Below are 81,154 nucleotides of genomic sequence, written 5' to 3' on the forward strand. Positions count from 1 at the left end.
AGCCTCCGCGCAAACCAAAAATAAAACGGTTTTTGTGATCGCTGATGGTATACCCGCCGATGTCCTGGAGCGTATGGATCTGCCAAATATAAAAAAAGTGATAGCAACTGGCAGCTATACCCGGATGTATGTAGGAGGGGACGCCACGACCTACAATCAAACTCCTACCATCTCGGCTGTTGGCTATAACAGTCTTCTTACCGGCACCTGGGTAAACAAACACAATGTTCCGGATAACGATATAAAGGCGCCGAATTATAATTACCAGAATATTTTCAGGCTGTTCAAAGCGCAATATCCTTCAAAAAAAACTGCAATCTTTTCAAGCTGGCAGGACAACCGCACCAAGCTTCTTGGCCACCGTTTGCCCCAGGCAGGTAATGTGGAGGTCGACTGGCATTATGATGGGTATGAACTGGATACTGTAAGGTTTAAACACGACCGGGGACGCCACTATATGCATCTGATTGATGAACAGGTGATACAGGATGCGGCTTCAACCATCAGAAAAAATGCGCCGGACCTGTCATGGGTATACCTGGAATATACCGACGATATGGGACATCTGCACGGCGATAGTCCGGAGTTTGAAGCAGCTGTTAAAATGCTTGACGCTCAGATCGGGAAACTAAACGACGCAATTGAATATCGTAAAAAGCAATTTAAGGAAAACTGGCTGTTTGTTATTACAACCGATCATGGCAGGGATGAAAGAACCGGAAAGGGGCATGGGGGGCAATCGCCGCGGCAGCGTACCACCTGGATGGTGACCAATTATCGTCCCTTGAATACCTATGCCACCCGCTACCAGCCAGCGATTGTTGATATTATGCCTACCATCAACCGGTTCATGAATATCGATGTACCTTTAGATGTTAAACGCGAACTTGATGGTACGCCATTGATAGGTAAGGTTTCGATCGCTGTTCCTATGGTGAATTTTGTTCAGGGAAATATAGATATCACATGGAAGGCAATTGAGCCTGAAGGGAAAGTAAAGGTATGGCTGGCCGGAACAAATGATTTCAAGATTGGGAAACCGGATACATACCGTTTGATAGGTGAGGTGCCGGTCAAAGACCAGCACGCCTGGATCAGCGTTAAAGATTACCCCTCTGAGTTTTACAAGATCGTGCTTGAAGCTCCTGAAAACACCTTAAACAAATGGATAATTCTGGAGGGCAAGAAATGATCAGGCGATTTCTGTTTTTGGGAATTTTATTTCCGGTAGTGTTCACTATAGGATGTGGACAGGGTCATAACAAGACAGAGGAAAACAAATCCTCACTGCTGCCCGGCGGTCCGGCATGGGCTGCACTTTACCAACAGCAGTCGGGTGAGTACCGGGCGTTGTGTTACCAGGCATACAATATAGCCAGCCTGCGCCTCGAGCAAAAAGTAAAGCAGCATTCTGCCTTACCCAAAGCGATCATTACCGATATAGATGAAACAGTCCTCGATAACAGCCCCTATTTTGTTAGCCAGGCAAAAAAAGGATTGACTTACAGCGACTCTTCCTGGATCGCATGGACAGCTCAGCGCAAATGCGATACTCTTCCCGGGGCTGTTCGCTTCCTGAAACGGGCAAAGGAACTCGGTGTATCTGTTTTTTACGTCACCAACCGTTTCGCTGAGGAAAGGCAGGCCACTCTTGCGAACCTGAAGCAGTTTGATTTACCGGATACGGATAATGAACACCTGTTCCTGATGGATGGAGGTACTTCCAGTAAGGAAAAAAGACGGCAGGGGATCAGTAAAAGTCATGAGGTGATTCTCTTGCTGGGCGACAATCTGGGTGATTTTGACAGGGATTTTGACGAGAAAGATCCGTCACTGAGAACAGAGCAGGCGCGCAAAAGAGCAGGCGACTATGGAGACCGCTTTATTGTTTTTCCTAATGCGATGTATGGTACCTGGGAGGATGTTTTATATGGGAAAGACGAAAAATCAACCGATCAGAAAAATGATATCCTAACGAATTTGCTTAAATAGGTCTCTTAATCATAGGTATGCCGCGGTGGGGCTTACCTGGAAAAACCCTTGCTGATCATTTCCAGGTAAGCCTCGTTGTTAGATTTTCTGAATTCAATGTCCCTGCACTGGTTGAACAGGACAAATGACTTCAAAGAAGTGATAAATTTCCCGATAACAGGCTGATCAAGACCGCCTGGTTCAAAATGAAGGTTGTGGACGATCAGCAATTTTCTTTTACGGTCGGCTTTTGCGTCCATTCGGGCAATAAAAGAGCCGTTTGCAAGTACCGGCAATGAGAAGTACCCGTATTTTCGCTTAGCAGCAGGCACAAAACATTCAATCTGGTAATCGAAATCAAAAAACTCTTTCAGCCGGTGACGAAAGACGTTGAGTATATCAAAGGGAGAAAGTATAAAAACTTCGTCGGACAGTACGATGTCTGTTTCCTGACCCGCTAACATATATAAATACGGTCCCCTGAGCCCTTCGACCATCACTGTTCGTACTTCGCCGCTTGCCACCATTTTTTCCAGTTCATCCTTAATGGAGTTCCCTTTTACCCGTCGTCCACGCCAGGCCAGATCCTTCGCGTATGCTATTCCCAGCACACCAAGTGTCCGGCGGATCACATAGCGTGCAAATTCCTCCCTGGTTGGGGCAGACTGATCAGTGTCCGGTGGTATCAGATTGAGGGGCAGGTCGTATATCTTATGAAAAGCTTTGTTGCGGCTAATCATTAGTTTACCATCCAGATACAGCCGCTCAAGCGCCACTTTGGCCGGCCGCCAATCCCACCAACCCGAACTTGCCTGCTCTCTGTCGTACTCGAAATCACCAACCATCAGCGGACCTTCCCGCTCTATGCGTTCAAGCACATTTTTCATCAGCCGCATCTGTGCCGGAATCATCGGCTTTGCATTGGCCGCGAAGCTCTCCTTAACAGGAAGTGAATAGCGGAAATCACTCATTGGCAGATATCCGGCATCAGAAAAAAAATATTCAAAGACACGGCCGTCGTCGCAAAGCTCTGCCAGCCATTCTGTTTGATAATCCGGTATCCGTGCCGCCATCACATGGTGATGCGCGCGTTCCACTACGAAATTCGTGTCCAGCTGTACAAAACCAAAATGATGAATGAGCCTGTAAACAGCCTCGATTCCTGTCCCAAACTGTGCCTTCCGCGCCAGGCCGGCAGCATTCAGGATGATCTTACGTGCTTGTAATTTAGTAAGGATAACGGGTTCCATTGTGCTAAAATAACCCAAAGATTGTTCGGATCAAATAATGGGACCTTATCGCAGTACTAATTCCAGTCGGGGACCGACAGGAGTGGAACCGTACTTTGAGATGCCATTATTCCCGTTTTGCTTACATGCACAACTGATTCCCAGAAAGAATATTTTTGCGGAACCATTACGAGCAGGTCTGCTCCGCTTTCTTTTATTTCAGTACGGATACGTCTGACAATATGTAATCCATGTACGGTCTTAAATTCCAGTAATCCTTCATCTGCAAGCTTAAGCAATTGATTGGCTGAAGGCGTATCGGCTTCAACATTGAAAATTTCAACACTGGCGTGTAATTGTTGTACCACTTGTTTTAGTGCTTCCTGAGTATGTGCCTGGTATTCCCTGGAACAATCGCAGGCAAAAAGCACTTTCTCAATCTTTTTGAAAGCTGCACCTTTGGGAACCGACAAAACAGGATAGCTGGCAGAGGCTATCAGACTGGTTGTGGTGTTGCCAAAGAGCTTTTGACCTAATGATCTCCCGCTCATACCCATCACAACCATCGCAGCATCATACTTTTTATAAACTGAATCCAGTTCATCCTTAAAATTCCCGAACGCCACTTCCGTGAATACACTGATCTTATATTGGTCAGCAATTCCCCTTGCGAATTTTGCGAGATGCTGCCTGTTTTCCTCCTGCATCATTTCAACTGTATGGGCTGGCAGGAGCGTATTAGAAGCATGAACAGGTATAATATAAGCATTAAAGAGTACAAGTCCCGCTTTAAGTTGCGCCGCTAATCCGGCAGCATATTTTACAGCATTATTTCCATCGAATGAATAATCTGTAGCCGCTATAATAGTAGTCATATTTTCCTGTTTACTCTTACTTTAGATGTTATTCCGGGTTCCTGTTAAGGAATTCTTCAGCGAACAATTGCTGCCGCTTTAAAATGTCGCTGGCATCAGCGGTACAATCACACGTTGCGAGGCTATCGATTCCGGAAATAAATTCTGAAGCGAGAGCCGTATACTGATTACCTCTTCTTATGGTTAAATCGTGATCTTTTGACAATAACTGCACAAACGCTAATCGCTCCTCTTTGATAAAATAGTTTCTGAAACAAAGGATATCCGGAGATGCGCTGTTTATTGAAGCAGGATGGAGGTAATCAAACCAACAACAGTTCCTCAAAAATTTCATTCGTGCACGTAACGCGAGATTCAATGCTTTATTCATTGAAAGCGAACGCCGCGGGATTTTTTCTGTCAGAGTTTTAAAGTACTCGGCTGCGGGTGAGGCAAGAGCAGCCAGAACAGCGGCGTCTTTACCTGGAAAGTAATAATAAAGAGCAGCTACTGAAACTCCTGCACCTGCGGCGATATCTTCAATCGTTGTCTTCGCTATTCCAAAATAGGATATTCTGGAGGTGATCGAACTAAGTAGCTGCTCTTTTCTCATGTTCCGCAAAATTGCTGAAGAAAAGTCTGTCAGAATTCTACTAAACGCGGAATAATTTGTCTGTTTTACGGTTCTTGCCTGGCTGGCCGAAGGAACGAGTGCTTCCGGTAATCCTTTGGTGATTCGCCGGAAAGCCGGGTGAAGAATTTGCTGAAAAAAGCTGGCGAGCTGAAATTCAACTCATAGGAGATTTCTGAGATACTTAAATCTGTCTCAATTAAAAATCTTTTGGCTTCTGTTATATCCAGCTCATGGATGATCTGACTTGCCGTTTTTCCAGTAAGTTCCTTTACTGTTTCTGAAAGATGTTTGCTGGTGACAAATAACCTGTCGCTGTAGAATGCGAGATTGCGCTGTTGCGTATGATATTGCATGGCCATCCGGCTAAAACGCATCACCAGATCTTCTTTTCTTCCGTAGTTCAGGGAAGTTATATCAAGCTTTACACGGGAAATGGCTCCCAGCTCAAACAGAAAATCTGCTATACTGTTCGCCAGCAATTCCCGCCCATAGACATGCGAGGCTAATTTGACTGCCCGTTCCGTAATGGAAGAGATAAGCTTGTCATATAGTTGAGTTTCATGGTCATCCAACATCAGGGGACTGAAGTTCTTCGAATTGAAAAACTCGATAACGTCATAGATCTTTTCATTGATAAGAAGGTCTGTAAACATCCTGAATGTGAAACTGATGCCGCTTATGCGGCAGTCCGGTTCCGCTTCCGAAATTTGCTTCAGACTGTAAGGTACTGATATGAATACTCCTCCAGGCAGCATTTCATACTCCTTCATGTCAATACTGATCTTCATTTTCCCGGAGATCACCCTCGCTATCGTAAAGAAGTCAGACCTGAAACTTTTAGATATAGTGAAGCCCGCAGGTGTGCCGGGGACGAATACCGGGCCATTAATAATGGAAAGATAGTCGAACACAAAAGCACTCGCGGCCGGGCTGTCGCGGAGAGAAGAGTGCTTTAATACCTGTATCTGCTTTTTCAAAAACTTGCTCTAAATAGGCAAAATTAGTTTTTATCTTTATCTCCCAATAAATAAATAGGGTAATTGACCAAAAAATCGGAAATACGCCACCTTACTATTAAGGAAATACTGAATGTTCTGGAAGAGGAAGAACAGGATGGCGGCCTTCATGTGTATTTCCGGCAGCAGGTGATATCTCACAATCCTTTCCCTTACCCGTTTCGCAGTGAGAACACTGGTATATTGATTTTTACCCGTGGAAGAGTTAAAATACAGATTGATCTTAAAACGTATATAGCCGGGGTCAACGATATAGTTTTCCTTGATTCTCAATCCATCCTTCAGGTAATGGAGGTCATCGAAGATGTACAATGTGTTTCTGTTAGTTTTACCGACGAATTTGCACTTAAAAACATTCAGAACTACAGCGATGTCAATGTCCTGCGCCTGTTTGCAGAAAAAAAAATAACAGTTTTCCATCTTCCCGCACCGAAGCGCGACCTTTTTATCCAATTGATAGAACATCTTTACCGGCTTAACCGCGGCCAGGAGAAATACTACAGGAAGGAACGGATCATGCATTTTTTTAATGTGCTGGCTCTTGAACTCATGGGAATTGTCAGGGAGGAGATTGAAAAACTTGATTTAAAAACTTCCCGTAAGAAAATCCTGATCGACCAGTTTTTGAAGCATTTGAAAGTGCATGCGAGGAAAGAACGCGATGTGCAGTTCTACGCGGATAAGCTATGTGTGACGCCTGATTACCTTACCAGGGTAATAAAACAAGCTTCTGATCTGACTGCCCGCGAGGTAATTGAGGAGGCTGTAGTCATGGAAGCAAGAGACCTGCTCATGGACCATAACCTTTCGATTGGCCGCATCGCCGAAATTCTGAATTTTAGTGACCAGTCGTTCTTTGGGAAGTATTTTAAAAAGAAAATGAAAGTATCTCCCAATGCTTTCCGTAACCAAAACCACTGATGATCTCCCATCTTATGATTTTCGTGCGGATTTAGACCAAAACTCTCCGAATGCAGCTCTACCTCCTGCAGTCCCTTTAACTGAAATTTGCAGCTCAGCGCAGGATGCAGATCTTCCTGGCAATAATTTATAACACAGGTATATGTTGAACAAAAACATTTTTTTGGGGATAGCTGTACTGGCTTTCTGTAGTTGCGGAACCGATAGCAAAACCGCAAATGAAAAACCAGCCGTAACAAACAAAGTTACTGTCAGTGAGGTGACAGTTTCGGCACAACCGCAGGTGCTAACCTATAGCGGGAGCATTGAACCCGACAACTCTGTGTCCATGGGCTTTAGCGTACCAGGCAGGGTGACATCGGTCACAGTACAAGAGGGACAGCATGTTCAGAAAGGGCAGTTGCTGGCAACAATTGAGCAGAATACCTATCAAAACAATCTCGCGGTGTCGAATGCCGCCCTTGAGCAGGCCAGGGATAATTTTAAGCGGCTCGATCAGCTATACCAAAAGAAGAGTCTTCCCGAGCGGGATTATATTGCCGCAAAAGTGGCCCTGACACAGGCAAAAGCGAACAGTGAAACTGCCGCTAAAAACCTGAGGGATACACGTCTTTATGCATCGTTTTCAGGAATCGTTACCAGGAAGCTTACAGAGACAGGCGCCATAGTAGGGCCTGGCACTCCTGCATTCACCATCGTGAAAACAGATAATGTTTATGCTACGGCCTCCATTACAGAGAATGAAATAGCTTTGCTGAAAATAGGAGCCGCTGCAGATGTGTCGGTTCCATCACTCGGTAAAGAAATCCGCGGAGAGGTTACAATTATCAACCCCCAGGGTGATGATTACTCCAGAACTTACACGGTAAAAATCAGGCTCGATAATCCCGGCGGCAGGCTGTTGCCGGGTATGCTGGCCGATATAAAGATCCGTACAGGAAAAAATACTGATGCTATTATTATACCAGCACAGGCACTTATCCGCGATTCCGACAACATCAATTATGTATTTGTAGTAAAAGACGGAAACACGGCATTCAGAAAAAGGGTAAATCTTACGACGTTAACAGGCAGCAGCAATGTAGTAGTTAGCAGCGGATTGCAGAAAGGCGACAAGCTTATCGTGTCCGGCCAGACTAATCTGGAGGACGGCTCGCCGGTTCAATTCTAATTATTTAAGCCCCGATAACTTATTTAAACATGACGAACAGAAAAACGCACTTTCTGGAAGCCGCTATGACGCACAAGCAGGTGGTTATTGTGCTGGTTGTACTTTTGATGATATTGGGTGTGAGCTCCTTGTTAAATATGCCCCGGAGCGAAAATCCTCGTATAGACATGCCTGTCGCGGCAGTATATGCTTTATATCCGGGCGCAGATGAACACCAGGTGGAAGAGGAGGTTACAAAGAAAATCGAACAATACCTTTTCTCCTTCGAGGAGATTAAAAAGAGAAAAACGAAGTCGGAGACCAGGGAAGGCCAGGTTTTCCTGACGGTCGAAATCAACACCGATGTTAAAGACCGTAAAAAGTTCTGGCATACACTGCAGCTGGATATGGATGCGAACCTGCGTTCTAAACTTCCGTCTGGTGTAATCGGTCCTTTTGTGAACAGTAATTTTGCTGATGTAACGGCTCTTATTGTTTCAGTATCCTCTAAAGAACGGTCATATGCCGAAATTGAACAATACCTGGACAAACTTGAAGACGGATTAAAAGTGATACCTACGGTATCTAAGATTAACCGGTCCGGGGCTCAAAGACAACAGATCTATGTAAAAATAGACGACCGGAAATTAAAGCAGTTTGGCTTCGACGTCAGCACGCTGATGAGGGTATTACAGCAGCAAAACATTACCGGCTACTCGGGCGAACTTTCCCCTGGTTCCAGTAACATTATTCCGGTTTATACCAATAGCCGTTACAGGGATGAAGCGGCAATCGCCGGTCAGATCGTCTACACAACACCTGCAGGTACCGTAGTGCACCTTAGAGATGTTGCTTCGCTTGAACGAAGGTTTGAAGAACGTTCCTCATTTGTCAGGATGGGAGAGGAAAAGGCAATGGTGCTGACCATTGATATGCAGCCTGGCAACAATATAGTAGCATTCGGCGAAGAAGTGCAGGAAAAAATTGCGTCGGTGCAGAAGACATTTCCGCCGGATGTAAAAATTAAAACTATTGTAAATCAGCCCGAAGCTGTTTCCGATAGCATCAGCCATTTCATGAAAGAGTTCGGGCTTGCAATCGCTTCCGTAGTGCTTGTTGTGATGTTGCTGCTGCCTTTCCGGGTTGCAGCAGTGGCGTCGGCGGCAGCGCCCATCTCAATTATTATCACGTTCGGGCTCATGCAGATAATCGGGCTGGAATTACACCAGGTAACATTGGCGGCATTGATCATTGTACTGGGGATGGTGGTGGACAATGCAATTGTTGTGGTCGATAATTATATCGAGAAGCTTGATGAGCATATTGAGCCCTGGACCGCCGCCTGGCAGGCTGCCAAGCAGCTGATGATCCCGATATTTACCGCTACGCTGGCCATTATCTTTGCTTTTCTTCCGCTGGCGCTCTTTATGGACGGTATTGCTAAGGACTTCATGTTTTCACTTCCTGTTACCGTTGCGGTTGCACTGGTTGTATCCATGCTCATTGCCCTCTTGTTTACGCCATATACCTGCTATGTCTTCATTAAGAAGGGATTAAAACATAAGATCAGCGAACGTCCGCCACGGAAAAGCATGCTGGACTACCTGCAGGGGGGCTTTGATTACGCCATTACCAGGGCCTTCCGCTGGCCTCGTACAACGATGGCACTTGGACTGCTTTCGGTGCTCTCTGCATTGTTTATTGCCACGCGGGTGAACAACGAATTCTTCCCGACACTCGAACGCAACCAGTTCAACATGGAAATCTGGATGCCTAACGGGGCCAGCCTTGAGAAAACAGAATCGAAGGTAAAAGAACTGGAAGAGATACTGAAAAGAGATCAACGGGTGGTTGACATTACCAGCTTTGTGGGTATGAGCTCACCGCGTTTTCATACCACCTATGCACCGGAGGCACCAAAGAAGCATTTTGCCCAGATATTTATAACCACAACCGGGAATGATGCTACTGCGGAGATGGCCACAGAATACCTTGATAAACTCAAAGGATTTATGGCGGATGGATATGTCAAAATAAAGCAGATCAGTTTTCAGGAAGGTTCTCCTATCGATGTAAGGGTGCTCAGCGAAAGCGAAGCTGACCAGAAGAAAGTAGCCTTAAAGATAAAGAAGATCCTGGAAAAAGCCGAAGGGACGAACCTGGTTCGCCTCGGAAGTGAGTACGACTACATGGGCATTAAACTCAATATCGATCCGGTCAAAGCAAGCCGGCTGGGCATCAGCAACCAGGCGATTACTCAGACTCTGGGAGCCGGACTTAAGGGCTATTCTGTGTCAACCTTATGGGAAGGAGATAAGCCTGTAGATATCTTCCTTCGTTATGATTCGGTTAGCAGAAAGGACGTGAATGCGCTGCTGAAACTGCATATCACCTCCATATACGGGCAGAAGATCCAGCTTAGTGAAGTTGCTTCACTGCAGCCGGAATGGCACACCGGGATGATTGCGAGGCGTAACGGATTGAAGTTACTGAGCGTATTCTCAGAGGCTCAACTGGGAATTAAACCTTCCCGCATACTGAAAGAAGTTAAACCAGAAATCGATGCGCTTGAATTGCCCAAGGGGGTAACCATCCAATATGGCGGTGATGCGGAGTCGAGTGCGGAGAACGCACCGGGAATGGGACTGTCTCTCAGCGTAAGCCTGATACTTATTTTCCTTACCCTCTTATTTCAGTTCAAAGGCCCCGGAAAAGCATTGATCATACTATGTACATTCCTGCTGAGCCTGTTCGGTGCTTTCCTTGGCTTGCTTGTTACCGGTAACCCTCTTGGCATGACAGCATTTATGGGGATCATCAGCCTGATCGGAATAGTAGTACGTAACGGGATCATTCTGGTTGATTATGCCGACGAACTGATCCGGGATCATGGCTATACACACAAATCAGCTGCTATTGCCGCAGCGAAGCGCAGGATGCGCCCGATCTTCCTCACTTCGGCTGCGGCGGCAGTTGGTGTTGTTCCGATGATTATCAGCAAGTCGCCATTATGGGCGCCTTTGGGCAGTGTGCTGGCTTTTGGTCTTATATTTTCCATGATACTGACGCTTTTTGTGGTACCGGTGATGTATTACAAATTATTAAAACGGCCAGTTGAACCAGGTGAAGCACCAACTGCACAACCCGATGGTGATGATGACGTATTATACAGGCCCGTTAATGCTCATTAGCGATGATGATAAAGCGAAAATTTTACGGGGACTTACAGAAAAGAAGTTAAAGAGAATGAAAAAAATAGAGTTATTGCCTCTGCTGCTGGTGGTATTGACATGTACGGTATATCGTGCCGGTGCACAGGACCTGGTGCTCTCTCCTGAGAAAGCAAGGTCACTGGCACTGGAAAATAACAGGAATCTGAAAAAAGCTCAGAAAGAGATTGAAGCTGCGCGGGCTGGGAAGGCCTCGGCTTACGCACTGGGAAAACCAACTTTGGATGGTTCACTGGGGGGATTCTATTTCACCGAACCACTTACCGCATTTTTGCCCGAAGTGATGGGAAATGCTTCACTGACGGTTACCCAGGTACTTTACTCGGGAGGAAAGGTACAGAATGCAAGGAAAGTTGCAGATGCCGCTTTGGGGCTGCAAAATGCAAGGAAGGAGCTTACTGAAGACGAAGTTCTGCTGAAGACGGAAACAGCTTACTGGCAAGTGGTGGATGCGAAAGAGAAGGTTATACTTGCTAAGAAATATATCCAGATGCTGGATACATTGAGCAGAGATCTGAAGAATTCGTACGACGCCGGTTTAACGTATAAAAATGATTTACTGAAAGTGAATGTACAGCAAAACGAGGCGGAGCTTAACCTGACTAAAGCCCGTGACGGAGTTACAATGGCAAAGCTCAGCCTCGCTCAGCTCACAGGCCTGGGGGAATCCGAGTTTGATGTACAGGATAACATCCCGGGAGGTTTCAACGGGGTTTTAAAGGAAGAGACTATATCTGCCCTTGAAAGACGACCTGAGGTTGATATGCTCAGTAAGGCCGTCCGGATTAATGAACTTCAGGAGAAACTGCTTGCCGGCGACCGGAAACCTGTTATTGCACTTTCAGGGATTGGCTACGGTAGCTTCGGCAGAAACATTGATATGACAAAAGGCAAAGATGATATGAAAGGGTTTGTAGGGATGGCTTCCCTGAGCATCCCTATTTTCGACTGGGGCGGCAGAAAGCAGAAGGTGGTAGAGCAGAGGTTTAAAACTGATGCACAAAAGATTGAACTGGATGAAACTAAAGAACAGATAATGTTAGAAATAAGAAATGTCCGGCTGTCTCTCAACCAATCTGCACAGCAGGTAGCGCTTGCTCAAAAATCTTTGCAGCAGGCAGAAGAGAATCTGCGGCTCAACCAGGACAGGTTCGATGCGGGAACGGTTTTAGGAAAGGATGTACTGGAAGCTCAGGTGCTCTGGCAGCAAGCTTATTCGAATTTGATTGATGCAAAAGCAGGATACCGCATCAATGAAGCCCGGTATAAGAAGGCAATTGGCGATTATTAACTTAATAGAATGTTTATGAGCTGGTTCGTTAGCAAAAGCACGATTGTGGCTGTATTTAAAACAAACATCGGCAACAACAATGAAGCTGAAGCCGTTCTGTCAAACCTTAGACACATGTTTCCGGATTCGAAGGTCAGCATTGATCTGAATGATTGTGATAAGGTACTTCGCTTTGAGATACCCGTCACGGGTATCGGGCAGGTCATGTCCGTTGTTAAAAAAAGTGGATTTAATTGCGAAGTGTTATAACGGAATTCTTGCGGTAGTTTCCGTCAGCCGGAATTCTGATGGATCATCAGGACTCCGGCCGACCTCCGCCGGCATCTTGTATTGTAATCCCTTTGTTCCGCTTGTCGCTTAGATACTTTCGAACCGGTATATCATATATAACCATTACCAGGTAAGCCATACCAACCAGCAGTATAAGTCCTGCTATAATAATGAGTGTAAGTTGTAAAGTGCCGGGCTGATGACTTGTGTAATAGTTACCGAACATCCATAATACTGCATAATGCGTCATGTACAATGGATAGGAGATTTTACCCGAGAATACACAAAGTTTTCTCAAACCAGGAGCCAATGCTGCTCCTGTTGCTAATGCGATCAGTAAGGGGAAATAGAACAGTACCACAAGAGGCTCGGTCACCCAATTCCACTCTGTGAAGGGCATGACGAAGGCAAGCAACAGCATTATGGCTAAGCCGGTAAATCCCAGCCTGTTTTTGATGATCCAGTTAGAGCGGAAAACAAGCAGACCTGCTAAAAACGAATAGGCTATCCGGGCGCTTCCATCCCAAAAGGTTGGCCCGCTCCAGCCCCCCAGTAAATTGCCGGAACGGTAACATACCATGCAAATAGCCACTGCCGCGAGTATGGTTAACAGGCGCAGGTAGCCGCGACTGATCTTATAAAGTACAAACGCGTACGCGATATTAGCAACGTATTCCCAAAACAGCGACCATGATGGTGCATTGAAACTAAACAGGTTAAATCCCCGGTCTTCTATTATCGGGAGAGGAATGAGAAATATGGAGCACAGGAATGTCAGGAGGACCTTACCGGCACTGTACAACTCAGGATTCCCGCCGAAAGGGTCGAACAAAAATGCCAGAAGTCCTAATACAGATCCGGCTATGATCAGGGGATGAAGCCTGATGATCCTCGATTTGAAAAACTCAAGGGCGCCCATTCTGGCAATGCGGTCGTCGTAGGCGTATCCAATGACAAAACCGGAAAGACAGAAAAAGAAATCGACAGCTAAAAATCCATGTGCGATAAAGTTGGTAGTAAAATCAGTATAGGCCCATTCCATAAAATGAAACGTGACAACAGCAAGGGCTGCAACGCCCCTTAGCCCGTCGAGGATTTCGAAATGTGCTTTTGTTCGGAAAATAGGCAAAGTTGTTTTATTCATGTTCATTTTGTATCAGTCCTGTTGAAAAATTCTGCTACAAGAACCTTCAACAGGCGACAGCCCCAAGATATTTAAATTTAACATCCCGGCCAAACTTCGGGACAGGATGGGGTGTCCGGAACCAATATTTGCGGGTGCGGGTAGAAAAAGTGACTTATGTTTAAAGTCAATGACAAATGTCCTATGGATTTGGACAAAACTGCTATTCTTGTTCCTGCTTATCACCTATTGTTGTATAAATAAATCAGAGCCGGACAGGCCAGGTAAACCATGATATCTAAACAATTCCAATGTTAAACTTTATGCGGGATGGACGATAAGGACGGCAATAATATAAATGTAACCATTAATTATAAACACTTTAAAGATTTCCGATGAACATGAGACGTCAAATTTATTTGTTAGCAATAAGCTTTCTCATTTGCGGAGGCCCGGGTTTACAGGGATACTCTGCCACTTCAGGAAGCAATGTGGATGGTAAAGTCAAAAGCGACACTGCCCGAAGCCTGGAAGGATACTTTACACCCGCTGCATCTTCCGCAAAAAGACCGGATCCTGAAGGTTTCATTCAGCGTTGGCTGCTCCTGGAGCCAATCAGCAAACCCAATCGCAGTAATACTGTCTTTACCGACAGCTATATCAGAAAGGCATTTGAAACCGAGTATTTCCCCGGTCAGTTTACTGTATTTCCAAAAGACCGTCAAAAGGTAAAAGCCGGTACTCAGGAACTGATGTGGCATTCACTGGACAGTAAAGATTTCAATGTAAAACTCTACCGGTTTGCTTATGGATTAGGGAAGGAAACCTATGGCGTACTTTTCTGGACAGCAACCATCGTAAACAGTACCCGGGAGCTGAGAAATGTGAGAATGGCTGTCGGATCAAACTCGGCGTCGATGTGGTGGCTTAACGGGAAAGAAGCGGTGATCCTTTCAGGCGACAGGCGGATGGTAATGGATGACTGTGTTTCCAAAAGCTTTACTCTTAACCGGGGAAAGAATGTGATCAGAGGCGCCATTATAAACGGCCCTGGAATGAGTGATTTCTGTGTCCGTTTTCTGGATGAAAAGGGACAGCCTGTAAAGGATCTCACAATTAGTTATGAATAAAAATGCCTGTCCTTTTAGAATCTGAATGCTGATTGATTATGAAAAGAGTCATTAAAATAAGCGGTATAACAGCCATGTTATTATGTTGTTTAACCGGAATTGCAACATCACAGGTTGGAAAACCTTTTATACACGATCCCTCAACCATTATAGAATGCGGAGGAAAGTATTATACCTTCGGTACCGGTTCTGGCGGATTGATCTCCGAAGATGGCTGGACATGGAATAGTGGTGGGGTAAGACCCGGGGGCGGAGCTGCTCCTGATGTACTTAAGATCGGCGACCGCTATCTTATAGCGTACGGTGCAACCGGCGGAGGCCTGGGAGGGGGACATAATGGTAGGATACTGACTATGTGGAATAAAACACTCGACCCTAAATCTCCTGATTTTATGTATTCAGAGGCTGTGGTGGTTGCATCATCAGACGGTGTTGAGGATTGTGATGCAATAGATCCCGGACTTCTTCTGGATCCCACAGACGGCCGTCTGTGGCTGTCGTATGGAACGTATTTCGGGTTTATCCGGCTTGTAGAACTGGATCCCAAAACAGGAAAGCGTGTGGAAGGAAATGAGGCGGTAAATATCGCGATCGACTGTGAAGCTACCACTCTGATGTATCGTGACGGCTGGTATTATCTTCTGGGTACTCATGGCACGTGCTGTGACGGTGCTAACTCAACCTACAATATCGTGGTTGGCCGCTCCAGAAAAATAACCGGCCCTTACCTCGATAATGTGGGAAGAGATATGTTAAAAGGCGGAGGCAAAATGGTAGTTGCTGCGGGTGGGAGGGTGACCGGCCCCGGGCATTTCGGACGCATCGTTCTGGGAGAAGGAATCGAAAAAATGTCCTGCCACTATGAAGCCGACCTGGATCGAAGCGGCCGTAGCGTGTTGGGCATCAGGCCCCTGCTCTGGAAAAACGGCTGGCCGGTTGCCGGAGATAACTTTGTTGAAGGGACGTATGAAATTGAATCGGAGAGGAGGGGATATGCACTGGAGTTAGCGGTTGATTTTGTAAGGATGCCGGGTGGTATGCGCGGCTTCAACCACAACAACGATGAGCCGGTAAAGCCGGTTCCATCTCAAAAACTGGAAGATGTGATCAAAACATGGCCAACCGGCAATATCGATGTCAGGCTAGGCGATTATATGTTCCGGCCGCATCAAAAATGGACAATCGCTGCTGTTCCCGAAGCTGGCGGATATCTGGGCGGCCCATATTACAAGATCGTTATAGAGGGAACCGGACGGGCATTGGCTGCTACAGCAGATGCAGGGCTGATAACCGTTCCCGAATTTACCGGTACAGCGGAACAATTATGGCGGATAGATCAGCTGACAGATGGTACATACAGGATAATGCCTAAATCAGTTCCCAATTCCAGCCAGAAGTTTGTATTGGTTTCGCCGGGCGACAGCACTCCGGCGCTTGCCGGATTTAATATGCAAAGTGACAATTGTAAATGGAACTTTAGGGCCCATTAAAAACAGAAAGGCGCCTGGTTCGTGGCGCCTTTCTGTTTGACCGGAATCTATGGCCGGTTTGCTTTATTCATCAAAAAGATAGCCGCTATAGGCTAATCCTTTAGCTACGCTGACAAAGTTGTCACCAGAATTAAGAGGAATATCAGGAAACCGTGTTTTAAAAAGATCCCTGATTGCAGGCACCATGGATGTCCCCCCGGTCAGGAACAGGCAGTCAATTTCCTTTGTATCTATTTTGCTGGTTGTCAAAAACCCGTCAAGACAATCGCTGATCTTCAGAATATCCCGGTTTATAATATTCTCATATTCTTCCACCGTAATCATTTCATTGATTTCAATACCGGACTTAGAGTATGTAAAAAGCGAAGAATCCAGGCTGGACAGCCCGATCTTAGTTTGTTCAATAGCATGAAAAACGGAATAGCCCAGGTTTTCATCTATCAGGGTAATGAGGTTTTTAAATTTCGGATCATGATCCGAAAAGTAATAATAGTCTTCAATTTCCTTCTTTATGCGGATGCTATTGAAGAAATTCATCTTATCCCAGGTGCAGATATTGGAAAAAAGCGATTTGGGCACCGTCAGATATTTACCGGGGGCAGCCTGATACTGTGTATTCTTACCGAAATGGGGAGTGCCTCTTTCCCACATAAATGCCGAATCGAAACTGTCTCCTCCTACATAAATTCCTCCTGTGGCCAGAAAATCATCTTTACGGTCACGCCTGCCGGCATTCCGGGGATCCAGCACCATGCACGTAAAGTCTGTTGTGCCCCCGCCCAGGTCTGCTACCAGCACCGTCTCCTTTTTAAGAAGGGTCCTTTCGTAAGCAAAGGCTGCACCTATAGGCTCAAACTGAAAACGAACATGTTCAAAACCAGCCAGCTCAGCTGCTTTTTCCAGCCGGCTCTGCGCCAGGGTGTCTTTTTGAGTATCATCATCATTAAAAAATACAGGTCTGCCAATGATGGCCTTGCTGCAATTGTATCCCGTAATGAGGTCTGCTCTTGATTTCAGCTCTTTCAGGATCAGTGCTACAAGTGCAGGCGCATTGTACCTTTTTCTGCCAATACGGGTTTCTGTAAAGCTGCTCCTTGACAAAACCTGTTTCACAGATTTAATAAAACGCCCTCTCATGCCATCTTGAAGATAGGCCGATATCGCTTCTTCTCCGATAACGTATTCATCATCCTTGCCCTCGGGAAAATAAATAAGCGAGGGTACAATGATGGTCGAAACAATTTCTTCTCTTTCCTCGTCGAAGATCGACAAAGCTGAATTCGTCGTTCCGAAATCAATACCGTATAAAAATCTTTTCATCTGAAATAACAGGATGTAAACAGCAAACAGGAATGTTAAACCGGGCGGCGAAACTATGAAAAAAAATTAAAAGCCAGTCAATCCGGATTCAGAAAAATCATGGCTCATCTCCAACCCCGTTTTAAGTGCATCAACAGCCTGTGCCAGCTCAGTCTCGTCCATCGAAGCGAAACCAAACCTGAATGCGTTTTGTTCCTCACACCACCGGATTATTTTAAAACGCCTATTTGCAGCAAGTCTTGTAACAGAAAAACCGGGATTGAGCTTTACCCAGATCGCCATCCCTCCAGTTGGCAACCAATAAGACACATACCTGCCTAACTTTTCTTTCAGCAAGCCATCCAGGAAATCTCTTCGCTGATGGTAGCATTTCTTCGCCTTCTTAAGATGCCTCTTCAATTCGTTTTCTTTTATCAATGCAGCCAGCGCATTGTGCATATACCCGTCACCCCCCACATCAATTATCTTTCTGAGAGCGGTACACTGCTGAATGAAGTTTTTCGGCGCTACCATAAAGCCAATGCGCAGGGAAGGATCTAAGATTTTGGAGAAAGAGCCTGTATAAATCACATTGCCTGTATGATTTGCGCTGGCCAAAGGCAGATAAGGAGAAGATGTGTAATGATAATCATAGTCGTAATCGTCTTCGATAATAGTAAATGAAAACTGCCTGGAAAGCTCCAGCAGCTTCATACGCCTTTCAGCACTTAACGTAACTGTCGTGGGATAATGATGATGCGGGATGACATACACCGCATCAATTCTTTTTGTCCGGCAATGTTGTTCAATCTCATCCGTATTGATGCCCTTATCGTCTATATCAACCTCAATAATTGCTGCTCCGCTTTCCTCAAAGGCTCTGTTGGCAACCGGGTAATTAGGTTTGGCAACAATAATGTTTGAAGAAGGTCCCAGTAACAATTGTGCTGACAGATAAATGCTCATTTGTGCCCCATGGGTAATCAATAGGTTGCCGGCTGAAATGTTTAATCCTCTTGTCACCGACAGATAATTCACCAGCTCCTCCCGGAGATCCTTCGTTCCCTGTGTGGTTCCGGTGCTTGCATTTTTTATAGCGTGCTTTTTGGACGTGAGAGAACGGTATGCTTTTAGTAAATCGTCTATAGGCGAGAGTCTTACATCCGGATGTCCGTCATCAATAATGATATCAGGCACAGGACTTTCGCTTTCGGAAAATTCTTTTTTCTCTATCACTCTGAAAGGTATTTCCAGATCATTATCGTAAGGTGTGAGTACTTCGGTTTTGCCCCACGTCTGAGGTTTCAGAGAAGGAATATGTCCTGAAATCGCAGCATACTTTCTTGGAAAGATCGTAATCCAGCCCTGTGCGTCTAATTCATCATAAGCCGCAATCACGGTCTTACGATGCACTCCCGATATTTTAGCTAATTCACGGCTGCCCGGCAGGTGTGTGCCCGCTTTTAATGTCCCGTTCCTGATCGCATGAATGATTTGAATGGCGATCTGGCTGTAAACAGGGACTTTGCTTCCCCGGTCTATACGTATGATATGTTCGTATGGCAACATTCTGGACTACCTCTTATGTTAAAGTTGGACTACAAAGGTAGTCCTGTTGATGCATAGTTTTGAGGTGTCAAATAAAAAATTACAGTATGGAGTACAACATCAGACAAGCAGGACTAAAAGATCTGGACACAGCAGCAGAACTATTTAATCTTTACCGGGTCTTTTACCGTCAGGAAGATGACTACGGGAAATGTAAAAAGTTTCTGGAGGAAAGGCTGAATAATGAACAGTCACATGTATTTGTGGTATATGCAGACGAAAAGCCAGCCGGATTTGTCCAGCTATACAAACTGTATCATTATATTAAGCTTCAAAAACAGTGGTTGCTGAGCGACTTGTTCGTCCACCCTGACTATAGAGGTAAAGGTCTTTCAGTCGCATTAATCGACCGCGCTAAACAATGGTGTGATGAAACAGGGGCTTGCGGACTAATGCTGGAAACCGAAAAGACGAACAATATAGGCAATCAACTGTATCCCCGCTGTGGTTTCGAATATGACGGACTGCACAATTATTACTACTGGTGGAAGTAACGAAAACGGCAAAAAAGCCCGGTAAATGTTATTAACTAAAGGCGAGTTAGAGAAAAAGACCTGTAAATCCAGGTTGATCCGTTTAAAGATCAGCCCTGATTTACAGGTCTCTGATATTTTCTGGTATGTCCCATCGGTTCGTGGCTGGACTATGCAGACATAGATGATTGTGGCTCATACAGAAAGGGTTAGTGATATAGCTCCTGATATCTTTCAGAAACAAGAAGGTATTTGTTTAATGCAAACTCTTCAGTCCGATTTCCGAAACTGAAATACACTTTTTACGTATATCATCTTATATGTCTCAATACGTTAGAATATAGGTGTTAATGGGATATGACAGAGATAATTAATGGACATTTTAGATATTATTAATAACGATCCGCCTTTTGTAGTGGGGGTAGAAAAATCAGGTTTATATTACGATTTGTATGTTGTACCATTGTGGGATCATAAACAGGCCAGGCAAGAGTTTATTATTTACAATCAGAATCATGAAATCGGAACACTTTATCGTTATGATTGCGTAGAATGGCGATGGCTTGATGAGCCTGAGTTCAACTATCTGGCTAATCTTATCGGTTTTGAAATTGATGCCAGGAATAATTAGAACATATAATCGTCTTTTAACCTGAGACCTTAATTGGATGTAAATATGCTATGATCTTGTCACGTTTTCCTTGTTACCTTTTGGTTACTGTCACTTTTTGTCATAAGTTACAAAATGCCATTGCGAAGTTTTAGTTTTGGACTGTATTTTAATCACTATAATATGAGCTTGCTACAAGATTTGCAATGGAGATATGCAACAAAGAAAATGAACGGGAAGAAAATTCCTCAGGAAAAACTAGACTATATACTCGAGGCGGCCAGGCTGGCGCCATCGTCTTCAGGTTTACAGCCCTTCAAAATTATAGTCATATCCGATGAAGCTTTACTGGAAAAAATAAAAGGAGTTGCGTACAATCAAAGCCAGATCACAGACTGTTCTCACCTGCTTATATTTGCCGCATGGGACGGCTACAGCGAAGAACGGATCTCAAATGTCTTTAACTATATGATGGACGAGCGCGGGCTGCCTCATAGTACAATGGACGATTATAAGCAGACTATTCTGAGTCTTTATGGACCCTTGGGTAAAGACTGGCAAGCACATCACGCTGCTAAGCAAAGTTATATTTCGTTTGGAATGGCTATAGCCGCCGCTGCCGAGCAAAGGATTGATGCGACGCCCATTGAAGGATTTCTGCCGGAGAAACTGGATGCTCTTCTAAACCTGAGGGCAGAAGGCTACCGGAGTACAGTTATCCTGCCCCTGGGATACAGGGATGAGAGCAATGACTGGCTTGTCAACATGAAAAAAGTAAGGACGCCGAAAGAAAATTTCATAAAAGTAATGACTATCGAAGATGCTGTCGATACAGGCGAACAGCCAATGGGACTAAGTCTGGATAATTTTAACCAAAAGTAAAAGAGCCAGCCTCTTTTAATAACAAATAATGGAAACGGCCGGTTAACGGGTTTCCCTTATTTGTTATTAAAACTCACCGTCGGGGAACGATCGCTATAACCTTTTTATTTAAGTTTGCAGCAAAATGAATAAGGATGGCTGCTCATAAAACGAATGCTGCAAGATTGTTAGACAAGGCACACATACCGTATGAACTTATAGAATATCAAGTAGACGAAAACGATCTGAGCGCTGTGCATTTAGCTGAGCAGCTCAACCTGCCCAAGGATCAGCTGTTCAAAACCATTTTGTTGCGGGGGGATAAAAACGGGGTATTTGTGTGCGTAATCCCCGGCGATCAGGAAGTGGACCTGAAGCTCGCTGCAAAGGCTTCAGAGAACAAGAAAGCCGATACAGTGCCGGTAAAAGAACTTCTGCCGCTGACTGGTTATATCCGGGGCGGTTGTTCTCCCATCGGAATGAAGAAGAACTACCCGGTTTTTATAGATGAACAGTGTAGTCAGCATCTTCATATCTACCTGAGTGCAGGACAACGCGGACTTCAGCTAAAGATGAAGCCGGAAGACCTCATTAAAGCAGTCAATGCCACCGTTTGCTGCCTCGCTAAGGACACCCGGTGACAGTGAATGCTTGTCCCCGGCGCCATTTAACGGTTATTCTTCCCGATAAAATCGCTCAGATAACTGCATTCATTTATCGCTTTCCGGTAAAATGCTGTATTCTTATACTGCTGCATTTCATTAAAATAAACATTCTGTTTTAATCCGGCCATAAAGACCTTCCACTGCTTGTCGTATGTATCATAATCCACGTCGGTCAAAGACGGCGCTTCCTTTCCCTTTTGTTCACACTTTGCAGCCATAAAAGTACAGCGGGCTTTGAACTCAGGATCACTGCTAAGCTCTCTTGCTTTTAAATAATATTGTTTCGCCAGAGATGCTTTAACATAATCTCCATCGTAGTAATACATCGCTTTTCTCCCAAAGTCGTATACCGACCAGCTGTAAGAAATAAGCCCCCACGAGTTCCCGTGCATCGAAGTACTGTACAGCCCTGTAGCCAACTGGAATAAGACATCCGCATTCTGCGGTTCTTTCTTTAATTGATTTTCCAGCGCAGCCATCTTTTCTGCAAAAGTCAGCTTGGTGTAGCTCTTGCCGCTATAATTCTTGGGATAGTCATTAACGGATGCGTAAAATGGGTCTCCCTGCATGTTTTTATCATCGTAATAGCTTTTGCCGTTGTAGGGCGCAGATCTCAGCTTCTTGTCAGCAATTTGTTGAAATGCTGTAGCTGCTTCAGAATACCGGTGCTCACGCAGCAGGCTTGTCCCCAGAAGTTCGTATAACTTATCTGCATTAACATCCCTGAGACCGGTAGTCAGGAAAGCGAGATAGGCATCAGGCTGTGCCTTCTTTTTCCAGCCGATGATTTGGCTCAGATGTTCCGGATGCAGGTATTTAAACCAAAAGTCGGGCAGTTGTTCATCCATATAACCACTATAATCAGGCGCATCTCCATTCTTAGCTTTAAGCAGGGCAAGTGCCGCTTTGGTGGTGTCGCCCTGACGCAGGTAGGCCGGAGATAAGACATACGTATAAAAATTACGCGCAGTGATGGCAAACCAGTTATACTGTTCCGGCTTCTCAGGATAAGAAGACGCAGGATGCTTTCTTCCTTTGTCTGCTTTTTCGTCAAGCCATTGCAAAGAAGGCAGCAAAGCAGTTTCGTCTACATTCTGTACCTTTTTCAGCCTCTGAGCTGATAACAGTAGATTTACGACTTGCTTCTGATCGGCCATCTTTCCACTAAGTGTCTTTCCATCCAAATTGGCCAGGGCAGAGAGTCCTTCGTCCGGTTTATTTTGCATGAAGCACAAATAGGCATTGACAAGTGTTCCGAGCTGCGGCTCCGGATATTTCGCTTCCTTACTCAGGTTTGAACAAAATAACTTCAGTTTCTCAATATGATCCTCGTTCCTGCTGCGGATACTGTCAGGTATACTTACAAAAAAGCTGCCCTCGGGTACCGGTTTGTCGGCAACTGTCTTCTTTTTCAAATACCCTGCAGTAAACCAACCTAAAGCAACGATTCCCAAGAGTCCCAGTGATCCGGCGGCTACTTTGCCGCCAGGCTTGTTTTGCCACTTTCTATGATTTAGCCGTAAAATAATGGCGCCAGTTAACAAAAAGGCAATGCCAGCCCGCAACAGCCATTTAGCAGGAGAAGAGGAAGCCAGCGGCGATGAAATCTGGGGTTTCGGGGCGTTACTATACGCCTCATCGCTATTATTCGCCAGTGAAGGCGTGAGATAATACTGCTCAAGTTTGTTAATCTCCCGTATCAACAGAACCCCAACCATAGGAGAAGCAGGGGCAAGGTCGTATACTTGTTTCAGGCTCTCCATCTCAATATCTGAATTGGCGAAGCTTTTAATAGCATAGAGATTAGCCTTTTCTTTTTCATTTTGAGCAAGCTTCAGCACATCACTAAATGGTGCTTCAATATAGTGATAGTTGCGGTACGCCTGTATTCTCCTTTCAGGGTATTCCCCAAACACCTTCGAGAACAGGTAAGCTGCGCGGATGGTATCATTTAAGCGTCGTTCCTCACCGGCTTTTAAAGCCAGCGACCATCCTTTGACGTGACTTTTCGACGATATTTTCGCTATGTGCTGATCATATATATTCTTTGCATCTTCATAGTTTCCGGCATAATGGTTAAGTTTCTGCGCCTGATAAAAATACCTAAGTTTCAGGAACTGGTCATTTTCGGAGATGGCTGACTGAAGAGCCATACCTGCCGCGTCTTTCAATCCGCTGGTGTCACGCGGCTCGGGGTTCCAGTAGTCGTAACTTGTCTCTCCGAGCTTTTCCGCCTGCAGGGCAAACTGGTAGTACTTTCCCGCAGCCGAATGAGCCGGCTCTTTTAAGGAGCGTAAAAACGGATTCGCTGCCAGGCTGTCGGCAGCAGGCAGATCCTGTTCAAGATATCGAAGCACACTTCCTTTACCGGCGCTGTCAATCCCATACATGATTTTTTTGACATCTACCGGCTTTACCCGGCCACCCATATAGGCCGCCCATTCAGCCGAATTAATTTCAGCCTCACTTTCCGGTTCGTCGTCGGTATAGGTGAACTTGAAATATGAAAAATTAAACGCATCATGGCCTTTTTTTTCCTGAACGTCTGAATGGAAAAAAGACGTATAATAATCGTAAGGATCAACCTCTCCTCCGCAAGCCAGAACTATGATCATGCAGGTGAACGACATGCCGGCCAGGCTAACGAAATACAGAAGCAGTTTTTTCCAGAGTTTCATATCGGTAATATTTTAGTGTTGGTTCGTCAAGGTGAAAATAAATAAGCCTCAGAGTGTCCGAAGTTACAAACTGCTGAAGGTATCGGGCGGCATCTTCCAATTCATCCGGTGATACTGTTTCCCATCGGACTTCATCGCCGCGCTTAAGCCCGTAGTCAGGAAGATCACCCAGCACCTCGTAGAAATTATGATCCGTTTCCCTGAACAACTTTTTGTTGTCCGGCAGCGAAATATTGAGCCTTTTAGCAATACCTGCATATTGTTTCTGTCTGAACACAACAGCCCACCTGAAAAGCGGCAATCCGATATCCACCGGCATCGGATAGAAAGATAAATTATCGCCCGCATATTTTTCGAGTTCGCTTTGCTGCAATATTGAATTCTGATTGCCATACTTCCGGAGGTTGCCCATATTATAACACATCAGCATGACACGGTCGGCAGGAGGGATGCCGCTGCTTCTTTGATTTTTAAGCTGATGCAGCCGCAGGGTGACAGAAAGCTGTTTGTTTTTAAGATCTGCACATTGCCGGATACGCCTGAGAAGATAAAAGTAGTTGTCCCGCGTACTCTGTGTCCAGTCACAGTCAATCTGCAGTTCCCTGAACGAGCGTTTCCCTGCCTGCCCCAGCTTGCCATTTACATACCGGACGGTTTTTGCAGCGAGCTCATCAAGTTGCGTATGTGTTTGATTTTTGATTGCCTGGTTGACTATAAACACAACAGGGACCAGTTCTACAGAGTCAGGTACGGGTGATTTGAATACAACAGGGGATATGGGTATAAGGGTTCCGTCTTCTTCATCCACATCCATTATCCTGACGTAAAGTTTTTTGCAGTTCAGTTTATTAAAGTATTGATTTTCTGTCTCATTATGCCGGTATACTGTTTTCCAATAGTAAAACGATGTGTTAACGACCCGCTTTTTACGACAGGATGTTCCCAAAAAGACGATAAAGAAGAAGATCAGATAAACTGATAAATTAAGCTTCATTTCAAGAAAAGGTCTTTCATCAGATCCGGACAATCTTATCAGTAACAGGTGCAGCCTGATGAAACCGGATAGTGCCAGACATAGGGATATTCCCGCCGCAATTTAACAAGAATATTATTCAGAAGGTTTTGAAAAAAGAATCAAATTCCCATTTCTGCTGACTTAGAGACAGCGGAAATGGGAATTTGTCAGAGGCGTAAATAATAGTTCTCGTCCTCACCCTTACTATCTCCGTGTTTTATACTGTGACATCCAGGTACTGTAAAAGCTTATTATGCAAAAGATTGGATAAAACGGCCTTCAGAAGATGCTACCACGGACAAACAGTTTCAGGAAAGTACTCTTCGCTGAAATACTTTCCCGTTGGCCCATCCTGTCCAATTAGTGCGTATTTGGCAATACGCTGCCCGGCTTGTTCTGGCGTGCTTGTTCCCTGACGCCCGGTAAAGTCTGTTTGCGTATATCCGGGACAAACGGCGTTTACCTTAAACGGTGTGTTGCGCAGTTCGTAAGCCAGGTTTACGGTATACATATTCAAGGCCGATTTGGAAGATTGATAGACGACATATCGTTTAGGATAGTTGTCGCCATAGATGTCAGCTGCCATATTTAGTGACGCCATTGCCGTGCTCACATTTACAATTCTGGGCTCCGCCGATTTCCTGAGCAGATCAATAAATGCCCCGGTTATCCGAACTACCCCAAATACATTGGTGTCGTAAACCTTCAGATACTCCTCCGCTGTTGATGTCAATGCAGACTGTTCGAGCTCACCTGAAATACCCGCATTATTTACTAATACATCCAGTACACTTATTTTTTCGCCAATCGTCTTCCTTGCCGAGTCGACAGATTCCTGGTTGGTGACATCCAGCGCGATGGCTTCAATATTGCTGAGACCTTCCGCTTTCAGCTTTTCTACCGCTGATCTGCCGTTATCTAAGCTCCGGCTGCCTAAATAAACAAAGAGTCCATTTTGGGCGAGTATTTTTGCGGTTTCAAAACCGATTCCTTTGTTTGCTCCTGTTACTAATGCTGTTTTCATAAATCTTTATTGACTTTATGAAGCGAAGGTAGCAGGATACGGAACAGGTGATCAGGACAAATCCTGTTAATTTTGGGACAAATCCCTCAAGTCAGCTAAATAGCGGCTGACGCTCTTTCCTGTGCTCTTTTTAAAGAGCCGGGAGAAGTACCCGGGATCATTAAAGCCCAGATCATAGGCCAGCTCTTTGACAGAGATACTGGAATATTGAAGCTTTCTCTGCGCTTCCAGCATCAGACGGTTGGTTATCCATTCTTTGGGCGATATACCTGCGTGTTCCTTCACGATGGCATATAAGGTACTGGATGTAAGAGCCAGTTTCTCAGCAATACTCTGTACATCGTGCTGCTCTGTCAGATTACTTTCAACTGCCAGCTTAAAGGCGACATATTTTGAAAATTTGGAATTGGCGTTGATCTCCTGGCCCTGATATTGTTCGAAATAGGCGGTGTTATATTCGGTGAGCAGCGTATGTAAATGTGCCAGGATCACCTCCGCTTTTTTCTGTTTCCCGGGGGAATGGAGCAGCTGAAACAATCCGGAAAGCAAGTTCTTCACCCTCTTACGGGAAGCCGCATCAAACGCAATAGAATTTACATTGAACGGGTTGACAAGAAATGGATAGGGGCCAGGCAATAACGTTAGTGTATGCTCATCGAAAGAAAGCGCATACTGCGGCATATTTTTATCATACGGCAGCTTGGTGACGATCTGATTGGGTAAACCGAAGGCGAGCTCCCCGCTATTAATAGTAAATTCTTTAAGATCAATCTTAAAAGACGCAGTACCTTGTTCAAGGTATTGAAAATAGTAAAAGGAGAGACGGTGGGGCTTACGCAGCACCTGAATGACATCATCGGGCAGGGGAACCGCACAGTTTTCATTCAGTGCAATGCAAACCTTGTCATGATTCCTTATTTTCTCCAGTAAGCCCTTGGTTTCTTCCATCCTGTAAATGTGATTCATCGCTTGTCAGCAACCAGCTTTTTTATTTGTATGCAGGAAGTGACCGTAAAGTGTATTATTCCCTCTAAAGCAGCCTACATAATAAAAGCCTTTGTTAAACAAATGTATAAAATCCGAATATTTTAATTGTCTGTTTATATGGCTTATGTAATGATATTTACATTATTATAATATTTAGCCTCCATCTTATCGATTCAAAAATGATGTTGCAGCAATTAGCCATAATTAAATCCGAAGGCTTTGAGATTAATTGTACTTGCTTGGCAGAATGGTTATGGGGAATTATCACCATTTTGCGTCCTCGCTTTTAAAGCTCGTTTACCCAAAAGCACCTTGTTTGTACCATAAGTGCACCATGAGTGCACCTTTTTGTAGATAAAGGTGCACTCATGGTGCACTTATGGTACATTCGGTGTACAAACAGTTGGAAGAAATTACAAAGAATGTTTGATGCAAGCATAGTGTGAGGATAAAGTTGTCCTTAACAAGATGCAGATCCATCTGGAAGATAGCCCACTTAAGGATCTTCATAATCCCGCGCATCTTTCTGTAACAGCGAATATAAAAGGATGCAATTTGCGATGGACCTTTTTTCTAAGTGAGACCGCGAAGCAGCTTGAGTGAACTATGTTCTAGGCTTGAAAGTTTTCTGATTATTAGCTTCTTAGGGTTCTTGTAAATGCCTATCATTAGCTATTGCAGTCTACCGGCTATTGCTATAGCTTTATGAATAACAGGAAGAGGAACAGGATCTTTTTTGTTTCTGATTGAGGCTCTGTGTTTCGCAACTTTTGAATATTAAATTCCGATGAACACGATCAACAGCATAGCAACAGCCATTAAGCCAAATCCGCTTTTAAAAATAAACGAGATCGTTGATCTTAACCGGCCTTTTGAATGGATTGAATATGATACTGCAATTCTTGTAGTCCACGGGATCGGAAACCAGCTCCCCATGGAGACGATCGACCAGTTTGGGAAAGGGCTCGTCAAGCAGCTGAAGGCTTGTTACGAAAGAACCACCGGCCAGTCTTTCTTCGAACATTTTGTAGTGGAGCATGTGATAGTGAATAAAAAGGCAGATGAAGGTGCACGTGACTGGTTTGATAATGTAGTACGCATTCGCAAAAGAGATGATCTAACTGCTCCGGCCATTGACATATATGAATATTACTGGGCCTACTATACCGAAGGCAAGGCGGATTGGTCTGATATTAATCAGTGGTTGCAAGGCGTAGTAAAGGGTGCTGGTAAATTTTACAAGAGGAATATGGATTTTGCCAAAGCTGCCGGAGACCGGAGTCTGTTGACGTATTACCAAGGCCAGACTAACTGGAAATATTTCCTGTTTATTCGCTTGATAGCCCAGGTTGTTGTGGGAGGAAGACTATTAATCGACTTTATTGTAAAGCTTCTGTCGCTTGTGCCGGTATTGGGCTCGCTGATAGGAAGCTTCGTGTCGAATTATATAACAAGGGAGAAAAATGCCATTGCTAATATTCTGGGAGATGTGATTGTATACAATGTCACGGACACAAAATCGAAATACTACGCAGTTAGAAGAGAAATATTGGACGGGGCTGTAAGAGCCATTAAATTTCTCCTCGAAAAGAAGAAAAGCGTGGCAGAGGCAGTTCAGGGTTTTGAGCAGGATGCTTATCCCTCAGTGATTGTGGCAGGCCATTCGTTGGGGAGCCAGGTGTCATATGATGCTTTGAACAGAATAAACTTTTTAATTAACAAAAATGGGATTAAGTGCAGGAGTGTTGGAGATAAGCTTAAAGGGTTTGTAACCTTCGGTTGCCCGCTTGACAAGATCGCTTTCTTCCTCCGGGAGAATATTCCTGATGAGCAATTTGTGCGGCAACAATTATTAAACAATTTTCTTGGTTTTAAACAAAAGGGCTGGAATGCCGGAGTAGTGCAGCCAGAAGATTTCTTTCAAATCGAAAATACCCTTGTAAAGAATTTGGAGCAGGTAAAGTGGCGGAATTACTATGATGAAAAGGACTACGTCAGCGGTAACCTCGATTATTACAGCGGACTCACTAATATCGATTGCCAATTTGACCGCAAGGAATTTTTTGCCTTTACGCACGGAGACTACTGGACCTGCGACCTGTTCTATCAGGACTTTATCAATGAATTTCTCTCATGAGGAGTTTCCTTTCTGCATCGGCCGTCAATGTAGTTAGAGAGAGATTATAATGCCCTTTACGATCCTGGATTTTTTTACCCGAAATATAAAATTGAGACGATTAGACAAAAGATTGAACAGATAATATAAGATTCATTCGTTTAATTTGGTTATAAATAGGTCTCAGCGAGAAATTACGGTACCAGGCAAGTGGTGTGTGTGTTTATAGAACTAACTTTTATGAAGCTGAAACGGTATTTTTTGTTAGGGGGCTTAATTATTTCGTGCCATACTTTTACTCAAAAACCACACACAGGATTTATGTCAAAGAATAGTGCATCAACAGTAAGTAAAACTGCTGATGGCAAATTAGTCTATAAAACTGATAAAAATACACCAATCAGAAATTCAGTCCCTAATAATCTGATGGAAAGGCACCAAGGGTGGCAATATCATGTTAAGACCTAAAGACATATCCTACCGTTAAACACACTTAATTAGCTGGTCTCATTCATTTAAAACCGGAAGGAGGATAACTGTTATGTCATAATTCTATATTTCCCGATACAATCTGCTAAAGTTAAAAAAGACACACATATCAATTTTACCGTTATTAGTATTTATTAACCAATTTTCTGATATTATGGAGAAACGACGAGATTTTATTAAAAAAGTGGCTGTTGCATCGGCCGGAGTAATAGCAGGCAACAGCCTGTTCGGCATGAGCGCAAAAAGTTACCGGAATATTATAGGAGCTAACGAACGCATACACCTTGCCATCATCGGCCTGAATGGACGCGGCTCTACCATGGCCGGCACTTTCGCAAGGCAAAAGAATGCAGAGATATCGACACTTTGCGACGTTGATACCCGCGTTTTTGCCAAAGCACTGAAATCTGTAGCCTCAAACAAACAAATAAGCGTCCCAAAAACCGAAGGCGACTGCCGCAAGGTGATGCAGGATAAGAATATTGATGCCATCTACATCGCCACGCCCGATCACTGGCACACACCTCTTACCATTATGGGTTGTCAGGCCGGGAAACATGTATATGTGGAGAAGCCTCTAAGTCATAACCCGCACGAGGGCGAACTGGCTATTGCCGCTGCCCGTAAATATAACAGGGTAGTGCAAATGGGGGCTCAACGTCGTTCGGCTCCGGTACTGACCGAAGGTATACAGCAACTGCACGAAGGGATCATTGGTCGCGTTTACTATGCCAAGACCTGGTATACTAACGACCGTAAAGCTACTTTCCTGACCCCCGGTACTGCGCCTGCAGAGTTAAATTACGACCTGTGGCAAGGCCCGGCACCGCGTCTGGCTTATCAAAATGGGCTGATCCATTACAACTGGCATTGGTTTTGGCATTGGGGAACCGGCGAAGCGCTGAACAATGGAACCCATGAAGTTGATATAGCCCGCTGGGGATTAGGGGTTGATTATCCCATAAAAGTAAGCTCCTCGGGCGGACGCTACGCGTTTAAGGACGATTGGCAAACACCGGATACGCAGGTGGTAACACTGGAATATCCCGACAGGAAAATGATCATGTGGGAAAGCAGCAGTGCCAACGGGCGAAGAATTGAAGGGGATGAGCGCGGGGTTATCTTTTACGGCGAGAATGGAAGCCTGAGCACCGGGAACGACGCTTACAAGGTTTTCGATCTGAAGGGCAAGCTGACAAAAGAAGTGGCCTCCAAAGATAAGGAAGAAACTATGCAGGGCCGTAATACAGCCACTGTCAGCCTGAGTTTGGATAGTATGCATGCGGCTGATTTCTTGGATGCAATACGTCAGAACCGCAAGCCAAACTGCGATGTGGAGACCGGGCATAAAAGTATTATCGGTATGCAGCTCAGCAACATTGCATGGCGAGTGGGCCGCGAACTGCGTCTTGACCCCAAAAACGGTCACATCCTGAATGATCCTGAGGCTGAAAAGCTATGGAAGCGTAGCTACGAGCCAGGTTGGGAACCCAAGGTTTAATGAATTAACGACTAAATATCAATTTCAAAGTATGATCCGTCACCTGAAAAAAGGATTACTAACGCTGTTTTTAATAACAGGTCTAACCAGTGGCCAGACGTTCGCCCAAAAACAATTATTCCCGGAAGCGCCGGGTATGGTTTCGTACACTTACAGAAATCAGTTTGCTCAGGATGTGCCCGGAACGCTGGATGTGTTAAAAGGACTCGGGATAACTGATATCGAATTTTCGAGCCTGTTTAAACAAACCCCTGACGGCTTACGCAAAATGTGCGATGCCAGGGGAATCAAATGTTCGTCGTACGGTGTGAGTTATGAAGATCTGGTAAATAAGACTGATGAAGTGGGAAAGGCTGCCTTAACTCTGGGTGCAAAGTATGTCAGGATATCCAGTATCCCCCACAAAGGCGCTTTCACATTAGAGAATGCTAAACAGGCGGTTGCCGATTTTAATAAGTACGGCAAGCTGTTAAAAGATAAGTACGGCCTTACTTTCATTTATCACAATCACGGTTTCGAGTTTGAACCTTACCAGGATGGTACACTGTATGACTACCTGCTGAAAAATACCGATCCCAAATATGTAGGCATGGAACTTGATATCCTCTGGGCATTTTTTCCGGGGCAGGATCCTGCGCAACTGCTGGCGAAATACAGCAACCGCTATAAGGCCCTTCACATGAAGGATCTGAAGAAAGGTGTTGAACGTGGCAGCCTTTCGGGGACTACAGCGAAGGATAATGATGTGATTTTAGGCACCGGTCAGATTGATATTCCGGCTGTGATAAAAGCAGCGCGTAAAGCCGGCGTAAAACATTATTATATTGAGGACGAAAGCAGTTCAGCCGTTACTCAGGTGCCTGAGAGTATAAAATATCTTAATAGCTTAAAAAAAGATTAAACATTGGCCCGCGTGACGGCGATGAGCTTAAACTGGGGTACTGATAGCGGTAAGCTGTATAAAATAAGCAAGAAGTAATTTAAATGATCTGTATAAATAATGGCGCCTCGCCAGGCGCCATTATTTATTCCTATTCTTTAGTTAACATACTCAAGTCCCCACTTATGTAATTCATTAATAATTGGCTCTAACTTTTCTCCTTTCGTGGTCAGGGTATATTCTACCGTAGGAGGTACGGTTGCAAAAACTTTCCTGGAGACAATTCCATTCGCCTCCATATTCTTCAATTCCTTTACCAGCATCCGGGTATTTATGTTCGGGATAAGCCGCTCTAATTCGCTGAAACGCCTTGTGCCCGGGAATAAGGCATAGATAATTGACATAGACCACTTTCCGCCGATTATGCTCAGGATTTCCTGCAGCGCACATCTTTCATTACTTTTTTTTATTTTTTTATCAATCATAAGTACCTGATCCTGTTTAAAGCTTTACTTTATGGCATTACTGTACATTCGTGTAAGTACTTTCAAAAGTAAAGTAATGTATTTTACTTTGCAACTCATTCTAAAAACAACATGGAAAATTCATTAAAAGGACAGGTCGCCCTGGTAACAGGAGGAACAAAAGGTATCGGAAAAGCGATTGCCGATAAGTTAAGCAGTGCAGGTGCTGAAGTGGTAGTAACTGCACGAACAGCACCGGCCGAGAACCCGAACGGTCATTATTTCATACCGGCAGACCTTACACAAGCGGAAGATGCAGAAACGATAGCGATAGAAATTTTGAGAAAATACGGCAGGATAGACATTATCATCAATAATGCAGGTGCTAATTTAAGCCCCGGTGGTGGCTTCAGTACGCTTTCGGATGAACATTGGTACAACGACTGGCAGTTGAATTTCATGTCGGTTGTGCGCATCAATAAAGCCTTATTGCCTGCAATGACCGAACAGAGAAGTGGTGTAATCATCAACATTTCGACAGGTGCGGCAAAGCAACCGATCTGGGGGATGACCATGTCGTACTCATCTGCAAAAGCAGCATTGAATGCATACAGCAAGGCGCTGGCGGGTGAACTGGGTCCCAAAGGCATACGTGTAAACGTAGTTTCTCCAGGGGTAGTAAAAACGCCCTTAATGCTTGATTTTATTGAGAACCTGGCAAAGTCATCAAATAGTACGGTAGAAGAAGTATTTCAGGGGGTAATGGACAAGGTCGGCGTGCCTTTAGGCAGAATGGCCGAGCCCGAAGAAATCGCCGGCCTTGTAGCATTTCTTGTTTCGCCGGAAGCGAAATATATTACGGGGACGAATTATTCAGTCGATGGTGGTGCTGCCCCTTCGGTATAAAGTTGCTTTTTCTATAGCTTTCCTTGATTTGCTTACAAGCTTCAGGGGTTTGCATACATGTATCAGATTTGGCTTACCGACCTTTGAATCATGGAAATAAAACAAGTTGCATTGGGCAGCCAGGGATTGGTTGTGCCGGTGATTGGCCTGGGCTGCATGGGCATGACGGGCTTTGAAGAGGGACATATGTACGGCCCTGCGGATGAGCAGGAGGCCATTGCGACGATTCACCGTTCGCTCGAACTGGGTGGTAATTTTCTCGATACTGCCGATCTGTACGGGCCGCTGAAGAATGAGCAGCTCATAGCGAAGGCAATCAGCGGTAAACGCGATCAGTATATTCTGGCCACCAAGTTTGGCTGGGAAATCGATGACAACAATAAGGTGACCTGGGCCATCAACGGCAAAAAGGACTATGTGAAGAAATCCCTTGAGCGTTCGCTAAAGAATCTCAATACGGATTACATCGATCTGTATTACCTGCACCGCCTGGATAAAAATACGCCGGTAGAGGAAACGGTTGAAGCCATGGCGGAGCTTGTTAAAGAAGGTAAGGTAGGCTATATCGGTCTGTCTGAGGTATCGTCTGAAACGGTTAAGCGTGCACATGCTGTACACCCTGTTACTGCGGTACAAAGTGAGTATTCTTTATTTGAACGGACAGTGGAAGAACGCGGAGTGTTAGTAACGTTAAATGAACTTGGTATCGGGTTTGTAGCTTACTCACCATTGGGCCGCGGTTTTTTGTCGGGACAGATCAAAAACATCGACGATCTGCCGGAGAATGATTTTCGCAGGGCGATCCCGCGTTTCCAGGGCGAAATGTTTAATAAGAATATTGAACTGGTTAAGGCAATTGAAGACATTGCAGAAGTAAAGAACGTGACTTCTTCACAACTGGCATTGGCCTGGATCATGAGTAAGGGGATTGTACCGATCCCGGGAACGAAACGCAGAAAATACCTGGAGCAAAACCTTGCTGCGACTACTATTGAGCTGACAGAGGCTGATCTTTTGCAACTGGAAAGCATAGTCCCTTTAGGTACAGATACTGGTGCACCTTATGATGAGTTCAGTATGGGTTTAATTGATTAAATTTGTTTATGAACGCCATTAATTCCATATCAGAATTTCACCGGCTGCTGTCGCTGCCCCAACCCCGCCATCCGCTGGTGAGCGTGATCAACCTGGCTGAAAGCGTCTTTTTGGAAGACGAGATCTGGAAAGGTTTTGTTAACCGCTTTTATTGCGTGGCGCTCAAACGGGAAGCCAAAGGCAAGATCAGGTACGGCCAGCAGCATTATGATTATGATAAAGGGGTATTAAGCTTTACCGCGCCTAACCAGGTGCAACAACTGGACTTGCAAAATATGGAATGCGGGTCCGGTTATCTCCTGATCTTTCATCCCGACTTTCTGTTGCAGCATCCTTTGGCAAGCAGTATTCATCACTACGGTTTTTTTGATTACGCCGTTAACGAAGCGCTGCATCTGTCGGCCGAAGAAGAGGATGATCTGATCACTATTCTCAATAAGATTGATAAGGAATGCCGGCATATCGATAAGTATACCCAGGAGATCATTCTGACGCAGATCGAGAGCCTGCTAAAATATTCAAACCGTTTTTATGAGCGGCAGTTTTTAACCCGCAAGAATAATAATTCGGCTCTGCTGACCAGGTTTGAGCAGTTGATCGATGATTACTTTGAAAGCGAAGTACAGGGTTTGCTCACCGTACAATATATTGCTGCTCAAATGAACCTGTCGCCGAACTACCTGAGTGACCTGCTCCGGGTCCATACCGGGCAGAACACCCAGCAGCATATTCATGAAAAGCTGATCGCGAAGGCCAAAGAGAAACTTTCAACGACCAGTCTCTCTGTTAGCGAGATCGCCTATGCCCTGGGCTTTGAGCATGCACAATCGTTCAGCACGCTTTTCAAAAAGAAGACGAATTTATCGCCGCTTGAATTTCGTCAGGCTTTTAATTGATTGCAGGAGTTAAACCGGAAATCATAATATCCCCCGCAGCTGAATGGTTGCGAGGGATAGATTTGATGTGCGCTGGTAATTGTTAGATGAATCGCCAGAATTAGCAAGAACCTATGTCCTCTAACATGGGGTGTGTTGATTTGAGTTTTTTTGCGCCGGTTCAACATGTCTTCCAAGTCTTCTTGTTATGCGTTGCAATAATGTTGCAATTGTAGGTGAAAATATATTTGCAATACAGTTGCATTAGTTATTTTTGTCAGATGAAATCATATAAAATAACCGGGCGGCTTGACAGAGCAGGTATGACTGCCAGTGCGATGTGCGCAGTCCATTGTGCTTTGCTTCCCATGGTCATCACGCTGCTGCCGCTATGGGGACTTGAGTTTCTCGCAGAAGAATGGGTCGAACTTTTTATGATCGGACTGGCTCTGATTATTGGCGTAATATCGTTGAGTGTATCCTTTAAAAAGCACCATCGAAGAAAGATGCCTTTGCTGCTCCTGGCGGTCGGTTTTGGGTTCATTCTGCTCGGGCATTTATCATATTCAGAGCTTTTGGAACCGATCCTGATTCCCCTGGGAGGTTTGACAATTGCAGCTTCCCACTATATTAACTGGAGGTTTTCTGCATGCAGGATGCATCCGTAAGTTAAGAGTAACATATTAGTTATCTTCAATAACCAAATGAATGCCCCAGGTAAGCTATGAGGTATTGCATTGCTGCATAACAGCGAGGTGCAGGATAAGCTTTACAAAAGAATACGTTAATAAACATTGAAGGCACAGGAAGACGATAATACATCCGAAACGAAATGAGGAAAAAAATTATTGCCGCGGCAGCACTGATTGCAATTACCACTCTTAACCCATCCTGTAAGCACGGGAAGCAAACGCAGGAACATGTGTACTGTAAACATCTTTTTCAGGATTTGAAGAAATGAAAAAAGACATCGCGGTTTAGCTTGTGAACCGTGAAAAGCAAAAGAAGCACGGCGTCGGCCGTGCTTCTTTTGAGAAGAGGCCTGTTACTTACTTCTCCTTGTTTTTAATCTCGGTTACTTCTTTACGAATGTCTGTTGCTATCGTTTTAACCTCTTGCATACCATTCCGCAGGCGGGTGCCAGCAGCTTTGTTTCCTTTTTCGTAGAAGGCCTGTGCTTCTTTTTCGATGGAACTTACCAGTTCTTTTAATTTTTGAAAATTTTCCATAATCAATGTTTAATTCAAATATTAAAAAAATGTTTTAGCAGGGGAGGAGGATTATTTAAGGTGGAACTGTTTCAATGTGCAGTTTAGTGTACCCGCTCACCTTTTATCTTACTAATTAAGGGCTTCTGATATTAAAGTTCCGCTGGTAGTGATGCCACTTTTGTATTTTCTTTGCTTATATCTTCAATTCATGGCAGGGCAGGCCGAACGGAATTTATTCTCGTCGATATGCTGCGAAGAAAGATCGGATCAATGTAATTTATTTGCGAATGGAAAGCCGCTTGATCTATGTTTCTGTGAATTAAACCGATCAATGGGGTTTTCCGACGTAATAATAAGGCCATTAGTACATTGAAGGCATTCTTTTTTGTATTATCACTATCTAATCCCTTCTGGCCGACGTAAACATAGAACACCTGGCCTTGAGTGACGCCGCTGAGCGTCCCCGCAATATAGCCACCATTACCCCCAGGATAACCGTCTCCAGCACCTCCCTGCGCTCCCCAAACTTCAAACCCGAGCGATGTTACACCAGCCGGGACCGTGAAAGATTGCACAGTACCCGTATATTCATAGATTGGCGGCGTGACGAATATTACTTCATTGCCATGTTAAACGGTTTATGATGAAGTGATTGCGTAAGATCTTGCATATTAGATAAGGCCGATTCCTGCTTACTTATAATTCATAACGCGGCCTTTGCTGACCGCGTTATGAAGGTTATCGCTGAATGATTCAGGCGCCCTGTTTGTTCTTAACTTCTGCCAGCTTAGCAAGGATCGGTCCTTTATGCTCTAAAGTAAAAGCCACGAATTTATCCTCTTTTACCGCCATACGCACCAGCATCGGAAGCCATGGATACATTTTCCGGGCCAGTATTTCAAATGTTGCGTCGTCTTCGGCTGCGGCTAATGCCTTGTCAGCATAAGGTTCAATCGCAGGCCAGTGTTCAGCAATTACAGGTCCAATGGAATCCGTTATCTTGTTGTTAAGTTCGCTGTTTTCAGCGTTACCGTCTTTTTTAAGAAATGATGAAAGCATAGTGTGTTTAAATTTGAGATTTCAACAAATTATGCTTCCTATAGTTTTCCAAACCACACGCGATTATCGTAGCTCTGTGCCGCACAATTAGTTACATGCTCATTTTTGTTCGTTGAATATCCCTGTCAATACAGAGGTAAGCCCAAAGATCACCTCAGAATCATTAACACCTTCCGGGCTATAGCTTGATAGTAAATTTTTCAATGTATTATATTTGCAATATTGTTGCATATTTGTATTCCATAAGAGAACCATATGTCTCATTTACGTTTCATTAAGCAACTCATTTCATATACTCTGCTCGTTGTTTTAACGGGCAATGTAACTGTTGAGTTGTTGCATGAACACAAAAAGGCGAGCGGTGAATACAGAAAAACAAGAGGCGCATCAATAACAAAACAGCTTTCATCAAAGTGTTTTATCTGTGAATACCATGATGATCACAAAGAAAGTTCTTCTTTGCCGGCAACCTCCGGGTTTAGATGCTTTGAGATCTTTATTTGTGAATTTTCTACCCTGGGAGATGAGCGGACATCGCAGGGTGCCGGTTTTGCATTAAATTCCAGAGGCCCTCCTTATTCTGGTTACTCTGGTTCCCTGTAACCGTACCGAAAACTTTTATAATAAAAATTAAGAATTCTTTTGGCAGGATAAGGGAAAGTTTTACATATTTGCGCCGTTATTTATATTTAGTCTAAATAATTATCCTTTGTCTGCTATTCCTGCAGACAGGCATATGCATAACACCGGCCGGTGTGTGGAGGAGAGTTATAATAACAGGACTGCCATACAGAGTTTGCTCTGTAAATGGGATTCTTATATACAATAATTACCTGACATGAGATGATCACATATTCTAAGTTTGTTTCCAAAGCCATTGCATTTGGATTGTTAATTATTCTCGTCCCGCTAAGAGGGCGGACGGCCCTTATATCTGCAACAGGCAGATATTTCACCGCCGATACTATAAAAACAAGAGGACAGACCCACAGCGGTTTTATAAGCGGGGTTGTCACTGACAGTCTAAGCAGAAAGCCCGTCGAAGGTGCTACCGTAAGTATTAATGAACTCGGGCTGTTCGCAGTGACCGGGCAGTCAGGGCGTTTTTCAATGAAGAACATACCCTTCGGCAATATCACCCTGTCGGTTCAGTCAATAAACACGTTGCCATACAGTCTTAAATTAAACATTGATAAAGGAAAGTCGCACACGCTTAACATAGTTCTGATTCCTAACAGCCTCTCACTGAAGGAAGTGCAGGTAGTGGCCCGGGAAAGCAATGCAGGCAAACCTACATCATCGGTGATCAGCAGTACCGCCATCCAGCATTTACAGGCAACCAGTCTGGCCGACATCCTCCAACTCCTGCCCGGTGCTGTTACAGCCAATCCCGATCTTTCGGGCGTTAACAAAGCAAATATCCGCCAGTACAGCAGCAATAATACGGGAGGATTCGGCACTTCTGTCATTATTAACGGAAGTGCGGTTTCTGCCAATGCCAACATGCAGGCAGTGAACACATCGACAGGAGGAAACGGTGCATCATTTGCCACGGCCGCCGGCGGAGGTGTCGATCTGCGGCTGATCTCGGCCGACAATATTGAATCGGTGGAAGTGGTCAGGGGGATTCCTTCAGTTGAATACGGCGATTTGTCGTCCGGCTCAATATTCGTGAGAACAAAAGCCGGTCAGTCCCCCCTGAAAATCACGGGGCGTATTAATCCCGAGATCACCCAGTTTGCTGCCGGGAAAGGCGTTGGCTCTGAAGATAAAGGCGGGAGCCTGTATTCTTCTGTCGACTACACCCGGACCCTCGCTGATCAAAGAAGCACTTATACCAGTTATGACCGTGTGACCGCATCGCTCCAGTATACCAGGAATTTTAAATGGATCCGGCCCCTTTACAGCAATACCTATTTCAACTACATCATGGGCTTTGATAACAGCAAACTGGATCCAGATAACATGCGGTATCAGACAAGCAGCAGGTCCCGCGATTACAGCTTTAGGCTTTCTACTGAAGGAAAGTGGAAGCTTGGATACCGGCTTGCGCAGTCTCTCGGCTACAACCTGCTGGTGAATTACGGTGTTCAGAAAAGTTACCAGCAGGAACTGCTCAGCGGCTACATATATCCAATGTCGACCGCTTTGAATGATACTGTTGCACGCGGCACTTTTGTCCCCAGCGAATATATCAGCCGGGTTTGGGTGGAAGGAAAACCCCTGAATATTTCAGCCCGGGTTAATGATAACTTCTACTTCAGAACAGGCTCCGGTTTTCACAAAGTTCTGCTTGGGGCGCAGTATTCGTCCGACGCGAATAACGGAAAAGGCAAGACCTTCGATCCGATGAATCCGCCGAGGATACTCAACGGCAACTCTATCCGCCAGCGGACCTTCAGTTCCGTTCCCAGCCTGCGGCAATTGTCGTTTTATGCTGAAGACCAGTTTTCTGTACGTCTGTCGCAAAGGGAGCTGGTAATTTCTGCAGGCCTGCGGTATGACAACGTTCAGCCTTCAGGCTTTCTTAAAAGCGACTTTGGAACCGCGTGGTCACCGCGTTTAAACGGGTCATTCGAAATTGTGAGAAATTTCAGGCTCAGAGGAGGTTATGGAATTACAGCAAAGGCGCCTTCATTATTGTACCTGTATCCTGAAAACGCCTATTTTGATCTGCTAAGTTATAACTACTATACCGACAGGCCGGGAGAGAGCCTCGTGCTTATCAACACAAGAGTGTTCGATACAAGGAATTCTGAACTCCGGATCACCAGGAACCATAAGAAGGAGATCGGCTTCGACTGGAGCTTTGCCGGGTCCCGCCGGCTTAACGTCACCGCCTACCACGAAAGTACCAGCGATGGTTACGAATTCCAGGACCGCCTCAACATCCTCAAAGTACCCCAGTATTCGGCTACGTCCTTTCCACAGGGGCAGCCGCCGGTTGTCGACATCAGTTCCCCCTCGTCCTACAATAATTACATAGCCCTCATGGATATCCCCTCCAACGGGCGGAAGATTGTTAACAGAGGGGTAGAATTCGATCTTGATCTCGGCCGCTTCGACGATCTGCGGACCTCTTTTACGATTAACGGCGCCTGGCTCGAAACGCGGTCAGAAAATCAGAACGTTTTCTACATCAAATATACACAAGCAGGCAGGGACCCTTCAAAGACAGGCATCTTCGGCAGCGGTGAGGGAAACGTGAAAGAAAGGCTGGTAACGACAGCGAGGGCGGTACACAATATCCCCGAACTTCGTTTTGTGATTACCCTCACAGCACAAAAAGTGTGGCGGGACCGCAGCCATGACCTCATTCAGGCATCACCCATCGGATATATAGAAACCGCGACGGGCAATACAGTATGGCTTACAGAAGCCGAACGCGCAGCTATCACCCCCGACGATCTTGAACTGTACAGGAATATCAATCCAGCCATGTATAACACTGAATCATGGACACCGGGCTGGGTATTCAACCTCAGGCTCACCAGGGAACTCGGGCGTTCGCTTAAGTTCTCGTTCTATGCCAATAACGTCCTGAAAAATAATCCGCTTGAGAAAAATACCCGTTATCTCAATGAGTTTGAGAGGCGGAATCCCTCACTATTCTTCGGGGCAGAAATCGGCTTCAGCTTTTAATAACGAAACAGATGAAAATAGTTAGCATAAAAAAGATAACCGTCCTGTGTGTACTGATCTTCACCATGCAGGCATGCAAAAATGAATATTACTCTGTGGGGAAAGTCGGTTATACAGTCAGAGTAGCTTATCCTGAGCTCTACAGTCAGCAATATGCCACAGGAGCTTCGGTTGTAATGAAAAATACGGTAACCAATTATTCTTACACAGGGACAACCAATGGGGAAGGAGAGGTGGTATTCTCCGATCTGGTACCGGGTAGTTATCAGCTTAGCGTAAGCCGTGAAGTAAAACCGGAAGAAGCCCTCACGCTTACAGGATTCGAAGAACAGCTTTTTCTGAATGCCTCGTCAGCGGTACAGAAGGTCACGTCCGACGGCTCTTTAGAGCTCCGGCTTCAGGGCGGAAAGGTGGGCAGTCTGGTATTCAAGGAAATCTATTACGTGGGTTCGCGTACCCCGGCCGGCGGCACTTATTTTTCCGATCAGTTTTACGAGATCTATAATAATTCAACAGACACCATTTATGCCGATAGCCTCCTGATCGGGAACACCGGAGGCGCTGCCGGCAATTCGTCGTCTGCCAAACCCTATGGATTCCAGACAGATGCAGGAAATGTTTATCTCCAGAATGTATGGATGGTGCCGGGAAATGGTAAAACATATCCTATAGCACCGGGCAAGTCCATCATTATTTCCCAGGATGGGATCAACCATCAGACTGATCCTCTCGGCAATCCCTCTTCTCCGGTTAACCTCGGGCCGGGGATCAGTGATTTTGAATCGTACGTCGAGAGAAGCGATAACCGTGATCTTGACGCTGCGGGCGTGGATAACCTTTTGCCGGTCTATCTCGGTTCTGTTGGTTTCGACTGGCTGACCGCTGTTTTCGGCGCAAGCATGGTGATATTTAAACATCCTGACCCTTCCGGCTTGCCCTTAAAGCTAGAACCCGGTTCGACAAGTGTTTCCCGTTATGTGCAGGTCCCCCGGAGTTCTGTGATCGATGGCGTTGAACTGCTGGCCAACGGAAATGCGTTTTCTTTCAAAAGACTCCCGGTAGCTGTCGACGCCGGCTTTACCTTTTGCAGCGGAACATACACAGGACAGTCTGTGCGGCGCAAGGTAAAAACCATCGTTGGCGGACGCCGGGTGCTTCTTGATACCAATAACTCAACGGCCGATTTTGAGGTGCTTACCACTCCGACGCCCAAAAACTGGCAATAGTTTGAATTCATACAAAAAGACAGATGAACTTAATAAGATATAATACAATAGCGGTCCTGCTTCTCCTGGCTTTTGGCGTCCGGGCCCAGGACAGCATTTCCGGCATCCGGCTGCCCGGGCAGCTAAAGTATCTCGAACTTACCCAGCCTGCCCTGTTCACAGATAATGCCGCCGCTCTGGGCACGGCAGAATTTCCGTCGCTCGGAAGCACCTATGCTTCAGGTTCTTTTCAGGGAGGAAGCTTCCGCCGGCCTCAGCAGCCCGCAGAGGAAAGTGCGGTGTCTTTCAGGTCAGAACGCATGATGCCTCTCGGCAAGTTCCGCTTTGCAGGAGCTTTTACCTTCGATCAGGTCTGGAGCAGGCGTGTTATGATGAGCGATGTGCTCGATCCTTACCGCGGTAATCCCTATATACTCGCCGACTCGGTGGGCGGCAACTGGAACAAGCAGTTTTACAGGCTCGATCTTCGCGCTGCAACAGTTCCGCTGGCCGGTGGAAAGATCAATCTGGGTGCCGAACTCCATTACAATGCTTCAACCGGAGCCCGTCAGAACGATCCGCGGCCTCTTAACTATTTAAATCAGATCGATGCACCCCCCTCCCTGGTATGGCATGTCAGCCCTGTGCACGCCCTGGGAATCAATGGCTGGTACAGGTCTTACAAAGAAGAGCTGGATATAAAGCTGGTAAATACCCAGAACAGCCAGAACCTGTATAAATTACTTGGACTGGGAGAATACGAACACGGAGCACCCGATATCATCTCTACAGGATACAGCCGTAACTACGAAGGTTCCCAATACGGAGGCGACCTGCAGTATTTCTATAGAACAGACAAACTTAAGATAGTCCTGAGCGGCGGTTTCAGGTATTACAGCGAGGACGTGACCGATGGAACCTCCAAACCGGTCAATGCAGGAAAGTACACCTATAACGAATACAGGAGCTCTGTGCACCTGGTCCTGCCGGCGCACATGGGGCATAGTCTTACGCTTTCCTTCAACGCACAGGACCGCAAGGGAAAGGAATATCACCAGGTGTACGACGCTGCCTCCGAATCATTCCAGACAATCTTCTCCTCTGTTTTTTACACCGGCACGCAGAATACATTTCGCGCTGCCTACGAGCTGTTCAGAAACAGCGGCGACGCCTGCAGCTGGTTTGCAGGTGTCGAAGCTGTTTTCACCGACCTCGATAACCGCTATGCTTATCCGCGGAATAAGCAGGCCGCCGGAAGAGGGCGCTATTCCCTTTACGGCGAAAAAAACTGGCAGCCCGCTAAGCGGACGAGTATTACGGCCGGCATGAACGCAGGGTATGTATCGATTTTTAACAATGAACTGCAGTATGTAGCCAGGGACTATTCTTCCGGTTATGTGGCCGCTGCGGTATTGCATCCCGATCAGGCCTGGCTCACGTCAGAAGCATTTCTGGCCGGTGCGCACCTCCAGCATACATTTCCGCTAAAAGACGGCAGCAGGAATGCTTTTTTCATCCGGGGGGAAGGCTCCCTGACGAAGCCAACCGGCAGCGGTACGGAAAGCGGGCTCTCCGGTTCCCGTTCATCTGTTTGTTTCACTATAGGAATCCTTAATTAATGAACACAAAGCTTTTCTTTACCTCTCTCTTCTGTACGGCTGCGTTTATCCCGTTGGCTCTTTCCCAGCAGGTTATAACACCCGCAGTCAAATCGGTTACTACATTTGCAATAATTACCGATAGTGTCACATTTGCAAAGGCTGCAAATGAAATCAGGCAATACAAATCGGCTATCGAACGTGAGGGCCTGGGTACTTATGTCATCAGTAAAACCTGGAAGCAGCCCGGCGAGATCCGGAACATTCTCAGGGATCTTCATACAGGTCCGGCAAAGCTCGAAGGTGCTGTGCTGGTTGGAGACATTCCCGTTCCAATGCTCCGGAACGCTCAGCATCTTACCTCTGTATTTAAGATGGATCAGCGGTATAACTGGCAGAAATCCTCCGTTCCTTCCGATCGTTACTACGACGACTTCCACCTGAGTTTCACGTTTTTGAAGCAGGACTCGCTGCAGAAAAACCTGTTCTATTATTCGCTCGACGCGTCTTCGCCGCAGAAGCTTGATATGGACATATATACCGGGCGGATCAAACCTCCGGCAATACCTGGTAAAGATAAATACGAGCTTATCAGGGGCTATCTCCGTAAAGCTGCCGAAGAAAAAGGGAGGTCAAATGTGCTCGATCAGGCAATGGTGTCCACCAGTCACAGCTATAACTCCGAGTCGCTTAACTCCTGGGCGGGCGAACAGATCGCATTGAGGCAGCAGTTCCCCCGTCTTTTCAGCACTGCAGGAAACATCCGTTTCTTCAATTACCGGATGAATACCTTCCTGAAGTTCAACCTTCTTTCAGAACTGGGCAGGCCTGATCTTGACCTGGCCATATTGCATGACCACGGCGACACGGACCTGCAGCTGATCAACGGGTATCCCGATGCTTCGAATCCCCAGCCGTCAATAGAAAACATTAAACGTTACCTCAGAAGTAAGATCCAGGCTGCAGCCGGGAGGAAACAGGATATCAGCAAAGCAAAAGAAGGCTATGTTAAGTGGCTTGATGTTCCTCTTTCGTGGATGGATGACGCGCTGCTCGACTCCGTTGTCGCCGCCGATTCTGTATTCAACTACAACCTCGACATTCATACCGCCGATCTGGTAAAGTCACCGCCCAATGCACGGTTTGTATTACTCGACGCGTGTCTCAACGGGGCATTCCATCTCGACGAATACATTGCGGGTTACTATGCCTTTGGCGGCGGGAAAAACATCGTTACAGTGGCCAACTCAGTAGGAGTGCTGCAGGATCTCTGGCCCGACGAGATGATGGGCCTCCTTCAGTACGGGCTTCGTGCCGGCAACTGGCTGAAGAAGACGGCCACCCTGGAAACGCATCTTATGGGCGACCCTACATTCCGCTTTAGCGTGAGCAGTCAGAAATATAATCTGAATGAAGCGCTGGCAACACGAAAAACAGCATCCTACTGGAAGACTATGCTGAGCGTAGCCGATCCCGATATACAATCACTTGCTCTGTCGGAACTTGCCGGGCTAATCTCCGAAAAAGAGATGTCTGCCTTACTGAAAAATACCTATTTCAGCTCTCCCTACGAAACAACCCGCACGGAGGCCATTAAACTCCTTCACCAGTATCATAACCGCGATTTTCTTGAAGTACTCAAAGCCAGTGTGAACGACCCCTATGAATTTATCAGGAGAAGGGCCACTTACTACATTGCCGAAGACGGGCGCGATGAGCTTGTGCCCGCCCTGGTGCATCTGGCTATTGCCGACCGGCATTCTGAACGGGTTTATTCACGAGCCCGGGCATCGCTGCCTTTCATGAAGGCAGAAACCGTGACTGCTGAGGCTGAAAAGCAGCTTGCAGCAAGCCCATGGATAACCGGGCCTGGTGCTGTAAAAGCCGATATACTGGCATCTGTCCGCAGCGGCAGCAGCAGTGTGGATACCGTCCGTAAGATACTGAACAGCCGCGACGTGCCGCTTAAGCAACGGCGGTTCGAAGTGACACGACTGAGAAATTATAATTACCATATCCTTGTGCCCGAAGTCGCAGCTTTCGTACTTAACCACAATGAAGATAAGCAGCTCCGGCTCGCAGCTCTCGAAGCATTAAGCTGGTTCGATCAGTCGCATCAGCGTCCGGCCATCGAAGCCATGTGCAGTAAGATCCTTTCAGACGACTCCTTCTCTTCAGAATTCAAGGAAGAAGCCCGTCGTGTCAGAAATATTATCACAGTAACACCAATCACCAACTAATATTAAAAACATGTTAAAATTCAGAAGAATAGGATCCGTATCCGTCGTTTATATTTTAATTGCAATTCTCGGTCTTGCATGCAGCACGGTCAGACATCAGAACGGTCAGCGAACATCCTCCTATCAGCAATTATCCAAAGAAGATAAGTCACTTGCCGATTCCCTGGTCCTTCATGCCCTCGATAACGAGGCCCTTTACACCGTCACCGGACACCTGAAACCGATGAGTAGTGTCGCTGATATTTATGTGAAAGTCCCCCGCGACAGCGCGTCCGATAATACCCTGTATGATGAGAAGACAGTAGAACCGGCAAGCATCGAAAAGCTTGCCAGGTATCAGCGTGTGGTAAATGCCCTCCAGTTCGGTGACCTTCACTTCGTCATGTCGCCCTACAGGATCTATACAAAAGACCGGAGGGCAATGTCCGTCAACGTCTATCGTGAAAGCCTGGTCGATTCGATGATAAGAGCGAATAAGGACTTTTATGCCCAGCTTGGCTTTGTTCCCGGCTGTAATCCGGCAGCGCTCATATCAACCACTGAAAACTCCGGGCTTGCTGCCAGGTACCGGTCGTACGGCTATCTTTACGGATATCCGGAGCACGCCGTGCGCTTTTTCGTTGAGGCATCCATGAACTATCATCAGAAAGGAGAGAAGACAGGGAGGCAGTTTTTTAATATTCCGGTATATGCAGGTGAGAAAGGACGCTTTGTGTATGCCATATCAAAAGATACTGAGCCATCAGCGGCCGACTCTGCAATCTATAAAAGAGCAGTGAAGTCCCTGGAGCGCTACCGTAAACTTCGCGGGCAGTACGTAAGAAAAGACAAGACTGCCGATGTAATTGGATTGTTAAACGCGCTGCAGAAGGAGAATGATTAAGCAAAAGAAAATCGGCATAGCGGGGGCAATAGCCCTCGTTGTGGCGAGTATGGTTGGCACCGGAGTATTCACCAGTCTCGGATTTCAGACAGGCCCCCTGCCATCAGTTCCGGTTATCCTTTTTCTATGGTTGTGCGGAGGGCTCGTCGCGCTCTGCGGGGGACTCAGTTACGTCGAACTGGTACGCCTTTATCCGGGACACGGCGGCGAATATCATTACATCGCACAGGTTTATCACAAGTATGCAGCCGCTTTTTCAGGCATCATCTCTGTACTGGCAGGTTTCGCGGGACCGGTAGCACTGGCAGCCATGGGATTTAGTGCCTACCTGGGGCAGTTACTGCCCGGACTGCCGCCGTTACCGGCGGCCATTGCCGGCCTAACTCTTATTACCCTGTTCCATCTTTTCAGCCTCCGCGCGGGCAGCCGGTTTCAACTGATCAGCACCGCCGTCAAACTGCTGCTGATCCTTGTTTTTATCATCGCGGGGCTGCTGTTCAGTAAAGGAGGACCCGTGAATTCCGGCTATAACACCTGGGCTCCGCACCTCATTTTTTCCAAAGGCTTTGCAGTATGCCTGGTTTATGTATCCTTTGCTTACTCCGGATGGAACGCCTGTGTTTATATATATCACGAAATTGATAACCCGGGAAAGAACATTTACAGATCTGTTATCACGGGAACCATCCTGGTGATGGTCCTTTATTTCCTGTTAAATTATGTGTTTCTGAAAACCGTACCCCTGCAGCGTCTTACCGGAGTTATTGAAGTAGGGGCATTGTCAGCGGAGGCGATCTTTGGGACTGCCGGCGCAAAAATCATCCCCGGAATTATCGCTCTTCTGCTCGTTTCGTCCATTAGCGCTATGGTTTGGATAGGGCCAAGGGTCATCACCCGCATTTCAGCTGATTACGGATTTCTGCGGCTAAGCCGTTCAAACAGCAGGGGAGCGCCGGCGACAGCCATTATTCTTCAATACATAATTACCGTGGTGTTGCTTCTCTCAGGTACATTTGAACAGGTGCTTGCATTTGCCGGCGTTCTGCTGAATCTATGCTCCTGTCTCGCTGTTTCCGTCCTGTTTTTACATTATAAAAAACTCGGGTTTGCAAAACTTGCAGCACCATTGCTTTACCTGGCAGCAACGCTGTATAGTTCCGGATATCTTATTGTAACAGAAATAATTCCATGAAGCAGAAAACGCCCTATTGTTAGAGAGTTAATGCTCATTTAGAAGCATCCATGACGTGAATTACCCTTGATGCCGAAACCGGAGCCGATGCACATTGCCAGGGAAATAACGTTTTGAGATTGGTACAGGAAGTGGAAACCTGGTTGAAGATAGTGCTGCCGGGATAAGGTAGCAGTGGCCATGGTGATCACAGAACTCAACACTAAGAGATAACGAACCGGCTTATATCTTCGGCTAAACCTGATAAAAAGGCACTTCGGTCTGGTTGACAATCTTCAATTTGAGGCGGAAGTACATCCATGTAGCTAAAATGCCCGGCTTCGTCATCTAAAAGAAACTCTATTTGGCCCTGTTTTTCAAATGTTTCTTTCAATAGTAATGCTTTAGATGGCGGCGTAACAGTATCCTTACTGCCGTTGCGCAGATAGATTTGTGTATCAACCGTTTCTATTGCGCCAGGGTGCAGGAAAAAATCAACCGATGGCGCCAGAAGGACAAGCCGCTCAAATTTCCAAATCGAATTGGAACCGATATGATGCCCCGTGAACGTTATTGCTTTTCCTCCTGCAAGCGTTAGCAACAACGTTGCTCCTATGGAATGCCCGATGCCTATGAATGTCTGATGAACATGTGAATACAGGTTCAAAACGATTTCAAGTTGCTCAATGCGCCCATTCAGTTCCTCTTTTGTGGGTGTTGAAGATGGCAGCATATCAAAATAAGGCGCGACTATGGTGCATCCTTTGCGCGCTAAGTGCCTCAGTAACGAAAGATGCCGGACCGGGCTACCGCCGCGCCCTGCTGCAAAAAGAACTAAGCATGACGGCTGCTCAGCTTCAAGTAGCATGACAGTGAAGCTTTTACCCTTATTTTGTATTTGCTTTGTGTTTTCAGAAAAATTCATAATTACACTTATCTCCCTGCAAAGGGAATTATAACACTGTTATAAGATGAATTGTGTTTCATCCATGATCAATCTCAAATACCCATTTTCTAATTTTTTGCTTTCATTCTTCTCATTGAAAAGCATTGCATTAAATTTAGCTTCCAATATGTAAGTGCCCGAGTTTAATTTCTTCAGACTGCTAATTTCAAATTTTGAATTTTTTTGAGCGTCCGGACTTAATTGAGGAGGTATCCTGAATGATTCAGATCCGTATGTTTTAAAGCCACCGGAAATGTTTAGAGCAATGCCATTTTGTATATTATCCCGGCCATAGTCTAGAGCATAATTTTTCATTCCAACAGTAAATAAGTCCATCACATCTTTTGGTCTCAAAATTAGAGCTTGCACCATTGAGGCTTTCGCATAAGTTTTAATAAATATTACGTCAACCCGGTTTTGATCATCGTATATTCCATAGGTCCTTGAGTATAAAACAGAATCCTTAAGGCCGGATATATAATAACCATTCTTCACTATAGAATCTACTTTAGAATGAGGTTGCATATTAGATACTCTATAAAAACTATAATATTTAGACAGACTATACGTGATTCCGTCAATACTATAAGAAATACTATCCTTTGCATATTCCAAAGGGTCTTCTTTGACAGTTTCTGGCTGCTCAATTAATGCATTTTCTTTTTTGCAGGCGGAGAAAAAGAAAACTGCCATTGCCATCCAAGAAAAAATATTGATTTTCATACTTAAGGATTATTTATGTTAAGATCTATTTGTGTGTCTTCAAATGTAGAAAAAATACTGAACCTGCAATCACATATTCAGATGATAAAAAAAGTTGGAAATCTGTTCAAACAAGATAATACTTGCTCACTCCTGTTCTACCCTTAACAATAAGAATAATGGACCAGGTTTAATTCTCAGCATCGCGCTTTCATCCTTAAAAGGCTTAGGCTAGTTTATTTTTTTAAACTTACCATCATTTTGTAAAAGATATGATTCGGTTTCAAAAACAGGTTCTTCGCTCATCCAATTTGAGCTTGTTACCACTATTTTATCTTTCTCGATTTTGCTCGTTTTTCCAAATGCTGATTCAGCCACTTCATCATAAGCAATTTCCAGCCTATCGATTATTTTATTTTCCTTGCTTACAGTAATCAATGTTGCGAACAATTCATGCTCGCCCAATTGATAAGAAATCACTACAGAAGTAAAGTTTGCAGAGAAAGGAATTTTATAGTTTAGTCTGAAATTATTCGCATCCTTACGTCTTGGGTCAAACTTAATCCGTTTCAAAAAACCGTTATCAGGCATCCCGATCTCTTCAAAATTGTCGAAGCTGGTACTGTCGGTGATCGGAAAATCCCGTAGGGGGAGCGCTGCCAACCAATCTGGTTCAGTCGTAGAGATTTCTTTGTTTGTTTGTGATTGAATGCTGTCTTTTAAGGTGTTTTCAATTGTTGTTGACGTTCCCCTGGTTTTCTTTTCCGTTTTTCTCCCGCACGCCGCTAAAAGAAGTAGTGTTAGAAATAATGTGGTTATATTTTTCATGCTCAGTAACTATCGCCCTCAAAGTGTTCTAATTTTCACGCTCTTCCATTTTCTCCGCTGTATGTTCCTCTCAACGGGTTGGCTCCCTGGCAGGAAAACAGTACGACAGCTATAAATACAAATAATTTTGGCATAAGATTGCTTTATTTTGAACTCTATTGCGATTCGGGATAGCCACTTAAGGAATATCTGTCAGTTCCCGAGGGATTTGCCACTCTGGTTATAAATTACCCTTTTGGGCTATTGATGCAATTTGCCTTATCTCCGTGTTTTGTTAGAAAATCACAGTACACGAAACAATCAGCCAATCACCCGCATCAATTTTTCTAAAATGAAAATAAAGATACCACCTTAATAGAAGTACTGATAGTTTTCAGTCTTTCAGCGATAAACTTTCCCTATAAAACTAAATATCGATGAAGCTACAAATAGCCGTATTATCGTCCTAATAGCGTTGCTATTACAGTGTAAACTGTTTCAGTACAGGTAGTTAATGGCTTTATTTCAAGCCGATTAACAATAAGTGCTTTGTAAGAAAAGATATCTCAATTACCCAAAAAAAATTGATATGAAATTTATGTTTAATGACATTGTTGCATGGTCCCTCATTCTGACCATTTGCATTACCTTTATTCTTTTAGCTTTAAAGTCTGATATCCTGAGGGATACCATTGACGACCTTGGTGCTTTTACTGCTAACGCGGCTGCCATACCACAGCTTGCGGCTGTCCCGCCAAACAAGATCAACAGGCCATATAGCCTTTCAAAAGTTCAATTCGGCGTTTGGACAGTCATCATTTCCTGTACGTATGTTTATCTGTCTCTGAGCAGTCATGTCTGTGTGTTGACACTAACCACCAGTTCGACGGCTGTCATCTTGCTGGGTATCAGTGCTGGCACAGCAGCGTTCGGTAATATAATCGATCAAAGTCAGAGTAACCAGGTGGCACACCCCCGGCATCAGAACGCACCCAGCGATGGTTTTTTTAAAGATATTCTTTCAGATGACCAGGGAATTAGTATTCATAGGTTTCAGAATGTCGTGTGGACACTTATTGCTATCACTATATACCTGTTTAGAATAAACCCGCATGAATGCAGCCTTCCGGAAGTAGATAACAGCATTCTGACCCTGACCGGGATCAGCAGTGCAACCTATTTAGGATTGAAAATTAATGAAAACAGATAACCGTTAGATTGAAAATGAGAGTTGCAGGAATCACAGTTGAAAAAAATCAGCTATGTATAGTTAAAAATCCTGCAATTTCCGTTCCTTCTGCTTTCCTGATGCCACTAACCACTTCGGTTACACGCATCAACGCTTGCAATATCAATCCTTCATCCATGCATCTTAGGTTCCAGCCCGGATGTTCTGTTATTCCCATTCGGTGCTGCGGACCTATTTTCTTACGATTCATTATAGTATAGAGAGACTTTTATAATTTATATCGCTGCTTTACCGGTCCTTTATTCCCCCACAGCCGTCTATATTTAATAACTGTTTGAGCCGCGTCTCTATAAGGAGACCTTTTAAACAATAGATGTGCTGAATCACTACGATGAATTTAACCTCTATCCGTACGTATTATAAATGCAATTGACAACCAATTCTATTCAATTTACCAATATGAAAATAATATAGGCCTCGTCTTTAGTTGCCCATCTTATTAATCAGAATGCTGCTTCCCTTTATTATTCTCATACAAGCCAGAAAACAAACTTTAGTATATGATTATCAATTTTTACTCTACAACCTTGCCAAAGGTTAGGTCAACGATGCTGAAGGATCAGCAGAAGATGATATTAAAAACAGTTAGATACGCCAGTTCCATGCTTTTCCCGGAGAGCTCACCGGCTAAAATAATTAAGAAATATTTAAATCTATTCGCTTCTAATCGTCCCGGTATGCGGCAGAGTTAAAAGGTAATTGCGAGCGTCTGTTAAACATCTAAACTTATGAACAGCCATATTATCAGCATTGTGATAGTAGACGAACACCTGCTATCAGCCAAGGCTTTGAAAGCTTTATTAATGACATATCCTAATTTTATTATATCTGCAGATGTGCGCGATACAAAAGAATTAGCATTATTTCTGTCTAAAAATGACGTCGATGTTGTTCTGATCGATGCTTCTACGTTGCTTAAAGATGGTGCAGATATCTATTTAAGAATGAAGCACGTTTTGAGCCGGGCCAGAGTTATCACCATATCAGCTGAAAACAATCAGATAGCAATGAGAAAGCTGAAGCAATTCACCGTCCATACTCTTTTAACAACCTATGCAGATCCGCTTAGCCTGGTAGATGAAATAAATCGGGTATCCAGAAATATCCATCGTTTATCACCTTCCAATAGGGAAGGGCAGACGATAGATGCCATTCTATCAGAAGAATTTAAAATTTCACGGCGGGAACAAGAAATCATCTCCCTGATTTGCGAAGGATGTACAAGCAACCAAATTGCCGAAAAACTATATGTAAGCCTGAACACAGTAAAACAGCATCGCAAGCATATATTCAGGAAACTTAAAATAGAAAAGGTACAGCAATTAGTCTCGTTCTCATTTAAGTTTAATTTAAAATGATTTCCGCGATTAAATTACCCTTTGGAGTTATTGTTCTCACTTGAGATATATCCGTGCTTTGTTATAGTTAAAACATCACTAATATTTTAAGATAAATCAGGCTACCACCCAACAGAATTAAGAGAGTACATTATCAATAAACTTGGAGAACGAAACAATTAAAAATCGCATTGATCGAATAAACCATGGCTGAACAATTGAATTTAGCATTCACGGATGATGACCCACGAAAGTTATCTGCCCTGGGCCTTAAAATGGCCCAGGCTGGGCTAACGGCCTTTGGTCCGGGCGGCATCGCCACTGTGTCAGCAGCGGCCCCCTTTCTGGCTTTGCATAATAGTGGTCAGGCTGAAAAAATTCAATCCATGCTATTACAGGATACAATAAGTAAATGCGGTGATATAAAAATGCAGAGGCTACCTCTGGATGTAATAACGAAAGTCGACTCATATATGACCACATATTATAATGTTTACCTCCCGGTTTTCAAGCGATTTGTTTACAGCACACCGGCTAATCTATACCAGACACCCGATCCGGTTTTTAATAAATACTGGAAGGAATTTGAACTGGACGTTACGCAGAGGTTGGGAAAAACAATAGATAATCTTCTAAAGTCCGGCTGCGAAACTGCGGATGGTAATCAAACAGGCTTTCAATTCTTCATAGTAGCGGCAAACAAGCACCTGCTGCTCTATCAAATGTACGCGGCCTATGCTAATCAGAGTTATAAAACGGCAACAAGCCAGGAGCAAACGTATAATATGCAAGTAATGACAGGTCTTCTGAATACGTACGATTCTTATATAACACATGCTATAACAACTGTCAGTGCCATACACGAAAATGTCCGGAAAAGACTTGCTCTCATCACCCCCGTTAGTTATGGCGGACGATTGGTTGCCTCTATAACATCGTTAGGAAAGAGGCTTTACAGTCTTCTCGGAGGCTTTAGAGGCGGTATGATAGGGCACAATCCCCTGGATGAGGGATATCTGTTCCAGGATAACGGAGCACCATTAGTGACACGTGGCTACGGGAATCATGCTGTTGATCCCGCAGAATCCATCCATACCTATTTCTCCAGTCCGGATCATCCCATTGCGAATGTAGTTTACTTCTCCCGTGTTGGCCTGTTCGACAGTAAAAAGGCGGAAGAAGAGCGGGCTAACAAGGACCGGGATATCTATATACGTCTTGCAACAAAAAGCATTAAGAATTTCTACCATTTTCCGGACGATATAAAGGCCGACACAGTTGCCGTAATCAGACAATGGGTGAAAACGACCAATGATCATTAAGCATTAATATAATTAAAGTAAACCCGTAAAAAGTAGCTATCGGGGGGGGGATAACACCGAGATGACTTAAGGCTTCTTTGCTTCATGTTCATCCTGGTCGCCTTCAGTAGGATCTGTATCTGCAGTTCCGTGGAAGTTTACGGTATTCATATCAGCGAAGTTTCCTAGCTGCGTATCAACATTTGGTTCCTGTACGTCCATGTTAGGGGGCTGCTGGTGCAGCGCTGCAACAAGAGCGTCTGCCTGGTTTTGAGCCTGCTGAGCCTCTGGTTGGTTGTTCTGCTGATCTTGCTGATTCTGTATCTGCGGCCTTTGGAAAGCATCAATAAGACGCTGTGTTGTAGCTGCATCAAAGTTGGACCTTTGGATCCATTCGTTGTACGCCGCTTCAAATGCCTGCGATTTAATGGCCCATACTTTCTGATAGCTAAAAACACCAATCACATTAATCGGGCGGGCCATTATTCCATTAATCTCTAAGATATCGCTGATTCGGTTATAAAAATAATAGGCAAAGCCTATCTGCCCGAATTTCGCTGCAATTGAAAAATCAGTGAAGGTGCATTTGCGATCCGTACGCCCGGCATCAATCTTCAAAATCACCATATCAGGCTGCTCCGGCGTGCATTCGAGATACTGAATTGTCTGTTCAACCGGATCTTCGTTAGTATCATCAACGGCTCTTATCTCGGTAATTGCGTTTGGAAAGCAGGGAAGCTTGCCGAACGGGGCATTGCGGTCGGCAATAATTGTTATTCTCATACTGTAAAATTTACGTGTTTCGTTTATTATTCGGGTTGAAATTTACTTTTGTTATCCTGTGTGAAATGGTAGTTAACTGGGTGCAGCCTCGTTAACATCATTGTTATTCCCTAATCTTCGCGATCACCTTGCTCGTCATTACCCTCGTGTGCCGGATCAGAATCGTCGCTTTCGGAGAAACTTTTGGCGTTATCATTCTGATCCTTTTTCAGCTGGGCGCTCACACCCAATGTGCTCTCCTCAAGATCTTTGTTGTTGACTTGTTGATTCAGAACCTCACTCAATGATTGTCCTGCGGGCAACTTTATCTCTTGTTCAGCTGGATCTTTTATCCAGTTGATACCTTTCAAAAGGTCCTTTTCCTGATTTTCATTCAAGCCCGAGGACTTGACCCATGAATAATACTTTTTTTGTAAAGGCTCATCTAGACCCAATAAACCTGCCAGTTCATAATACCCAAGGCTATTTCCCTGGTAGTTACCATTTTTAAGCTCCTCAGATTGTGCTATAGTAATTCTCCCCAGTCCACACCAGTAGATAAAGCCTATTTCTGGGAACTCTACATCAAGCGTTCCTGGTTCTACAGAAATCTGATTAACGTCCGCTCCGGTATTTACATCTATTTCCAACAAGTTACATCCCTGTCCCTCCTCGCTTTGAAGCCATGCTTTAATCGTATCGTACACACTTTCCGGAGTGCTGGAGGTGACCATGGGAATAAAGCACCGGACAATTTCCACATCTTTATTAAAGGACTTCGGACGAAGCTTCGAGCTAAAATCGTCCATGTCCTCATCAATACTGGTAGTTATAATTCCGACTTTCATAAAATTTACTGGTTATTTTATATTAAAAAAGTTCGAGTACACTCTTACACACAGTCATTAACCCTTGTTCATTTAAATGAATTTCTAAAAAAACTGAAAAGGCAGAATGCGCTATCGTGCATTCCTGCCATCAATTAATATTTTATTTTAGTTCGGGGTAACCGCTGGAGATACGGTCGGAACTCCCGCTACTTTACTACTGTCAGGTAAGTTTTGGTTATATTGTTGCATGGTGTGCATCCATAAATCTATATGATTGTTTTTGAACGACGTGCACATAGTAAAATGATATGTAACCTGCTGTTCCTGTGTCGCGGCCTTGACATACGAATCCCGGTCCAGCCGTATATGTGCGTTTGCTGTAGGGTTAACGGTGTAATAATCAACATCCGATTGTGTCTTCGTGTCGAACCACCAATTCCCCCAGACATTATTGGTTAAATATCTGACAATGATAAAAGTGTCATTAATATTCACCCTGTCTGGCATATAATTATCCGCTGGCGCACCTGGTATACGCGGGTCAGGATCTTCTCCGATGGTCCAGTTCCACAGATCCTGATCAATACCAACAGTTTGAGATTGTCCGTCTTGTTCAGGGTTAATGGGACTGTACCAACCGTTAACTTTTGACTCGTTATTATCCCAGAACGTGACACCAAACGCGGCAAATGCATATGCAGGACCAATATTTACACAATTACTAACAGGGCTAATCTGGTCAAGCCGATTATCTATTGCAGCACAAATATCATTCATTGTTGATGTTGCCCAATACGTATACTGCTTTAATTTAATAATATAGCCACGCATTTCAGCTGTGCGATCAGCTACGGAAGTATTTTGTGTTACCAGGAAGGCCATATAGATCTGGTAAAGGGTTATATGCACTTGCGCAGAACCTATATAAGCCGGAAGCGCTCCCGCCCTTGTCGCAATATCATTTGTGCCTGGAGCCAGAAAACCTTCGATATTTCCTATAGCATCTACCAGGTCCCCCTTATAACCTTTAACCTGATCCCTTAGATTTTCGAAGGCTGCTGACAGGCTTCGGTGCTCAGTTGACATGCTTCCTGAGCTGGGGTCAGCGAGATCAGAGGGTATGGGTGCTTCGCCAACCTGAGAAGCAGCAAGATCATTTTTAATGTTATGATAAACAGTGCTAACCTGCGAAGTATTCTGGTTGATCGATGTCAGCCGGTCAAGATCCGTAATCTGTGCCAGTAGGGTATTCATCATAGCAGACATAGGCTGATCATTGGCGCCACTAAAATTATCTACTACCTCTTTAAATCCCGTTACTGCCGCTGAGGCAACTATTCCAATTTCGGGGACTGCAAACATTAGTGCGCTGACTACTTCAGAAACAGAATTGAACCATTTTAAGAAGCTGCCATCCTCCTCGGAGGATGTTGCTGCTGTCGCCTGAGAAGTGCCGGGAGGATTATAATCAGGAGGAAGCTGATCGCAAAGCGCTGGAATTGGGGTATTGATAGGATCGAATAAAGATGTGGTATCTGCCATGATTTTGGATTTTGTTTGTTATCATTATTATTTGATTTACACTAGAATTTAGCTGAAGACATTATTGATCATTCAACGTTCATATGATCGTCATCGCTGCTTCCCTGATTATTATTCTCTTCAGGGGCTTCATCATTCTCGTCATTACTTTCTTCGAATTCCTCTTCCATTTTTACTACAGTGGGTGCATCCTCGTTAACATCGTTATTTTCGATTTTAGGATCGGGAAAGCCGAACGAAAATCCTTGTCCAGGGATCTGAGGCATATTTTCTTCAGCTTTTGGTTCGATTTTCATATCGGGAAAGCCGAACGAAAATCCTTGTCCAGGGATCTGAGGCATATTTTCTTCAGCTTTTGGTTCGATTTTCATATCGGGAACACCGAGCGATAATCCATGTCCAGGAATCTCGGGCATATTTTCTTCAGCTTTTGGTTCGATTTTAGGATCGGAAAAGCCGGGCGATAATCCTTGTTCTGACATCTGGGGCATATTTTCTTCGGCTTTTGGTTCGATTTTAGGATCCAGCGTTTTGTAAATTCGTTGCAATAAAGGTGGGGTAGCGTCGCCAGTATAGCTGGGTAATAGTCCAATGCTAAACTCGGCTTAATGTAGACATTTTTCTGCAAGTAGTCCCGATAAATATCATTAACCTTTGCTCTCGAAGTGTAATGTGCGTAGTCTACTCTAAACCTTAGGTTGGACATATCGATGAATGTAAATAGCTCACCTGCCCTATAGGTTCCTATATAGTTTACATCATGGGTAAAGTTGGGGATTTCAGTATCCAGAGACTTAGCATTGTATGATTTAAGCAACTGCTTTAGTACTGCCAGGTCCAGGTACACGTCTTTAGTTTTGTTTTTCTGTATTTCAGCGCCTTCTTCGGCCTTCACAGATGCCGTAAATTTCGAATCTAACCAGTATATAAATCCCTTTCCTTTAAATTTCACTTGAAGAGGACTGAAATTAATAAGACTAAGATCCGCATTCGTTAATTTAATAAGTACAAATCCTGAGTCTTTATTATATGGCTCTGAAAGGAAGGTGTCAATTTCATTAATAAAAGTAGTGGCACTCTCCGGTGTCGTCCAGTTCAGAGACGGAGCAAAATATACATTCGTTTGTTCGTGAAGTTGATTGAAGTCGTAGAGGTTAGTATTATGAAGCCTTAAACATGGTGGTCGGTAACCGAGGAGGCCCATTGCACCTTTATTTTTGTCTGTAATTACTGCAATTTTCATATTTTTAAGTTAAGTGAATACTAGGCTTGTTATTCACCAACAAAGCACGCAGATATATCAAATCGAAACAATTACCCTTTAGAGTAATTTTTGAAACAGGTCAGATCAGTCTGTATTAGTTGTAACCCTTTAAGAGCCTGGACTAAATTTAGAAAACAATTTAGAACCATTAAATTAGGGAATCATGAATTTATTAGATGCTATTCCCGCAACAAGAGGTTCGCTGCCATTTTTAAGGAGGCTAGACTTATTGGGAAATACGTATCAGGAATAAAACGCGTACAGGAAGAATTAAATAATCTGACGCCTGTACAGGCTTTACCCTTCCTTTGCTTGCGATAACCATCCCGGTGCTTCATTCATGTCTTGCCTCAGGAGAAGATTCAATTGCCCTGTATGATGCTGGATATGTCGCAGGGCATATAACAGGATTTCAAATGAAGAATAATTCTTACGGCCGTTCGTCCAACATTCGTTCCATCCAGCTTCAGTCAATCCGTGGATGCGTTCATAGCAATTTTTTTAGAAATTTCAGATTTAGAGGCAATTTCGAGAGCAAAATTCTCAAATTTTGCTCTCGATTCCAGGTAGCGTAATTGATTACCCCAGAAGTGAAGTTCATCCAGTACTTTTTCAAGCGACAAACCGTGTGTCGTGATCGAATACTCAAGTTCACTGCATACACGAAAGGATCTTCTGTGCTATTTAGGGCGGAGGGAAAATTACCAATGGTCCGGTTAGGAACAAGGAATGTACGAAGGCAAACCTGATAACGGCACTCGGAAAAATACCCATTGTTGTGCATTCCACGATACAATTCCATTACTGATACAGAAGGAATCAAAACATTGCTGTTTCCAATAGTCTTCAATTCTTCAATGGTATCGGGTACTCCTCTAAGCATTGATATGAAGATATTGGTATCGCAGATAATCAAACTCATAATCTTCCGCCCCAGGCCTTTTCCCTTAGATCATCAGGATTAATTTCACGCCCCTTCCTGATACCCGCCAAAGTAGTTACATCCGGGTGTTCCGCGAAAGTTATTGGTATCTGACTCTCATCGCCGTCCCTTTTCTTTTGCACCGGCACTTTCGTTTCTATAACCATATCAAACTTTTTGGCTAAATCCAGCAATGCCTCCAGCGTTTTAGCGCTCTTGAATTTTACCGTAACTTCCTGCATCGTTTGAAATTTAACATTTATCTATTACATAATAAATATACAAGATATCGCTATAAATGAAAAATGGAAGGAATGCAGCCCGTGCTTCAGGTATGACAGTTGAATTTTCGTTAAAAAAGTGCAGGCTATGCTTGGTCAAAAGAAAAAGTAAGAGCCAACCTGCACAAAACTCAAGCCCCCTGGCCGGTATTTGCCGGTATTGGATCAATCGAACAGACACCACGCAAATGGATATTGTCATGCCGGAATACGACTTCGCTATGTGCTCGACCTCGGTTCCGACGAAATGTTGTGGATGATCAAACCCGAATCAGCCTGTAACCCCAGCAGTTCATTAAGCCAAACACAACCGGGCATTCAGAAAGCAGCCTAAAGCCATTCCAGATCACTGATAACCAGATCAAGGATATGAACGACGACTTGAAAGGGGTCTAACGCGCTCGCCGTAAATGGTATTCCAAAACGACCTCCTTGGAGGTACACCATTTACGAGGAGATCCAATACCGTTAAAAAGTAAATAATGACTTCCGCCGAGAACCGGCCTCATCGTCGTAGTAGCATCCAAACCTGCAGATTTGACAAAACAGTTCCGTTGACATCCAGATGAGCCTTAGGAGCAGAAGTTCCGAGACCTATATTTCACAATAGAGGAAAGGATTTTTCAGCGAAAGATGCAGACAGAAGTGCGTATAGAAAAACTGTAATAACGTGTTCCTGCAGGATGTCATGCAAATAACCCGTTTCGCAGTCTGAATACCCGGTTTGGTGTAATAAATTATGTTTCAATGGAATAAGTGGCTAGTTTTATTATATCGGGCGGGGTACCTAGATGATTGTGAAACGACAGAACTGTGATTCCCCCGAGCCGGCAAAATCTGTTAGAAACCGTATAAACAATGAATAAGCAACTGTCCCTAATTCTCGCAGGAATAGCTTCCTGTCTTATCATGGCCGGCCGTGTATCAGCGCAGATACCACTGGCTCCGGCTAACGTGCAAAGTCCCAACGCTGCCAGTCTCGGGATGTTCGGGGAAATACCTGTTTCCTATTATACTGGCATACCAAGCATTGAAGTACCCCTGTACACCCTGCAGCAAAAGGGCATTTCTGTGCCTCTCACTTTAAATTATCACGCTTCCGGTTTCCGTCCCGACATGCATCCCGGATGGGTGGGAACTGGTTTCGCCCTTTCATGCGGCGGCGTTGTATCGCGGGTGATAAAGGATGCTCCCGATGATTACAGCAACGGGAACTATTATCTCGGCGCTAATATGGGCTATTATTACAATCACAACGTCCTGAATACCTCCAGCTGGAACCAAACAGGCTATATGCAAAACATTGCTCGGGGTAATGAAATGCTGAAAGATACGGAACCTGACGAGTTCAATTTCAACTTTGGCGGTTATGCAGGGAGTTTCTACATGCATGCCGATGGTACCTGGAGGGTGAAATGCGATAAGCCACTCAAGGTGAGCCTTTATGGCTCTTTTCTAAATATACCATTTACCGCCCCCTACGGGACCCGCATGCAGAATTATGGGATGTCTCAGTCCTTCGGAGGGTTTGTCATCACGACCGAAGACGGCACAAAATACTATTTCGGAGGCAATACCAACGCCATTGAATACAGCATTGGCTTTTTTAATCAGGATGTGGATGAGTGGCTTGCGGGCAGTTGGTACCTTACAAAGATCGCACCGCCTGTAGGAGATGAAATTAATTTCAGTTATGAAAGAGACGATTACGTCAATCAGATGTATATCGCTATCGTAAACGATCTCGGTACGAGGACGAAGAATTCTGGTGGCATCTTCAATCCCCAGCCGGCCTGCAGCAGCTGGAGTTACAGCCAGGTTTACCATAACTACAACGGAAAGCTGGTTGCCCCGGTGTATCTCAGGCAAATCACAGGGCTGCACAATGTCATTAAGTTTAATCGTTCGACAAGTACCGAACTCCGTTACGACCCGGTGGTCTACGAATACAGGTACTCCCAATGGTCTATGTACGGTGGCGGTTATTACGGAACTGATTTTATTCCCGTTCTTGCGGATAACGGAACAAGTTACTACCCACAGTATCTCGATAAACTCCAGTGGAAGAAGCTGGATCAGATACGTGTCGAGAAGACCGATGGCGCTCTTGTTAAGGCTTTCAATTTTACCTATAACAACGTCTCTTACGAGCGGTTGCGTCTGTTATCTGTTAATGAGATTGGTGCAGATCTGAATCCCTTGCCTCCTTATACCTTCAGCTACGACCAGTCAGCAAGTTTACCGGGCTATTTATCGAATATGGTCGACCACTGGGGCTTTTACAACGGTACTTACGCCGATATGAGCAATCAGAACACCTATTATACGACCTATTATAATTATCGGGAACCTGTAGCAACTTACTTATATGCCGGAACGCTTAATAAGATTACGTATCCGACCGGAGGAGTAACGGAGTTCACCTACGAACCGAATACCTATAGCAAGCGACTCCAGGAAGTCAGGGGAAACGGCATCGATTATAATTTTTCAGCGCAGAATAAGCTTGCCGGAGGATTAAGGATCAAAAAGATCAGTAGTTACGATCCCAGGAGCCCTTTACAGAAGCAGGAGAAATTTTATTACTACGTAAGTAACTACAGTAATACGGTTGATCCGAATACGCTGAATTCAAGCGGCGTGCTTGGCGGGCAGATAAAATACTACTTTGAAGACTATAGCCGCAGGGCATTCAACGATAACGGCATCACTTATTCAAAGTCTTTGTTTTCTTCGCAGTCCGTATTGCCGGGGTGCATCAATGCAATGGGAAGCCATATCGGATATTCTGAAGTGACGGAGAAGCTTTCGGATGGAAGTTATACGCGATATCTCTTTACTAATTTCGATACCGGCAACGGAGACCAGTCGGCGGATAATGTCCTGCAGTTGAGCCGAACAGCTTATGAGCCATACTCGTCTGCCGAAGAGGAAAGAGGCAAGCTCCTTACCGAGTACAGTTATACCGCTGCCGGCCAGTTTTCGAGGATACGCAGCATCTATTATTCTGCTCTCAATAAAGCCGGCGAATACGTTCCCGCGTTAAAGGCGAATTACGCCAACGTCTGTCCGAATACGGCGGTCAGCGTAGAAGAAGGCACAGCCTACCGCCTTTATACCTATTCATACCTTCCCGTTTCCGAAACAATCTCAGAATATAACCAGGGAAGTTTTGTTACCAGCACTTCCAAACTTACCAATTATAATACGGCCTATCGCCTTCCTGCCGATGAGACGATTACAGACAGCAAGGGACGGAGCGTGAAAACGGCTTACGTCTATCCTTACGATCTTCCATCCAGCCAGCCTTACTCGGCTATGCTTCAGGCCAACAGGCTGGTTCCCGCTGTACAGCACAAAACGTATGTGGACGGGGCACAGACATCTGCAACCATTACCGGCTATATCCAGTTGGGTAATGGCTTTGTTCCTTCGTCTATCACTACTTATACCAATTCAGCAAGCAGTCCGCATACTATCGCCCTTGCCGATTACGATAACAAGGGCAATCCTGTCTGGGTTCGAAAGAATAGTTGGGACATGGGGGCCTTTTATATATGGGGTTATGGCGGCCAGTACCTCCTTGCCAAAGTAGAGAATGTTGATTATATGACGGCCCTGTCTGCGATTGGCGGAACCAGCGCAACCAATGCCTTCCGCGATATTGTCAATCCTTCCCAGGCCCAGGTCAATAGTTTTCTCGCACCGCTTTATGCTCTTCCTACAGCCCAGGTGAGTGCCTACTCATATGATCCCTCCAAAGGATTGATCAGTTCAAAGGACGCCCGGGGGCTGGCCACCAGTTACGATTACGACAATAACCAGCGCCTCCTCGGGGTACGCGACTTCAACGGAGATATCATAAAAGGTCTCGAATATTATTACAGACAACCGTGATAAAAGAAATTACTTAACAGCAGAAAAATCAAAAAATTATGAGAAAGCCTATATGTACTGTTATCGTCCTGTTTGTTCTTATCTTAACAGGTAAAGAAGTATCTGCTCAAAAAGCAGACAGTGTTAAAAAGGAGATGGTATCTTACTATTCCCGGACCTTATCCCTTTCCGAGGATCAGGCACGCCAGGTAGCGGAAGTTCATGGCAATTATAAAAAAGCAGTCAACGCCGTTCTTTCCGAGCCAGGTCTTTCCGAGGAACAGAAACGGGTGAAGATCGATATCCTGATAGAAGAAAAGAACAAGAAGCTTAGCAGCCTGCTTACCACCGAACAGATGAATAAAGTAGTGCCAAGTACCGAGCTCCGGAAAAGCAAGCCGCAGAAGGAACTGCCAAAGACCCGTTAATCGTTAAACCTTAAATTATGGGAAAGCAATTAGTAAATAAGCGAAGAGACAGCTTTGCGCTTAAGCTGCTGTTAGCCTTCACTGGTTTGTGGCTGGCATCATTTCCGGTGAGAGCGCAGAACGGAACAGATATGTGGGATGCGATTGATGCAGGGGGCGGAAACAGCTGCTATGGCATGCAATTTTATGACACCAGAGTAAATGATCCGTCTTACGGCTATTATAATAACTATGGCCAGGCCAGCCCGGATATCTGGTACCGGTTTACTGTCGGCAGCCAGACACAGGTAAGTATTTCGACCTGTGGAAGTAATTTTGACACTTACCTTCATGTGCTGGATGAATATGGCAGTGACATCATTTCTGCAGATGATAATGGCCCCCTGTGCAGTGGTACCAACTCTTCCATTCAGCAGTATTTTTCCGCAGGAACTTATTATGTCGTCGTGGAAGGTTACAGCTCATATACCGGGACTATTCAGCTCTCGGTAACTTCATCAGAGGGCGGAACGATGTCGGCAGGAGCTACGATGTCCAATCCCATCGAGGTAGGCAATCTCGGTGCCGGGCCTAACGGCTTCACCGACAGCAGGAGCAATGCGGACGCTTGTCTGGGTAACGACATCGGGCAGATAAGTAACGATATTTACTACCGATTTACACTCACCGCTCCATCCGTAGTAAAGCTTTCACATTGCGGAAGCGGATTCGATACCTATATGCACCTGCTCGACGCGAACGGCTTATCTCTTGCTACAAGCGATGATAACGGTCCTCTTTGTACCGGCACAGCTGCCTCGATCAAGACAGAGCTGCCCGCGGGAACTTATTACCTCGTCTCCGAAGGCTTTGGTCAGAATACAGGAACGATCATTACCTCAATGAGTGTTGAGCTGAGAGGAGCGTTCTTCTCCAATGCCATAGATGTGGGTACACTGGAAAGCGGGTCAAGTTACAGCGATACGAAGAACAACAGTCCCTCGGTTGGTTTCGGCAATGAATATGGGAATCCGAGTGATGATATCTTCTACAAATTCACACTCAACACACTTACCACTACCCTGGTAAATATATCGCATTGCGGAAGCGACTTCGATTCTTACCTGTATCTTCTTGACGCAGACGGGAACAGGTTAGCCTCCAACGATGATAATGGTCCATTATGTTCAGGTAATAATGCTTCGCTCTCTATAGCTTTAGGAGCCGGGATCTATTACATCGTCTCCGAAGGCTGGGGAGACAGGAGCGGCAATGTCATCACCCAGATCAGTGTAGGCCAGCAACAGGGCTGGGGCAGTTCGGACCAGAATTACGTAAGGACGTTTGCTCCCCGGTCTCCCATACAAGCTTACACCGCCCTGATCTCACAAAGCGGTAACAAGGACCTGGTGCAGGTAAGCACCCAGTATTTTGACGGGCTTGGCCGTCCTGTACAAACCGTTCAGCGACAGGCAAGCCCAGGAGGGAACGACATCGTTCAACCAGTGATCTATGATTCACGGGGCAGAGAATCACGGAAGTATCTTCCCTACATGGTTGTCGCCAGCGACGGCGTATTTAAGCAAGGTAATCCCGATGCAAACGTAAAGGCATTTTATAATCCCGCCTCGCCTGGAACCTCAGGTATAGGAACAACAGGGTATCCCTATTCGGATATCCTCTTCGAGCGGTCCCTGCCGGGAAGGGTTATTGAACAGGGAGCGCCAGGAGAGAGCTGGCAGCCTCAGAATGCTTCTATTTCCGGAAGCGGACATACTGTGAAATCCGCTTTGAATGGGAACTCCTATAATCAAGTGAAGATCTGGACTATCTCGGGCAATACCTGCAGTACCAGTTCGTTCTACAGCTCAGGAACCCTGTTGGTAACCACAACTTCTGATGAAAACGGAAACAGAACCATAGAGTATAAGGATAATTTGGGACACGTGGTGTTAAAGCAGGCTGAGTACGATGCCAATGCGTTCACCGATACTTATTATGTTTACGACGATTTCGGTAATCTCAGGTATGTAATTCCCCCGGCAGTAACGGTCGCAGGTTTCAGTGAGGGAGACGCATTGTTCGACCAGTATATTTACGCTTATCATTATGACGATCAAAACCGCCTGACTGAAAAGAAAATTCCGGAAAAAGGGTGGGAGTATATTGTGTACAATCAGCTTGATCTTCCGGTACTTACGCAGGACGCTGTACAAAGACAAACGGGAAAATGGACCTTTTCGCGCTATGACGGTGCCGGGAGAGTAGTAATGACAGGTGAATACAGCAACAACGGAAGCAGGGCTACGGTACAGGCTGCAGTCAGCTCTCATCCCAATGGAGTATATGAGGTGTTTACAGGAGCAGGAACGGAAGGCTACGCACTTACCACATTTCCACTGCAGGACTACACTGTTTTTACAGTCAGTTATTACGGTACCTATGGTATTCCTGGCATTTCCGCTGCTTATAATGCGAGTGCTTCAGTGAATACCAATGCGAAAGGCTTACTTACAGGAACCAAGACGGCAATCCTCGGTACAACGACGTTATTGCTTACAGTAAATTATTATGATGATTACGGCCGGTTGAAGGAAAGCATCCGGCAAAATCATATCGGAGGGACAGACAGGGTAGTCAACACGTACAGTTTTAGCGGAGAACTTACAGCAAGTACGCGCAGCCATACAAGCAGTACAGCTTCTGCCACGATCGCGAACCGCTATATATACGATCATGCAGGCCGCAGAAGACAGATCTTCGAAAAGATCAATAACGATCCCGAAGTGAAGCTTTCTGAGTCAGTTTATAATGAGATCGGACAACTTATATCCAAGACGCTACATAACGATCAGCAGTCGTCCAGCTTCAGTTACAATGCCAGGGGTTGGCTACGGACAAGTGCCTCCCCCCAGTTCAGCATGCAGCTGAAGTATGACGATGGTGTATATCCACAGTACAACGGCAATATAGCCAACCAGCTTTGGGGAGATGCCTCTCTCAACAATACATTTACTTATACCTATGACAAAATGAACCGTTTGTTATCAGGAGTGAGTACCGGCATTGCCATGAGCGAGGTGATCACATACGATCTCATGGGCAACGTGGCAACATTAAGCCGCGACGGGGCAGCCGCAGCAAGCTATAATTACACGGGTAACAAGTTGAACCAGATCACGGGCGGACTCGTTACCGGCGTTTACACTTACGATTCCAACGGGAATGCCACCACAGACGGCAGGAACAACGCAAGCATCGGCTACAACACGCTCAACCTGCCCGCTACAGTTACCAAGGCAGGCTTAACATTGACTTATACCTATGACGCAACAGGCAAAAAGCTACGTAAGATAAGCAACGGCACTGTTCGTGAGTATGTGGATGGCGTTGAGTATAATGGAAATACCATTGAATTCATCGGCACCGAAGAAGGTGTAGCCAGAAATAACGGTGGGAGCTTCAGCTATGAATATAATCTGACCGACAATGTGGGCAATATACGCAGAACCATTTACCGGAACCCTGTAAGCGGGGCAATCGAGACTGTTCAAAAGGACGATTATTACCCCTTCGGTATGAGGAAGCTTGTTAGTGCCGGTCAGAATAAATATCTTTATAATGGGAAGGAATTGCAGGAAGAACTGGGTGAGTACGATTACGGCGCAAGATTCTATGATCCTGTAATTGCACGATGGAATGTAATAGATGGCATGGCTGAAAAGTATTTTTCATTTTCTCCATATCACTATGCTGCCAACAATCCTATCAAGAACTTCGATATAGACGGCAACGATTTTACTCCAGATGCCTGGGCATGGGTAATGAGAATGATCGACAATATCAACAGGCGGGAGGAAGAAAATGAAGAAAAGATCGATAAAAAACAGAAGCAACTACAGGAAGATGGCATTTCTGAACGAAAGGCAAAGCGACTCAACCGACAGATCGAGAATCTAAGGAATGAGATCACCGACCTTGAAGTGGCGCGGGGAGAAGCAGCGGTGCTTGCTTTATCGTCCCAGGTATATAACGTGGTGGAGAGCAATACATTTAGTTCGTCAGAGACAGAAAAGGCCGCAGCTCTATATAATTCATCTAATGGGGTCGTCGATATTGTTCTCCCCGGTTCTTCTGGTTTGAATATTTTCTCGCATGAGCTTCACCATGCTTTCCAGTTTGAACGAGGGACGATCAGTTTAACAGCCCATGATGGCAAGCTCAGTGTATCTCCGGCAAAAGATTGGCTGGCTTACGATCAGTTTGATGAAAAAGAGGCGTATAAACGGCAGGGACTATTTGGAAGTACTTATTCCAGTCTGCCAGCAGAGTATAACAACCGCCCGAAAGGCCCGGTTTCCCTGCTTGATATTCCAACGATAGTAAATTTGAATAATTTGCCTGGTGATAAGCGGCATGCGGAACTTCAAAAGCTCGCAAGCAGGGTAAATATGGCTTTCAGGCTAAACGGAACAACTTATGGTCCCAAATAAAGTATATTTTTTAATCTGTGCCGGTGCCCTGCTGACATTTTCGGCCTGTGCTCCCGGAAAAGGAATTTACGGCTCATACCACCAACCAGGTATGAGCCCTAATTCCCTTAAACTTGTCCTGCGGGAGGACCATTCTTTTTCTCTTGAGGGCTGGAATGATATCATGGGCAATTCAACAAGAACAGGAACCTGGCTGCTTCAGAAAGATACGCTGTTGCTGGAGGCTACAGCGGTATCTGGCAGTAAGATAAGTACCGAAGAGAAGCAAACCGGAACAGGTACGCTTGCAATTACAGTTGTAGATGAGAGCGGAGCTGGTATTGCAGGTGCTGATATCTGGATTGACGGGAAAAAGAAAAATACCACCGATACTGATGGAAGAGTGCATTGGCCGGCGGAGGAAATTCATCTTTTGCGGGTGCGCTATTTGTCTTTAGATCAGGAGGTACAAATAAAGAACAGCCGGTCAGATGATATCCGTGTACGCCTTTATCTAACAACTGATATAAATGCAGGGGAGATGACCCATCAGAAGTGGTTGCACAGCGGTACAAAGCTAGTCCCTGTCGAGGGCGGAAAGGCGTTGCCTCAACAAGCTTTCGAAAAAATGCGTTAAGCTATTGTATTAATGTTATTTTATACGCATATTAGGTCTGTCAATCAATTAATTAACTCAGCAGCATGAAAACGTATCTTCCGGAAAAAACCTTAGCAGGGAGGAAAATCCTGTCCTTTTCAGAATGTTTTAATCGGCACATCATTCAATATTCATTTATGAGGAAAAATTAACCAATTTATCTTTCATCCTAAACATACCAACATGAAATCCATATCATTCTTTATCGTGGACGACGAGCAGACTGTGTGTTCAATTTCCAGCTACATTGCAAGGACGCCAGGCTTTAGTCTTTCAGGCTCTTCCCGGTCTTTTAACCAGGAATTGTCAGAGTTTCTCCACTCATGCAGCTCCGGAGGGGGAGTGCTGCTGCTAAATGCAGATAGCTGCCCGGAGGAAGTTGCAGGGCTGGAGGATCTTTGTAACAAGTTCAATGTCATGTTAATTGAGACCTCCGATACAACAGAGGGAGCCTATAGGGCTTATGAGAAGGGAGTATTTGACTATTTCGTCAAGCCGGTATCTTACAGCCGTTTTTTAAAGGCAGTAACGAGGATCACTTCATTTGTCATGGATAAAAGGCAGGGAGTAAAGGAAGGGGGAAGTTTTTATATACAATGTGAGACAAAAGGGAAATTTATCAAGATCTTTTACGATGAGATCAAATATATTGAAGCTAACCAGAATTATATCAACATTTATTTGGAGAATGAGAGTCATATTTCCTACCAGACAATGCGCGAAGTAGAGGGAAGTTTGCCCTCCGATCTTTTTATAAGAGTTCACAAATCCTTCATACTGAATGAAAAGAAGATCTACGCTGTCAATAACGATTATGTCGTGTTAAAGGATAACACAATCATAAAAATAGGATCTAACTACCGGGAAAATCTTCTCAGCCATCTTCTGCCGAACCTGATAAAATCTAAGAGAGCGTCGGGTAAACATCAGACCGTTCTGCCGAAAGTCCTTCCGATAAACCAGGGCTTCGATATCTCCTCTGTCGATACTTCATCCAGCGCGATTAATAAATGTATATAACCAACTAATTCAAGCAACATGAAAAAAGTATTTTTATATCTGATCGTATTTGTTTTCTCAGGACTGTCTATCTTTCCCATTAGAGTGTCTGCAAAGACGGTTTTACCGCAAGCGGATAGTTTAAGGCAGAACCGTATCCGTTTTGTAGCCAAAGACCTCTCCCTGAAAGAGTCAGAAGCAGAGAAGGTTGTTTCTATTCTTGATACTTATAAAGCTAAGGTTCAGGCGGTATACAGTAACGCTGAAATCAACCCGGATGATCAGCGTTCCCAGGTTGCCATTCTGACAGAGGAGCGGGACAGGCAGCTGGGTAAGGTCCTTAAACCAGAAGCAATGGGGCGGTTTAAAAGTGCTATTGCTCTTGATTCAAAGCAAAAACCGCCATTTTAGGTTAATTATCAGCAAATAAGTAAATTGCCGCAGGTGCGAAAAAATATAGTGGCTTAACGCCCTATAATTTTGCTTTTAATAACCAAAATAAGGCACTTAATGTACTTGCATATGATGCAGAAAGGATCCAGTCGCTCTACCTAGCCAAAGCGATCAAGCTCCTGTAAATAGCCGTTGAAAAAGCCATGAGACAATCCGGCGTTCCTATTACATGGCTGAATTATAAAGCCTGGAAGTTGGGGCCCGTACAGGAGGATACCTCTACCCACTATGCTTCCTGACGGAATTGTCTTAAAGCTAAGAAAACCCTTTGATGATTCTCAGTTTCCAGATTACTTACATATTCATCGGCTTGATCTATGCGCGTCGACATATCACGATACTTAGGCGACCGCCCAAGTTTTTTAGAAGCCAGGGAGATAGGAGAAGGACATTAATTTATATTAGCCGATATGCCCGGATATCGCCGCCGCTTTATGCCGCAATGGAACCTTTTATGAAAGACTATTACAGTGAATGTAAGATTGTTGAACATAAAACATGATCAGCATCATTTTATTGATCCCAAACTGAACCCTACCTTTACCGAGTATTTAAATAGTTACATTACATATTGAAGAAAGAGAATATTATAATAACCACTATCCTTTTTAAAATGACTTTATTAATAAATACCCAATCTTATTGCCTCAATCATTTTCCACGACAGCATAACGTGTCTGAATTAAGCTAATTGAAAGAAATCAACTAAATCAGGGAGTTATTTTTCAAATTTAACTGCCATCTAACCGCAACTTCAACAATCTCTCACAATCGAGCAACAGTTTATATGAGAAAAGCTTATACACTAATACTTTTACTATCAGGGTCTTTTGCGACATACGGGCAGCCGCAGGATTCATTAATCAATCAGCGTCTAAAGAAGCAGGATTCCCTAAAACTCAGAACAATGATGACTATGTCGGCTAGTTCTGTCGTTCCCAACCCCAAAATCCCTTCATACGTTCCCCCTTCCCCGCAAGCCCAGGCGCTGACCCGGTACGGGGACTATCCGGTAGATTACCATACCGGTTTGGTGGATATGACAGTACCGGTTTACGAGATAATCACAAAGGAATTCAGGCTACCTATAGAAATGAAGTTCCATGCGTCCGGACGATTGGCCTATGAAGCTAACGGGATACTGGGAATGCGTTGGACCCTCAATTGCGGCGGAGTAATCACCCGAAGCCTGAAAGGAAGGCCAGACGAATGGAGCTATTTAACCAACCATGCATTCAATCCCGCCAATGGAACTCCTTCCTACGAGGAACTATATAACTCCTGTGTAGAAGGATACCGGAATACAGATTATGTGCACAATACCAAGTACGACAGTGAATACGACATATTCAGTTTCGTTTTGCCGAACGGGAAGTCTGGTAAATTTATCATGAAAGAGGAAAATGGCACAAAAAAACCAATGCTTATTCCTTACCAGGCCATAAAAATAGAGCCCATTGCCAATCCGGCCAATAACGGGATTTACGATGCTATCCGTATTACGGATACGGACGGTAAAGAATATTATTATACAGGAACATTTACTTTCGGATCCTCAGAACTTCCCCACGAGGGGATATATGGTTCTATCTGGAGCAGCTGGGATTTATCGTATATGGTGTCGGCAGGTAAGACTGACACTGTTAAATTTACTTATCAGAGGTCGGAGTCCCCTTACCAGCATTATACGGAAAGAACCAGTACAGGAGATAATCTCCGCGACTATTCAACCTCTGCCAATTTTCACCAGTACGATTACACGGGGCCTGAAGTCATGTATATGCTTTCAACAAATAACGTGAAAGATGACTGGTTCGATAATCATGGAGCACGACTATCTTCAGTTTTAAGCAGTATAAGCTTTAATGGCGGAACCGTGAACTTCTTCTACAGGTCAAATGGCTATCATGATTCGTTCCTGGATAGGATAGAAGTTACCGGTCCTGGTGGATCCGGATTAAGAAAAGTAAAATTTAATACCAGTAAATCTTCCGGAGAGAGTGAGCTTGAATACCTGCGCTCTATAGAGTTTTGCGGACAGGAAGGTCTGGTGGAAGAAAAGTATAGCTTTGACTATTTTGAACCACCAGTCTCCGGCGTTGGGACAGGATTAGGATATAAGGATTGGTGGGGATATTATACCTGGAATACCGGGAACAACAGTCATTTAATTCCGGTACGGGACGTATGGTTGAATGTAGCCGATCAGGGCAATACAAGCTCTGTTCTTAAACCCGTAGGATATCAAGCTGTAAATAGAGACGCTCATACCGAATCAAAAAAGGTAGGGATGCTGAAGTCTATTCAATACCCTACCGGGGGCAGAACGGAATTTGATTATGAGGGGAACTATTACGATATGACCATCTATACCCCTCAGAACGGGGCTAAAACAGAGGGCCCCGGTCTAAGGATAAAGCAGGTGAAAAAGATACCGGTAAACGGGCCGGCAACTGTCTCTACCTTCAAATATGGCTACTATGAAGATGGAAGGGGATATATTGCTCCCGCCTTAAGAGCCGGGGCTCATCTGACGGAAGAATATGTAATGTACCTTTCCTGGGATTATCCGCTTTATTTTAATTCAGATGGGAATGTTACATTCACTGGTGACGAACATGCAGCTTACCGGATTATGGACTACCTGTCTGATCCGGCATTTGACTATTCTATCTGGGGAAACAACTATATATCATACGATTATGTTACGGAGTATACCGGTACAGAGAATGCCCCTTTAATGAAGACGGTCTATAATTATAGTTTAAAAGATTATAAAACAAACGCCTTTACTATCAGTGATCGTATCGGGACTCCTGTCGAAAAAGTATATGCCGACCCCGCCGATATATGGATGGGCGGAAAGTTGCTCGAAAAAACATCTTATAAGCAAAATTCCTCCGGGGTATTTACAGAAAAAACGATACGGGACACCTATTCGTACCAAAGTTTTACCAAAGGGACAGCCTGGGACATGCCTGTCTACCGTCATGTTTTAATGGGGATTAACCGGCCATATACAAAACAGTATAATAACCCGGGAGAACTAGAGCGGCTTTACTATAATACAGAAAAAGACTATCATGATAATTCCTGCAATGTATATGGTTATGGTTTCCGTAAGTACACAAGCGGAGAGGAAAAAGTAATGCAGCACGTCAGCCAGGTATTCAATGCCGACGGCACTGCATTTACGAAGATCAAAAACTATACATACGATCCCGGGTATCTGCTAACAAAGTCGGAGGAAGTTATAAACAGCGGTCAGGTAAGCGAGAAGCAAACGTTCAACTACTCGTTTGATGATATTTCAAAACCCGTTTACAGCACTATGACAGATAAGAACATTCTCGATCAGGTCATACAAACAGATTACTATAAAGACGGGAAACTTTTATTTACCCAGAAAACCAATTATGGTTACTGGGGAAGCAATTTATATGCGCCTGCAGATATCACTACCCAAAAAGCCGGAGGCGAATCAGAAACGCGCATAATTTTCCATAAGTATGATGATAGGGGAAATGTAAATTGCCTTTCCATGGCAAACGGCCCCAAAATATCGTATCTCTATAGTTACAACGGACGGTACCCAATTGTAAAAGTCGAAAACGCAGAGTATTCAGTGCTAGAAAACGTTCTGGGGGCGGCAGCTATCAAGAGTTTTCAGCGTAGGGACAATCCCACCGATGAACAGATAAATACATTCATTGCTCCTTTGAGGGCCACTTTAAAAGAAGCTTCTATAAACAGTTATACTTACCGGCCAATGATCGGACTTACAAGCGAAACGAGCGGATCCGATTTGACTACCAGATATGAATACGATAACTTCCAGCGCTTATGGCGTATCAAAGACCAGAACGGTAAAGTACTGAAAGAATATAATTACCACTTCAAACAGTAATATAAGCCAATAAGACATTTAAGAGTAATATGAGAACCCAGACTTTTTACCCTTTTCGCTGGATCCTTGATGCTATCTTTTATCCCTGGATGCCAAAAGAGTTACTTTAAGGATGATCTTCCCCGAATATTGGGTGTAGAGAAAGTGGACATTGAAAGAGTTAGTTCTAAAGATGAGTTTGGAGAAGGCTACATCTTAGAAAAATATAAGCTAAAAAAAGTTACTATCGATGAATTCTACAAGCTGATGTATATTATGCATTTTATTACAAGCCAGATAGGTTAAATCCCCAAAGCGTTTAGTTATTTGTCGTAGACATATAATCAAGGGCGTTATATAAAGCATCTTCTTTGATCAAAAAAGCCTCATTTTCTACTATCTGTGGCAAGCCATGGTGATTTTAGACCACCAAATTGATAAAAATCATTTTTTGATTCAAAAAGTGCTTCTATATTTACCAGCGTAAATAAATCGTTACATCACAGAATTTAGAAACTAGCAACAACCACTATTATTTGTATGCCTTATTTGAATAATCGCCCGATCTTGATACCAGCAGAAACTTACCGTCTCAACAAAAGCCTGTATTTGGTTTATATCGCCCGAGATACATGCAAAGGACATTAATGTCTCGAAAAAAAGATAACGATTAGCGTGGGTATCAGTATTCAACCGTATTGAACCGCCTTCATAACACAAGAAATCTTTCATCACAATATATGTTTTATCTAATCTTTAAAGACAGACATGCTCTAAGTATACCTATAGCGTTTGTCCTCTGTTGCCAGTTCTTAAACATTTTCGGCCAAACAACTCAGCTTCCAAAGGTTATTGACCCCTCTCCTCAATCAAGGGCCTTTAACAGGTATGGTGAATATCCTATGACGAGCGATAACGGACTGGTGGACATTACGATACCCCTATATGAGGCAAAGAGCATGAAGCTAACTTTGCCGGTTACGATGAGCTTTCATGCTTCCGGACGGATGGCAAACGAAGTAAACGGAATCCTGGGAATGAGGTGGACACTCAACTGCGGAGGAGTCGTTACACGTAAAGTTAAAGGCAGGCCCGATGAGTGGGACTGGGTAACTAATTATTCAGTTGATCCTTCCCGAGTACCCACATTTGAAGAGTTATACCAGGCGTGTCCCGAGAACCCTGCTGTCGTTTTTAATCATGCCTATCAGAAAAGATATGATACAGAATTTGATATTTTTAACTATTCTCTTCCAAATGGAAATATTAATGGGGTTCCGGCTAAAGTACCCATGCTGATACCATATAGTCCCATCAAAATAGCAATGAAAGCAGATCCCCTGAACAATGGATATTATACAGAGTTCCAAATTACGGATACAGATGGAACAAGATATGTGTTTGGAGGGCGTGAAAATCCAAACAGCAGGGAATTTAATTATAACGGACCTAATGTGCAAGGCGGTGTTCCAACTGGATGGTATCTGTCGTCCATTACATCTGCCGATAAAACTGATAAGATCACGTTGTCATATGAGAGTAAGACTTATGATGAAAGTGTTTTCTCCGAAAGCTTTCGCGTTACCGATGGAATCAGAAATCAAACTGCTTTTAATTACAGAGTTGAAGATCCATATTGGGAAACCCTTGCTATGCACGTCTGGGATACACCATTTGAAGAGACGTCCGATTATGCCGTCCGCCCGTATGGAGTTCCCGCGGTTAAAAGTGTACAATTCACAGGTGGATCACTAGTGTTTAATTATACAACCGTCCCTCAAAGCTTTAACAATTCATTGCTTGATGAGATACTTATAAATGGTACCGATACAAGGAAAATTAAGTTTACATCAATTCTCCACCCCAATGAGATTGATATATATTATTTAAAAAATGTTTCGTTTTGTGATAATCAAAACACCACTGTAGAACAATATACCTTCAACTACTACGAACCTTTGCATGGAATGATTTCTGACCCAAGCTGGCGGTCCGCAAAAAATAGCGACTGGTGGGGATATTACTCACGGTGGAACGATCATACCTTTCCTCAAAGGACCATTGATTGGGATAAGCCGGAATATGGTCACAGTTATTTCGGGGAGTTAAATATTGGATTTCCAAATGTCTCCAGAATACCTGATACAACATTGAAAGTATTGGGGATGTTAAAGTCTATACGTTATCCTACAGGAGGAGAGACTGAGTTCTTGTACGAATCAAACAAGTATCATGTCGACTATGCGCCGCCTAACGCCCCTAGTCATGCACTTGTTGACGGGGCCGGTTGAGAGTACGGGAAGTAATATCCAGAAGTTCTGATGGTAAAGATATCCGAAAGATATATCGTTATGGCACCAACGAAGACGGCTGGGGAAATATAAGTGATCCGTTTCATCCCGAATGGCCTCAGAACTTCATGTATGAGGGGCTAATTATGCACTATTGGGATTTCGTCGCTGGAGATTATTTTCAGGAAACGGCATCTTACCGGACACGCGACTTTCTTGCGGATCCCTATATAAGTTTTGATATTGGAGTGGGGGGTAATTCCGTTACATATGACGCTGTCACAGAGTACATGGTGGAGGATGGGAAGCTGACAAACAAGATTGTTAGTAATTATTCGATTGGCTTCAACGCTATAAGAGGGTATAATCTTAAGCAATTCAATATTACGGATAATTATGAAGTCATAAATTACCCCAAAAAATTCTCAGATACAGAGAACAGCTGGGTGAAGTCTCAGCTGAGGTCCAGGGATTACTACAAAAAGAACGGGAGTGACTTTTCACTAATAAGATCTGAACGATATTCATTTGATGATATTGAAAGAGATGTTGCTTGGGATATGCCTACATACAGACACACGGTTGTCACTGGTTATTATGATGATTTAAACCATGCCCGGGATCCACAAGACGTTGTTGAAAGAATTCAACTTGAAAGGGAGAAAGAATTTCATGAAAATGTTTGCAGTGTTTTTGGATATGGTTACAGGAAATATAACACAGGTGAACAGAAATTAATAGAGGCAAAAACTATTGATTATACACCACAGGGAGAAATCCACACAGTCCAAACATCAGACTTTGAACCTACATACCTTTTAAAAAGGAGCGACGAAATCACCAGCAGTAATAATTCATCTTACAAGAACGAGTTCTTCTATCCATTTGATCAGGCGGGAAACAGCGTCTATAGTACGATGGTGGACAGTAATATCCTGGCGCCGGTAGTGGAAAGCCGGTCATATCAGAATAATCAGCTTTTGAAGACGGAGAGAACGAATTATAAAAATTGGGGAGACAATATTATTTCACCTGTAAACCAGGTACTTCAAGCACCTAACGCTGTTACAGACACTCTGGTGAAGTTCCTCGGATATGACAAAAACGGCAAGTTGCTAAGCGTATCCAGGCATAAAGGACCTAAAACCAATTATGTGTACAGCTATAACGGGAAATACCCTATTGCTAAAATCGACAATGCCGATTACAGTGTTATAGAATCCCTTTTAGGCGGAAGCAATGCGATAGAGTACTTTCGGATTAAGTCCAATCCTTCAGATTCGGAGATTACTGCATTTCTGGCGCCACTTTTTAACAACGCAGTCTCAGGTCGTTTTTACGTCAGTAAGTACACGTATAAACCAATGGTTGGAATGACCTCAGAAACAGATTCTAAAGGCCAGACCACCTATTATGAATACGATAACTTCCAGCGTTTATGGCGCATCAAAGACCAGAACGGCAAAGTGCTGAAAGAATATAATTACCACTACAAACAGTAATAATAAACCAATAAGACATTTAAGATTAACATGAAAACCCTGATCATTTTTTTAACCCTTTTTGCCGGATATTTTCTTACCCCACAAACCCTTCAGGCCCAGTCCCGTCCCGACAGTATCCGGGCAAGGCAACGGGTGCTCAACGTTTCAGATCAGAAACGCGGTCAGTTCAATCATTATCGCCGTACCCTGAAAGTCGACTCAGCCAAAGCAGAGCAGGTAAACAAGGTACAGTCAGAATACAAAGAATCAATGAAAGCCCTGGAAGAAGAAAAGGGCATCAGCCAGGAAGCCCGCATAGCACGGATCAAGGCCCTGATAGCCGAACGTAACCGGAAGCTGGAGAGTTTTCTGAGCCCGGAGCAACAGGAAAAGATCATTCCCCCCACCGAACGGGAAACAGGCAAAGAAGTAAAAAAGAATAACTAAGCCCCTGGGAGAATATTTATGAACCGATCCTTACAACACCAAGGTTTTTTTTCCAGGAGAGCAATAGCTGTTATCATCAGCCTCGCTTCTGCTTTTCTGCTCAACAGTTCCGCCTTAGCACAAAGCGGGACAGAGATGTACGATGCTATAGACGCCGGGTCTTTCGGTTCCTGCGGAGGAGGAGCATTTACAGACAATCGCAATAATTATAGTTATAACGGCACGTCTTATCATAACAGCTACGGAGAATCCAGTCCGGATGTATGGTATATACTCAACGTGTCCGATTACACGGACCTTCGTATTTCATTATGCGGAAGCAGCTTTGATACCTATCTCCATTTGCTTGATGCAAACGGCAATTTTATCAATTCCAACGACGATTCCGAATGTGGCAGGCAATCCGTTATCAATCAGTCCAGCCTGTACCCCGGAATCTATTACGTAGTAGTAGAAGGCTATAGTTCATATACCGGAGATTACAACCTGGAGATCAGCAGTACCTCCACCGGATCTACCCCCGAAGGAGCCAATATGTATAACCCCATCTGGGCCGGCAACTACAGCAGTTCAGGGTACTATACCCATACCATGAACAACGCCGATGCCTGCCTGGGCAATGACATAGGGCAGGCCAGCAACGATATCTATTACCAGTTTACCCTGACCGGTACGGCAACCGTCACCCTGTCGCACTGCGGCAGCACACTCGATACCTATCTGCACCTGCTGAACAGCTCAGGAGCAGTGATCACCCAGAACGACGACAATAATGGCCCTGAGTGCCCCGGCAGACAGGCATGGCTCCAGACTACCCTTTCAGCGGGTACCTATTACGTGGTATCCGAAGGCTATAGTTCCGGGATTGGCGACATCACCACCAATATCCGTGTTGTCATGCAGTCGTCCACCCCGGTGATCGCCTACACATTCCCCTCCGAGATTACCTCCGGCAGCCCGGTCTCCGTCAATGTTACCAATACCGGGGCAGCCACTGTTTCCGGCCAGACCACCAGCACCTATGCCGGGACCGGTACCGCCGGATACACCAATAGTTCCGCCCTGTCTTCCACTTTCAATAACCCTCTGGCCGTCGTGGCCGATGCTTCAGGGAATATCTATGTCGCCGATGCCGGCAACAATGTAGTCCGGAAGATCACCCCCGGAGGCACCGTCAGCACCCTTGCCGGAGCCGGCTACTCCGGCTATGCCGAAGGCACCGGTTCCGGGGCTCAGTTTAAACTGCCCTCCGCCCTGGTGATCGATGCCTCCGGTAACCTGATCGTCACCGACCAGCAGAACCACCGGATCCGGAAGATCAGCCCCTCCGGCAGCACCAGCCTGTTTGCCGGCAGCGGCACAGCAGGCTTTGCC

At 44.7% G+C, this 81,154-nt stretch carries 65 protein-coding genes; 41 read left to right on the forward strand and 24 right to left on the reverse strand.

Annotation, left to right across the window (positions count from 1 at the left end; translation table 11 throughout):
* Together DDR33_RS06870 and DDR33_RS06875 are read left to right on the forward strand one after the other, a co-directional pair.
* On the forward strand, positions 1 to 1,192 hold a 1,192-nt coding region (locus DDR33_RS06870; protein ID WP_109415111.1), incomplete at its 5' end, for an alkaline phosphatase family protein.
* Complete coding sequence (locus tag DDR33_RS06875) at positions 1,165 to 1,992, forward strand: 5'-nucleotidase, lipoprotein e(P4) family (RefSeq protein ID WP_109415032.1); 828 nt, start codon at positions 1,165 to 1,167, stop codon at positions 1,990 to 1,992. The genes DDR33_RS06870 and DDR33_RS06875, both read left to right, overlap by 28 nt.
* A gap of 32 nt (positions 1,993 to 2,024) precedes the next feature.
* Here the strand turns inward: DDR33_RS06875 and DDR33_RS06880 are convergent, their stop codons facing one another.
* From DDR33_RS06880 to DDR33_RS06895, 4 genes are all read right to left on the reverse strand, one after another.
* The gene (locus DDR33_RS06880) at positions 2,025 to 3,221 is read right to left on the reverse strand and encodes a winged helix-turn-helix domain-containing protein (protein ID WP_109415033.1); all 1,197 of its coding nucleotides are present in this window, start codon (positions 3,219 to 3,221) and stop codon (positions 2,025 to 2,027) included.
* A gap of 56 nt (positions 3,222 to 3,277) precedes the next feature.
* Positions 3,278 to 4,075: a universal stress protein gene (locus DDR33_RS06885; protein ID WP_109415034.1), complete on the reverse strand. Its 798-nt coding sequence runs from the start codon at positions 4,073 to 4,075 to the stop codon at positions 3,278 to 3,280.
* Between the two features lie 28 nt (positions 4,076 to 4,103).
* Positions 4,104 to 4,667, reverse strand: coding sequence for a TetR family transcriptional regulator (locus DDR33_RS06890; RefSeq protein ID WP_109415035.1), 564 nt, complete (start codon positions 4,665 to 4,667; stop codon positions 4,104 to 4,106).
* A gap of 65 nt (positions 4,668 to 4,732) precedes the next feature.
* Complete coding sequence (locus DDR33_RS06895; protein ID WP_109415036.1) at positions 4,733 to 5,665, reverse strand: helix-turn-helix domain-containing protein; 933 nt, start codon at positions 5,663 to 5,665, stop codon at positions 4,733 to 4,735.
* 63 nt (positions 5,666 to 5,728) lie between these two features.
* Here DDR33_RS06895 and DDR33_RS06900 point away from each other — a divergent pair, with 63 nt between their 5' ends.
* From DDR33_RS06900 to DDR33_RS06920, 5 genes are all read left to right on the forward strand, one after another.
* Positions 5,729 to 6,625: a helix-turn-helix domain-containing protein gene (locus DDR33_RS06900; RefSeq protein WP_109415037.1), complete on the forward strand. Its 897-nt coding sequence runs from the start codon at positions 5,729 to 5,731 to the stop codon at positions 6,623 to 6,625.
* Positions 6,626 to 6,767: 142 nt separating this feature from the next.
* Complete coding sequence (locus DDR33_RS06905) at positions 6,768 to 7,796, forward strand: efflux RND transporter periplasmic adaptor subunit (protein WP_109415038.1); 1,029 nt, start codon at positions 6,768 to 6,770, stop codon at positions 7,794 to 7,796.
* A 29-nt stretch (positions 7,797 to 7,825) separates the two neighbouring features.
* Positions 7,826 to 10,966, forward strand: a complete 3,141-nt coding sequence (locus DDR33_RS06910) for an efflux RND transporter permease subunit (protein WP_202913672.1) — start codon at positions 7,826 to 7,828, stop codon at positions 10,964 to 10,966.
* Between the two features lie 55 nt (positions 10,967 to 11,021).
* On the forward strand, positions 11,022 to 12,296 hold the full coding sequence (locus DDR33_RS06915; RefSeq protein WP_158280661.1) for a TolC family protein: 1,275 nt from the start codon (positions 11,022 to 11,024) through the stop codon (positions 12,294 to 12,296).
* A gap of 15 nt (positions 12,297 to 12,311) precedes the next feature.
* The gene (locus DDR33_RS06920) at positions 12,312 to 12,545 is read left to right on the forward strand and encodes a hypothetical protein (RefSeq protein WP_146198717.1); all 234 of its coding nucleotides are present in this window, start codon (positions 12,312 to 12,314) and stop codon (positions 12,543 to 12,545) included.
* Between the two features lie 46 nt (positions 12,546 to 12,591).
* On the opposite strand, the gene DDR33_RS06925 is transcribed toward DDR33_RS06920, so the two are convergent.
* The gene (locus tag DDR33_RS06925) at positions 12,592 to 13,716 is read right to left on the reverse strand and encodes an acyltransferase family protein (protein ID WP_109415041.1); all 1,125 of its coding nucleotides are present in this window, start codon (positions 13,714 to 13,716) and stop codon (positions 12,592 to 12,594) included.
* Between the two features lie 374 nt (positions 13,717 to 14,090).
* On the opposite strand from DDR33_RS06925, the gene DDR33_RS06930 reads away from it, so the two are divergent.
* Both DDR33_RS06930 and DDR33_RS06935 read left to right on the forward strand, forming a co-directional pair.
* Positions 14,091 to 14,819 (forward strand): hypothetical protein, encoded by a 729-nt coding sequence (locus DDR33_RS06930; RefSeq protein WP_202913673.1) that lies wholly within the window; start codon positions 14,091 to 14,093, stop codon positions 14,817 to 14,819.
* Between the two features lie 38 nt (positions 14,820 to 14,857).
* A complete protein-coding gene (locus DDR33_RS06935; RefSeq protein ID WP_109415043.1) occupies positions 14,858 to 16,309 on the forward strand; it encodes a family 43 glycosylhydrolase in 1,452 nt (483 codons plus the stop codon).
* A gap of 63 nt (positions 16,310 to 16,372) precedes the next feature.
* Here DDR33_RS06935 and DDR33_RS06940 read toward each other — a convergent pair whose 3' ends face one another.
* Positions 16,373 to 17,629 carry an Hsp70 family protein gene (locus tag DDR33_RS06940; RefSeq protein WP_109415044.1) on the reverse strand — a complete coding sequence of 419 codons (1,257 nt, stop codon included), beginning with the start codon at positions 17,627 to 17,629 and terminating at the stop codon, positions 16,373 to 16,375.
* 66 nt (positions 17,630 to 17,695) lie between these two features.
* Positions 17,696 to 19,177: an aminotransferase-like domain-containing protein gene (locus tag DDR33_RS06945; RefSeq protein ID WP_109415045.1), complete on the reverse strand. Its 1,482-nt coding sequence runs from the start codon at positions 19,175 to 19,177 to the stop codon at positions 17,696 to 17,698.
* Between the two features lie 86 nt (positions 19,178 to 19,263).
* Between DDR33_RS06945 and DDR33_RS06950 the strand changes: the two genes are divergently transcribed.
* The 4 genes from DDR33_RS06950 (at position 19,264) to ybaK (ending at position 21,801) form a co-directional block, all read left to right on the forward strand.
* The gene (locus tag DDR33_RS06950) at positions 19,264 to 19,710 is read left to right on the forward strand and encodes a GNAT family N-acetyltransferase (RefSeq protein ID WP_109415046.1); all 447 of its coding nucleotides are present in this window, start codon (positions 19,264 to 19,266) and stop codon (positions 19,708 to 19,710) included.
* 352 nt (positions 19,711 to 20,062) lie between these two features.
* On the forward strand, positions 20,063 to 20,320 hold the full coding sequence (locus DDR33_RS06955) for a hypothetical protein (protein ID WP_109415047.1): 258 nt from the start codon (positions 20,063 to 20,065) through the stop codon (positions 20,318 to 20,320).
* A 162-nt stretch (positions 20,321 to 20,482) separates the two neighbouring features.
* Positions 20,483 to 21,181, forward strand: a complete 699-nt coding sequence (locus DDR33_RS06960; protein WP_109415048.1) for an NAD(P)H-dependent oxidoreductase — start codon at positions 20,483 to 20,485, stop codon at positions 21,179 to 21,181.
* Between the two features lie 134 nt (positions 21,182 to 21,315).
* Positions 21,316 to 21,801, forward strand: coding sequence for a Cys-tRNA(Pro) deacylase (ybaK, locus tag DDR33_RS06965; RefSeq protein WP_109415049.1), 486 nt, complete (start codon positions 21,316 to 21,318; stop codon positions 21,799 to 21,801).
* Positions 21,802 to 21,827: 26 nt separating this feature from the next.
* Here ybaK and DDR33_RS06970 read toward each other — a convergent pair whose 3' ends face one another.
* The 4 genes from DDR33_RS06970 to DDR33_RS06985 all read right to left on the reverse strand — a co-directional run bounded on the left by DDR33_RS06970 (position 21,828) and on the right by DDR33_RS06985 (position 27,490).
* Complete coding sequence (locus DDR33_RS06970) at positions 21,828 to 24,503, reverse strand: hypothetical protein (protein WP_109415050.1); 2,676 nt, start codon at positions 24,501 to 24,503, stop codon at positions 21,828 to 21,830.
* The gene (locus tag DDR33_RS06975) at positions 24,466 to 25,497 is read right to left on the reverse strand and encodes a hypothetical protein (RefSeq protein WP_109415051.1); all 1,032 of its coding nucleotides are present in this window, start codon (positions 25,495 to 25,497) and stop codon (positions 24,466 to 24,468) included. Before DDR33_RS06975 ends, DDR33_RS06970 begins: the two co-directional genes overlap by 38 nt.
* Before the next feature lie 310 nt (positions 25,498 to 25,807).
* Positions 25,808 to 26,542 carry an SDR family oxidoreductase gene (locus DDR33_RS06980; RefSeq protein ID WP_109415052.1) on the reverse strand — a complete coding sequence of 245 codons (735 nt, stop codon included), beginning with the start codon at positions 26,540 to 26,542 and terminating at the stop codon, positions 25,808 to 25,810.
* A gap of 66 nt (positions 26,543 to 26,608) precedes the next feature.
* Positions 26,609 to 27,490, reverse strand: a complete 882-nt coding sequence (locus DDR33_RS06985) for an AraC family transcriptional regulator (protein WP_109415053.1) — start codon at positions 27,488 to 27,490, stop codon at positions 26,609 to 26,611.
* Positions 27,491 to 28,316: 826 nt separating this feature from the next.
* Between DDR33_RS06985 and DDR33_RS06990 the strand changes: the two genes are divergently transcribed.
* The 3 genes from DDR33_RS06990 to DDR33_RS07000 all read left to right on the forward strand — a co-directional run bounded on the left by DDR33_RS06990 (position 28,317) and on the right by DDR33_RS07000 (position 32,536).
* Positions 28,317 to 29,666: a hypothetical protein gene (locus DDR33_RS06990; RefSeq protein ID WP_109415054.1), complete on the forward strand. Its 1,350-nt coding sequence runs from the start codon at positions 28,317 to 28,319 to the stop codon at positions 29,664 to 29,666.
* A 622-nt stretch (positions 29,667 to 30,288) separates the two neighbouring features.
* Positions 30,289 to 31,635, forward strand: a complete 1,347-nt coding sequence (locus DDR33_RS06995) for a Gfo/Idh/MocA family protein (protein WP_109415055.1) — start codon at positions 30,289 to 30,291, stop codon at positions 31,633 to 31,635.
* Between the two features lie 31 nt (positions 31,636 to 31,666).
* A complete protein-coding gene (locus DDR33_RS07000) occupies positions 31,667 to 32,536 on the forward strand; it encodes a sugar phosphate isomerase/epimerase family protein (RefSeq protein ID WP_109415056.1) in 870 nt (289 codons plus the stop codon).
* Between the two features lie 137 nt (positions 32,537 to 32,673).
* Here the strand turns inward: DDR33_RS07000 and DDR33_RS07005 are convergent, their stop codons facing one another.
* Positions 32,674 to 33,000 carry a winged helix-turn-helix transcriptional regulator gene (locus DDR33_RS07005; protein ID WP_109415057.1) on the reverse strand — a complete coding sequence of 109 codons (327 nt, stop codon included), beginning with the start codon at positions 32,998 to 33,000 and terminating at the stop codon, positions 32,674 to 32,676.
* A gap of 111 nt (positions 33,001 to 33,111) precedes the next feature.
* On the opposite strand from DDR33_RS07005, the gene DDR33_RS07010 reads away from it, so the two are divergent.
* The 4 genes from DDR33_RS07010 to DDR33_RS07025 all read left to right on the forward strand — a co-directional run bounded on the left by DDR33_RS07010 (position 33,112) and on the right by DDR33_RS07025 (position 36,523).
* Entirely contained in the window at positions 33,112 to 33,885 is a 774-nt protein-coding gene (locus DDR33_RS07010) for an SDR family oxidoreductase (RefSeq protein ID WP_109415058.1), read from the forward strand.
* Between the two features lie 90 nt (positions 33,886 to 33,975).
* On the forward strand, positions 33,976 to 34,980 hold the full coding sequence (locus DDR33_RS07015) for an aldo/keto reductase (RefSeq protein WP_109415059.1): 1,005 nt from the start codon (positions 33,976 to 33,978) through the stop codon (positions 34,978 to 34,980).
* Between the two features lie 8 nt (positions 34,981 to 34,988).
* The gene (locus tag DDR33_RS07020) at positions 34,989 to 35,876 is read left to right on the forward strand and encodes a helix-turn-helix domain-containing protein (RefSeq protein ID WP_109415060.1); all 888 of its coding nucleotides are present in this window, start codon (positions 34,989 to 34,991) and stop codon (positions 35,874 to 35,876) included.
* Positions 35,877 to 36,136: 260 nt separating this feature from the next.
* Positions 36,137 to 36,523, forward strand: a complete 387-nt coding sequence (locus tag DDR33_RS07025) for a MerC domain-containing protein (protein ID WP_109415061.1) — start codon at positions 36,137 to 36,139, stop codon at positions 36,521 to 36,523.
* 381 nt (positions 36,524 to 36,904) lie between these two features.
* Here the strand turns inward: DDR33_RS07025 and DDR33_RS07030 are convergent, their stop codons facing one another.
* The 3 genes from DDR33_RS07030 to DDR33_RS07040 form a co-directional block, all read right to left on the reverse strand.
* Positions 36,905 to 37,084 carry a histone H1 gene (locus tag DDR33_RS07030; protein WP_109415062.1) on the reverse strand — a complete coding sequence of 60 codons (180 nt, stop codon included), beginning with the start codon at positions 37,082 to 37,084 and terminating at the stop codon, positions 36,905 to 36,907.
* Positions 37,085 to 37,272: 188 nt separating this feature from the next.
* Positions 37,273 to 37,641, reverse strand: coding sequence for a glycine-rich protein (locus tag DDR33_RS26940; protein ID WP_158280662.1), 369 nt, complete (start codon positions 37,639 to 37,641; stop codon positions 37,273 to 37,275).
* A 178-nt stretch (positions 37,642 to 37,819) separates the two neighbouring features.
* The gene (locus DDR33_RS07040; RefSeq protein WP_109415064.1) at positions 37,820 to 38,125 is read right to left on the reverse strand and encodes a hypothetical protein; all 306 of its coding nucleotides are present in this window, start codon (positions 38,123 to 38,125) and stop codon (positions 37,820 to 37,822) included.
* 843 nt (positions 38,126 to 38,968) lie between these two features.
* On the opposite strand from DDR33_RS07040, the gene DDR33_RS07050 reads away from it, so the two are divergent.
* From DDR33_RS07050 to DDR33_RS07075, 6 genes are read left to right on the forward strand one after another with little or no spacing between them, the layout of a single operon-like run.
* A complete protein-coding gene (locus DDR33_RS07050) occupies positions 38,969 to 41,767 on the forward strand; it encodes a TonB-dependent receptor (protein ID WP_109415066.1) in 2,799 nt (932 codons plus the stop codon).
* Positions 41,768 to 41,778: 11 nt separating this feature from the next.
* Positions 41,779 to 42,993, forward strand: coding sequence for a DUF4876 domain-containing protein (locus DDR33_RS07055; protein WP_109415067.1), 1,215 nt, complete (start codon positions 41,779 to 41,781; stop codon positions 42,991 to 42,993).
* Between the two features lie 23 nt (positions 42,994 to 43,016).
* Entirely contained in the window at positions 43,017 to 44,591 is a 1,575-nt protein-coding gene (locus tag DDR33_RS07060) for a DUF6850 family outer membrane beta-barrel protein (RefSeq protein ID WP_109415068.1), read from the forward strand.
* Positions 44,591 to 46,810 carry a HEAT repeat domain-containing protein gene (locus DDR33_RS07065; RefSeq protein ID WP_109415069.1) on the forward strand — a complete coding sequence of 740 codons (2,220 nt, stop codon included), beginning with the start codon at positions 44,591 to 44,593 and terminating at the stop codon, positions 46,808 to 46,810. The genes DDR33_RS07060 and DDR33_RS07065 overlap by 1 nt, the downstream gene beginning before the upstream one ends.
* Before the next feature lie 10 nt (positions 46,811 to 46,820).
* On the forward strand, positions 46,821 to 47,693 hold the full coding sequence (locus tag DDR33_RS07070) for a hypothetical protein (protein ID WP_109415070.1): 873 nt from the start codon (positions 46,821 to 46,823) through the stop codon (positions 47,691 to 47,693).
* Complete coding sequence (locus DDR33_RS07075) at positions 47,686 to 48,885, forward strand: APC family permease (RefSeq protein ID WP_109415071.1); 1,200 nt, start codon at positions 47,686 to 47,688, stop codon at positions 48,883 to 48,885. The genes DDR33_RS07070 and DDR33_RS07075 overlap by 8 nt, the downstream gene beginning before the upstream one ends.
* Positions 48,886 to 49,087: 202 nt before the next feature.
* On the opposite strand, the gene DDR33_RS07080 is transcribed toward DDR33_RS07075, so the two are convergent.
* The 3 genes from DDR33_RS07080 to DDR33_RS07090 all read right to left on the reverse strand — a co-directional run bounded on the left by DDR33_RS07080 (position 49,088) and on the right by DDR33_RS07090 (position 51,340).
* On the reverse strand, positions 49,088 to 49,789 hold the full coding sequence (locus DDR33_RS07080; protein WP_109415072.1) for an alpha/beta hydrolase: 702 nt from the start codon (positions 49,787 to 49,789) through the stop codon (positions 49,088 to 49,090).
* A 39-nt stretch (positions 49,790 to 49,828) separates the two neighbouring features.
* Positions 49,829 to 50,533, reverse strand: coding sequence for a hypothetical protein (locus DDR33_RS07085; RefSeq protein ID WP_146198718.1), 705 nt, complete (start codon positions 50,531 to 50,533; stop codon positions 49,829 to 49,831).
* Positions 50,534 to 50,743: 210 nt separating this feature from the next.
* Positions 50,744 to 51,340, reverse strand: a complete 597-nt coding sequence (locus tag DDR33_RS07090) for a hypothetical protein (protein WP_109415074.1) — start codon at positions 51,338 to 51,340, stop codon at positions 50,744 to 50,746.
* 568 nt (positions 51,341 to 51,908) lie between these two features.
* Here DDR33_RS07090 and DDR33_RS07095 point away from each other — a divergent pair.
* The 3 genes from DDR33_RS07095 (at position 51,909) to DDR33_RS07110 (ending at position 55,227) form a co-directional block, all read left to right on the forward strand.
* Complete coding sequence (locus tag DDR33_RS07095; RefSeq protein ID WP_109415075.1) at positions 51,909 to 52,529, forward strand: hypothetical protein; 621 nt, start codon at positions 51,909 to 51,911, stop codon at positions 52,527 to 52,529.
* Between the two features lie 791 nt (positions 52,530 to 53,320).
* Entirely contained in the window at positions 53,321 to 53,926 is a 606-nt protein-coding gene (locus tag DDR33_RS07105; RefSeq protein WP_158280663.1) for a LuxR C-terminal-related transcriptional regulator, read from the forward strand.
* Positions 53,927 to 54,111: 185 nt separating this feature from the next.
* The gene (locus DDR33_RS07110; protein WP_109415078.1) at positions 54,112 to 55,227 is read left to right on the forward strand and encodes a hypothetical protein; all 1,116 of its coding nucleotides are present in this window, start codon (positions 54,112 to 54,114) and stop codon (positions 55,225 to 55,227) included.
* 66 nt (positions 55,228 to 55,293) lie between these two features.
* Here the strand turns inward: DDR33_RS07110 and DDR33_RS07115 are convergent, their stop codons facing one another.
* From DDR33_RS07115 to DDR33_RS07145, 6 genes are all read right to left on the reverse strand, one after another.
* Positions 55,294 to 55,989, reverse strand: a complete 696-nt coding sequence (locus tag DDR33_RS07115) for a hypothetical protein (RefSeq protein WP_109415079.1) — start codon at positions 55,987 to 55,989, stop codon at positions 55,294 to 55,296.
* A gap of 110 nt (positions 55,990 to 56,099) precedes the next feature.
* Entirely contained in the window at positions 56,100 to 56,816 is a 717-nt protein-coding gene (locus DDR33_RS07120; protein ID WP_109415080.1) for a hypothetical protein, read from the reverse strand.
* Positions 56,817 to 56,963: 147 nt separating this feature from the next.
* On the reverse strand, positions 56,964 to 58,340 hold the full coding sequence (locus DDR33_RS07125; RefSeq protein ID WP_109415081.1) for a hypothetical protein: 1,377 nt from the start codon (positions 58,338 to 58,340) through the stop codon (positions 56,964 to 56,966).
* Positions 58,341 to 58,408: 68 nt separating this feature from the next.
* A complete protein-coding gene (locus DDR33_RS07130) occupies positions 58,409 to 58,888 on the reverse strand; it encodes a hypothetical protein (RefSeq protein ID WP_158280665.1) in 480 nt (159 codons plus the stop codon).
* A 1,203-nt stretch (positions 58,889 to 60,091) separates the two neighbouring features.
* On the reverse strand, positions 60,092 to 60,526 hold the full coding sequence (locus DDR33_RS26945; protein WP_394341103.1) for a PIN domain-containing protein: 435 nt from the start codon (positions 60,524 to 60,526) through the stop codon (positions 60,092 to 60,094).
* On the reverse strand, positions 60,523 to 60,768 hold the full coding sequence (locus DDR33_RS07145) for a hypothetical protein (RefSeq protein WP_109415084.1): 246 nt from the start codon (positions 60,766 to 60,768) through the stop codon (positions 60,523 to 60,525). Before DDR33_RS07145 ends, DDR33_RS26945 begins: the two co-directional genes overlap by 4 nt.
* Positions 60,769 to 61,665: 897 nt before the next feature.
* Between DDR33_RS07145 and DDR33_RS07150 the strand changes: the two genes are divergently transcribed.
* The 12 genes from DDR33_RS07150 to DDR33_RS07205 all read left to right on the forward strand — a co-directional run.
* A complete protein-coding gene (locus tag DDR33_RS07150) occupies positions 61,666 to 64,704 on the forward strand; it encodes an RHS repeat domain-containing protein (RefSeq protein WP_109415085.1) in 3,039 nt (1,012 codons plus the stop codon).
* A 38-nt stretch (positions 64,705 to 64,742) separates the two neighbouring features.
* Positions 64,743 to 65,111, forward strand: coding sequence for a hypothetical protein (locus DDR33_RS07155; RefSeq protein ID WP_109415086.1), 369 nt, complete (start codon positions 64,743 to 64,745; stop codon positions 65,109 to 65,111).
* Between the two features lie 17 nt (positions 65,112 to 65,128).
* Positions 65,129 to 69,583 (forward strand): DUF6443 domain-containing protein, encoded by a 4,455-nt coding sequence (locus DDR33_RS07160; protein ID WP_109415087.1) that lies wholly within the window; start codon positions 65,129 to 65,131, stop codon positions 69,581 to 69,583.
* Complete coding sequence (locus DDR33_RS07165) at positions 69,570 to 70,199, forward strand: peptidase associated/transthyretin-like domain-containing protein (protein WP_109415088.1); 630 nt, start codon at positions 69,570 to 69,572, stop codon at positions 70,197 to 70,199. The genes DDR33_RS07160 and DDR33_RS07165 overlap by 14 nt, the downstream gene beginning before the upstream one ends.
* 204 nt (positions 70,200 to 70,403) lie before the next feature.
* Positions 70,404 to 71,240, forward strand: a complete 837-nt coding sequence (locus DDR33_RS07170; RefSeq protein ID WP_109415089.1) for a response regulator transcription factor — start codon at positions 70,404 to 70,406, stop codon at positions 71,238 to 71,240.
* Positions 71,241 to 71,258: 18 nt separating this feature from the next.
* On the forward strand, positions 71,259 to 71,630 hold the full coding sequence (locus tag DDR33_RS07175; RefSeq protein WP_109415090.1) for a hypothetical protein: 372 nt from the start codon (positions 71,259 to 71,261) through the stop codon (positions 71,628 to 71,630).
* A gap of 185 nt (positions 71,631 to 71,815) precedes the next feature.
* Positions 71,816 to 71,911 carry a Panacea domain-containing protein gene (locus tag DDR33_RS26950; RefSeq protein ID WP_394341104.1) on the forward strand — a complete coding sequence of 32 codons (96 nt, stop codon included), beginning with the start codon at positions 71,816 to 71,818 and terminating at the stop codon, positions 71,909 to 71,911.
* 668 nt (positions 71,912 to 72,579) lie between these two features.
* A complete protein-coding gene (locus DDR33_RS07180; RefSeq protein WP_146198720.1) occupies positions 72,580 to 75,579 on the forward strand; it encodes a hypothetical protein in 3,000 nt (999 codons plus the stop codon).
* A 719-nt stretch (positions 75,580 to 76,298) separates the two neighbouring features.
* A complete protein-coding gene (locus DDR33_RS07190) occupies positions 76,299 to 77,849 on the forward strand; it encodes a hypothetical protein (RefSeq protein WP_146198721.1) in 1,551 nt (516 codons plus the stop codon).
* Positions 77,846 to 79,351 carry a hypothetical protein gene (locus DDR33_RS07195; protein ID WP_109415094.1) on the forward strand — a complete coding sequence of 502 codons (1,506 nt, stop codon included), beginning with the start codon at positions 77,846 to 77,848 and terminating at the stop codon, positions 79,349 to 79,351. Before DDR33_RS07190 ends, DDR33_RS07195 begins: the two co-directional genes overlap by 4 nt.
* Positions 79,352 to 79,381: 30 nt before the next feature.
* Positions 79,382 to 79,780, forward strand: a complete 399-nt coding sequence (locus DDR33_RS07200) for a hypothetical protein (RefSeq protein ID WP_109415095.1) — start codon at positions 79,382 to 79,384, stop codon at positions 79,778 to 79,780.
* Between the two features lie 18 nt (positions 79,781 to 79,798).
* Positions 79,799 to 81,154: pre-peptidase C-terminal domain-containing protein (locus tag DDR33_RS07205; protein ID WP_202913674.1), on the forward strand; the 1,356-nt coding region annotated here is incomplete at its 3' end.

This window comes from Pararcticibacter amylolyticus, assembly GCF_003130405.1.
Taxonomy (GTDB): domain Bacteria; phylum Bacteroidota; class Bacteroidia; order Sphingobacteriales; family Sphingobacteriaceae; genus Arcticibacter; species Arcticibacter amylolyticus.

Excerpts from the sequence above, each read along its gene's own strand:
- DDR33_RS07180 (WP_146198720.1), top strand. The coding sequence starts at position 72,580 with ATGATGACTATGTCGGCTAGTTCTGTCGTTCCCAACCCCAAAATCCCT.
- DDR33_RS06955 (WP_109415047.1), top strand. The coding sequence starts at position 20,063 with ATGGACATTTTAGATATTATTAATAACGATCCGCCTTTTGTAGTGGGG.
- DDR33_RS07000 (WP_109415056.1), top strand. The coding sequence starts at position 31,667 with ATGATCCGTCACCTGAAAAAAGGATTACTAACGCTGTTTTTAATAACA.
- DDR33_RS07070 (WP_109415070.1), top strand. The coding sequence starts at position 46,821 with ATGTTAAAATTCAGAAGAATAGGATCCGTATCCGTCGTTTATATTTTA.
- DDR33_RS07065 (WP_109415069.1), top strand. The coding sequence starts at position 44,591 with ATGAACACAAAGCTTTTCTTTACCTCTCTCTTCTGTACGGCTGCGTTT.
- DDR33_RS07145 (WP_109415084.1), bottom strand. The coding sequence starts at position 60,768 with ATGCAGGAAGTTACGGTAAAATTCAAGAGCGCTAAAACGCTGGAGGCA.
- DDR33_RS07060 (WP_109415068.1), top strand. The coding sequence starts at position 43,017 with ATGAACTTAATAAGATATAATACAATAGCGGTCCTGCTTCTCCTGGCT.
- DDR33_RS07050 (WP_109415066.1), top strand. The coding sequence starts at position 38,969 with ATGATCACATATTCTAAGTTTGTTTCCAAAGCCATTGCATTTGGATTG.
- DDR33_RS07115 (WP_109415079.1), bottom strand. The coding sequence starts at position 55,989 with ATGAGAATAACAATTATTGCCGACCGCAATGCCCCGTTCGGCAAGCTT.
- ybaK (WP_109415049.1), top strand. The coding sequence starts at position 21,316 with ATGGCTGCTCATAAAACGAATGCTGCAAGATTGTTAGACAAGGCACAC.
- DDR33_RS06905 (WP_109415038.1), top strand. The coding sequence starts at position 6,768 with ATGTTGAACAAAAACATTTTTTTGGGGATAGCTGTACTGGCTTTCTGT.
- DDR33_RS26945 (WP_394341103.1), bottom strand. The coding sequence starts at position 60,526 with ATGAGTTTGATTATCTGCGATACCAATATCTTCATATCAATGCTTAGA.
- DDR33_RS07175 (WP_109415090.1), top strand. The coding sequence starts at position 71,259 with ATGAAAAAAGTATTTTTATATCTGATCGTATTTGTTTTCTCAGGACTG.
- DDR33_RS06890 (WP_109415035.1), bottom strand. The coding sequence starts at position 4,667 with ATGAGAAAAGAGCAGCTACTTAGTTCGATCACCTCCAGAATATCCTAT.
- DDR33_RS07040 (WP_109415064.1), bottom strand. The coding sequence starts at position 38,125 with ATGCTTTCATCATTTCTTAAAAAAGACGGTAACGCTGAAAACAGCGAA.
- DDR33_RS07095 (WP_109415075.1), top strand. The coding sequence starts at position 51,909 with ATGAAATTTATGTTTAATGACATTGTTGCATGGTCCCTCATTCTGACC.
- DDR33_RS07165 (WP_109415088.1), top strand. The coding sequence starts at position 69,570 with ATGGTCCCAAATAAAGTATATTTTTTAATCTGTGCCGGTGCCCTGCTG.
- DDR33_RS07010 (WP_109415058.1), top strand. The coding sequence starts at position 33,112 with ATGGAAAATTCATTAAAAGGACAGGTCGCCCTGGTAACAGGAGGAACA.
- DDR33_RS07090 (WP_109415074.1), bottom strand. The coding sequence starts at position 51,340 with ATGAAAAATATAACCACATTATTTCTAACACTACTTCTTTTAGCGGCG.
- DDR33_RS07160 (WP_109415087.1), top strand. The coding sequence starts at position 65,129 with ATGGGAAAGCAATTAGTAAATAAGCGAAGAGACAGCTTTGCGCTTAAG.
- DDR33_RS06875 (WP_109415032.1), top strand. The coding sequence starts at position 1,165 with ATGGATAATTCTGGAGGGCAAGAAATGATCAGGCGATTTCTGTTTTTG.
- DDR33_RS07155 (WP_109415086.1), top strand. The coding sequence starts at position 64,743 with ATGAGAAAGCCTATATGTACTGTTATCGTCCTGTTTGTTCTTATCTTA.
- DDR33_RS06950 (WP_109415046.1), top strand. The coding sequence starts at position 19,264 with ATGGAGTACAACATCAGACAAGCAGGACTAAAAGATCTGGACACAGCA.
- DDR33_RS06925 (WP_109415041.1), bottom strand. The coding sequence starts at position 13,716 with ATGAACATGAATAAAACAACTTTGCCTATTTTCCGAACAAAAGCACAT.
- DDR33_RS07055 (WP_109415067.1), top strand. The coding sequence starts at position 41,779 with ATGAAAATAGTTAGCATAAAAAAGATAACCGTCCTGTGTGTACTGATC.
- DDR33_RS07015 (WP_109415059.1), top strand. The coding sequence starts at position 33,976 with ATGGAAATAAAACAAGTTGCATTGGGCAGCCAGGGATTGGTTGTGCCG.
- DDR33_RS06970 (WP_109415050.1), bottom strand. The coding sequence starts at position 24,503 with ATGAAACTCTGGAAAAAACTGCTTCTGTATTTCGTTAGCCTGGCCGGC.
- DDR33_RS06995 (WP_109415055.1), top strand. The coding sequence starts at position 30,289 with ATGGAGAAACGACGAGATTTTATTAAAAAAGTGGCTGTTGCATCGGCC.
- DDR33_RS07080 (WP_109415072.1), bottom strand. The coding sequence starts at position 49,789 with ATGAATTTTTCTGAAAACACAAAGCAAATACAAAATAAGGGTAAAAGC.
- DDR33_RS06960 (WP_109415048.1), top strand. The coding sequence starts at position 20,483 with ATGAGCTTGCTACAAGATTTGCAATGGAGATATGCAACAAAGAAAATG.
- DDR33_RS06910 (WP_202913672.1), top strand. The coding sequence starts at position 7,826 with ATGACGAACAGAAAAACGCACTTTCTGGAAGCCGCTATGACGCACAAG.
- DDR33_RS07005 (WP_109415057.1), bottom strand. The coding sequence starts at position 33,000 with ATGATTGATAAAAAAATAAAAAAAAGTAATGAAAGATGTGCGCTGCAG.
- DDR33_RS07170 (WP_109415089.1), top strand. The coding sequence starts at position 70,404 with ATGAAATCCATATCATTCTTTATCGTGGACGACGAGCAGACTGTGTGT.
- DDR33_RS06885 (WP_109415034.1), bottom strand. The coding sequence starts at position 4,075 with ATGACTACTATTATAGCGGCTACAGATTATTCATTCGATGGAAATAAT.
- DDR33_RS07110 (WP_109415078.1), top strand. The coding sequence starts at position 54,112 with ATGGCTGAACAATTGAATTTAGCATTCACGGATGATGACCCACGAAAG.
- DDR33_RS06920 (WP_146198717.1), top strand. The coding sequence starts at position 12,312 with ATGAGCTGGTTCGTTAGCAAAAGCACGATTGTGGCTGTATTTAAAACA.
- DDR33_RS06985 (WP_109415053.1), bottom strand. The coding sequence starts at position 27,490 with ATGGAAGAAACCAAGGGCTTACTGGAGAAAATAAGGAATCATGACAAG.
- DDR33_RS06880 (WP_109415033.1), bottom strand. The coding sequence starts at position 3,221 with ATGGAACCCGTTATCCTTACTAAATTACAAGCACGTAAGATCATCCTG.
- DDR33_RS06990 (WP_109415054.1), top strand. The coding sequence starts at position 28,317 with ATGAACACGATCAACAGCATAGCAACAGCCATTAAGCCAAATCCGCTT.
- DDR33_RS06930 (WP_202913673.1), top strand. The coding sequence starts at position 14,091 with ATGAGACGTCAAATTTATTTGTTAGCAATAAGCTTTCTCATTTGCGGA.
- DDR33_RS07020 (WP_109415060.1), top strand. The coding sequence starts at position 34,989 with ATGAACGCCATTAATTCCATATCAGAATTTCACCGGCTGCTGTCGCTG.
- DDR33_RS07075 (WP_109415071.1), top strand. The coding sequence starts at position 47,686 with ATGATTAAGCAAAAGAAAATCGGCATAGCGGGGGCAATAGCCCTCGTT.
- DDR33_RS07190 (WP_146198721.1), top strand. The coding sequence starts at position 76,299 with ATGTTTTATCTAATCTTTAAAGACAGACATGCTCTAAGTATACCTATA.
- DDR33_RS06945 (WP_109415045.1), bottom strand. The coding sequence starts at position 19,177 with ATGTTGCCATACGAACATATCATACGTATAGACCGGGGAAGCAAAGTC.
- DDR33_RS06935 (WP_109415043.1), top strand. The coding sequence starts at position 14,858 with ATGAAAAGAGTCATTAAAATAAGCGGTATAACAGCCATGTTATTATGT.
- DDR33_RS06940 (WP_109415044.1), bottom strand. The coding sequence starts at position 17,629 with ATGAAAAGATTTTTATACGGTATTGATTTCGGAACGACGAATTCAGCT.
- DDR33_RS07025 (WP_109415061.1), top strand. The coding sequence starts at position 36,137 with ATGAAATCATATAAAATAACCGGGCGGCTTGACAGAGCAGGTATGACT.
- DDR33_RS07150 (WP_109415085.1), top strand. The coding sequence starts at position 61,666 with ATGAATAAGCAACTGTCCCTAATTCTCGCAGGAATAGCTTCCTGTCTT.
- DDR33_RS26950 (WP_394341104.1), top strand. The coding sequence starts at position 71,816 with ATGAGACAATCCGGCGTTCCTATTACATGGCTGAATTATAAAGCCTGG.
- DDR33_RS07200 (WP_109415095.1), top strand. The coding sequence starts at position 79,382 with ATGAAAACCCTGATCATTTTTTTAACCCTTTTTGCCGGATATTTTCTT.
- DDR33_RS07030 (WP_109415062.1), bottom strand. The coding sequence starts at position 37,084 with ATGGAAAATTTTCAAAAATTAAAAGAACTGGTAAGTTCCATCGAAAAA.
- DDR33_RS06980 (WP_109415052.1), bottom strand. The coding sequence starts at position 26,542 with ATGAAAACAGCATTAGTAACAGGAGCAAACAAAGGAATCGGTTTTGAA.
- DDR33_RS07120 (WP_109415080.1), bottom strand. The coding sequence starts at position 56,816 with ATGAAAGTCGGAATTATAACTACCAGTATTGATGAGGACATGGACGAT.
- DDR33_RS06975 (WP_109415051.1), bottom strand. The coding sequence starts at position 25,497 with ATGAAGCTTAATTTATCAGTTTATCTGATCTTCTTCTTTATCGTCTTT.
- DDR33_RS07085 (WP_146198718.1), bottom strand. The coding sequence starts at position 50,533 with ATGAAAATCAATATTTTTTCTTGGATGGCAATGGCAGTTTTCTTTTTC.
- DDR33_RS07125 (WP_109415081.1), bottom strand. The coding sequence starts at position 58,340 with ATGGCAGATACCACATCTTTATTCGATCCTATCAATACCCCAATTCCA.
- DDR33_RS06915 (WP_158280661.1), top strand. The coding sequence starts at position 11,022 with ATGAAAAAAATAGAGTTATTGCCTCTGCTGCTGGTGGTATTGACATGT.